Origin of the sequence: Pantoea sp. R13S299 (assembly GCF_048515925.1) — a bacterium.
GTDB lineage: Bacteria > Pseudomonadota > Gammaproteobacteria > Enterobacterales > Enterobacteriaceae > Pantoea.
Genome location: NZ_JBLYEF010000002.1, coordinates 461372 through 576714, shown reverse-complemented (window position 1 = coordinate 576714; position 115343 = coordinate 461372). Strand labels below are relative to the sequence as shown.

Annotated in this window: 101 protein-coding genes (2 of these 101 running past the window's edge); 42 read left to right on the top strand and 59 right to left on the bottom strand. The window is 55.5% G+C overall.

The window, feature by feature from the left end; translation table 11 throughout:
• Positions 1–1295, bottom strand: partial view of a methyl-accepting chemotaxis protein gene (locus tag ACN1CO_RS13550; RefSeq protein WP_419139354.1) — the 5' portion only. Its footprint begins 631 nt before the window's first position; the window shows 1295 of its 1926 coding nt (coding positions 1–1295); the start codon lies at positions 1293–1295; the stop codon falls past the left edge of the window.
• Between the two features lie 669 nt (positions 1296–1964).
• On the opposite strand from ACN1CO_RS13550, the gene ACN1CO_RS13545 reads away from it, so the two are divergent.
• Positions 1965–3158 carry an IS4 family transposase gene (locus ACN1CO_RS13545; RefSeq protein WP_419139353.1) on the top strand — a complete coding sequence of 398 codons (1194 nt, stop codon included), beginning with the start codon at positions 1965–1967 and terminating at the stop codon, positions 3156–3158.
• A 43-nt stretch (positions 3159–3201) separates the two neighbouring features.
• On the opposite strand, the gene arfB is transcribed toward ACN1CO_RS13545, so the two are convergent.
• On the bottom strand, positions 3202–3612 hold the full coding sequence (gene arfB / locus ACN1CO_RS13540) for an alternative ribosome rescue aminoacyl-tRNA hydrolase ArfB (protein ID WP_419139352.1): 411 nt from the start codon (positions 3610–3612) through the stop codon (positions 3202–3204).
• 217 nt (positions 3613–3829) lie between these two features.
• Here arfB and ACN1CO_RS13535 point away from each other — a divergent pair, with 217 nt between their 5' ends.
• A complete protein-coding gene (locus tag ACN1CO_RS13535; RefSeq protein ID WP_283546187.1) occupies positions 3830–4027 on the top strand; it encodes a YaeP family protein in 198 nt (65 codons plus the stop codon).
• Positions 4017–4277, top strand: a complete 261-nt coding sequence (rof, locus tag ACN1CO_RS13530; protein ID WP_010254167.1) for a Rho-binding antiterminator — start codon at positions 4017–4019, stop codon at positions 4275–4277. Before ACN1CO_RS13535 ends, rof begins: the two co-directional genes overlap by 11 nt.
• Before the next feature lie 40 nt (positions 4278–4317).
• Here the strand turns inward: rof and ACN1CO_RS13525 are convergent, their stop codons facing one another.
• From ACN1CO_RS13525 to rpsB, 21 genes are all read right to left on the bottom strand, one after another.
• Positions 4318–4626 carry a c-type cytochrome gene (locus ACN1CO_RS13525; RefSeq protein WP_283546188.1) on the bottom strand — a complete coding sequence of 103 codons (309 nt, stop codon included), beginning with the start codon at positions 4624–4626 and terminating at the stop codon, positions 4318–4320.
• Positions 4623–5945, bottom strand: a complete 1323-nt coding sequence (gene tilS / locus ACN1CO_RS13520; RefSeq protein WP_419139351.1) for a tRNA lysidine(34) synthetase TilS — start codon at positions 5943–5945, stop codon at positions 4623–4625. The genes ACN1CO_RS13525 and tilS overlap by 4 nt, the downstream gene beginning before the upstream one ends.
• A gap of 52 nt (positions 5946–5997) precedes the next feature.
• Positions 5998–6387 (bottom strand): VOC family protein, encoded by a 390-nt coding sequence (locus ACN1CO_RS13515; protein WP_419139350.1) that lies wholly within the window; start codon positions 6385–6387, stop codon positions 5998–6000.
• Positions 6388–6454: 67 nt separating this feature from the next.
• The gene (locus ACN1CO_RS13510; RefSeq protein WP_419139349.1) at positions 6455–8605 is read right to left on the bottom strand and encodes a lysine decarboxylase LdcC; all 2151 of its coding nucleotides are present in this window, start codon (positions 8603–8605) and stop codon (positions 6455–6457) included.
• A 168-nt stretch (positions 8606–8773) separates the two neighbouring features.
• Positions 8774–9730 (bottom strand): acetyl-CoA carboxylase carboxyl transferase subunit alpha, encoded by a 957-nt coding sequence (gene accA / locus ACN1CO_RS13505; protein WP_419139348.1) that lies wholly within the window; start codon positions 9728–9730, stop codon positions 8774–8776.
• Between the two features lie 12 nt (positions 9731–9742).
• Positions 9743–13225, bottom strand: a complete 3483-nt coding sequence (gene dnaE, locus ACN1CO_RS13500) for a DNA polymerase III subunit alpha (protein ID WP_419139347.1) — start codon at positions 13223–13225, stop codon at positions 9743–9745.
• Between the two features lie 31 nt (positions 13226–13256).
• Positions 13257–13883 carry a ribonuclease HII gene (gene rnhB / locus ACN1CO_RS13495; RefSeq protein ID WP_419139346.1) on the bottom strand — a complete coding sequence of 209 codons (627 nt, stop codon included), beginning with the start codon at positions 13881–13883 and terminating at the stop codon, positions 13257–13259.
• Positions 13876–15024, bottom strand: coding sequence for a lipid-A-disaccharide synthase (gene lpxB, locus ACN1CO_RS13490; RefSeq protein WP_283546194.1), 1149 nt, complete (start codon positions 15022–15024; stop codon positions 13876–13878). Before lpxB ends, rnhB begins: the two co-directional genes overlap by 8 nt.
• A 3-nt stretch (positions 15025–15027) precedes the next feature.
• Positions 15028–15816 carry an acyl-ACP--UDP-N-acetylglucosamine O-acyltransferase gene (lpxA, locus tag ACN1CO_RS13485; protein WP_419139345.1) on the bottom strand — a complete coding sequence of 263 codons (789 nt, stop codon included), beginning with the start codon at positions 15814–15816 and terminating at the stop codon, positions 15028–15030.
• Between the two features lie 3 nt (positions 15817–15819).
• Positions 15820–16275 (bottom strand): 3-hydroxyacyl-ACP dehydratase FabZ, encoded by a 456-nt coding sequence (gene fabZ, locus ACN1CO_RS13480; RefSeq protein ID WP_003852639.1) that lies wholly within the window; start codon positions 16273–16275, stop codon positions 15820–15822.
• 152 nt (positions 16276–16427) lie between these two features.
• Entirely contained in the window at positions 16428–17453 is a 1026-nt protein-coding gene (gene lpxD / locus ACN1CO_RS13475) for a UDP-3-O-(3-hydroxymyristoyl)glucosamine N-acyltransferase (RefSeq protein WP_090964414.1), read from the bottom strand.
• A 3-nt stretch (positions 17454–17456) separates the two neighbouring features.
• Entirely contained in the window at positions 17457–17954 is a 498-nt protein-coding gene (gene skp / locus ACN1CO_RS13470; protein WP_003852644.1) for a molecular chaperone Skp, read from the bottom strand.
• Between the two features lie 110 nt (positions 17955–18064).
• Positions 18065–20476, bottom strand: a complete 2412-nt coding sequence (bamA, locus tag ACN1CO_RS13465) for an outer membrane protein assembly factor BamA (RefSeq protein ID WP_090964410.1) — start codon at positions 20474–20476, stop codon at positions 18065–18067.
• 51 nt (positions 20477–20527) lie between these two features.
• Positions 20528–21874, bottom strand: coding sequence for a sigma E protease regulator RseP (gene rseP, locus ACN1CO_RS13460; protein WP_419139344.1), 1347 nt, complete (start codon positions 21872–21874; stop codon positions 20528–20530).
• Positions 21875–21886: 12 nt separating this feature from the next.
• The gene (gene cdsA, locus ACN1CO_RS13455; RefSeq protein WP_283546197.1) at positions 21887–22744 is read right to left on the bottom strand and encodes a phosphatidate cytidylyltransferase; all 858 of its coding nucleotides are present in this window, start codon (positions 22742–22744) and stop codon (positions 21887–21889) included.
• An 18-nt stretch (positions 22745–22762) separates the two neighbouring features.
• Positions 22763–23515: a (2E,6E)-farnesyl-diphosphate-specific ditrans,polycis-undecaprenyl-diphosphate synthase gene (gene ispU, locus ACN1CO_RS13450; RefSeq protein WP_090964404.1), complete on the bottom strand. Its 753-nt coding sequence runs from the start codon at positions 23513–23515 to the stop codon at positions 22763–22765.
• Between the two features lie 181 nt (positions 23516–23696).
• Positions 23697–24893, bottom strand: a complete 1197-nt coding sequence (gene ispC, locus ACN1CO_RS13445; RefSeq protein WP_419139343.1) for a 1-deoxy-D-xylulose-5-phosphate reductoisomerase — start codon at positions 24891–24893, stop codon at positions 23697–23699.
• Positions 24894–25004: 111 nt separating this feature from the next.
• A complete protein-coding gene (gene frr / locus ACN1CO_RS13440; protein WP_010254103.1) occupies positions 25005–25562 on the bottom strand; it encodes a ribosome recycling factor in 558 nt (185 codons plus the stop codon).
• Between the two features lie 143 nt (positions 25563–25705).
• Positions 25706–26431 carry a UMP kinase gene (gene pyrH, locus ACN1CO_RS13435; RefSeq protein ID WP_010254099.1) on the bottom strand — a complete coding sequence of 242 codons (726 nt, stop codon included), beginning with the start codon at positions 26429–26431 and terminating at the stop codon, positions 25706–25708.
• A gap of 160 nt (positions 26432–26591) precedes the next feature.
• Complete coding sequence (gene tsf / locus ACN1CO_RS13430) at positions 26592–27443, bottom strand: translation elongation factor Ts (protein WP_419139342.1); 852 nt, start codon at positions 27441–27443, stop codon at positions 26592–26594.
• A gap of 181 nt (positions 27444–27624) precedes the next feature.
• On the bottom strand, positions 27625–28350 hold the full coding sequence (gene rpsB / locus ACN1CO_RS13425; protein ID WP_090964400.1) for a 30S ribosomal protein S2: 726 nt from the start codon (positions 28348–28350) through the stop codon (positions 27625–27627).
• Positions 28351–28668: 318 nt separating this feature from the next.
• Between rpsB and map the strand changes: the two genes are divergently transcribed.
• The 4 genes from map (at position 28669) to ACN1CO_RS13405 (ending at position 33709) form a co-directional block, all read left to right on the top strand.
• A complete protein-coding gene (gene map, locus ACN1CO_RS13420; protein WP_419139341.1) occupies positions 28669–29463 on the top strand; it encodes a type I methionyl aminopeptidase in 795 nt (264 codons plus the stop codon).
• 66 nt (positions 29464–29529) lie between these two features.
• Complete coding sequence (glnD, locus tag ACN1CO_RS13415; RefSeq protein WP_419139340.1) at positions 29530–32184, top strand: bifunctional uridylyltransferase/uridylyl-removing protein GlnD; 2655 nt, start codon at positions 29530–29532, stop codon at positions 32182–32184.
• Between the two features lie 83 nt (positions 32185–32267).
• On the top strand, positions 32268–33092 hold the full coding sequence (dapD, locus tag ACN1CO_RS13410) for a 2,3,4,5-tetrahydropyridine-2,6-dicarboxylate N-succinyltransferase (RefSeq protein WP_033731627.1): 825 nt from the start codon (positions 32268–32270) through the stop codon (positions 33090–33092).
• A 224-nt stretch (positions 33093–33316) separates the two neighbouring features.
• On the top strand, positions 33317–33709 hold the full coding sequence (locus tag ACN1CO_RS13405) for a DUF3461 family protein (RefSeq protein WP_008925632.1): 393 nt from the start codon (positions 33317–33319) through the stop codon (positions 33707–33709).
• 61 nt (positions 33710–33770) lie between these two features.
• Here the strand turns inward: ACN1CO_RS13405 and ACN1CO_RS13400 are convergent, their stop codons facing one another.
• From ACN1CO_RS13400 to dgt, 3 genes are all read right to left on the bottom strand, one after another.
• Positions 33771–34928, bottom strand: coding sequence for a CdaR family transcriptional regulator (locus ACN1CO_RS13400; RefSeq protein WP_136197969.1), 1158 nt, complete (start codon positions 34926–34928; stop codon positions 33771–33773).
• A 185-nt stretch (positions 34929–35113) separates the two neighbouring features.
• A complete protein-coding gene (degP, locus tag ACN1CO_RS13395) occupies positions 35114–36559 on the bottom strand; it encodes a serine endoprotease DegP (protein WP_419139339.1) in 1446 nt (481 codons plus the stop codon).
• A gap of 134 nt (positions 36560–36693) precedes the next feature.
• Positions 36694–38184 carry a dGTPase gene (gene dgt, locus ACN1CO_RS13390; protein WP_419139338.1) on the bottom strand — a complete coding sequence of 497 codons (1491 nt, stop codon included), beginning with the start codon at positions 38182–38184 and terminating at the stop codon, positions 36694–36696.
• Between the two features lie 92 nt (positions 38185–38276).
• Here dgt and mtnN point away from each other — a divergent pair, with 92 nt between their 5' ends.
• From mtnN to ACN1CO_RS13375, 3 genes are all read left to right on the top strand, one after another.
• Positions 38277–38975 carry a 5'-methylthioadenosine/S-adenosylhomocysteine nucleosidase gene (gene mtnN / locus ACN1CO_RS13385; RefSeq protein ID WP_283546207.1) on the top strand — a complete coding sequence of 233 codons (699 nt, stop codon included), beginning with the start codon at positions 38277–38279 and terminating at the stop codon, positions 38973–38975.
• Complete coding sequence (gene btuF, locus ACN1CO_RS13380; protein ID WP_419139337.1) at positions 38968–39762, top strand: vitamin B12 ABC transporter substrate-binding protein BtuF; 795 nt, start codon at positions 38968–38970, stop codon at positions 39760–39762. Before mtnN ends, btuF begins: the two co-directional genes overlap by 8 nt.
• A gap of 123 nt (positions 39763–39885) precedes the next feature.
• On the top strand, positions 39886–40137 hold the full coding sequence (locus ACN1CO_RS13375) for a hypothetical protein (protein ID WP_419139336.1): 252 nt from the start codon (positions 39886–39888) through the stop codon (positions 40135–40137).
• A 30-nt stretch (positions 40138–40167) separates the two neighbouring features.
• Here the strand turns inward: ACN1CO_RS13375 and erpA are convergent, their stop codons facing one another.
• Positions 40168–40515, bottom strand: coding sequence for an iron-sulfur cluster insertion protein ErpA (erpA, locus tag ACN1CO_RS13370; protein WP_010254064.1), 348 nt, complete (start codon positions 40513–40515; stop codon positions 40168–40170).
• 203 nt (positions 40516–40718) lie between these two features.
• Between erpA and hemL the strand changes: the two genes are divergently transcribed.
• Positions 40719–41999 carry a glutamate-1-semialdehyde 2,1-aminomutase gene (gene hemL / locus ACN1CO_RS13365; protein ID WP_419139335.1) on the top strand — a complete coding sequence of 427 codons (1281 nt, stop codon included), beginning with the start codon at positions 40719–40721 and terminating at the stop codon, positions 41997–41999.
• 277 nt (positions 42000–42276) lie between these two features.
• Here hemL and fhuB read toward each other — a convergent pair whose 3' ends face one another.
• The 6 genes from fhuB to hrpB all read right to left on the bottom strand — a co-directional run bounded on the left by fhuB (position 42277) and on the right by hrpB (position 53498).
• Positions 42277–44256, bottom strand: a complete 1980-nt coding sequence (fhuB, locus tag ACN1CO_RS13360) for a Fe(3+)-hydroxamate ABC transporter permease FhuB (RefSeq protein ID WP_419139334.1) — start codon at positions 44254–44256, stop codon at positions 42277–42279.
• The gene (gene fhuD / locus ACN1CO_RS13355; protein ID WP_419139514.1) at positions 44256–45134 is read right to left on the bottom strand and encodes a Fe(3+)-hydroxamate ABC transporter substrate-binding protein FhuD; all 879 of its coding nucleotides are present in this window, start codon (positions 45132–45134) and stop codon (positions 44256–44258) included. Before fhuD ends, fhuB begins: the two co-directional genes overlap by 1 nt.
• Before the next feature lie 10 nt (positions 45135–45144).
• Positions 45145–45939, bottom strand: coding sequence for a Fe3+-hydroxamate ABC transporter ATP-binding protein FhuC (gene fhuC / locus ACN1CO_RS13350; protein WP_419139333.1), 795 nt, complete (start codon positions 45937–45939; stop codon positions 45145–45147).
• A 43-nt stretch (positions 45940–45982) separates the two neighbouring features.
• Positions 45983–48178 carry a ferrichrome porin FhuA gene (gene fhuA / locus ACN1CO_RS13345; RefSeq protein WP_419139332.1) on the bottom strand — a complete coding sequence of 732 codons (2196 nt, stop codon included), beginning with the start codon at positions 48176–48178 and terminating at the stop codon, positions 45983–45985.
• A gap of 200 nt (positions 48179–48378) precedes the next feature.
• Positions 48379–50916 carry a bifunctional glycosyl transferase/transpeptidase gene (gene mrcB / locus ACN1CO_RS13340; protein WP_419139331.1) on the bottom strand — a complete coding sequence of 846 codons (2538 nt, stop codon included), beginning with the start codon at positions 50914–50916 and terminating at the stop codon, positions 48379–48381.
• Positions 50917–51014: 98 nt separating this feature from the next.
• Positions 51015–53498, bottom strand: a complete 2484-nt coding sequence (gene hrpB, locus ACN1CO_RS13335; RefSeq protein WP_419139330.1) for an ATP-dependent helicase HrpB — start codon at positions 53496–53498, stop codon at positions 51015–51017.
• 30 nt (positions 53499–53528) lie between these two features.
• On the opposite strand from hrpB, the gene thpR reads away from it, so the two are divergent.
• The 9 genes from thpR (at position 53529) to panD (ending at position 60586) form a co-directional block, all read left to right on the top strand.
• A complete protein-coding gene (gene thpR / locus ACN1CO_RS13330; RefSeq protein ID WP_419139329.1) occupies positions 53529–54086 on the top strand; it encodes an RNA 2',3'-cyclic phosphodiesterase in 558 nt (185 codons plus the stop codon).
• Positions 54064–54768, top strand: coding sequence for a DNA/RNA nuclease SfsA (gene sfsA / locus ACN1CO_RS13325; protein ID WP_419139328.1), 705 nt, complete (start codon positions 54064–54066; stop codon positions 54766–54768). Before thpR ends, sfsA begins: the two co-directional genes overlap by 23 nt.
• A 247-nt stretch (positions 54769–55015) precedes the next feature.
• Positions 55016–55471: an RNA polymerase-binding protein DksA gene (gene dksA / locus ACN1CO_RS13320; protein WP_008925615.1), complete on the top strand. Its 456-nt coding sequence runs from the start codon at positions 55016–55018 to the stop codon at positions 55469–55471.
• Positions 55472–55544: 73 nt separating this feature from the next.
• Positions 55545–56423, top strand: coding sequence for a tRNA glutamyl-Q(34) synthetase GluQRS (gene gluQRS, locus ACN1CO_RS13315; RefSeq protein ID WP_419139327.1), 879 nt, complete (start codon positions 55545–55547; stop codon positions 56421–56423).
• 86 nt (positions 56424–56509) lie between these two features.
• Entirely contained in the window at positions 56510–57928 is a 1419-nt protein-coding gene (gene pcnB / locus ACN1CO_RS13310) for a polynucleotide adenylyltransferase PcnB (RefSeq protein WP_419139513.1), read from the top strand.
• A complete protein-coding gene (folK, locus tag ACN1CO_RS13305; RefSeq protein ID WP_419139326.1) occupies positions 57925–58410 on the top strand; it encodes a 2-amino-4-hydroxy-6-hydroxymethyldihydropteridine diphosphokinase in 486 nt (161 codons plus the stop codon). Before pcnB ends, folK begins: the two co-directional genes overlap by 4 nt.
• Positions 58411–58493: 83 nt before the next feature.
• A complete protein-coding gene (gene panB, locus ACN1CO_RS13300) occupies positions 58494–59288 on the top strand; it encodes a 3-methyl-2-oxobutanoate hydroxymethyltransferase (RefSeq protein WP_419139325.1) in 795 nt (264 codons plus the stop codon).
• A gap of 15 nt (positions 59289–59303) precedes the next feature.
• Positions 59304–60158 (top strand): pantoate--beta-alanine ligase, encoded by an 855-nt coding sequence (gene panC, locus ACN1CO_RS13295; RefSeq protein ID WP_419139324.1) that lies wholly within the window; start codon positions 59304–59306, stop codon positions 60156–60158.
• Between the two features lie 47 nt (positions 60159–60205).
• Entirely contained in the window at positions 60206–60586 is a 381-nt protein-coding gene (gene panD / locus ACN1CO_RS13290; protein WP_090964354.1) for an aspartate 1-decarboxylase, read from the top strand.
• Between the two features lie 67 nt (positions 60587–60653).
• Here panD and ACN1CO_RS13285 read toward each other — a convergent pair whose 3' ends face one another.
• The 3 genes from ACN1CO_RS13285 to ACN1CO_RS13275 all read right to left on the bottom strand — a co-directional run bounded on the left by ACN1CO_RS13285 (position 60654) and on the right by ACN1CO_RS13275 (position 63787).
• Positions 60654–61667 carry an acyltransferase family protein gene (locus tag ACN1CO_RS13285; protein WP_419139323.1) on the bottom strand — a complete coding sequence of 338 codons (1014 nt, stop codon included), beginning with the start codon at positions 61665–61667 and terminating at the stop codon, positions 60654–60656.
• A gap of 423 nt (positions 61668–62090) precedes the next feature.
• Positions 62091–62861: an ABC transporter permease gene (locus tag ACN1CO_RS13280; RefSeq protein ID WP_419139322.1), complete on the bottom strand. Its 771-nt coding sequence runs from the start codon at positions 62859–62861 to the stop codon at positions 62091–62093.
• Entirely contained in the window at positions 62858–63787 is a 930-nt protein-coding gene (locus ACN1CO_RS13275; RefSeq protein ID WP_419139321.1) for an ABC transporter ATP-binding protein, read from the bottom strand. The genes ACN1CO_RS13280 and ACN1CO_RS13275 overlap by 4 nt, the downstream gene beginning before the upstream one ends.
• Positions 63788–63895: 108 nt before the next feature.
• On the opposite strand from ACN1CO_RS13275, the gene can reads away from it, so the two are divergent.
• Complete coding sequence (can, locus tag ACN1CO_RS13270) at positions 63896–64552, top strand: carbonate dehydratase (RefSeq protein ID WP_090964346.1); 657 nt, start codon at positions 63896–63898, stop codon at positions 64550–64552.
• Between the two features lie 81 nt (positions 64553–64633).
• Here can and hpt read toward each other — a convergent pair whose 3' ends face one another.
• Entirely contained in the window at positions 64634–65170 is a 537-nt protein-coding gene (gene hpt / locus ACN1CO_RS13265) for a hypoxanthine phosphoribosyltransferase (protein WP_105099563.1), read from the bottom strand.
• A 235-nt stretch (positions 65171–65405) separates the two neighbouring features.
• Here hpt and ACN1CO_RS13260 point away from each other — a divergent pair, with 235 nt between their 5' ends.
• Complete coding sequence (locus ACN1CO_RS13260; protein ID WP_283546227.1) at positions 65406–66689, top strand: cystathionine gamma-synthase family protein; 1284 nt, start codon at positions 65406–65408, stop codon at positions 66687–66689.
• On the opposite strand, the gene cueO is transcribed toward ACN1CO_RS13260, so the two are convergent.
• Positions 66690–68285 (bottom strand): multicopper oxidase CueO, encoded by a 1596-nt coding sequence (gene cueO / locus ACN1CO_RS13255; RefSeq protein WP_419139320.1) that lies wholly within the window; start codon positions 68283–68285, stop codon positions 66690–66692.
• 181 nt (positions 68286–68466) lie between these two features.
• On the opposite strand from cueO, the gene ACN1CO_RS13250 reads away from it, so the two are divergent.
• The 4 genes from ACN1CO_RS13250 (at position 68467) to ACN1CO_RS13235 (ending at position 72085) form a co-directional block, all read left to right on the top strand.
• Positions 68467–68814, top strand: coding sequence for a YacC family pilotin-like protein (locus ACN1CO_RS13250; protein ID WP_003854673.1), 348 nt, complete (start codon positions 68467–68469; stop codon positions 68812–68814).
• 102 nt (positions 68815–68916) lie between these two features.
• Complete coding sequence (gene speE / locus ACN1CO_RS13245) at positions 68917–69780, top strand: polyamine aminopropyltransferase (protein WP_419139319.1); 864 nt, start codon at positions 68917–68919, stop codon at positions 69778–69780.
• Positions 69781–69808: 28 nt separating this feature from the next.
• The gene (speD, locus tag ACN1CO_RS13240) at positions 69809–70618 is read left to right on the top strand and encodes an adenosylmethionine decarboxylase (RefSeq protein WP_003854677.1); all 810 of its coding nucleotides are present in this window, start codon (positions 69809–69811) and stop codon (positions 70616–70618) included.
• A 174-nt stretch (positions 70619–70792) separates the two neighbouring features.
• The gene (locus ACN1CO_RS13235; RefSeq protein WP_419139318.1) at positions 70793–72085 is read left to right on the top strand and encodes a glycoside hydrolase family 28 protein; all 1293 of its coding nucleotides are present in this window, start codon (positions 70793–70795) and stop codon (positions 72083–72085) included.
• Positions 72086–72161: 76 nt separating this feature from the next.
• On the opposite strand, the gene ACN1CO_RS13230 is transcribed toward ACN1CO_RS13235, so the two are convergent.
• From ACN1CO_RS13230 to dtnK, 3 genes are read right to left on the bottom strand one after another with little or no spacing between them, the layout of a single operon-like run.
• Positions 72162–72926, bottom strand: coding sequence for a DeoR/GlpR family DNA-binding transcription regulator (locus tag ACN1CO_RS13230; RefSeq protein ID WP_419139317.1), 765 nt, complete (start codon positions 72924–72926; stop codon positions 72162–72164).
• Positions 72927–72932: 6 nt separating this feature from the next.
• Positions 72933–73913: a D-threonate 4-phosphate dehydrogenase gene (locus tag ACN1CO_RS13225; RefSeq protein WP_419139316.1), complete on the bottom strand. Its 981-nt coding sequence runs from the start codon at positions 73911–73913 to the stop codon at positions 72933–72935.
• Positions 73906–75165 carry a D-threonate kinase gene (gene dtnK, locus ACN1CO_RS13220; protein WP_419139315.1) on the bottom strand — a complete coding sequence of 420 codons (1260 nt, stop codon included), beginning with the start codon at positions 75163–75165 and terminating at the stop codon, positions 73906–73908. Before dtnK ends, ACN1CO_RS13225 begins: the two co-directional genes overlap by 8 nt.
• Positions 75166–75352: 187 nt before the next feature.
• Here dtnK and ACN1CO_RS13215 point away from each other — a divergent pair, with 187 nt between their 5' ends.
• The 5 genes from ACN1CO_RS13215 to ACN1CO_RS13195 all read left to right on the top strand — a co-directional run bounded on the left by ACN1CO_RS13215 (position 75353) and on the right by ACN1CO_RS13195 (position 80770).
• Positions 75353–76501, top strand: coding sequence for an iron-containing alcohol dehydrogenase (locus ACN1CO_RS13215; RefSeq protein ID WP_419139314.1), 1149 nt, complete (start codon positions 75353–75355; stop codon positions 76499–76501).
• Between the two features lie 11 nt (positions 76502–76512).
• Positions 76513–77397, top strand: a complete 885-nt coding sequence (locus ACN1CO_RS13210; protein WP_419139313.1) for a dihydrodipicolinate synthase family protein — start codon at positions 76513–76515, stop codon at positions 77395–77397.
• Positions 77398–77476: 79 nt separating this feature from the next.
• Positions 77477–78892 (top strand): sodium:solute symporter family protein, encoded by a 1416-nt coding sequence (locus ACN1CO_RS13205; protein ID WP_283548031.1) that lies wholly within the window; start codon positions 77477–77479, stop codon positions 78890–78892.
• Position 78893: 1 nt separating this feature from the next.
• Positions 78894–80090, top strand: coding sequence for a sialidase family protein (locus ACN1CO_RS13200; protein ID WP_419139312.1), 1197 nt, complete (start codon positions 78894–78896; stop codon positions 80088–80090).
• Between the two features lie 8 nt (positions 80091–80098).
• Positions 80099–80770, top strand: a complete 672-nt coding sequence (locus tag ACN1CO_RS13195) for an SDR family NAD(P)-dependent oxidoreductase (protein WP_419139512.1) — start codon at positions 80099–80101, stop codon at positions 80768–80770.
• 40 nt (positions 80771–80810) lie between these two features.
• On the opposite strand, the gene yacL is transcribed toward ACN1CO_RS13195, so the two are convergent.
• From yacL to ACN1CO_RS13175, 4 genes are all read right to left on the bottom strand, one after another.
• Positions 80811–81188, bottom strand: coding sequence for a protein YacL (yacL, locus tag ACN1CO_RS13190; RefSeq protein WP_083070547.1), 378 nt, complete (start codon positions 81186–81188; stop codon positions 80811–80813).
• 189 nt (positions 81189–81377) lie between these two features.
• On the bottom strand, positions 81378–83975 hold the full coding sequence (gene acnB, locus ACN1CO_RS13185) for a bifunctional aconitate hydratase 2/2-methylisocitrate dehydratase (RefSeq protein WP_419139311.1): 2598 nt from the start codon (positions 83973–83975) through the stop codon (positions 81378–81380).
• 423 nt (positions 83976–84398) lie between these two features.
• A complete protein-coding gene (locus ACN1CO_RS13180) occupies positions 84399–85256 on the bottom strand; it encodes an MBL fold metallo-hydrolase (RefSeq protein ID WP_419139310.1) in 858 nt (285 codons plus the stop codon).
• Positions 85257–85344: 88 nt separating this feature from the next.
• Positions 85345–85854 (bottom strand): phenolic acid decarboxylase, encoded by a 510-nt coding sequence (locus ACN1CO_RS13175; protein WP_419139309.1) that lies wholly within the window; start codon positions 85852–85854, stop codon positions 85345–85347.
• Between the two features lie 105 nt (positions 85855–85959).
• Here ACN1CO_RS13175 and ACN1CO_RS13170 point away from each other — a divergent pair, with 105 nt between their 5' ends.
• Positions 85960–86859, top strand: coding sequence for a LysR family transcriptional regulator (locus ACN1CO_RS13170; RefSeq protein WP_419139308.1), 900 nt, complete (start codon positions 85960–85962; stop codon positions 86857–86859).
• A gap of 206 nt (positions 86860–87065) precedes the next feature.
• Here ACN1CO_RS13170 and lpdA read toward each other — a convergent pair whose 3' ends face one another.
• From lpdA to pdhR, 4 genes are all read right to left on the bottom strand, one after another.
• Positions 87066–88490 carry a dihydrolipoyl dehydrogenase gene (gene lpdA / locus ACN1CO_RS13165; RefSeq protein WP_010253950.1) on the bottom strand — a complete coding sequence of 475 codons (1425 nt, stop codon included), beginning with the start codon at positions 88488–88490 and terminating at the stop codon, positions 87066–87068.
• A 160-nt stretch (positions 88491–88650) separates the two neighbouring features.
• Positions 88651–90552, bottom strand: coding sequence for a pyruvate dehydrogenase complex dihydrolipoyllysine-residue acetyltransferase (gene aceF / locus ACN1CO_RS13160; RefSeq protein WP_419139307.1), 1902 nt, complete (start codon positions 90550–90552; stop codon positions 88651–88653).
• Positions 90553–90566: 14 nt separating this feature from the next.
• The gene (gene aceE / locus ACN1CO_RS13155; protein ID WP_090964307.1) at positions 90567–93233 is read right to left on the bottom strand and encodes a pyruvate dehydrogenase (acetyl-transferring), homodimeric type; all 2667 of its coding nucleotides are present in this window, start codon (positions 93231–93233) and stop codon (positions 90567–90569) included.
• Positions 93234–93336: 103 nt separating this feature from the next.
• Positions 93337–94101 (bottom strand): pyruvate dehydrogenase complex transcriptional repressor PdhR, encoded by a 765-nt coding sequence (gene pdhR, locus ACN1CO_RS13150; protein ID WP_090964305.1) that lies wholly within the window; start codon positions 94099–94101, stop codon positions 93337–93339.
• A gap of 515 nt (positions 94102–94616) precedes the next feature.
• On the opposite strand from pdhR, the gene aroP reads away from it, so the two are divergent.
• From aroP to ACN1CO_RS13135, 3 genes are all read left to right on the top strand, one after another.
• Entirely contained in the window at positions 94617–95972 is a 1356-nt protein-coding gene (gene aroP, locus ACN1CO_RS13145; protein ID WP_090964303.1) for an aromatic amino acid transporter AroP, read from the top strand.
• 199 nt (positions 95973–96171) lie between these two features.
• Positions 96172–97584 carry a glycoside-pentoside-hexuronide (GPH):cation symporter gene (locus tag ACN1CO_RS13140; RefSeq protein WP_419139306.1) on the top strand — a complete coding sequence of 471 codons (1413 nt, stop codon included), beginning with the start codon at positions 96172–96174 and terminating at the stop codon, positions 97582–97584.
• Positions 97581–98540 (top strand): family 43 glycosylhydrolase, encoded by a 960-nt coding sequence (locus ACN1CO_RS13135; RefSeq protein WP_419139305.1) that lies wholly within the window; start codon positions 97581–97583, stop codon positions 98538–98540. The genes ACN1CO_RS13140 and ACN1CO_RS13135 overlap by 4 nt, the downstream gene beginning before the upstream one ends.
• On the opposite strand, the gene ampE is transcribed toward ACN1CO_RS13135, so the two are convergent.
• Together ampE and ampD are read right to left on the bottom strand one after the other, a co-directional pair.
• A complete protein-coding gene (gene ampE, locus ACN1CO_RS13130; protein WP_419139304.1) occupies positions 98522–99376 on the bottom strand; it encodes a beta-lactamase regulator AmpE in 855 nt (284 codons plus the stop codon). The two genes, ACN1CO_RS13135 and ampE, sit on opposite strands and share 19 nt — an antisense overlap.
• A 16-nt stretch (positions 99377–99392) precedes the next feature.
• Positions 99393–99944: a 1,6-anhydro-N-acetylmuramyl-L-alanine amidase AmpD gene (gene ampD, locus ACN1CO_RS13125; RefSeq protein ID WP_419139303.1), complete on the bottom strand. Its 552-nt coding sequence runs from the start codon at positions 99942–99944 to the stop codon at positions 99393–99395.
• A gap of 197 nt (positions 99945–100141) precedes the next feature.
• Here ampD and nadC point away from each other — a divergent pair, with 197 nt between their 5' ends.
• The 4 genes from nadC (at position 100142) to hofC (ending at position 104233) form a co-directional block, all read left to right on the top strand.
• Positions 100142–101038 (top strand): carboxylating nicotinate-nucleotide diphosphorylase, encoded by an 897-nt coding sequence (nadC, locus tag ACN1CO_RS13120; RefSeq protein ID WP_419139302.1) that lies wholly within the window; start codon positions 100142–100144, stop codon positions 101036–101038.
• Between the two features lie 175 nt (positions 101039–101213).
• On the top strand, positions 101214–101669 hold the full coding sequence (gene ppdD / locus ACN1CO_RS13115; RefSeq protein WP_419139301.1) for a prepilin peptidase-dependent pilin: 456 nt from the start codon (positions 101214–101216) through the stop codon (positions 101667–101669).
• On the top strand, positions 101656–103041 hold the full coding sequence (gene gspE, locus ACN1CO_RS13110) for a type II secretion system protein GspE (RefSeq protein ID WP_419139300.1): 1386 nt from the start codon (positions 101656–101658) through the stop codon (positions 103039–103041). Before ppdD ends, gspE begins: the two co-directional genes overlap by 14 nt.
• Positions 103034–104233: a protein transport protein HofC gene (hofC, locus tag ACN1CO_RS13105; protein ID WP_419139299.1), complete on the top strand. Its 1200-nt coding sequence runs from the start codon at positions 103034–103036 to the stop codon at positions 104231–104233. Before gspE ends, hofC begins: the two co-directional genes overlap by 8 nt.
• A gap of 25 nt (positions 104234–104258) precedes the next feature.
• On the opposite strand, the gene ACN1CO_RS13100 is transcribed toward hofC, so the two are convergent.
• Entirely contained in the window at positions 104259–105299 is a 1041-nt protein-coding gene (locus ACN1CO_RS13100) for a GMP reductase (protein ID WP_419139298.1), read from the bottom strand.
• Between the two features lie 233 nt (positions 105300–105532).
• On the opposite strand from ACN1CO_RS13100, the gene coaE reads away from it, so the two are divergent.
• From coaE to yacG, 3 genes are read left to right on the top strand one after another with little or no spacing between them, the layout of a single operon-like run.
• The gene (gene coaE / locus ACN1CO_RS13095; RefSeq protein ID WP_419139297.1) at positions 105533–106141 is read left to right on the top strand and encodes a dephospho-CoA kinase; all 609 of its coding nucleotides are present in this window, start codon (positions 105533–105535) and stop codon (positions 106139–106141) included.
• Positions 106142–106145: 4 nt separating this feature from the next.
• Entirely contained in the window at positions 106146–106889 is a 744-nt protein-coding gene (zapD, locus tag ACN1CO_RS13090) for a cell division protein ZapD (protein ID WP_419139296.1), read from the top strand.
• A gap of 8 nt (positions 106890–106897) precedes the next feature.
• A complete protein-coding gene (yacG, locus tag ACN1CO_RS13085) occupies positions 106898–107095 on the top strand; it encodes a DNA gyrase inhibitor YacG (RefSeq protein ID WP_136196541.1) in 198 nt (65 codons plus the stop codon).
• A gap of 30 nt (positions 107096–107125) precedes the next feature.
• On the opposite strand, the gene mutT is transcribed toward yacG, so the two are convergent.
• From mutT to ftsQ, 7 genes are all read right to left on the bottom strand, one after another.
• A complete protein-coding gene (mutT, locus tag ACN1CO_RS13080) occupies positions 107126–107521 on the bottom strand; it encodes an 8-oxo-dGTP diphosphatase MutT (RefSeq protein ID WP_419139295.1) in 396 nt (131 codons plus the stop codon).
• A 154-nt stretch (positions 107522–107675) separates the two neighbouring features.
• Positions 107676–110381: a preprotein translocase subunit SecA gene (gene secA / locus ACN1CO_RS13075; protein WP_419139294.1), complete on the bottom strand. Its 2706-nt coding sequence runs from the start codon at positions 110379–110381 to the stop codon at positions 107676–107678.
• A 73-nt stretch (positions 110382–110454) separates the two neighbouring features.
• Positions 110455–110961, bottom strand: a complete 507-nt coding sequence (gene secM / locus ACN1CO_RS13070; RefSeq protein ID WP_419139293.1) for a secA translation cis-regulator SecM — start codon at positions 110959–110961, stop codon at positions 110455–110457.
• A gap of 300 nt (positions 110962–111261) precedes the next feature.
• Positions 111262–112179 (bottom strand): UDP-3-O-acyl-N-acetylglucosamine deacetylase, encoded by a 918-nt coding sequence (lpxC, locus tag ACN1CO_RS13065; RefSeq protein ID WP_419139292.1) that lies wholly within the window; start codon positions 112177–112179, stop codon positions 111262–111264.
• A gap of 101 nt (positions 112180–112280) precedes the next feature.
• Positions 112281–113435, bottom strand: a complete 1155-nt coding sequence (gene ftsZ / locus ACN1CO_RS13060; protein WP_003854738.1) for a cell division protein FtsZ — start codon at positions 113433–113435, stop codon at positions 112281–112283.
• Positions 113436–113506: 71 nt separating this feature from the next.
• Positions 113507–114763, bottom strand: a complete 1257-nt coding sequence (gene ftsA, locus ACN1CO_RS13055; protein WP_003854739.1) for a cell division protein FtsA — start codon at positions 114761–114763, stop codon at positions 113507–113509.
• On the bottom strand, positions 114760–115343 hold the 3' portion of the coding sequence (gene ftsQ, locus ACN1CO_RS13050) for a cell division protein FtsQ (protein WP_419139291.1). The gene runs 256 nt beyond the window's last position; only the last 584 of its 840 coding nucleotides appear in the window; the start codon falls outside the window, past its right edge; the stop codon is at positions 114760–114762. The genes ftsA and ftsQ overlap by 4 nt, the downstream gene beginning before the upstream one ends.

Below are 115343 nucleotides of genomic sequence, written 5' to 3'. Positions count from 1 at the left end.
ATACTGGCGGCCGTCTCAGCCAGTGAAGCGGCCTGCTGTTCAGTACGTGACGAGAGGTCACCATTACCACGTGCAATCTCTTCCGAGGAGTTGGCGATGGTGGCCGCGTTACCTTTGATATCCGAAACCAGCTGAGCAAGACGTTGCTGCATCCGCATCAGGGCATTCAGCAGTTCAGCCATTTCATTACTGCCGGAGACGGTCAGCATTGCTGTCAGATCGCCTGCCGCGACGCGACTGGCAACTTCAACCGCTTCTTTCACCGGACGGGTCACAGAACGGGTAATCATTACGGCGACGGCGACGGCCAGCAGCGCGACGGCCAGCAAACCTGCCAGCAGGACATACTGTGACTGGCGCTTCGCATCGATCTGCACGTCCATCATCTCTTGCAGCCGGGTGCTGGTCTGGTCACCCAGCTCCGAGTAGCGATTGATCGCCTGAGTAAACACACGCACATATTCAACCGGCGCCACAGTGGCGTGTCCGCTAACAAATACACTATCCGCCAGCTGCAGCGCGCCCTGTGCCTGCTGATTGGCATCCTGAGCCAGACCGGAGAAAGTGGTTTTCAGGCCCGGCTCAATCGAGAACACTTTGTCCAGATTGCTGCTGAACTGGGCCAGTGCCGTTCTGCCGTTATCAATCTGGAACGCCAGGCGGCTGCGGTCGGCATCAGTGATATTTCCGCTTGCGATCAGCGATGTCCCATTGGCACGAATCTGACCCAGCGTTTCAGTGAGCAGCGGCAGACGGCTATAAATGCTGACAATAAGCTGGTAGGTATTTAAGTCCGCATCCAGCGACAGCTGATAGAAATCGAGCACATCCTGATTCGTGTCCAGCAATACCTGAATCAGATGAGCGTGGCGCGTCAGGCTGGTTGCCAGCGTCAGCTTGCCACCATTGATATCATCCTGCAGTTGACTCCACTCCTGATTCACCCGTTGCAGCGACTTCAGCGGTTGAGCCTGCTGATCATCCTTACGCAGATCGTCAGCAATCGAGCTGGATAAGCTATTTATTTGCGAGACCAGCTCAAGACGGGGTGCGTTATCAGCCTTGTTAAGGGAGATGGCAATCGCGCTCTCTGCACGGTGACGCTGAAGCAGGTTGAGGAGCTTCAGGACCTTTTTCTCTACCGGTATACCGGATAGCTCCACTTGCTTGGTATCAATAAGCTGGTTACCCGTCTGAATAAACAGAAAGGTGGGTAAAATAAACAGCACCAGCGCAAAGGAACCCAGTAGCAGGAACTTCGCTGGCAGATTAATACGGTCGAGTAATTTCTTCATTCTTATTCGCTCTGATGTGTGAGGCGTGCAGGTGACTGATGCACAAAATAGGTTTTGTATTATTATTTTTACTTTTTCTTTTACATAGCCAGAGGTGCCTCATGCAGCGCAATGTCGCTATCAAGAAAGGAGTTTTGTGTGAAAATCAGAAATATTTATAACAACAGAAAGGAGTATAGATTGCGCACCGTTATTTTACAGTGAATAAAATGACGATATTTACTGCAACACCCGCTTAAGTCAAACGAAAAATTAGTGATACTTATCAGCATGATGATAAATCATCGCCTCGCTTAACGCATTAAGTCGTAAGCCGCACTTCAGCATTATTCTTTTGAAAATAAAGAAATTCAAGCTAGCTCGAAAATGGCCGATAACAGATATCCTGACTCTATCGAATTAATTATCATTTCTCTATTCTACTTAAATAAAACCTTCATCTAAACAACCGAGAAAATTATATAACTCTAAAGAGGTATTTTAATTTTAATAATGAAATCGATTTCATAATCATTTATTTCACTGGGAATGGTTGCATTAGTCCGGATTAAAAATAAAAAAAAGCCCCCACAGGGTCTGGGGAATCCCCAGAAATGTGCGGGTGAAAAAAGACAGGCATAGAGTTCTGTGATCTACTGATTGTGCTAACAATTCAATGAGATCACCTCTATGCCTGCTCATCAAGTATGCCAGAAGTTTTTCCGCGATTCTCTGCTGCCGTTCCACCAATACCGTCAAAATGCTTTGCTTGATGCCACTACTGCCCTTATTAACGGGGCATCACTCTCTCTGACCAGCATCGGGCGATTTATGCCTGGTGGCGCTCAGGTCAAAAACAAAATAAAACGGGCGGACCGGTTGCTGGGAAATCAGGCCCTTCAGAAAGATGTGCCGCTGATCTTCAGCAACATTATTTCTATGCTCACCAGCAGGCTGTCTTTATGCGTGATTGCGGTCGACTGGAGCGGCTATCCTACGCAGGATTTCCATATACTCAGGGCCAGTCTCGTCTGTGATGGACGCTCAATACCTCTGCTAAGTCAGGTGGTTGCGTCCGATATGCAACAGAATGCGGTCGTCCAGTCTGATTTTCTCAGTGCGCTCAGTGATGCCATTGGCCCCGATAAAAAAGTCATCATCATTACGGATGCGGGTTTCCGTAATACCTGGTTTCGGCAGGTAAAAATGCTGGGGTGGGATTTTATCGGGCGGGTTCGGGGTGCTGTCCTGCTTAATCTTCACAGTGAGGGTGACCGCTGGCGCAGAGGCGAAACACTGACCGCAGCAAAAGAGCCGGTCAGTTTGGGGGCGGGCTCGCTTGCCCGCGATAAAAAGTCACGTTGTGATGGTTATTTTTATCTTCACAAACAGGCTCCCAAAATGCGTAAAAATAAACGCGCTCGCGGAAGATTATTTAGTGCAAAAACAGAGAAAGAGCAGCGGGAAGCGGGTCGTGAACCCTGGTTGATTTTTACCAGTACAACTGAATTTGAACCCCGTAAAATAATGAAGCTATATAGTCGCCGGATGCAGATAGAGCAGAACTTTCGTGATGAAAAAAGCGAACGGTACGGGTTGGGTCTGCGCACCAGTTACAGCCGATCAGCAGGAAGGCTACTGGTGCTGAGCCTGCTGGCAACGCTGAGCACAATCGTGATGTGGCTGCTGGGTTATCATGCTGAAAATAGAGGGTTACATCTGAGATATCAGGCAAATAGTATAAAGTCGCGGCGTGTTATCTCATACCTGACTTTAGCGAAGAACATCCTGAGACATTCTTCGCTGATTTTAAGGCAGCTGTTGCCAGATGAGGTCCTTAATCATCTCGCCCACTCATACCAAAATATGGTCATGATTTACTGAGCTGCGATTAGTGGGGATCCTTCAGCCGCCTGCGGGGCGTTTTTTATTGCACCTTACCGCGCATCGATTTAGTCGTACTGCGGCGAGATTTCCCGTCCAGACGACGCTCTTTCGAGGCGCGGGTCGGCCGCGTGGCGCGCCGGGCTTTTTCCACAGTGCTCAGCTCCTGGATCAGATTGACCAGACGTTGCAGCGCCGCTTCACGATTCATATCCTGACTACGATACTCCTGCGCCTTAATCACCACGACGCCATCACCAGTAATCAGATGATGACTGGCGGTCAGTAACCGCTCTTTATAAAAGGCGGGCAGTGAAGAGGCAGCAATATCGAAGCGCAGATGAATGGCGGTGCTGGCTTTATTCACATGTTGTCCGCCTGCGCCCTGAGCACGAATTGCGGTCAGCTCGATCTCACTCTCCGGAATCTCAACCGAACGGGATAGCATAATCATTGGCTTGCTCCCCACACCTTAACCACGTTGACCTCCGATAACCTGTTCATCAAATTAACCTTTTGTGCTCTGATTCATTCCGCCTCAGACAGCGGAATCTGTCACTTTAGCAGTGATTCGCGCACGGTTCCTGCTTTACACAGGCTGATTTCCTCTAAATGCCTATGATATAGTCGCCAGTTAACCAGAGTATTTACGCTCTGCCGAGGAGGGCCACGTGCAAAATTATTGTGAGTTAGTTCGCCGGAAGTATGCCGAAATCGGCAGCGGGGATTTAGGTTACATACCGGATGCGATTGGCTGCGCATTGAAGGCACTTAATGATGTTGCCGCAAATACTGAGCTAAACTCTTCTGTCAGGGAACAGGCGGCCTACGCCGCTGCTAACTTATTGGTGAGCGACTATGTTGATTAATGAAGCGTACCAACCTATCAATTGCGATGATTACGATAATCTGGAACTCGCCTGCCAGAACAACTGGATGCTGTCGCTGGAAATGAAAGATGGCGAGCAGCTCAAGGCAAAGGCCAAAGAGATCTTTTCACGCAAGAATGTGGAATATCTGGCTATCGATCTTTCTGGTGAACATCGCGAATTACGTCTGGACCATATCGCCAGCTTTACCCATCCCGAACTGGGTACGGTCGTTGTCAGCGCTGAGTAATCCACGCATCACGGGCGGGACCTTCCCGCCCTGTTAAATCTCAGGGCTGCAACGAACTGTAATACGCCGCCAGATCCGCCATATCGTCGTCACTCAATCCCGCCACAAACGCCTTCATCACCTCAGCCTGACCGCCACTTCGCTCGCCCTTTTTGTAGGCCTGCAGAGCATGTTCCAGATAAGGTGCGTGTTGCCCGGCCAGGTTTGGGTATAGCGGCACCGCCGCTTTACCCGCTGCTCCATGACAGGCCATACAGCTTCCCGCTTTCTGTGCGCCACGCTGCGCATCCCCTGCAGCCCATGCCGGTAACACGGCGGCCACCAGACAGGCGATAAGCCATTGCTTCATGATTGTTGCTCTCCTGCACTGGATGCATCGTCCCAGACAATCTGCCAGCCCTTTTGATCACTGGCCGCGCCAGCATGGGTGACAAACAGTTCAGGAACACAGATCAGCGTCTGATTATAAAAAATTAACGGCAGCCGCTCTCGCTGCCACGGCGGTATCTGTAACTCCTGCCAGAGCTTCTTCATTTCCCTTCCGCCATGACGGCCCACCAGATGGACGTGACCCTGCGCATGAAATCGCACGCTGACCTGCTCATCCGGCAGAGGATAGCGCAGCAAACTCCGGGACTGGCTGGCACGCAGCGTGCCGAGGTTCTGCGGCAACGTCAGCGGCTGGCTGAGATCGAGCCATGCCAGCTCGGTATCGCGCAGTGAACTGAGCAACGGCAGCCAGTAGAGCTGCTGACGATAACGCCGGAGTTCAGCCTGACCGAATCGCAGCTTCGGCTGCGCATCTTCCCGGCTCGCCATCACTTCGTTGTGAATGCGTTTCAGCGCTTCACGGGAGGGCATCGCCCCACCCTGCCCGGCGATCCAGCGGCGCAGTAACGCATTAGCTCGCAGCTCACTCATGGCCATTAAGGGCGGAAAGTGCAGGCTGCCATCTGGCTGGATAAGCTCAGCCAGTTGCCCGGCGAGCAGTTCATCCAGCAACTGCTCCTGCTCACTGCACAGCGCCGCACTTCGCGCTGTCGCCTCGGCAAAATGGGGCCAGCGCTGGTAAAGCGCCGGCAGCAGCCGCTGACGAAGGAAGTTACGGTCGTAGCGAGGGTCCTGATTGCTTTCATCTTCGATCCATTCCAGCTGATGAGCGTCTGCATAAGCTTCCAGCGACTGCCGCGACTGATTCAGCAGCGGACGCAACAGCTGATGAGAACCCAGCGCGCGCGCAGCGGGCATCGCCGCCAGACCGGCCGGACCGCTGCCGCGCTTCAGCGCCAGCATAAAGGTTTCACACTGATCGTCGAGATGCTGCGCGGTGAGTAACACGTCACCCGGCAACAGTGCCGCACTCATCGCCTGATAACGGGCAGTGCGGGCGGCGGCTTCAATGCCGTTTTCCTTGCCATCCACGGTCACGCGCAGTACCTCACACGGCAGTTGCCACTGCTCGCAAACCCTCAGGCAATGAGCCGCCCAGTGATCGGCATTCGGGCTGAGCCCATGGTGAACATGCAGCGCCCGCAGGTGCGATTCGGGATACTGCTGTTGCCAGGCGCGAAGCTGATGCAGCAGCACGGTCGAATCGAGCCCGCCGCTGAATGCGACCACCAGCGCGGCATCGGGTTGCAACAGGGCATCAAAAGCGGGCAGAGACATGGCAGAATCCAGAAAGTCGGGCCACTGAATGTCGCCCGCTGAGCCCGTTATTTTACGCCTGATAAAGCTCAAGCGGCAAACCATCCGGATCCGCAAAGAACGTACACTGTTTACCGGTCAGTTCATCGATGCGAATCGGCTCGCAGATTACGCCTTTACTGGCCAGCGTGGCGACAGCAGCGGCCACATCCGGCACGGTAAAGGCCAGGTGACGCAGGCCACAGGCTTCGGGATGACTGACCCGCGCCGGCGGCTCAGGGAAAGAGAACAGCTCAATGGTATAGCGATCCTGTAAGGCCAGGTCGCCTTTCCAGGAGTCGCGCGCCTCGCGGTAATATTCGCCCATCAGGCGAAAGCCCAGCACGTCACAATAGAACGCTTTGCTGCGCTGATAGTCGGACGCGATGATGGCGATATGGTGAATAGCGGTTAACTGCAACATAGTGAATGTCCTGATTCGGGGGCAGGTTGTCCGCAGACACCCTGCCGCTGTGAGTCGTTTAAAAGTTTTACGCGGGATTGTTTTTCAGCACGCGGACGCGGTACTCGCCCTCTTCCGTCAGGCTGGCACCGTGAATATCAGTTTCGAAGCCCGGATAATGCCGGCCAATGCTGCAGAGCATCAGCAGGAAGTCGAGCACGGCACGGCTCTTCTCAGTAATCATCTCTCCGGGCATCACCAGTGGAACGCCTGGCGGATAAGGAAGAATCATGTTGGCCGACACCCGCCCGACCAGTTCGCTGAGATCCACCGTTTCGATGTTGCCCTTCACCTGCTGCTGAAACGCCTGATGCGGCGTCATCTTCATTTCTGGCAGCACATCAAATGCCTGCAGCATCAGACGCGGTAAATCATGATGGCGGATCAGCTGATGGATCCCCTGCGCCAGCGTCTGAATGCGCATATTGCGATAAAAGTCGGGATCTTCAGCGTACAGATCCGGCAGCATGTTCTTCACCCGCAGATTGAGATCGTAGGCGCGTTTGAACTCAGTCAGACCGCGCAGCACGCTCATCGCTTTGGTTTTGTCGATGCCGATGCTGAACAGGAACAGCAGGTTGTAGGGGCCAGTTTTTTCCACCACGATACCGCGCTCATCCAGGAACTTTGCCACCAGCGCAGCCGGGATCCCCTCGTCTGCCATTTCGCCCAGCTCGCTCATGCCCGGCGTCAGGATAGTAACTTTGATCGGATCGAGGTACATGTGATCGCGATCGGCCTGAGTAAATCCGTGCCACTCTTCTTCACCGGGCTGGATCGCCCAGCACTGCGCTTCGTCGACCTGTTCCGGCTGCCAGATATCAAAGAACCAGCTGTCGGACTCTTCACGCAGGCGCTGGATCTCACGACGGAAGTGCAGCGCACGCTCCACCGAGCGATTGATCAGTCGCTTGCCGGGATTACCACGCAGCATCGCGGCGGCTGTTTCAATCGAAGACACGATGGCGTAATTCGGTGAAGTGGTGGTGTGCATCATGTAGGCTTCGTTAAACGTCTGTTCGTCGTAGTCGCCTTTAATGTGAATCATGGACGCCTGCGAAAACGCCGCCAGCAGTTTGTGGGTCGATTGCGTTTCATACACTACTTTGCCCGGGATACGGTCGCCACTCATGCCGCTTTTACCGGCGTAGATCGGATGGAAATTGGTGTAAGGCACCCAGGCCGAGTCGAAATGAATCGACGGCACATCCAGCGTCTCTTTGATGTACTGGGTGTTGTAGAGCAGCCCATCGTAAGTCGAATTGGTGATCACCGCATGAACCGGCCAGGTGGCGCGATCGGTAGTCGCCACTTTCTGCGTAATACTCTCGCGGGTGAACTCGTGCTTCGGGATACCGCCGAGGATTCCCAGCGCATTGCGGGTCGGCTTCAGCCAGATCGGGATCAGATCGCTCATCATCAGCAGATGCGTCAGAGACTTGTGGCAGTTACGATCAATCAGCACGGTGCTGCCCGCCGGGGCGGCATACATACCGACAATTTTGTTCGACGTTGAAGTGCCGTTGGTCACCATGTAACTCTGCTCAGCGCCAAAGGTGCGAGCGATGTACTCTTCCGCTTCAAGATGCGGACCGGTGTGATCCAGCAGCGAACCCAGTTCGGTAACAGAAATTGAGATGTCTGACTTCAGGGTATTGGCCCCGAAGAAATCATAAAACAGGCAGCCTACCGGGCTCTTCTGAAACGCAGTGCCCGCCATATGGCCCGGCGTGCAGAAGGTGTACTTGCCCTCTTTCACATAGGTGAACAGCGCTTTAGTCAGCGGCGGCGTAATGTGGTCGAGATAGTCGTCGGTATATTGCCGGATATGCAGCGCGATATCGTCGGCGGCATTCAGCGCATACTCAAAGAAGTGCAATGGCATGCGCATCTCATTGATGCTGATGTCCATCTGCGAGTGGGTGTTGATAAAGGCATACAGTGGCAGATATTCGTTGAGCTGATTAATCTCACCACACAGCTCCGGGCTGTTGTGCGTGTCCCAGTCGAAGATGACGCCGCTGATACGCGGATTGTGTTCGATCAGTTTCAGCAGATCGTCACTGTTTTTCGGGTAAAGCAGCTGGAAGCCTTGCAGATTTAACGCCGCGTCGAGTTCGCGTAACGGTTCATCTTTATAAAACACGCCGTGCGCGCCCATAATCGCCAGAATATTCAATGCCCATCTCCGTGATTGTTGTGCAACCGGACAAGCATAACCGCTAACCCAGGGAAGGTGTAGCAAGGGGACGATCAGATGAGGCTGAAAGGCGTCGGACAGGGAGTGGAGATAAACCGGCGGCATAAAAAAAGCGGACCGGAGTCCGCTTTTATTGAGGAAGCTAAATCAGGCGTAGCCGTAGCTCATCAGGCGCTGATAACGACGATCCAGCAGCTCTTCAGTGCTGAGTCCATCGAGATCGGCCAGGTCAGCCAGCAGTTGCTGCTTCAGTGACTGCGCCATATCGACCGGACGGCGATGCGCGCCACCCAGCGGCTCAGGGATCACAGAGTCAATCAGCTTCAGCTCTTTCAGACGGTGAGCGGTAATGCCCATTGCTTCAGCGGCCAGCGGCGCTTTGTCAGCGCTTTTCCACAGAATGGAAGCACAGCCTTCCGGCGAGATCACTGAATAGGTGCTGTATTGCAGCATATTCACTTTATCACCCACGCCAATCGCCAGCGCACCACCTGAGCCGCCCTCACCGATGACCGTACAGATTACCGGTACTTTCAGGCCAGACATTTCACGCAGGTTGCGGGCGATCGCTTCAGACTGCCCACGCTCTTCCGCGCCCACCCCCGGATAGGCACCCGGAGTGTCGATAAAGGTGATGATTGGCATTTTGAAGCGTTCAGCCAGCTCCATCAGGCGCAGCGCTTTGCGATAGCCTTCCGGTGCTGGCATGCCGAAGTTACGGCGAATCTTCTCTTTGGTTTCACGGCCTTTCTGGTGCCCGATGATCATCACCGGACGCCCATCAAGACGCGCAATCCCGCCCACAATCGCTTTGTCATCCGCATATGCACGGTCGCCCGCCAGCTCATCGAAATCGTCGAAGGCGTTGCGAACGTAGTCAAAGGTGTAAGGACGTAACGGATGACGCGCCAGTTGAGCGATCTGCCATGCGCCCAAATCAGCGAAGATTTTACGGGTCAACTCAACGCTTTTCTCACGCAGACGCTGAACTTCTTCATCCAGATTAACGTGTTTATCATCCTGACGACCAATCGAAGTCAGCGAATCGATCTTCGCTTCCAGTTCTGCAATTGGCTGTTCAAAATCCAGGTAATTAAGACTCATAATGTTCCTGTTCTAGTCAAACTCCAGTTCCACCTGCTCCGATCCAATCAACGAGCGCAGATCGTTAAGTAAACGATCGCTGGGCGAAATTCGCCACGCTGCACCAAAGCGCAGCTTCGCTCGCGCGTCGGCTCTCTGATAGTAGAGATGCACCGGAATAGTCCCTGATCGATGAGGTTCCAGGGACTGACGGAGTCGGTTTAATAGCTGGTCATCAATTTGCCTGTCCGTCAGCGAGATAGCAAGTCCGCGCGCGTATTTTTCGCGAGCTTCATCGATGTCCATGACTTCACGAGCGGTCATTTTAAGCCCGCCACTGAAGTCATCAAAGCTGACCTGTCCGCTGACGATCAGGATTCGGTCTTTCTCCAGCAGCTGCTGGTATTTATCTAACGCATCGGTAAATAACATCACCTCAAGACGACCGGAGCGATCGTCCAGAGTACAGATACCAATTCGGTTGCCGCGTTTGGTGACCATTACCCGTGCGGCGATCACCAGACCGGCCGCCACGGTAATTTTACCCCGATCGGTAGGATGCATATCTTTCAGCCGCACCCCGCCAACGTAACGCTCAATTTCTTTCAGATACTGATTAATCGGGTGGCCGGTCAGGTATAACCCCAGCGTTTCCCGTTCGCCATCCAGCTGCACCTGCTCAGGCCATGGCGTGACGCTGGCGTAGGATTTCTCCACCTGCTCCGGCTCTTCCGCCAGCACGCCAAACATATCCGCCTGGCCAATCGCTTCCGCTTTCGCGTGCTGATCGGCGGCTTTTAACGCATCGCTGAGTGAACTCATCAGCGCAGCGCGATGCGGTCCAAGGCGATCGAAAGCCCCGGACATGATCAGTTTTTCCATCACCCGACGGTTGATCTTTTTGGTGTCGGTGCGGGCGCAGAGATCAAACAGTTCCCGGAAATAACCGCCTTCGTTACGTGCGTCAATGATCGCTTCGATCGGGCCTTCACCCACGCCTTTGATCGCGCCGATACCGTAAACGATCTCGCCCGCTTCATTAACATGGAACGGATAGAGACCGGAGTTGATATCGGGCGGCAGGACTTTCAGCCCCATCCGCCAGCACTCATCGACCAGGCCCACTACTTTCTCAGTGTTATCCATATCAGCGGTCATTACCGCCGCCATAAACTCTGCCGGATAGTGCGCTTTCAGCCACAGGGTCTGGTAGGAGACCAGTGCGTAAGCCGCAGAGTGTGACTTGTTAAAGCCATAGCCTGCAAACTTTTCGACCAGATCGAAGATCTTCATCGACAGTTCGCCGTCGATGCCCATGCTTTCGGCCCCATCGCGGAAGACTGAACGCTGCTTGGCCATCTCCTCGGGTTTCTTTTTACCCATGGCGCGACGCAGCATATCTGCACCGCCCAGCGTATAGCCGGAGAGAACCTGAGCGATCTGCATCACCTGTTCCTGATAAAGAATGATGCCGTAGGTCGGCTCCAGCACCGGTTTCAGGCTTTCATGCTGCCACTGGATATCCGGGTAAGAGATCGCTTCACGACCATGCTTACGGTCGATGAAGTTATCTACCATGCCGGACTGCAGTGGACCCGGACGGAACAGCGCCACCAGTGCGATCATATCTTCGAAGCAGTCGGGCTTCAGACGCTTAATCAAATCTTTCATGCCGCGCGATTCAAGCTGGAATACCGCTGTGGTTTCAGAGCGCTGCAGCATATCGAAGCTTTTCTTATCATCCAGCGGGATAGAGGCGATGTCGATCGGCTCCAGCCCCTGCTTTTCCCGGCGCGGGTTGATCATTTTCAGCGCCCAGTCGATGATCGTCAGCGTACGCAGACCCAGGAAGTCGAACTTCACCAGGCCGGCATATTCCACATCATTTTTATCGAACTGGGTGACAGGGAACTGCCCGTGCTCATCGCAATAGAGCGGCGCAAAATCGGTGATCTTTGTGGGCGCGATGACGACGCCACCCGCATGTTTACCGGCGTTTCGCGTGACCCCTTCCAGCTTACGCGCCATGTCGATCAGCGCTTTAACCTCTTCATCGGCGTCATACATCGCAGGAAGCTGTGGTTCAGCGATAAAGGCTTTTTCCAGGGTCATGCCGGGATCGGGCGGGATCAGTTTTGAAATACGATCAACAAAGCCGTAAGGATGCCCCAGCACGCGGCCCACATCGCGGATAACCGCTTTGGCCGCCATGGTACCGAAGGTGATAATCTGGGAAACAGCTTCACGTCCGTACATATCTGCGACGTGTTCGATCACCTGATCGCGTTTCTCCATGCAGAAGTCGACGTCAAAGTCGGGCATCGAGACACGTTCCGGGTTCAGGAAGCGTTCGAACAGCAGGTCAAATTCCAGCGGATCGATATCAGTGATTTTTAGCGCATAGGCCACCAGCGAACCGGCACCGGAACCACGACCCGGCCCAACCGGCACGCCGTTATCTTTGGACCACTGGATGAACTCCATTACGATCAGGAAGTAGCCAGGGAACCCCATCTGGTTAATAACGGTGAGCTCAATCTCCAGACGCTCATCATATTCCGGGCGTTTCTCCAGACGTTCGGCTTCGTCCGGGAAGAGGAATTCAAGACGCTCTTCCAGGCCCTCACGGGATTTCACCACCAGATAATCTTCAGTGGTCATGTCGCCGGTCGGGAACTGCGGCAGGAAGTACTCGCCCAATCGCACCGTGACGTTACAACGCTTAGCAATCTCTACGCTGTTTTCCAGCGCTTCCGGGATGTCCGAGAACAGCTCGCACATCTCCTCTTCGCTGCGCATATATTGCTGAGCACTGTAGTTGCGCGGACGCTTGGGATCATCCAGCGTATAGCCGTCATGAATGGCAACACGAATTTCGTGCGCATCGAAATCTTCTGCATTGATAAAGCAGACTTCATTGGTGGCGACGACCGGTATTCCCTCTGCAATCGCCAGCTCAACTGCGGCATGCAGATAGCTCTCTTCGTCCTGACGACCGGTACGAATCAGCTCCAGATAGTAGCGATCGGGGAAATGCTGCTGATAAAATGACAGGCACTGCGACACCAGGGCATTGTTGCCACGCAGCAGGCTGCGACCCACATCACCACGACGTCCGCCAGACAGCAGGATTAATCCTTCCTGCAATTCAATCAGCCAGTCGCGATCGATGATGGGTCCGTCCACGCCATAACCACGCTGATAGGCGCGGGAGATCAACAGCGTCAGGTTCTGATATCCGGTATCACTGGACGCCAGCACGGTAAGCTGTGTCAGCTCATCCCCCATCAGCTCACTGGCAACGTTGAAATCGGCACCAATAACCGGCTTTATCCCTGCGCTGTGTGCGCCACCGTAAAATTTCACCAGGCCACAAAGGTTAGTGAAGTCGGTAATGGCAATAGCAGGCATACCAAGGGCAGCCGCCTTCTTGATCAACGGCCCGGTCTTCGCCAGGCCATCAACCATCGAATAGTCACTGTGGACACGCAGATGTATAAAACGGGGTTCAGCCATATCAGTTTCCGGTTAAAACAGCGTCAGGCTATTAAAGCGTAAGGGTCTGGCGGGCAGCCAGTACTTCAGCATCGAGCAACGCATTGCGCACGGGCGCAAAACTGCGACGGTGGTGCGGCGTGGCGCCATATTGCGTCAGTTTTTCCATATGCAGCGCCGTCGGATAACCTTTATGCTGTGCAAAGCCATACTGCGGGAACAGCAGATCCAGTTCAGTCATCTCACGATCCCGCGACACTTTAGCGATGATCGATGCTGCGCTGATTTCGGCAACCAGGCTATCCCCTTTAACGACGGCCAGTGAAGGCATAGGCAGTGCCGGGCAACGGTTACCATCAATCAGCACATAGTCGGGCTGAATACTCAGGCCAGCGACCGCGCGCTGCATCGCCAGCATGGTGGCGTGCAGGATGTTAAGCTGATCGATCTCTTCAGGTTCTGCACGTCCCAGATTCCATGCCAGCGCCTTCTCTTTGATTTGGTCGTACAACGCCAGGCGGCGCTTCTCCGACAGTTTCTTTGAGTCAGCCAGGCCGGTAATCGGGTTGGCCGGATCGAGGATCACGGCAGCAGTGACCACCGCGCCAACCAGCGGACCGCGACCGACTTCGTCCACACCGGCAATCAGTCTGGCGGCAGGATAGATAAAATCAGGCATTCACCAGCTCCAGTACCGCATCCGCTGCCTGCTCATCGGCGTTCCAGCGGATCTGTTGATGTAATTCATGAAAGGTCTGCAGCAAGGTTTCACGCTCAGGCCCGGCATGCAGCAGCGGATCTAACGCTGCGGCCAGCGCTTCAGGCTGACACTCATCCTGCAGTAACTCTTTGACCAGCTCTCTCCCTGCCAGCAGATTTGGCAGCGAGACGTAAGGGGTTTTCACCAGCCGTTTCGCCAGCCAGAAAGTTGCTGGCTTCATGCGATAACCGACGACCATAGGGCATTTTGCCAGCATGCACTCCAGTGCGGCAGTGCCTGACGCCAGGAGTGCGGCATCGCTCGCAATCATCGCTTCACGTCCCTGACCATCCAGCAGATGCATCGGCAGTTCAGGAGCGACGTCGGCTTTGATCTTCTCAAACTGTTCGCGGCGACGGGCATTAACCAGCGGCACCACGATTTCCAGCGCCGGATAGTGACGACGCAACAATTGAGCTGTTTTCAGGAAATCAGCGCTGAGCATTTCCACTTCCGCACCACGACTGCCGGGCAGCAGGGCCAGACAGAGTGCATCATCGGCAATGCCGAGATGACGGCGCGCAGCCAGTTTATCGGGTTGCAGCGGCATGGCATCCGCCATGGTGTGGCCGATAAAACGACAGGGAACGTTGTAGCGATCGTAGAAGGCTTTTTCAAACGGCAAGAAGGCCAGCACCAGATCGGTATTACGACCAATTTTAAACACGCGCTTTTGCCGCCATGCCCACACCGAAGGGCTGACATAGTGGATAGTGCGAATGCCCGTGCGTTTGAGATTGCCTTCCAGCGTGATATTGAAATCGGGCGCATCAATGCCGACAAAGACATCGGGCCTGAGTTCGGTAAAGCGCCGGGTGAGATCGCGGCGGATTGTCAGCAGACGTCGCAGGCGACCCAGCACCTCGACGATGCCCATCACTGCCAGCTCTTCCATCTCATACCAGGCTTCACACCCTTCAGCCTGCATCAGTGGTCCTGCCACGCCGACAAAGCGTGCATCAGGATGACGGGCTTTCAGGGCACGAATGAGACCTGCACCAAGAATATCGCCGGAGGTTTCTCCGGCGACCAGGGCAATCGTTAAAGGACGCGCTGACATGGATTAACGAATTAATCCACGGGTTGAACGGGTGAAGAAGTCGTAGAAAGGCTGCACTTCGCTGTGCTGCTGCGCGATGGCTTCGATTTCCGGCTTCACTTCTTCCAGCGTTCTGCCGCTGCGATAGAGCAGCTTGTAGGCGTTGCGAATGGCGTGCAACGACTCTTTGCTGAAGCCACGGCGTTTAAGACCTTCGATATTGATCCCGAACGGCGTCGCGTGGTTGCCCTGCGCAATAACGTAAGGCGGCACATCCTGCGCCACGCCGGAACAGCCACCTACCATCACGTGAGCACCGATGATGCACCACTGATGTACCGCTGTCATGCCGCCAATAATGGCGAAATCATCGACCGTCACGTGACCACCCAGGGTGGCGTTGTTGGCGAAGATACAGCGGTTGCCAATCACGCAATCATGCGCGATGTGGACATTCACCATCAGCAGATTATCGCTGCCCACGGTGGTGACATGGCCACCCTGCGTGGTGCCGCGATGAATCGTCACGCTTTCACGGATGCGGTTGCGATCACCGATCTCAACCCGTGTTGGCTCACCGGCATATTTCAGATCCTGATTCACTTCACCAATGGAGGCGAACTGATAGATCTGATTATCTTTACCGATACGCGTGTGGCCGTTCACCACAACGTGTGACTTCAGTACTGTTCCTTCACCGATCTCAACATTCGCGCCAATAAAGCAAAACGGGCCAATGTGAACGCGGGCGCCAATGATAGCGCCCTCTTCGATAGCAGAACTGGGATGGATAGTGGCGGTTGGATCAATCACGTATTATGCCTCCCGGCTGCGGGCACACATCATGGTCGCTTCACAAACGATTTTACCGTCGACAGTCGCCACGCCTTTAAAGCGGGTCAGACCTCGGCGGGTTTTCTCGAAAGTGACTTCCATGATCATTTGGTCGCCTGGTACTACAGGGCGCTTGAATCGGGCACTGTCGATACCGGCAAAGTAATAGAGTTCGCCTGGCTCCAGTTTACCTACGCTTTTAAACGCCAGAATACCAGTGGCCTGCGCCATCGCTTCCAGGATCAGAACGCCAGGAAAAATCGGTTTACCAGGGAAGTGCCCCTGGAAAAACGGTTCATTAACAGAAACGTTCTTCACTGCACGCAGGTATTTGTGCTCTTCAAATTCGAGCACGCGATCTACCAGCAGAAACGGATAGCGGTGCGGCAGCAGCTCTAAAATCTCTTCAATTTTCAGAGTATGAGTTTCAGTAGTCAAAATACTCTTCCTGTCCTAAAAATCTGATGACATCAATAACACGGCCTGCACAGATCAAAATGATCTTCCGCAGGCCGCAAATAGGTACTGTGGCGCCGGGCTTCCCTGCTTAACATTTTTATTATGAAAGCCGGTCAGTTTTGGGATGGCGGTTAGTCGTCTTTGCCGACCTTGCGCTCGATGGCTTTTAAGCGTTTGCTCATATCATCGATGTTCATCACCAGCGCTGCAGTTTTACGCCAGGTTTTGTTGGGTTGCAGCGGAATGCCTGACGAATAAACGCCTGGCTCTGTGATAGGACGCATGACCATACCCATACCGGTCACCGTTACTTTGTCACAGATTTCCATATGGCCGTTAATGACGCTGGCACCGCCAATCATACAGTAACGTCCAATTTTCAAACTACCCGCCATGATCACACCGCCTGCAACCGCAGTATTGTCGCCAATAACTACGTTGTGAGCGATCTGGCACTGGTTGTCTATGATAACACCATTGCCGATCAGAGTGTTATCAAGCGCACCGCGATCGATAGTGGTGCAGGCACCTATTTCGACGCGATCGCCGATAATTACCGCGCCTAACTGCGGGATTTTCACCCAGTTACCGCGATCGTTGGCATAGCCGAAACCATCAGAACCGATGACGGTACCTGACTGAATCAGACAATCCTGGCCAATTTCGATCTCATGATAAACCGAGACGTTGGCCCAGAGACGGGTTCCGCTGCCGATACGGGTTTTTTTGCCCACAAAACATCCTGCACCAATCACCACGTTGTCGCCCAGCTCAACGTCCGCTTCGATCACTGCATTGGCACCAATGGCGACGTTGCTACCGAGTCGGGCTGAGGGGTCGATCACCGCGCTGGGGGCGATATTCTGTGCTGGCTGTGGGGTGGTATCGAGTATTTGTGCCATACGCGCATAGGTCAGGTAGGGATTTTTCACTACCAGTGCGGCGGTATTGCACCACTCCAGATCCGCTTCCGTCAGCACCACGGCTGAGGCCTTAATCAGGGCGAGTTGCTCGCGGTAACGGCTGTTTGCAAGAAAAGTGATTTGACCAGTTGTGGCGGATTGCATAGAAGCAATGCCGGAGATGACGATATCGCCATCTCCGTGCAATTCTGCATCCAACTGCTGGGCTAAATCAGCCAGTCGAATAGATGACATGAATTATTTAACCTGTTTCAGCACGTCAGCCGTGATGTCTTTTGCGTTTGATGCATAAGCCACCGCGTTAGCGTCGATCACGACGTCATAACCATCGCTGTCAGCGACTTTCTTAACGGCATCCTGAATACGGCTCAGCAGCTTGTTACGCTCTTCCATCTGACGACGGCGATTATCCTGTTCAAAAGCCTGCGCTTTTGAAGAGAAAGCTTCACGCTGAGACATGACATCTTTTTCCATACGGCTGCGTTCGCTAGCCTTCATGGTAGAACCGTCACGCTGCAGACGCTGCATTTTAGTCTGCAGATCGCGCTCCTGGCTCTGCAACTCAGTTGCACGGCCTTTGAACTCGTTTTCCAGCTGTTTAGCAACAGTCGCACGTTGCGGTAACTGTTGGAAAATGCTGGACACGTTTACCACTGCAATTTTGTCGGCAGCCTGAACACCAGCGGAAACCGCTAAAGCAAGACCCAGACCTGCGGCACACAACAACTTTTTCACTATAAACTCCTTACCATCAACGTTTGTGTCAGCGACACAGTGTTTGCCCCGGAACAGCAACAGGTGCTGCCCGGCAGCAATACTTCAGCTATGCATCCTTGCTCAGAACATTACCAGGTTTTACCAATGTTAAACTGGAACTGCTCTGACTTATCTCCATCGACTTTCTTAAACGGCTGGGCGTAAGAGAACACCAGCGGGCCGAGCGGTGACATCCACTGCAGCGCAACACCGCTTGATACACGGATGTTGTTTGGATCGCTGTAGTCAGGAATGCCTGCCGCACGCGTTTCCGCCGTATTTTCCCAATGGGTATCCCACGCAGTACCGGCATCGACAAACACCGAGGTACGAACCGAGTTAGCATACTTCTCGCTCAGGAACGGCGTTGGCGTGATCAGCTCAAGGCTGGCAATCGCCATGGCGTTACCGCCCACCGCATCGTCAGACTTACAGACGCCATTTGGATCAGCGATTCGGCAGTTCGACGAGTTGTTATTCAGGTAGGCTGCTTTCGGTCCAATGGTGTTGGACTGGAAGCCACGAACCGTGCTTGAACCACCGGCGTAGAAGTTCTCGTAGAACGGCATCTCTTTGCCGCCGAGTCCATCGCCATAACCGACACGACCACGACCCAACAGCACCCAGGTACGATCCTGGTTAATCGGCACATACTGCTGAGAATCCAGCGTGGCCTTATAGAAGCTATTATCCGAACCTGGAATTGTCACCTTACCGTTCAGGTTGGTGCGGTTACCAGATGTCGGGAAGAAGCCGCGGTCCAGGGTGTTATAAGTCCAGCCGTAGTTAAAGGTGAAGTCATCTGCTGAGAATTCGCCTTTATCATTGATCTGCTGTGGCTTACCAACCGAGTCAAGATAACGCCACATCGCAACCTGCGGCTGCATGTTTGACAGGTCATTGTGGACATAGCCCAGACCCACACGCAGGGTGTTGTTTTCGTTAACCGGGAAGCCAAGCGTGCCATCCAGACCATAACTTTTGTTGGTATAGTCAGAAAGGTCCGCATTATCCGCTTTAAAGTCGTTGTAGAACAGACGACCACCCAGACTCACACCGTCAACGGTGAAGTAAGGGTCAGTAAGCGAGAATTCAGCATAGGTCTGGTAATCGTTCTTGGTCCCGCTGATGCCCACGGTATTACCGGTGCCCAGCCAGTTATCCTGCGTCACCCCGACCTGGAAGCTCACGCCACTTTCGGTGCCGTAGCCGACGCCGAAGTTGAAGGTACCGGTGTTGCGCTCTTTAACCTTGTAGACCACGTCAACCTGGTCAGGTGAACCTGGGACACGCTGAGTATCCACATCGACGGTTTCGAAGTAACCGGTGCGGTTCAGACGCTCTTTACCCTGTTCAACCAGATCGCTGCCGAGCCACGCGCCTTCCATCTGACGCATTTCGCGACGTAACACCGAGTCTTTAGACGTGTCATTACCTTCAAAACGGACGTTACGCACGTAGTAGCGGTTACCCGCATCCACGTTGATATGCAGTTTTACGGTTTTGTCGGCGTCGTTGATTTCTGGCTGCGTTGCGACACGCGGATAGGCATAGCCATAACGGCCCAGCAGTTTCTTGATGTCATCTTCCATTTTCGTGACTTTGGCGCCGTTATAAAGCTCGCCTGCCGGAATTTTGGTCAGATGTTCAATTTCTGCTGAATGGCCCGCCATGCTGCCATTGACGATCACGCCAGCGATTTTGTACTGGTCGCCTTCGGTGATGTTCACCGTAATGTAGATGCCTTTTTTATCAGGCGTCAGGCTGACCTGCGTCGAATCGATGTTAAAACGTGCGTAGCCGCGATCCAGATAGAAGCTGCGCAGAGTCTCAAGGTCACCCGCCAGTTTCTGTTTCTGATATTTACGATCGCCGACGACGTTCCACCATGGCACTTCATCGCGCAGCTGGAAACGGGAAATCAGTTCATCGGAGCTGAAGGCTTTATTACCGACGATGTTTATCTGCTGAATTTTGGCAGAGACACCTTCAGTAAAGACCAGCTTCAGATCAACACGATTACGTGGCAGTGGCGTGACCACGGCTTTAACGTTAGCGGTATATTTACCTACGCTGTAGTAGAAATCCTCAAGTCCCTTCTCGATAGAAGAGATGGTGGTACGGTCCAGCGCTTCGCCGACCCGTACACCTGAGGCTTCCAGATTTTGTTTGAGCTGATCCTCTTTCACCGCTTTGTTACCGGTGAAGGTAATGCTGGCAATGGTAGGACGTTCTTTGACCTGGACAATCAGCGTTGTACCGTCTCGCAGGACCTGAACATCCTCAAAGTTGCCAGTAGCGAACAGCGAGCGAATGGTATTTCTGACATCATCGTCATTCACCGTATCGCCAACCCGTACTGGCATGCTCAGCAGAGCCGCGCCGACGGCGACTCGCTGCAGCCCTTCGAAATGAATATCCTTCACCACGAAATCGTCTGCACCGTAAACGGTGGCGCTGCTAAACAGCAGCGACGCTATGAGCAACTTTTTCATCGCCATCGTTGTTATGCGTTTTCCTAACACATCCCTCGAATGTTCGCGTTCCAGCGGTTACAAACGTGAGAAATCATTGAAAAGTGCAAGCCCCATTAACAGCACCAGCAAAATCGAGCCGATGCGATAACTAAAGTCCTGAACTCGCTCGGACACCGGTCCACCTTTGATCTTTTCGATCGCAAGGAAGAGCAAGTGCCCACCATCTAAAACCGGCAGAGGGAACAGGTTGATGATGCCCAGGTTGACGCTAATCAACGCCAGGAACATCAGGTAGTAAATCAACCCGTACTCTGCTGACAATCCTGCACCCTGCGCAATCGAAATTGGCCCGCTCAGGTTGTTCAGCTTCACATCACCGGTTATTAACTTGCCCAGCATGGAAACGGTGAGCTTCATCAGCTGCCAGGTTTTTACACTGGCCTCACCGATTGCCGCAAACGCGCCATACTGTCTTACCGTCTTGTACTCTTCTGGCAGCGGAACAATGCGCGGAATCACTCCCGCAAAACCCGCTTTACTGCCATCTTTCGCTTCTGGCGTCATCGTCAGCGCAATGGATTCACCGCTGCGATCCACCTCAAGCGCCATGCTTTTGCCGGGGTTATCCCGGACCTGCGTGACAAAAGTCTGCCACTGCGATAATGGCTGACCATCGACTTTAACGATCCTGTCGCCAGCTTGCAAACCGGCTTCACTGGCTGGCGAGTTCGCCTGCACTTCTGCCAGCGTGGTCTCAATTTGCGGACCGCGTGGCTGAATCCCTAATGCGACGACCGGATCCTGCTTATCAGGCTCAAACTGCCAGTTACGCAAATCCACCTGCTTCTGCTGGGTTGCGTCCTCGCCAAACCGGGCAACAGTTAATGTCGTGCTGCTGTCGCCGATTTTACCCACCAGCGCCATACGCACAGCATCCCAGTCAGGCGTTTCGATACCGTCAACAGCCTTAAGTTCCATGCCGGGCGTAATTTGAGCTTCTGCAGCGACCGAACCGTTTAAAATTTCACCGATAACCGGGCGCACACCGGGCACGCCGTGAATAAACACAACCCAGTAGGCGAAGATGGCAAAGATGAAGTTCGCGACAGGACCTGCCGCAATGATAGAGGCGCGCTGCCAGACGGCTTTGTTATTAAAAGCCTGATGACGCAGCTCAGCGGGCACGCTTTCAACGCGTTCGTCGAGCATTTTAACGTAGCCGCCGAGGGGAATCAGCGCGATGACAAATTCTGTGCCGTGGCGGTCACGGCGCTGCCAGAGCGACTTACCAAAACCAATCGAAAAGCGCTCAACTTTGACGCCACAGCGACGAGCGACCCAGAAATGGCCAAACTCATGAACGGTAATCAACACGCCCAGCGCAATGATAAAGGCGAAGAAACTCCAGATTATGCTCAACATCTTTGCCTGTCCTTAAAGGGTGCGGAACACCAGCAGCAATAAACAGGCAAACACCGGCACCGCCGCAGTCAGACTATCAATGCGATCAAGCATGCCGCCATGACCGGGGATCAGATTACCACTGTCTTTAATGCCCGCTTCACGCTTGAACATACTCTCAGTGAGGTCGCCCAGCACAGAAGCCAGCGTTGCGATAACCGCGCAAATCACCAGCGTGCCGGTTGAGACCGTCAGCGGAGCCAGCGAGGCAAACAGCAGCGCAATCAGCGCCGATGAAACCAGACCGCCCAGGAAGCCTTCCCAGGTTTTGCCTGGAGAGACCTTCGGTGCCAGCTTGTGTTTGCCGAACATCTTGCCAAACATATAGGCACCTGAATCCGCGCCCCATACCAGCAGCAGCACAAACAGCAGCCACCAGGCACCGGCGAAGTGGTCGGTTTCATAGTGATATTGACGCAGCGCCACCATGCCCCAGAAAAAGGGCACCAGCGTTAATACGCCAAAGAGTAAGCGAAGTGGACGCGAATGGCGCCAGAAGGCCGCAGAAGCGGGATAGGTGAGCACCAGCAGCAGTGCAACAACCCACCACACCAGCGACGCCCAAAGCGATATCGCGATCTGTGGCAGATGCACCGTGTGTTGATAAGGTGGCAGCGTAAATTGCATCAGCGCCAGCAGCAGACCACAAAGTACAGCCAGCCAGACGCGCTGTTGCCGTGATGCCATACCTGCAAACTGACCCCATTCCCAGGCGGCCAGCATGCAGATAACGATGGTTGTAAGGGCAAAGCCAACAGGCGGTAACCAGAACAGTGCAGCTATTACCAGCGGAATTAATATCAACGCGGTAATCAGACGAGACTTCAGCAAAGGTTACCCCCAGATTGCTCAGGCGCCGCCTGGTGCAGCGCCGCCAAAACGACGCTCCCGCAGAGAGAATGCATTCAGTGCACCTTCAAAAACGTGTTCATCGAAATCCGGCCAGAGCACATCGGTAAAATAGAATTCAGCATAGGCAATTTGCCACAGCAGGAAGTTGCTAATCCGATGCTCTCCCCCGGTCCTTATCACTAAATCCACTGGCGCCAGCTCCTGCATACAGAGCTGCGACGTCAGGCTCTCTTCGGTAATCTGGTCAGGTCGCAGTAATCCTTCCTGAACCTGCTCAGCCAGTTTTTTCACGCCTTCGATAATATCCCAACGGCCGCCATAGTTGGCAGCAATGTTGAGCGTCAGGCCACTATTATTTGCGGTCAGCGTCTCAGAACGGCGAATACGTTCCTGAATACGCGGGCTGAAACGGCTGGTATCGCCAATGACGCGTAAGCGAACATTGTGTTTGTGCAGGCTTTTCACTTCACTATCAAGCGCCCAGACAAACAGTTCCATTAACGCGGTGACTTCCTGCGCCGGACGACTCCAGTTTTCACTGCTGAAGGCGTAAAGCGTCAGGGCTTCAAGATTGTTACTGACCGCAAAGCTGACGGCACGGCGTACCGATTTAACACCCGCTCTGTGGCCTGAAATACGCAATTTTCCCTGATTTTTGGCCCAGCGACCATTGCCATCCATGATGATAGCGACGTGGCGCGGACCGTTTCCCTGCTGGTCATCAGTGTTGTTTTGATTGTTAGACGACATAACGCTTAACCAATTCCTTTCATCAGAAATGCTGTGGTTTCTGAATACATTGCGCCCGATTCAAATCCCGACACACTCTCAGTGCCGGGCCACACCGAATTCGGTGACAGACCGTGAAACGCGAGCCAGCGACTATACCATTTTCACCTGAAGCGAACAAATGGCCTCATAACGATCGGCATTACGACGTGAAGCGTGGCAACATTTCTGTCGCCAGCGCGCGCGCAGTACGATCGATTTCAAGGACAGCGTCCACCGAATCCGGTTCCGGACACACTTGTGCCGCCATCACCGCACTATTAAGCGAGGCAATGTCGGTGAAGCGAATCTGGTGATTCAGGAAAGCCGCGACGGCAACCTCATTGGCAGCATTCAGCGTGGTGGTGGCCGCCTGCCCTGCGTCACAGGCATCGATGGCCAGCTTCAGACAGGGGTAGCGATTAAAATCAGGTTCTGCAAAAGAGAGCGCCGACATGCGGGTAAAATCCAGCGGCGTCACGCCTGCATTGATGCGCGAAGGCCAGGCCATGCTGTGGGCAATGGGCGTACGCATATCGGGAGAACCTAACTGAGCCAGCACGCTGCCATCGCAGTATCGCACCATGGAGTGAATCACCGACTGTGGGTGAAGGATCACTTCCATCTGCGCTGCGCTGGCATTAAACAACCAACGGGCTTCAATGTACTCAAGACCTTTATTCATCATGGTGGCCGAATCGACAGAGATTTTTCGCCCCATCGACCAGTTCGGATGTGCACAGGCCTGATCCGGCGACATGGCGCTGAGATCCGCTAAATCTGTGTCACGAAAAGGACCACCCGATCCCGTAAGGATAATCGACTCAATGCCATTATCCTGCAGGTCAGCGTAACCTAACTGATGCTGGATGGTAGCCGGTAAACTCTGAAAAATGGCGTTATGCTCACTGTCGACCGGTAGTAACTGCGCGTTATGATGACGCACCGCCTCCATAAACAAACGGCCGCAGGTGACAAGCGATTCTTTGTTGGCCAGCAGCACCGTTTTTCCGGCACGAATGGCCGCCAGCGTCGGCAGCAACCCTGACGCGCCGACAATCGCCGCCATCACCTGATCCACCTCATCCAGCGCGGCCAGCTCACAGGCTGCCTGAACGCCGGAGAGCACTTCAGTATTGACGCTGATTGCTCTCAGTCGCTCACGCAGCGCAGCGGCGGATGCCTCATCTGCCATGCAGGCGTAACGCGGCGTAAAGGCCGCACACTGTTCGGCCATCAGCGCCACATTATGGCCGGCAACCAGCGCCGTAATCTGATAAAGCGCCGGGTTGGCGCGAACCACCGCCAGCGTACTGGTGCCGATCGAGCCGGTGGATCCCAGCAGAGTTAATCGCTTCATGAGGCTATCCGTGTGAAGTCAGGGTGCCAGCAGGCACAATGTAAAACGCCGCCAGATGTCGCATTCATACGAATACCTCTCTGTACGGCGTTTTGTCCGGCAGTGATGGGATTAGAAATCCATCAGCTCCGTCTCTTTTTCTGACAGTGCAGCATCAACTTTCTTGATGTACGCATCGGTCATTTTTTGTACTTCATCCTGCGCACGACGTTCGTCGTCTTCGCTGATCTCTTTATCTTTCAGCAGCGCTTTGATCTTATCGTTGGCATCGCGACGGACGTTACGTACCGACACACGGCCCTGCTCGGCTTCGCCGCGCACGATTTTAATCAGATCTTTACGACGCTCTTCTGTCAGTGCAGGCAGCGGAACACGGATGTCGGTACCGGCTGAACTTGGGTTCAGACCGAGATCGGACTTCATGATCGCTTTTTCGACTGCAGGACTCAGTGAACGATCAAACACGTTGATTTTCAGCGTGCGTGAATCTTCCACCGTGACAGAAGCCAGCTGACGCAGTGGCGTCGGCGTGCCGTAATATTCGACGACAATGCCGTCAAGCAGCGAAGGTGAAGCACGACCGGTGCGCACTTTGCTGATGGTAGTTTTGAATGCTTCAACGCATTTTTCCATGCGCGTGTCAGCATCTTTTTTGATGTCGTTAATCACGTTGAAACCCTTGGATTCGGTTTGACCTGGCCAGTTCCGGCATAACCGGAAGCGGGATCGATAATCATCGATAATCCTGACTGGTGCGCGATGCATTATCATCGCGCTGACAGAATATACCTTATTTTATCTCGCCTCGGGTATTAATGCGTAATCAGGGTGCCTTCTTTTTCACCCATCACTACGCGACGCAGTGCGCCAGGTTTATTCATGTTGAAAACACGGATAGGTAATTTGTGGTCACGCGCCAGGGTAAAGGCCGCCAGATCCATCACTTTCAGCTCCTGATCCAGCACTTCAGCATAGGTCAGTTGCTCATACAGTGTCGCGTCCGGGCTTTTCACCGGATCCGCAGAGTAGACACCGTCAACTTTGGTCGCTTTCAGCACCACGTCCGCTTCAATCTCAATGCCGCGCAGACACGCCGCAGAGTCGGTGGTGAAGAACGGGTTGCCGGTACCGGCAGAGAAGATCACCACGCGGTTGTTACGCAGCAGGCTGATCGCTTCTGCCCAGCTGTAGTTGTCACAGACGCCATTCAGTGGAATCGCTGACATCAGGCGTGCATTCACATAGGCACGGTGCAATGCATCACGCATCGCCAGGCCGTTCATCACGGTCGCCAGCATACCCATGTGGTCACCCACGACGCGGTTCATGCCAGCCTGCTGCAGGCTCGCTCCACGGAACAGGTTGCCTCCGCCAATCACCACGCCAACCTGGATACCCAGTTCAACCAGCTCTTTTACCTCTTGTGCCATGCGGTCAAGCACACTCGCGTCGATACCAAAACCTTCAGCGCCTTGCAGGGCTTCGCCGCTGAGTTTAAGCAGGATACGTTGATAAACAGGTTTTGCGTTGGTCGCCATGGTCAGTTCTTCCTGGAAGATTGGGTGTAAAGGAGAAGTAAATTCCGATCGATCATCCGCTTACCGCAAAGAAAATGCTATTGGGATGAAACTGAAAACGTATCGTCTGTTGCGATTCACAGACAAAAAAGAACCGCCATCTGGCGGTTCTTTCAGAGCATTAAGACTGTTTGGACATTGCTGCAACTTCTGCAGCGAAGTCAGACTCAACTTTCTCGATGCCTTCACCCACTTCGAAGCGGATGAAGTTGATGACGTCAGCGCCCTGCTCTTTCAGAGCCTGGCCAACGGTTTTGCTTGGGTCGATAACGAAAGCCTGACCCGTCAGAGAGACTTCGCCGGTGAATTTCTTCATACGGCCTTCAACCATCTTCTCTGCGATCTCTTTTGGCTTGCCAGACTGCATCGCGATGTCCAGCTGAACCTGGTACTCTTTATCAACCACGTCAGCAGAAACGTCTTCTGGCTTAACGAATTCAGGCTTGCTTGCTGCAACGTGCATTGCGATCTGTTTGATCAGATCTTCGTTAGCGCCTTTCGCTGAAACCAGAACGCCGATACGCGCGCCGTGCAGATAGCTGCCCAGCTCTTCACCTTCCAGGATTGCAACGCGACGGATGTTGATGTTCTCACCGATTTTAGCAACCAGTGCAACGCGCTCTTCTTCGAACTGCGCTTTCAGAACGTCAACATCAGTTACGCGATCAGCTGCAGCCGCTTCCAGAACTTTGTCTGCGAACGCCTGGAAACCGCCATCTTTTGCTACGAAGTCAGTCTGGCAGTTTACTTCCAGAATCACGCCGTAGTCGCCAACGATCTTGGTTTTGATTACGCCATCAGCAGCAACGTTGCCTGCTTTTTTCGCTGCTTTGATTGCGCCAGACTTACGCATGTTCTCAATCGCCAGCTCAATGTCGCCGTTCGCTTCAGTCAGCGCTTTTTTGCAATCCATCATGCCAGCGCCAGTACGCTCGCGCAGTTCTTTAACCAATGCAGCGGTAATGTCAGCCATTCCAGAATCCTCGGTTCGTGCCTGTGTACATTTGCACCAGCAGACACTTATTTGCGGAAAATTTACTCTGTCCCGCCGTCCGGTTGGGGGCGTGACAGACTTAGATAAAATAAAGGGGCCAGTATAGGCCCCTTACAGATCACATCTGAATGCTAAGGGCTCTTATGCAGAGCAAACCTTATTAAGCGTTTTCTAAAGACGCTTCTTCAGCTTGCTCAACCAGGTCCTGAGAGCGGCCTTCGCGAACGGTAGTCGCAACGGCAGTCAGGTACAGGTTTACAGCACGGATCGCATCGTCGTTACCTGGGATAACGAAATCAACGCCATCTGGATCTGAGTTGGTATCAACGATAGCAAATACCGGGATACCCAGGTTGTTTGCTTCTTTGATTGCGATGTGTTCGTGGTCAGCATCAACAACAAACAGTGCGTCTGGCAGACCGCCCATGTCTTTGATACCGCCCAGGCTGTTTTCCAGCTTGGCCAGCTCACGCGCACGCATCAGCGCTTCTTTTTTGGTCAGTTTGTCGAAAGTACCATCCTGAGACTGAATCTCCAGATCTTTCAGACGCTTGATTGACTGACGCACGGTTTTCCAGTTAGTCAGCATGCCACCCAACCAGCGGTGGTTTACGAAGAACTGGTCGCAGCTCAGTGCAGACTCTTTTACTGCCTGGGCAGCAGCGCGCTTAGTACCTACGATCAGGATCTTACCTTTACGGGAAGAGATCTTGTTCAGTTCAGCCAGAGCTTCGTTGAACATAGGTACAGTTTTTTCCAGGTTGATGATGTGAACCTTGTTACGTGCACCAAAGATGAATGGCTTCATTTTTGGGTTCCAGTAACGGGTCTGGTGACCGAAGTGAACACCAGCCTGGAGCATGTCGCGCATGGAAACAGTTGCCATGATAAAACCTCTAAAGTTTGATTGGGGTTGGGCCTCCATGTATCCCATACGACCGACCTCTTTCAAGGCACCCCGGCGTATGTGTCGATACATGTGTGTTTTATTACACATAATGAGAGTTATGCGTTTCCTGCTGACCGAAACGGCCATACAGAGAATCGTCGGCGCGCTTTATATCACAAACCGCCATTGGACGCCAATAAATGATCGCTGACGAGTGCCTGCGCGTTCTCTATTTGGCAGCCCATTTGCTGGCTGCTAACATGACAGCACAGAACTTATTATTGTCGAAATTTTCGACAACTGCGGATTAATTTAATGGCAATTTCAATTAAAACCCCTGAAGAAATCGAAAAAATGCGCGTTGCGGGCCGACTTGCCGCCGAAGTGCTGGAGATGATCGAGCCCCATGTTCAACCGGGTGTGACCACCGGTGAGCTGGACCGCATCTGCCACGAACACATCACGCAGAAGCAGCATGCCGTCTCTGCCTGCCTCGGCTATCACGGTTTTCCGAAGTCAGTCTGCATCTCGGTGAACGAAGTGGTGTGCCACGGGATTCCCAGCGATGATCGCCCGTTAAAAGATGGCGATATCGTCAATGTCGATGTGACCGTGATTAAAGATGAGTACCACGGCGATACCTCAAAGATGTTTATCGTCGGTAAACCCACTATTCAGGGCGAACGCCTGTGCCGCGTCACGCAGGAGAGCCTCTATCTTTCCCTGCGTCTGATTAAGCCCGGCATCCGCCTGCGCGAGCTGGGCCGTGCTATCCAGAAGTATGTTGAAGCGAATGACTTCTCTGTCGTGCGCGAATATTGCGGTCACGGCATCGGCAAGGGTTTCCACGAAGAGCCTCAGGTGCTGCATTATGATGCGGATGATAGCGGCGTTGTGCTGCAGGCGGGCATGACCTTCACGGTAGAACCGATGGTCAATGCCGGGGATTACCGCATCCGCACCATGAAAGATGGCTGGACGGTAAAAACCAAAGATCGCAGCTTGTCCGCGCAGTATGAGCATACTATTGTGGTGACGGAAAACGGCTGTGAGATTTTAACCCTGCGCAAAGACGACACGCTGCCTGCAGTGCTCGTCGCCGAAGGGTAATTCCCCCAAAACAGATCAAGCCGGCGCTGAGCCGGCTTTTTTTTGGCTAAAAAAGAGAAGAGCTGCATGAGCGTGAGTCTGTCGGAAGATGTGAAGAATGGTCTGGTCGATTCGCCAGCCGAATGGGGCGACGATCAACTGACCCGCGACATTCTGAAGCCGCGGCTGGAACAGTTTCAGCAGCATCTGGCTGCCGCGTTTGATGCCGGTGAACCCGTTGAGCCGCTGATAGATGCCCGCACGCTGTTTATCGATCGGCTGCTGCGTCGCCTGTGGCGCTTCTTTGGCTTTGATGAGATGCCGTCTATCGCGCTGGTCGCCGTGGGCGGCTATGGCCGTGCTGAGCTGCATCCGCTCTCTGATATTGATGTCCTGATTCTCAGCCGTCAGCCGCTGGATGAACAGGCGGCGCAGCGCACCAGCGACCTGTTAACGCTGATGTGGGACCTCAAGCTGGAAGTGGGCCACAGCGTCCGCACGCTGGAAGAGTGTCTGCTGGAGGGATTGTCTGACCTGACCGTTGCCACTAACCTCATTGAATCACGGATGCTGACCGGCGACGTGGCGCTGTTTCTGGAATTACAGAAAAACATCTTCAGTGACGGTTTCTGGCCCTCATCCACCTTCTTCGCCGCCAAAATTGAAGAGCAGCAGGAGCGCCACAAGCGTTACCATGGCACCAGCTATAACCTGGAGCCGGACATCAAAAGCAGCCCCGGTGGCCTGCGCGATATCCATACGCTGCAATGGGTCGCCCGACGCCATTTTGGCGCCACCACGCTGGATGAGATGGTCGGCTTTGGTTTCCTCACCGACGCAGAGCGCGGCGAACTCAACGAATGTCAGGAGTTTCTCTGGCGCATCCGCTTTGCCCTGCACCTCTCCCTGCCCCGCTACGATAACCGCCTGCTGTTCGATCGCCAGCTCAGCGTAGCGCAGCGCCTGAATTACCAGGGCGAAGGCAATGAGCCGGTCGAGCGGATGATGAAAGATTTCTATCGCGTCACCCGGCGTATCGGCGAACTGAATCAGATGCTGCTGCAGCTGTTTGATGAAGCGATTCTGGCGCTCTCTACCAGCGAAAAGCCCCGGCCTATTGATGACGATTTCCAGCTGCGTGGCGATTTGATCGACCTGCGTGACGAGACGCTGTTCACACGCGAACCGCAGGCGATTCTGCGCATGTTCTACGTCATGGTGCGTAACGACAGTATCAAAGGGATCTATTCCACTACCCTGCGTCATCTGCGCCATGCACGCCGTCATCTTAAACAGCCGCTGTGTCAGATCCCGGAGGCGCGTCGCACCTTTATGTCGATTCTGCGCCACCCGGGCGCAGTCAGTCGGGCGCTGGTGCCGATGCATCGCTACAGCGTGCTGTGGGCTTATACGCCGCTGTGGGGTCATATCGTCGGACAGATGCAGTTCGATCTGTTTCACGCCTACACCGTGGATGAGCACACTATTCGCGTGCTGCAGAAGCTGGAAAGCTTTGCCAATGAAAGTACCCGTCCGCAGCATCCGCTGTGCGTCGAGTTATGGCCGCGACTGCCGCAGCAGGAGCTGTTGCTGATGGCCGCGCTGCTGCACGACATCGCCAAAGGACGCGGCGGCGATCACTCTATTCTCGGCGCGCAGGATGCGCTCGATTTCGCTGAAATGCATGGCCTGAATTCGCGTGAAACGCAGCTGGTGGCCTGGCTGGTTCGCCATCATCTGCTGATGTCGGTAACGGCGCAGCGGCGGGATATTCAGGACCCGACGGTCATCCAGCAGTTCGCCGAGGTCATGCAGAATGAAAACCGGCTGCGCTATCTGGTTTGTCTGACCGTAGCCGACATCTGCGCCACCAACGAAAGCCTGTGGAACAGCTGGAAGCAGAGCCTGTTGCGCGAGCTGTTTTTCGCCACCGAGAAGCAGCTGCGACGCGGCATGGAAAACAGTCCGGATCTGCGTGAGCGGGTGCGTCATCACCGTCTGCAGGCGCTGGCGCTGCTGCGGATGGACAACATTGATGAAGAGCGTCTGCATCAGATCTGGAATCGCTGCCGCGCTGACTACTTCCTGCGCCATACGCCGAATCAGATCGCGTGGCATGCCCGCCACCTGCTGGTTCATGACCTGAAAAAGCCGCTGGTGCTGGTCAGTCCGCAGGCCACGCGCGGCGGGACCGAAATTTTCATCTGGAGTCCCGATCGCCCGCATCTGTTTGCCGCCGTCGCCGGAGAGCTTGACCGCCGCAATCTCAGCGTGCACGACGCGCAGATCTTTACCAGCCGCGACGGCATGGCCATGGATACCTTTATTGTGCTGGAACCAGATGGCAGCCCGCTCTCCCCGGATCGTCATCCGATGATCAGTCAGGCGCTGGAGCAGGCGATCACCCAGTCAGACTGGGTGCCGCCACGAACCCGTCGTCCGTCGGCCAAACTGCGGCATTTCAGCGTGGATACCGAGGTCAATTTCCTGCCGACGCATACCGATCGCCGCAGCTACCTGGAACTGGTGGCGCTGGATCAGCCGGGCCTGCTGGCGCGGGTCGGCGAAGTCTTTGCCGATCTCGGTGTGTCACTGCACGGCGCACGCATCAGCACCATCGGCGAACGGGTCGAGGATTTGTTTATTCTGGCCAACAGTGAACGTCAGGCGCTGGACGAAGAAATGCGTAAAGCGTTGCAACAACGGTTGACAGAGGCCCTTAATCCAAACGATAAAGTGTGACCAGACTCGATTTGTAAACATTAATCTCTTTACTTGTGTCGGGCGATTGCCCGGCATCGCACATGACAGATCAGGAAAAAAATATGCAACAGTTACAGAGCGTTATTGAATCCGCCTTCGAACGTCGCGCTGACATTACCCCTGCCAGCGTTGACAGCGAAACCCGTGATGCCATCAACCAGGTGATCTCCCTGCTGGACAGCGGTGAGCTGCGCGTTTCTGAGAAGATCGACGGCGAGTGGGTAACGCATCAGTGGCTGAAGAAAGCAGTGCTGCTCTCTTTCCGCATCAATGACAATCAGGTAATGGAAGGTTCAGAAACCCGCTTTTACGACAAAGTCCCGATGAAATTTGCCGGCTGGGATGAAGCGCGTTTTAAAGAAGCGGGATTCCGCGTCGTGCCGCCTGCAGCTGTGCGTCAGGGTGCTTATATCGCCCGCAACACGGTGCTGATGCCTTCTTACGTCAACATCGGCGCCTTTGTGGATGAAGGCACCATGGTGGACACCTGGGCGACCGTTGGCTCCTGTGCGCAGATTGGTAAAAACGTTCACCTTTCTGGCGGCGTGGGTATCGGTGGCGTGCTGGAACCGCTGCAGGCTAACCCGACCATTATCGAAGACAACTGCTTCATCGGCGCCCGTTCTGAAATCGTCGAAGGCGTGATTGTTGAGGAAGGCTCAGTGATCTCAATGGGCGTTTACATCGGTCAGAGCACCAAAATCTATGACCGCGAGACCGGCGAAGTGCATTACGGCCGCGTTCCTGCCGGTTCCGTCGTGGTTTCGGGTAACCTGCCGTCGAAAGATGGCAGCTACAGCCTCTACTGCGCCGTGATCGTGAAGAAAGTAGATGCGAAGACGCTTGGCAAAACCGGTATCAACGAACTGCTGCGCACCATCGACTGATTTAAATGACGGGCTGGTTTCCAGCCCGTCATCTTTTCTTTACAGTGATTCCCAAATAACATGCTTCGCGTCGCGAATTAACTGGTGCGTTTAGTTTTTATCCAGGTCATAATCCGCGCCAGTTAAATCCTGTCGCGCAATGTTCATCCCGCTTATTTATGTCTACAGTTGACGGACGTCATGAACAAGTCTGCGCGCTTCTCACTTTTGATGGAAACAACGCTATGTATGACAATCTGAAAAGCTTAGGTATCAGTAACCCGGACGACATTGACCGCTACAGCCTGCGTCAGGAAGCCAACAACGACATTCTGAAGATCTACTTCCGCAAAGATAAAGGCGAGTTTTTCGCGAAGAGCGTTAAATTCAAATATCCGCGTCAGCGCAAAACCGTTGTTGCCGATCACGCGACGCAGGGCTACAAAGAAGTTCAGGAAATCAGCCCGAATCTGCGTTATGTCATCGATGAACTGGATCAGATTTGCCAGCGTGACCAGGTTGAAGTGGATCTGAAACGCAAAATTCTGGATGACCTTCGTCACCTGGAAAGCGTGGTTTCCCACAAGATCACTGAAATTGAATCGGATCTGGAAAAATTAACCCGTAACAGCCGTTAATTTTCTGTCCGATGAGAGAGGCCAGCTTTGCTGGCCTTTTTTTATGCCGTAAATCTGCCTTCTACCCCTGCTCATCCAGCTGCAAAGCCACATAGAGCAACAGCCTGTCGTCAAAATGGCCAAGATTCAGTCCGGTTAGTTCAGAAATGCGGTTCAGCCGGTACTCCAGCGTATTGCGATGAATAAACAGCGCACGCGCGGTGGCGCTAGGCTGGACGTTGTGGGTGAACCAGGCAATTAATGTGCGACGCAGCAGGCCGTTGTTATCCATGCTCTTGAGTTTCGCCAGAGGCCGGGCGAGTTCATTAGCCTGCCAGCCGCCACGCAGACTGTCGAGCAGCACAGGCAACACCAGATCCTGATAGAAATAGCTGCGCACCTCTGGCATTCGCTGCTTGCCCACCATCATCGTGGTGCGCGCCGTCCGGTAAGAGCGTGCAATGCTGCCCGGCCCGGTAAAGAAGTTACCCAGCGCGATACGCATCCGAAGATGACCGCTCTCTTTCATCCGCTGCAGCAACTGCTCGACGCGGCGGCGATGATCATCCTGATCGTAACGTCCGTGCCCATTCAGAGCCGGTTTCAGCACCACCATTTCAGTCAGTGACACAATAGCGATCAGATTATCGCGTTCCGGCGTGGTCAGCAGCGTCTGCAGCTGCTGTAACTCTGACATCGCGCTGTCGACGCCGAGCTGACCGCTATCCACCTCTACCACGGCGACCACGCGCGGCTGATTGAGATCGATGCCGAGCCGCTGTGCCCATTCGGTCAGCTGAGGCGACAGGGTATCGCTGCGGATCAGGTTCAGCACCAGCTCTTCACGCAGACGACTGTCCTGCGCCAGCATATGCAGCAGCCGCGCCTGCTCCAGCATCATCTCTGCGGTCATGCAGACCAGCTCGCCATAGTGCCGCAGCGCCAGCGGCTCGCCGGTCAGACCTATCACCCCGACAATATCACCATCAATGCGCAGCGGCAGGTTAATGCCGGGCCGCACGCCATGGAGATGTTTCGCCACCGCCTCATCGATGTCGACGATGCGCCCCTGAGAGAGCACCAGCAGCGCACCTTCGTGCAACTCCCCAATGCGTTCCCGGTCACCACTGCCGATAATCCGGCCGCGCGCATCCATCACGTTGACATTACTGTCAATAATTTTCATGGTGCGCGCCACGATATCCTGGGCCAGCCGGGCATCAAGGTGATAGGTAGCCATCCATTACTCCTGAAAAGAGGGGGGAGAAACAGAATACGCATGCACCGCGCGCAGAACATTGTGCAATTGCACAGAGCCGGGCGGTCATTTACCGAATTTGCGGTGGGTATCACACTCTGATGTGGCAGAAAGCAGGCATAAAAAAAGGCGGACCGCTGTCCGCCTCTTCGTCAGTTGTCGTTCCGTTACTGCATCAGCAGATAGATGCTGCTGTCACCGCGTTTCACATTCAGCGCCAGAACGGCTGGCTTGGTGTCGAGAACTTTGCGCAGTTCGCCGAGGTTAGTTACCGGCTGCTGGTTGACGCCCTGAATCACGTCACCCTTTTTAAGGCCGATACGCGCTGCGGCACTGCCCGCTTTCACATTATCAACGCGAACACCTTTATCGCCGGTTTCAACGTTGCTGAGGTCAGCGCCTTCGATGCCATTGTAGATGGTGGCGGACTGCACTTTCGCCTGGCTGCTCTGCTGCAACTGAACAGAGACATCGACCGGTTTGCCGTCACGCAGCAGGCCCAGTTTCAGAGTGGTGCCAACTGGCAGTGAACCCACTTCTGCACGCAGCGAAGCAAAGCTGCTCAGCGGCTTGCCATTCATCGAAACAATCACGTCACCCGCTTTGATACCCGCTTTAGCGGCTGCAGAGTCTGGCAGTACCTGGCTGACAAAGGCACCACGCTGTGCATCAACCTTCATCGCTTTTGCCAGCTCGGAGTTCAGTTCAGTCCCCTGCACACCCAGCTCGCCGCGTTTCACCTGACCAAACTCAACCATCTGAGCCGTCAGGTTTTTCACCATGTTGCTCGGGATAGCAAAGCCGATACCGATGTTGCCACCATCCGGTGCCAGAATGGCGGTGTTAATCCCAATCAGTTCACCGTTGAGGTTAACCAGCGCGCCACCGGAGTTACCCCGGTTAATCGCCGCATCCGTCTGGATAAAGTTTTCGTAGTTTTCCACGTTCAAGCCGCTACGTCCCAGCGCCGAGACGATACCGGAAGTCACGGTTTCACCCAGGCCATAGGGGTTGCCGATCGCCACGGTGTAGTCACCCACACGCAGGCTGTCGGAGTCAGCGATTTTCACGGCGGTCAGATTTTTGGCTTCCTGCAACTGAATCAGTGCAATGTCAGAGCTTGGATCTTTACCGATCACTTTTGCGTCATAGCGACGACCATCACTGAGCTGAACCTGAATTTTGGTTGCGTTATTCACCACGTGGTTGTTGGTTACCACATAGCCTTTTTCAGCATTGATGATCACTCCCGATCCCAGAGCACGGAATTTTTCCTGCTGAGTATCAGGCGTTGGCGCGCCGCCGTTACCACCTGCACCGTCACCACTCTGGCACATTGGTGAACCCTGGAACGGAGAACCGTCCTGGCAGAATGGTGAATTATCGCCAAAGAATTGCTGAAACTGCTGCGGCATACGCGGCGTTTTTACCGTGGTGGTGCCCTCGACGCTGATACTGACCACAGACGGCATCACCTTCTCCAGCATGGGTGCCAGACTTGGCATTTGCTGACTATCCGAAGAAGCCGTTTGCGCAGCAGAAACAGTAACAGGGGCAAGCGCCATGCTCAGGCTCAACGCAAGCGCACTTAACACTAAAGTCTTTTTTTTCATTTTTCGTTTCTCGATAAGATTACTGTTCAGACCATTGCTGTGGTCGAAAGGTGAGATAAATGTTTTAGCGCGAAGTTCCTTTAAAAGTTTAAGTCAAAGGTAAAAATTTATTCGCGCTCTTTACAATCGGCGGCTTATTCTACTGCCATTAACCGCCGGTACTCATCCCAGGCATAGAGATCGGTCATCCCGCTGATATAATCCTGAATCAGCCGGAATCGATAATAACGTTCCCACAACAGCCGCTGATATTTATGTTCTACCACGAGGGTTCGCATCTTTTGCAAATAAGCTTTACGGTGCTTACCAGAAAGCTTATGAAAAAGCCGGGTTTCAATCGGATGCTGACGCAGGAAATCTTCATTGATCAGCGTGGTAAAAGTCTCATAATTCAGGCGCATCAGCGGCTGATAGATCTCCAGCAGCCCCTTGATCACCCGGTATCCCTGCAACTCAAGCTGCTCAACTTCAGAGTGATTAAAGACCTGCTGGCGGGCAACGGTTTTAAACAGCTGCAGTAAGCGGCCCTCTTCACCCTCATCTTCCAGAAGCGCGTGATTGAAACTTCCCTCGAATATAGCGGGCAGATTATCAACGAAGCGTTTCACCGCGTAACTTACCAGCACGCTCTGAACATTTACGCGTAATGACATAAAAAATTGATCGCTGCGGCTTCGGCGTTTTTTACTGCAGGCTTCACGCCAGGCTTCGCCAATAGTCCGGCTGAAAGCGTCATTATTTTTAACCGGCCCCCAGGCTTTATTGAGAAATTCAAACAAACTCTCAACATTAAAGATATCTTTTTCTACAGCGTCGTCCAAATCGGCAATACAATAGGAGATATCATCCGCCGCTTCCATTATATAGGTGAGCGGAAAGCGATGGTGTTCTTCCATATTGGTGGCAGTACGCAAATCCGCAATATAATCCTGCTCAGAGAGATAAAAGCCGGGTTTCTTCATTAAGACGCTAAATTCGGCGGGCTTTTCCCCCTGCCACCAGGCGGGCGCGGTATATTTCAGGATGCAGGCGACCTGGGAATAACTGAGATTCAGTTGCAGCAGCGTATGCACCATGCGAATGGCCTGGGCGTTACCTTCAAAATGACAGAGATCCTGACGGATCATGGCATTCAGCTGATCAAAGGCTTTACGCTGCTCTTCCCCTTCGACGCCCGCCACCAGCGGATCCACTAGCTCGGCTGAGAGGTTCTCTTCAAACCAGTCGTTGATGGCGGCCTCGCCGAAATGGCCAAACGGCGGATTGCCGACGTCATGCAGCAGACACGCCATCTCAATCAGACTTTCAAACGCGCCTTCCATCTCATCCAGACCATACTGCGCCAGCCCACCCTGCATCTTGAGGGTCTGCAGGATCTCTTTAGTGATGTAGCGCCCGGTCTGCTGCACCTCCAGCGAGTGCGTCAGGCGGGATCGGACAGCGGCGTTGCGCTCCAGCGGAAAGACCTGGGTTTTCTGCTGCAGGCGCCGTATGGCGGCAGAGTTGATAATCCGGCCACGGTCGCTCTCAAAATGGCGGGTAATGTAATATTCGCCTTCCGGATCTTTTCGACTGTTATAAGGGCGCGAGAAGCTGATCTTCTTCCTGAAATTGATCGCCGACATGAATTACCCCTTACTTTTTCGTGAATTAATCCCCTGAATGCCATGGTAGACTATGCCCTAAATTTTGATTCTTTACATTAGCGGAACTCACTATGAAAGCAGGCATTATTGGCGCGATGGAGCAGGAAGTAACACTGCTGCGCGACAAAATTGAAAACCGTCAAACGCTGACACTGGCGGGTTGTGAAATCTATACCGGCACCCTGCAGGGCGTTGAGGTGGCACTGCTGAAATCTGGCATTGGCAAAACATCTGCCGCGCTGGGTACCACGCTGCTGCTGCAGCTCTGCAAGCCGGATGTGGTGATCAACACCGGCTCGGCGGGCGGTTTAGCGCCGTCACTGAGCGTCGGCGATATCGTGGTGTCAGACGAAGTCCGTTATCACGATGCTGACGTCACCGCATTTGGTTACGAGCCAGGTCAGATGGCGGGTTGTCCGGCTGCGTTTGTGGCAGACAGCAAGCTTATCGCGGCGGCCGAAGCCTGCATTAAGCAGCTGGACCTGAATGCCGTACGCGGTCTGGTGGTGAGCGGTGATGCCTTTATCAATGGTGCCGAACCGCTGGCACGCATTCGTAATCAGTTCCCGCAGGCGATTGCCGTTGAGATGGAAGCGACCGCTATCGGTCACGTCTGTCATCAGTTCCAGGTGCCGTTTGTGGTGGTCCGCGCAATTTCTGACGTGGCCGATAAAGAATCGCACCTCAGCTTTGATGAGTTCCTGAGCGTTGCGGCGAAGCAATCTTCGCTGATGGTGGAGAACCTGCTGGCGCATCTGGCACGTGGCTAAAACGCTGCTGTTCTGCTGGCTGCTGCTGTTGAGCGGCAGCCTGCCCGCCTCCCCGCCCCGTGTTATTACCCTCGCCCCTCACCTTACCGAACTCGCCTTTGCTGCCGGGATTACCCCGATTGCGGTCAGCGCCTGGTCCGATTATCCGCCGCAGGCGAAACAGATTGAACAAGTCGCCAACTGGCAGGGCATCAAAGCTGAACGTATTCTGCAGCTCAAGCCGGATCTGGTTTTAGCCTGGCGTGGCGGTAATCCGCAGCGACAGATTGATCAGTTGCAGCAGCTCGGCGTGCCGGTTAAATGGATTGATCCGCTAACGCTGGATGAGATGTTCACGGCGCTGGCCGATCTCGGCCACTGGAGTCCCAGACCGGAGCAGGCCGCCAGCGCGGCCCGACAGCTGCGTGAGCAGGAGGCCGTGCTGCGACAGCGCTATACTCATCTGACTGCGGTTCCGCTTTTTTTGCAGTTTGGTCAGCAGCCGCTGTTTACTGCGGCCAGAACCACGCTGCATAATGAAATTATTACCTTGTGCGGCGGCAGGAATATCTTTGCTGACAGTCGCGTCAGCTGGCCGCAGGTCAGCCGTGAGCAGGTGCTGATGCGCCATCCTCAGGCCGTGGTGACAGCGGGCGGTGCGCAGCAGGCGGAGAACATTCGTGCGTTCTGGCGGCCCCAGCTCATTGTGCCAGTTATTGCTATTAATGAGGACTGGCTGAGCCGGCCAGGTCCGCGACTGCTGCTGGCAGCGCAGCAACTCTGTGCGGCCCTGCATCCCGATGAATAAATCGACGAATTGATTAAAGTCACTGCACTTTTTGCCGTTAATCAATACCAGAGACGAGCGGGCCACGTATGCTCACCGTCCTTTTAGCGCCACGGCGCTTTTTTAAAACACCAGGAACCTTATATGACCAGAGCACTGCTGCTGGCCATAGGGCTAACGATCGCCGGACCTGCCTTTGCGGGATCGATAAATGGCTCTATAGGCGCCAGGCTTGTCATCTATTCACGCTGTGAAATCAACACGGCTAACGGTCAGCCCGCGCCGCAGATCAACTGCGGCAGACAGGCAGGCGCGCAGCCACGCGTCACCCATAGTCAGATTCAATCGCAGGGAAGTCTGAAACACAGTAACCGGCTGGTCACAATAGAATGGTAAACGAGGCCGTCGGAATGACGGCCTGCATTATCAGATACTGAAGGAAGAGCCACAGCCGCAGGTGGTTTTGGCATTCGGGTTGGTCACGATAAAGCGCGATCCTTCCAGGCCTTCCGTGTAATCCACCGAACCACCTACCAGATATTGCAGGCTCATCGGGTCAACCACCAGTGAGACGCCCTGCTTTTCAATCGTCATGTCGCCATCGTTCATCTGGTCGTCAAAGGTGAAGCCATACTGGAAACCACTGCAACCGCCACCGGTGATATAGACGCGAAGTTTCAGCGCCGGGTTCTCTTCGTCGGCAATCAGGTTCTTCACCTTGGTGGCTGCGGCGTCGGTAAACTGCAACGGCAGTGCTACTACTTCATCACTCATGTTTTACTCCGGTAAACGCCCAGGTCAGAAAACGACCTTAATAACACTATTATCAGCCAGCACCTCAGCGCAATCAAGCTCTGCCCTTCGCACTCTGTGCCGCTTTCACCTCCGTGGAGGAGACTGCGGGTGAATCCACCTTTCGTCTGCTGCCCCTCTTCCGTAGAATGGCGCAATATTTTTCTGAAACGCTGGAGCCGAAAATGAGTAAGTCCGAACAACTGTTTGCCGAGGCACAACGCCTGATCCCGGGTGGGGTAAACTCGCCAGTACGCGCATTTACCGGTGTGGGCGGCGTTCCACTGTTTATTGAACACGCTGATGGCGCGTATCTCTATGACGCCGATGGCAAAGCCTATATCGACTATGTCGGCTCATGGGGTCCGATGGTACTAGGCCATAACAACGCGATGATCCGTAATGCCGTGATTGAAGCGGCCCAGCGCGGCCTGAGCTTTGGCGCACCGACCGAAATGGAAGTGACCATGGCACAGCTGGTGTGTGAGCTGGTGCCGAGCATGGAGATGGTGCGGATGGTTAACTCCGGCACCGAAGCGACCATGAGCGCTATCCGTCTGGCGCGTGGCTTTACCGGCCGCGATAAAATCATCAAGTTTGAAGGCTGCTATCACGGCCATGCCGATCATCTGCTGGTGAAAGCCGGTTCCGGTGCCCTGACACTGGGTCAGCCAAACTCGCCGGGCGTACCGGCAGATTTCGCTAAACATACCCTGACCTGTACCTTTAACGATCTCGACTCGGTGCGCAGCGCCTTTGAGCAATATCCTGATGCCATCGCTGCCATCATCGTCGAGCCGGTCGCTGGCAACATGAACTGCATCCCGCCGCAGCCGGAATTCCTGCCAGGCCTGCGCGCTCTCTGTGATGAGTTCGGCGCACTGCTGATTATTGATGAGGTGATGACCGGTTTCCGCGTCGCGCTGGGCGGCGCACAGGCTCACTACAATGTGCGTCCTGACCTGACCTGCCTCGGAAAAATCATCGGTGGTGGGATGCCCGTCGGCGCGTTTGGTGGCCGTCGTGAAGTGATGGCCGCGCTGGCTCCGACCGGCCCGGTTTATCAGGCGGGAACGCTTTCCGGTAACCCGATCGCTATGGCAGCCGGTTTTGCCTGCCTGACGCAGATCGCGCAGCCCGGAACTCACGACAAACTGGATGCCCTGACCCGCAAGCTGGCAGAGGGTTTGCGCGAAGCAGCCCAACAGCAAAATATCCCGCTGGTGATTAACCATGTTGGCGGGATGTTCGGCCTGTTCTTCACCGATGCTGACAGCGTGACCTGTTACGCCGATGTGACACGCTGCGATGTGGAACGCTTTAAAACCTTCTTCCATCTGATGCTGGAGGAAGGCGTTTACTTTGCGCCATCAGCCTATGAAGCGGGCTTTATGTCGCTGGCTCATAGTGACGAGGATATTCAGCGCACTGTCGACGCCGCGCGTCGTTGTTTCGCGAAGCTGTAATTCCGGCAGCGTTAAAGATGAAGACCGGCATCAGCCGGTCTTTTGTTATTGATGAGGCTTGCCCCACTCTGTTGTGACAGGGTGCATGCACAGGAAACAGGGTCAGATCGGAAAGGCGCGAAAGCCGTCATCCATGACTCGCTCGGCCCGCGCCGTCCCTGGCGCGGGACGCTTTCCTCCTCTGACCCAATTCCCTGCGCATTGAGCTTCTTCGTTGTGGTCAGATTCACTCTACATTGGATTTGGCCGCCGTCTGAAACCAGCCTGTTTTTTTCTCTTAACCTGAACGCCTAAGCAGCCAGATAAAGTAAGGCGCACCTAAAAACGTCGCCATCAGTCCGGCCGGGATTTGATCCGGAAACGCCAGCATCCGCCCGCACCAGTCAGCCAGTATCATCAATCCTCCGCCCAGCAATCCCGATAGCAGCAGTTGCGGCAAGGCCCGCCGGAATCCCAGCATGCGCGCCATATGCGGTGCCATCAGTCCGACAAAACTCAGCGGGCCGATAGTCAGCGTCGCGCAAGCGGTTAGCGCGGCCGCCAGCAGCAGCAGACTCAGCCGCGCGGGTGTCAACGCCATGCCGGCCGAACGTGCAGTGGCACTTCCCAGCGGCAGCAGCGTCAGCCAGCGGCTCGCCAGCGGTGCCAGCGAGACCAGCAGCAGCGCACAGACAGCGCTCTGCATCGCCTGACTGCCGCTGATGTTATAGGTCGAGCCGGAGATCCAGCTCAGCAGCCCGCCCATACGGGGATCGCCACTTGCCAGCAGCAGCATCAGCAGGGTGACAAAGGCGCTGTTAAGCGCCATGCCCGCCAGCAGCATCCGCTCAGGCGAAAAGCCGCCACGACTGGCTACCGCCATGATCACCAGCAGCGTCAGCGCGGCACCCACCGCCCCGGCGGGCAGCAGCCATGCCATCGCATCGCCCGGCACAAAGAACATCATGACGACGACACCACAGGCAGCACCCGAACTGATGCCCAGCACTTCAGGGCTGGCCATGGGATTGCCGGTGAGCCGCTGAATCAGACTCCCTGCCACGCCCAGCATCAGACCGGTCACCAGCGCAGCCAGCACGCGCGGTGCGCGCCACGGCAGCAGTGACTGCAGCATCTCGCCCCCTGACCCGATCCAGCCCTGCGCATCACGTCCAAATGCCAGACCACCCCACGCCAGCAGGGCCAGAACAGCGAGACCCATCAGTGCCCAGCGCAGCAGGTTCTGTCGTTCGGCGGGCACGTGGTCACCCTGATTCAGGGCGGGCGGCACCGAACCGGTACGCAGTCGCGGCAGCAGCCACAGCAGAATCGGTACGCCAAGCAGCGCCGTAGCCGTACCGGTCGGGATATCGCGCCAGTGCGCGCTGAGCCATAACACGCAACTGTCGGCCAGCCACAGCAGCAGCGCGCCTGTAAGCGGTGCCAGTAGCATCCGGCTGAGGAGCCGTCTTCCGCCAAGCAACTTCGCCAGCAGCGGCGCAAACAGCCCAATAAAGCCGATGATACCGGCGACATTCACCAGCTGTGCGCTGAGCAGGATCGCCAGTCCGAGGCCACCGATACGCGCGACTGAGAGCGCCAGGCCCAGGTTTTTTGCTACACCATCATCCAGCCCCATCAGCGTCAGCGGACGCAGCAGCGCCAGCGCCAGCACAAACGCCAGCAGCAGGCGCGGCCAGAGCTGCTGCACATTCTCCCAGCTCATCTGATTCAGCGCGCCAGTGCTCCACAAAAACATGTTCTGCAGCTGATCGTGATTGAAGATAGCGAAGATTTGATTCACCGCGCCGCTGTAGAAACTCAGCACCAGCCCGGCCAGAATCAGCGTCACCGGCGACAGACGTTTACCCCAGGCCACTCCAAACACCAGCGCGGCCACCAGCAGCGCACCGCCAAGCGCAGCAAACTGCTGTGTCAGCGCCCCACCCGGCAGATGCCACAGCGTCGCCACGGTAATGCCCAGCTGTGCGCCGGAAGAGACGCCCAGCGTGGTCGGCTCCGCCAGCGGATTCCGCAGTATCTGCTGAAACAGCAGACCGGCAAGACCCAGCCCGGCACCCACCAGCAGCGCCAGCGCCGTGCGCGGTAACAGGCTGTAGTGAAACACCATCTGCGGCAGGCTATCGACCGCCGGTGACCAGAATGCCTGCCACCATTCTGCCTGTGGCAGTGCCTGGTGAAAATTAACCAGCGTCAGACTGAGTGAGAGCAGAAACAGCAGGCTTAGGAGGCCTGCGGGAAACAGAGCATGGCGCATCAGTGCGTCTCCAGCGCGCGTTCCAGCACGCGAACAAAGTGCAGCGCCGAAAGCGTTGCACCGTAATACCAGACCGCAGGAACGCGCTGAAAGCGTCCGGTGCGAACAAACGGCATGGCCTGCCACAGCGGGCTGCGCATCAGTTGCTGCATCTCCACGTCGTTGTCGTGATCGAAACAGATGACATCCACATCACCGGCCTGGGCCAGCTGTTCAATGCCGATCACCGCGCTGCCCCAGAAATTGGTCTCACCCTGCCAGCCATTTTTCAGGCCCAGCAGCGTCATCACTTCGAGGAACAGACTGTTTTTGCCGAAGGTAATGGCGTGGCGACTGTCGAGCAGCGACATCAGCAGAATCGTGCGTCCGGCATAGGGTGCCAGCCGCTCGCGGGCTGCCGCCAGTTGAGCATCGACCTCGCGCAGATGCTGCTCCGCTCGTTCGCTTAATCCAAGGCGCGCCGCCAGCTCATGCAGCGATGCGCGTGCGGCGGTAAAGGGTTTCCCGTCGCCGCTGTGAAGGTCGAAACCCATGATCGGCGCGATGCGCGTCAGTTTCTCTTTAGGCGGGCCGTAGCCGTTAGAGCAGAGGATCAGCGATGGCTGCATCTGCGCCATCAGCTCAAGATTGGGTTCGGTGCGCAGACCCACATCGATCACGCCCGCAGGCAGCGGTGGCTCTCCGACCCAGATGTTGTAGTTGTGCAGATCGGCCACACCCCAGGGCGTAACGCCCAGTGCGATCAGCAGTTCGGTGGGAAGCCACTCCAGGGCAATAATCCGGCCCGGATTCGGCGTGGCAGCACGCAGGGGAAGCGCACAAAACAACGGCGAGGCCGCCAGCGCCAGCAATAGTCGGCGGCGATAAAGATCGGGCATCATCCTTTCCTTAACAGACAAAACTGACCGGCGCGCCGCCCTGCGGGTGCGGTAAAATGCCCATCGGGATGCCATAAATCGCACCGAGCACCTCAGGCTGCATAATCGCCGCCGCGTCTCCTTCGGCAATCATCGTGCCCTGACGTAGCGCCACCAGATGATCGCAGTAGCGTGCCGCCATATTGATATCGTGCAGCACCGCAATCACGGTCAGGCCGCGCTGCTGGCTCAGCTCTTTTATCAGCGCCAGCACCTCAACCTGATGGGCGATATCCAGCGCCGACGTTGGTTCATCCAGCAGCAGACAGCGGCTGTTCTGCGCCACCATCATCGCCAGCCAGGCGCGTTGACGCTCACCGCCCGACAGGCTATCCACCAGTCGTCCGGCAAAGGGCTTCAGCCCGACCTGGGCAATGGCATCTTCTACCCGATCACGGTCGTCCTGACCGAACCGTCCCAGCGCGCCGTGCCAGGGATAGCGGCCAATCGCCACCAGCTCCCGCACCGTCATCCCTTCGGCAGCCGGTAACTGCTGCGGCAGATAGGCTACCTCGCGGGCAAAAGCTTTGCTGTTCCAGCGTCCGACCGGCTGCTGATTCAGCTGCACCTCTCCACTACTGGCCACATGATGGCGACCCAGCATTTTCAACAGCGTCGACTTACCGGAGCCGTTGTGTCCAATCAGGGCGGTCATCTTACCCGGTGGAAAGGTCAGCGAGAGGGGCTGAAGGAGAGTACGTCCGGGCACTTCAAAACTGGCGTCTGCCAGCGTAAAAGTCGCCTCTTCTGCGTGCGGATGCGGCATGGTTATCCCTGTGAACGAACGGGCGCCGGAGCGCCCGGTTATATCAGAACCTGAAGGTCGCGGTGCCGACTACCTGGCGTTCCGCACCCCAGTAGCAGGCATATTCACGGTAACAGCTGGCGACGTAGTCACGGTTGAACAGATTGTTGACGTTAACGCCCACTGTCGAACCTGGCAGGCCGAAACGACCCAGGTCATATTTCAGCGCCGCATCCACCGTGGTGTAACCGGCAACCTTAAAGTTCTGGTTCTGCTCGGTGCCAGTGCTGTAGAGCCCCTGGCTCTCGCCGACATAACGTACACCCGCGCCCAGCGTCACGCCTGACAAGGCAGTCTCGTGGAAGGTGTAGTCGCTCCAGAGTGAGGCCATATGCTTCGGCACCTGTACTGGCGTTTTGCCTTTCAGCTGCGTGTCTTCGGTGTATTCCGCATCGGTGTAGGTGTAAGACGCCGTCAGGTTAACGTTGGCATTCAGCGCCGCTTTGGCTTCCAGCTCTACGCCGCGCGACCGGATTTCACCGCTCTGCACGCTGAAAAGAACATTGTCCGGATCGGCAGTCAGGTTTTTGGTTTTGGTCAGTTGATAAAGCGCTGCGGTGAGCACCACCGGACGATCTTTCGGCACATACTTCACGCCCGCTTCATACTGTTTAGCGCGAGACGGATCAAATGCCTGACCATCAAAGGTCGAACCGGCATTCGGAATAAAGGCTTCGCTGTAGCTGAAATAAGGCGCGATGCCGTTATCAAACACATAGTTCAGACCGCCGCGCCAGGTAAAGGCCTGATCGTTCTGGCGATCAACGGTATCCGTCCCCCGATCGTAAACCGAGGTCATGGCATAGTCATAGCGGCCGCCCAACGTCAGCACCCAGCGGTTCCACTCCATCTGATCCTGCGTGTAGAGACCCGTCTGACGCTGCTTGTTGAGATGCTGATAAGGGCCAAATGGCGTTACGCTATCATCGCCATATTGCGGATTTACCGCATTCAGGCTGGATGCCGAGCCAAACTGTGCGTCGATATCATTGCGGGTACGCTGGAAATCCACGCCCAGCAGCAGCGTATGATCAACCTGACCCGTGGCAAACTTCGCCTGTGCCTGGTTATCCACCGCAAACTGGTTTAGCTTCTCGTGGGAGACCGCCGAACCACGGGTAATCTCCTGGGTCGCCGGAATAAAGCCATTGCCATAGATACTGCGATAATCAGTACGCAGGTCGGCGTAACGCAGGTTCTGGCGCAGCGTCCAGGTGTCGTTGAGGCTGTGCTCGGCGTTATAACCCACCATTTTGGTGGTGCGTGAAATCTTATTACTCTGCTCGCCTTCATCGAAGTTGGTCGGCAGTTTGTACTGACTGCCATCGGCGTGGGTAATCGGTACGATCGTGCCCTGACGCGGCAGCCAGCCGTAATAGCCGGTTTCTGGCTCGTTCTGGAAATAGGTCAGCAGGTCAATGCGGGTACGATCGTCGGGACGCCAGCTGAAAGCCGGGGCGATGGTGTAGCGCTTCTCTTTGTTCATCGCCTGCTGCGCATCCTGACTGCGCGCCTGGCCGGTCAGGCGATAGCTATAGACACCGTCATCATCCAGCGCGCCGCCAAAGTCAAAGCCGGTCGAGAAGAGATTATCGTTGCCCATCTGGAACTGCACTTCGCGCAGCGTTTCCTGGGTCGGACGCTTGCTCACCAGCGACACCACACCGCCCGGATTGCTTTTGCCGTAGAGCACCGACACCGGACCGCGCAGCAGTTCGGCGCGCTCCAGGAAATAGGGATCGATGGCAAACTCAGAGTAGTTATCCCCCTGCAGTTTCAGGCCATCCATATACTGATTGGTGTTGGTTTCGCTGAAGCCGCGAATCGACAACGCATCAATCACATCTGAGCTGCCACGGTTACCGGTCAGCACGCCAGGCGTGTAGTTAAACGCCCCTTTCACGCTGGTCACGTTGCGCATTTCCATCTCTTCGCGGGTGACCACGGAGACAGACTGCGGATTTTTTTCAATCGGCGTATCGGTTTTGGTGCCGGTGGCGCTGCGTTTCGCTGCCACGGTCGGTGCCGGGCCCCAGGCGCTTTCCGCCTCGACGCCGCTGCCGCCATCCGCCGAGACCACCATCGTCTCCGGCTGTGCGGCGTAAAGAGAAGTGCTCAGGCTCAGTGAGATCATGACGCCCAGAAGCGGTCGGGAAAATGTTTTTTTGGTGTTGTCTGCAAAAGTCGTTCGCGCATTCATAAAAAGGTGTCTCTTAAAAAGGCTCAGGAGAGCGAATCGAAACGATAATGATTATTATAACGGATTAGATAATATGCGAACTGCAGCGGGCACTGCAAGAAGAAATCCCAGTAGTGACGCCCTTTGCAGGGCGATTGACGCATATTGATCAGAAACAAAAAAAGGGCGCCTAAGCGCCCTTTTTAACCTGTCTGACTGATTTATTTGCCAAACATATCTTTAATCCAGCCTGCTACGCCATCGCTGTCTTTCTGCTCCTGCGGTTGCTGGGCTGGTTGTTGTTGCTGCGGCTGCTGTTGCTGCTGTTGCTGATCGAACAACTGTTGCTGCTGCTGAACCTGCTGCTGCTGTTGCTGACACAGCGCATTAGGATCCAGCGCCCACACCGGCAGAGAACGCCAGGTGCTGCTGCCGGTGCCACAGACAAAGTTACCGGCCGAATCCACATTCATCATCGACACATCTTCCGGTGGCGTCAGCTGCAACGGCATCGGCGCCTGGATGTCGAGGTAGCGGCGGTAGAGCTGCATCGCACCGCTGGCACCATAGAGTTTGGTCGGCTGGTTGTTATCGCGTCCCACCCAAGTGATCGCCACTTCTTTACCATCAATACCGGCAAACCAGCTGTCGACCAGGTCATTGGTGGTACCGGTTTTACCGGCCAGATGCGCATTCGGGAAGCGCGCGCCCAGCGCACGGGCGGTACCGTGGTCAGCAACCTGCTGCATGGTGTAAAGCGTCAGATAAGCCGCCTGCGCCGGTTCAACACGCTCTGCCTGCGGATAGCTCTGATAGAGCACACTGCCATCTTCCGCAATCACCGAACGCACGGCTGACAGTGACGCGCGGTTACCGCCGCTGGCGATCGACTGGAACGCCTGCGCCACTTCAACCGGCGTCAGGTTCATGGCACCCAGCAGCATCGCCGGAACCGGATGCAGTTGATCTTTCGGCACACCCAGTTTGCTCCAGGTATCGACCACCGCATCCAGCCCCAGCGTCATACCGAGATTAACTGTCGGCACGTTCATGGAGTTGGTCAGCGCATCCACCAGCATCACTTTTCCGCTGAAGCGACGATCGTCGTTCATTGGTTTCCAGATGCTGCCGTTGGGCTGCTTCAGCGCAATCGGCTCATCGGCGATCCAGCTGTTCAGGCGGTAGCTGTTAGGCTGACTCAGCGCGGTAAGGTAGGTCGCCGGTTTCGCCAGTGAACCAATAGAACGGCGCGCCTGCATCGCACGGTTGTAACCGGCGTACTGCGGATCGGCACCGCCGACCATGGCACGGACTTCGCCGCTGAAGCGGTCAACCACCACCATCGCCGTTTCCAGATCTTTCAGGCCACGCTGTTTTTTCAGCGTCGGGATGCCATCAATCACCGCTTTTTCGGCCGCATCCTGGGAGACCGGATCCAGCGTGGTGAAGATCTTCACGCCGGAGAGATCTTTCACCTTGTCGCCCAGTTTCGCCTGAAGCTCGTTACGCACCATCTGCATAAAGGCAGGCTGCGGCGTGATCACACCGCCTTTCGGCTGCACGCCCAGCGGACGCGCCGACAGCATGTCGTACAGCTCCTGGTCGATCACTTTCTGTTGCTGCAACAGGCGCAGCACCAGGTTGCGTCGTTCCAGCGCCAGTTTCGGGTTACGCCACGGGTTATAGAGCGACGCCCCTTTCACCATGCCGACCAGCATCGCCTGCTGATCCAGACTCAGTTCGTCAACCGGACGGCCGAAGTAGTAGAGGCTCGCCAGCGGGAAACCGCGAATCTGATCGCTGCCAGCCTGACCGAGATAGACCTCATTCAGGTAGAGCTCCAGGATGCGATCTTTGCTGTAGCGCGCATCCATGATCACGGCCATATAGGCTTCACGCGCTTTACGCCACAGCGAACGCTCGTTGGTGAGGAACAGGTTCTTCACCAGCTGCTGTGTCAGCGTACTGCCGCCCTGCACCGCTTTCCCGGCCGTGATGTTCGCCAGGAAGGCGCGGCCAATGGAGTACGGGCTGATGCCATCATGCTCATAGAAATGGCGATCTTCGGTGGCAATAAGCGTATCGACCAGCAGATCCGGGAAACCGGCGCGTGGCACGAAGAGACGCTGTTCACCATTCGGCGACTGCAGCATGGTGATCAGACGCGGATCGAGGCGGAAAAAGCCAAAATCACGACCGGTCTCGAGGTTCTTAATCTCGCTCAGCTCGTCTTTCGTGAAGCTCATGCGCGCGTGGATCTGCCCCTCTTTACTGTCAGGGAAATCAAACGGGCGACGCAGCAGATCGATGGTGTTGCCCTTCACCGAAAACTCGCCAGGGCGGGTAATCCGGGAGACTTCGCGGTACTGAGTTCCTTCCAGCAGCGCCACCATTTCACTTTTGTTGTAGGCCATGCCCGGTTCCAGGCTGACCATGCGGCCATAGACGGTGGCGGGCAGTTGCCACACTTTACCGTCAATACGGCTGCGAATTTCTGAGTCGAGGTAAATGCCCCATGCGACCATTACCACCACAAACACCAGGAACAGCTTGATTAACCATCCCAGCCAACGGCGTTTGCCGCGCGGCGGTTTTCCACCTTTACCTTTACGTGGCACCGGCGCTTCCTCCTCGTCATCATTAAAATCGTCCTGATCGATATCCTGTTCGATATCCCTGCGTCGTTCCCGGCCCGCACTGCTGCGCGGCGGCAACGGTTTACCTTTGCGCCCTATTGGTTCGCGATCGTTCCCAGACATTACTTTTCTTCTCCAGGCAGTGCTTACGGCAGCGCCGCTACTCTAACTGCTTTCTCGCGTGCCGCATGGCAGAACCCTCTGAATTCGATCCAGCGGACTCAACCCTGCGGGGACATTTTTTTGGTTCGCCTTGTTGGCAAGGCGTTGGCCGGATCCTCTGGCCAGGGATGTTTAGGATAACGCCCCTTCATCTCTTTCCTGACCTCCGGCCAGGCACCGCGCCAGAACGCCGCCAGATCGCGGGTGATCTGCAACGGGCGCTGGGCGGGCGATAACAGCTCCAGCACCAGCGGAATACGTCCTTCCGCAACGGTGGGATTCGTCGCTTCGCCAAACATCTCCTGAATCCTGACCGCCAGCGCGGGCGGCTTGTCCGCATCATAGCGGATCGGCAGCCGGCTTCCGGTCGGCACAGTGTAATGAGTTGGCAGCACAGTATCCAGCCGCTGACGTTGTGACCATGTGAGTAAATGTAAGAGTGCCGTGGTCAGGTTCACCGCCTGCAGGCTGCGGAGATCGCGCACCGCTGACATCTGCGGCAACAGCCACTGCGGCAGGCTATCAAGCAACGTCTGATCGTCAGTGGCGGGCCAGCTCTCTTCCGGCAACCACTGCGCCGCACACTGGATGCGCAGACGCAGCTGTTCTGCCTCCGGCGTCCAGCCCAGCACCGACAGCCCTTTTTCGGCAATCCAGCGCAGCATGGCCGCGTGCAGCACGTCTGGCTCCGGGCGCGCCATCGGCTGGGTCTTCAGTATCAGTGCACCAATCTGCTCACGTCTGAACGCGCGTAGCGTGCCTTTCTCTTCGTCCCACTCCACTTCGGTGCGGCGCTCAATCAGTGCGGGCAGCTGCTGGTACAGCGTTTCAATGTCGACCGGCAGCGCCAGCAACATCCGGGCATCCGGCGTAGCACTGCCCTGCAACAGGGCGGGTACGATCAGCCATTCATTGCGCGTCAGACCATCCTGCTCATCCAGTCTGGCACCCAGCCCGTTAGCCAGCTGATAGCGGCCGCTCTGGTCGCGTCGCCGCGCCAGCCGATCGCCAAAGCCCACCGCCAGCAAACCGGCGAAACGATCTTCATCAATACGACCGCCACGGATTTTAAGCCGCTGCTGCCACTGCTGCGCCCGCCGCTGCCATTGTGACTGCGGCCGATGCAGGGCATCCCGCAGATCGGCACTGCCGCTGCGCGGAGGGTCTTCCAGGATCGCTACCAGCAGCGCGGCGCTGGCGACCGCATCCGGTTCATTGCCTGCGGCACAGAGCATAGCAGCCAGTCGGGGATCGCACCCCAGCTGCGCCATGCGCCGTCCCAGCGTGTTGAGCAGGCCGTTGCTGTCCAGCGCACCCAGGCGGGTCAGCTGCTGTTTTGCGGCATCCAGATTTCTGGCGGGTGGCAGATCCAGCCACTGCAGCTGTTGCGGCTGGGTACAGCCCCACTGCAGCAGATCCAGCCACAGCGACGAGAGATCGCTGTTCACGATTTCCGGTTCGCTCTGCGCCGCCGCACGGGATGCCTGCTCCTGCGGCAACAGATGCAGACAGATTCCCGGCATCAGTCGCCCGGCGCGACCGGCGCGCTGGATCATCGATGCCTGGCTGATTCGCTGAGTCTGCAGCCGCGTCACACCACTGCGTGCATCAAACAGGGCGCTGCGTTCCAGCGCACTGTCGACCACCAACCGGATCCCTTCAATGGTCAGGCTGGTTTCAGCGATATTGGTGGCAAGTACCACTTTGCGGCGTCCGGAGGCGGCAGGAAGAATCGCCCGGCGCTGCGCCGCCAGTGGCAGTGCGCCATAGAGCGGCGTCAGATCCACATCATCGCTGATGCGTGATTCCAGCTCGCGTTTCACCCGTTCAATTTCCGCCACGCCCGGCAGAAATAGCAGCAGCGAGCCGTCTTCGTCACGCAGCAACTGGGCGACTTCACGCGCCACCGCCTCTTCAAAGCGTACGTTCTGATTCAGCGATGCGTAACGCCGCCCGACCGGGTAGCTGCGCCCTTCTGAGACAATTAATGGTGCATCCGGCAGTAGCGCCGCCAGCCGGGCGTTATCCAGCGTGGCGGACATCAGCATGATTTTAAGGTCGTCGCGCAGCCCCTGCTGCACATCGAGCAGCAGCGCCAGCGCCAGATCGGCCTGCAGGCTGCGCTCGTGAAACTCATCGAGGATCACCAGCGACACGCCCTCCAGCATCGGATCGTGCTGAAGCATGCGCGTGAGCATTCCTTCGGTAACAACTTCCAGCCGGGTCTGTGGCCCGACGCAGCTTTCGCCACGCATCCGGAACCCCACCGTGGCTCCCGGCTGCTCACCGAGCTGCTCCGCCAGCCGCTGCGCCACATTACGCGCCGCCAGACGACGAGGCTCCAGCATGATGATCCGTCCCGGCAGCGCCGCCTGCTGTAACAACTGCAGCGGCAGCCAGGTCGATTTGCCCGCGCCAGTGGGGGCGGCCAGCAGGATTTGAGAGGCGTCGCGCAGTGCCGCCAGGATGTCAGGCAGCACCGCGCTGACCGGTAAATCGCTCACAGCAAACTCCGCTTCTGCCTGTGCTAAGATGGCGCGCATTGTAGCACGTGATATTTGCCGGAGAGCGCCATGGCAACACAACGCTTATTTTTTGCCATCAGCCTGCCTGACGAGATGCAGCAGCAACTGGTGCGCTGGCGGGCCGACACCTTTCCTGCCGAGGCGGGCCAGCCGGTAGTCGCAGCGAATCTGCACCTGACGCTGGCGTTTCTGGGTGAAGTCGCACCGGAAACCTCACAACGCCTGCAGACGCTGGCCTCCCGCATTGAACAACCCGGCTTTGATCTCGATCTGGATGATGCCGGGCACTGGCCGCGTCCTGGTGTGGTCTGGCTCGGCTGCCAGCGTGCGCCTCGCGGGCTGCTGCAGCTCGCCAGCCTGCTGCGGGCGCAGGCCGCCCGGCATGGCTGTTACCAGAGTCCCCAGCCATTTCATCCGCACATCACGCTGTTACGCCATGCCACGCAGCCGGTGGCGTTACCGCCACGCGGTTTTCACTGGCGTTTTCATGTCTCCACCTTTTCACTGTTCGCCTCTGAATATGCCCGGGGCCGCACCCGCTACCGCGCGCTGGCCAGCTGGCCGTTAACCTCTCAGGATCCGCATGCACTTCTCTCCTCCTCTTAAACCCGCCCGCCTGATCAGTCGTTACAAACGTTTCCTTGCCGATGTTATGACGCCGGAAGGTGAGGTTCTGACGATCCACTGCGCCAACACCGGTGCCATGACCGGCTGCGCCACGCCGGGCGATCGGGTCTGGTATTCAACGTCCGACAGTCTGACCCGCAAGTACCCTCACAGCTGGGAGCTGACCGAAACGCAGCAGGGCCACTGGATCTGCGTGAACACCCTGCGCGCTAATCAACTGGTGGCCGAAGCGCTGGATCAGAACCGGCTGCCCGCACTGGCGGGATATTCCCATCGTCAGGCGGAAGTGAGATATGGCAGTGAAAAAAGCAGAATTGATTTCCTGCTCAAGGCAGATCCACGACCCAACTGCTATATTGAGGTGAAATCCGTAACCCTTTTACATGAAGGAAAAGGGTATTTTCCGGATGCGGTGACGATTCGAGGACAGAAGCACCTGCGTGAACTGGCAACAGTTGCAGCAGAGGGTCATCGGGCCGTTTTGTTGTTTGCCGTTTTGCACTCGGGGATTGAGGACGTTTCCCCGGCACGCCACATTGATGCGGCGTATGCAGAACAACTGGCTCAGGCGCATAAGGAAGGCGTAGAGATTTTAGCGTATCAGGCAGACTTATCGGCGGAGGGAATGTTTCTTAAATCGCCGATCAACGTAACCTTGTAATATCTTTTGCAATTTTATGTGTTAAGAATGTTCTGAGCTAAGCGCTGATTACGCTGTTCCTCACAGGCTTGTCAAGGTGTGTTCATGAAGAATTGCCAACCCTGACTGCTTCTGTTATTTATAGCGGCCTGTTTTTTTCCCCAATGGGGGATCGATGTACCCCGCAGACGTCAAATGCAGGATGGCAGCAACGCCCCTGCGAGACGAAAGTCAGAGGGTATAGTGCGTGTTATCCAGGAGAAGCAACATGCAAGAAGGTCAAAACCGTAAAACATCGTCCCTGAGTATTCTCGCTATCGCCGGTGTTGAACCTTATCAGGTTAAGCCTGGCGAAGAGTATATGAACGACGCGCAGCTGACCCATTTTCGCAAGATTCTGGAAGCCTGGCGTAATCAATTGCGGGACGAAGTCGATCGTACCGTATCGCACATGCAGGATGAAGCCGCTAACTTCCCGGACCCGGTTGACCGTGCCGCGCAGGAAGAGGAATTCAGCCTGGAGCTGCGTAACCGCGATCGCGAACGTAAACTGATTAAAAAGATCGAGAAGACACTGAAGAAAGTTGAAGATGACGACTTCGGTTATTGCGATTCCTGTGGCGTTGAGATTGGTATCCGCCGTCTCGAAGCACGTCCTACTGCCGATCTCTGCATCGACTGTAAGACGTTAGCAGAAATTCGTGAGAAACAAATGGCCGGCTAATGCCGCGTCCGGTCTGTTACCACGCAGTGGAACAACAGCTGTTTTGTCTGCTGCGTGGTCACTTCTGAATCCTATGACGTCCTCCTGTATCGGTCGCTTCGCCCCTTCTCCCTCTGGTGAACTCCATTTTGGCTCGCTGATTGCTGCCTTGGGCAGTTACCTGAGCGCGCGCGCGCAAAACGGCATCTGGCGAGTGAGAATTGAAGATATCGATCCGCCACGGGAAGTGCCGGGTGCCGCCAGCCGTATTCTGCATCAGCTGGAGCACTACGGTTTAACCTGGGATGGTGAGGCGTTGTGGCAGTCACAACGTCATGAAGCTTACCGCGAGGCACTGGCCTGGCTGCAGCAGCATCGTCAGAGCTACTTCTGCACCTGCCCGCGACGTCGCATTCAGGAGATTGGCGGTTTCTACGATGGCTACTGCCGTGAACGGCAACGCGGACCAGAGAATGCCGCGCTGCGTTTACGCCAGCATGCGCCGGTCTTTGCTTTTGACGATCGACTGCGCGGCCGCGTGGAGGCGGACAGGCGTCTGGCACAGGAAGACTTTATTATTCATCGCCGTGATGGCCTGTTTGCCTATAACCTGGCGGTGGTGGTCGATGATCATTTTCAGGGCATTACCGAAGTGGTGCGCGGCGCAGATTTGATTGAGCCGACGGTGCGGCAGATTGCGCTCTATCAGCAATTTGACTGGCCGGTGCCGGCCTGGCTGCATCTCCCGCTGGCGCTCAACCACGATGGCAATAAGTTATCGAAGCAGAATCATGCACCTTCGCTGCCCGATGGCGATGCCAGACCACTGCTGGTGGCGGCATTACGCTTTCTCGGACAGCCTGTTTCAGGCGGCTGGCAGGACTTAACGCAGGACAAACTGCTGTCTGATGCGGTAGCGCAGTGGAATATCGCTTTGATGCCGCAACAGAACGCCCTGAAACCGGATGCATAGACAACAGCATTCTCAAACGGTTCTCAACAGGCTATGATTAGCCGCTGATTTTACCTACACCCTAATTGCCACTGTCGAGGTGTCCCATTTTTACCCGAGTAGCCAATTTTTGCCGAAAAGTCCTGAAGCGTGATGAAGAGGAAGCCCCTGCAGAGGTTGAACCAGAACGTCTGATGGCCATCATCCCTCGTGAAAGCCACAACATCTCACGCAAAGACATCAGCGAAAATGCCCTCAAAGTGCTCTATCGCCTGAATAAAGCCGGTTATGAAGCCTATCTGGTAGGCGGTGGCGTGCGCGATTTGCTACTGGGGCAAAAACCTAAAGATTTCGACGTGACCACCAACGCCACGCCTGAGCAGATGCGTAAGCTGTTCCGCAACTGTCGCCTGGTCGGTCGTCGTTTCCGTCTGGCTCACGTAATGTTTGGCCCGGAAGTGATCGAAGTCGCGACCTTCCGTGGACATCACCAGGCGGAAGAGCCGGAAGAGGATCGCAACAGTTCGCAGCGCGCCCAGAGTGGCATGCTGCTGCGCGATAACATCTTCGGTTCTATCGAAGATGATGCGCAACGCCGCGATCTCACCATCAACAGCCTCTACTACAGCGTGGCTGATTTCAGCGTGCGCGATTATGTTGGCGGCATCAGCGATCTCGAACAGGGCATCATTCGCCTGATTGGCGATCCGGAAACCCGCTACCGCGAAGATCCGGTCCGCATGCTGCGCGTCGCGCGCTTTGCCGCCAAGCTCAATATGAGTATTGCGCCGGAAACCGCCGAGCCGATTCCGCGTCTGGCTTCGCTGCTGCGTGATATTCCACCTGCGCGCCTGTTTGAAGAGTCGCTGAAAATGTTGCAGGCCGGCTACGGCTACAGCACTTATCTGAAGCTGTGTGAATATCAGCTGTTCCAGCCGCTGTTCCCGACGCTGGCGCGTAACTTTACGGAAAACAGTGACAGCCACATGGAGCGGATGCTCGCTCAGGTGCTGAAGAACACCGATAACCGCATTCACAACGATATGCGCGTTAACCCGGCGTTCCTGTTTGCCGCGATGTTCTGGTATCCGCAGCTCGAAACGGCCGAACGCATTGCGCAGGAAAGCGGCCTGACTTACTTCGAAGCCTTTGCGATGGCGATGAACGATACGCTGGACGAAGCCTGCCGTGCGCTGGCGATTCCGAAACGTATTACCTCGCTGATCCGCGATATCTGGCTGCTGCAGTTACGCATTTCGCGCCGTCACGGTAAACGCGCCTGGAAACTGATGGAGCATCCGAAATTCCGCGCCGCTTACGATCTGCTGGCATTACGGGCGGAAGTGGAAAATAACCCGGAACTGCTGCGCCTGACCCAGTGGTGGGGTGAGTTCCAGGTGGCTGCGCCGCCGCATCAGAAAAACATGCTGAATAACCTGGGCGATGATCCGGTGCCACGCAGTAAATCGCGTCGTCCGCGCCGCCGTCCTTCCGCGCCGCGTCGTGACAATCAAAACGCCTCATGACACGGGTTTACCTCGCGTTAGGCAGTAACCTTGCCGATCCGCTGCATCAGGTTGATGCAGCGCTGTCCGCACTGGATGCGTTGCCGCAGACGCAACGCATCTATACCTCTCCGTTCTACCGCACGCCGCCTTATGGCCCGCCGGATCAGCCCGACTTTCTCAATGCCGCCGTGGCGCTGGAAACCGATCTCAGCGCAGAAGCGCTGCTTGACCATACCCAGCAGATTGAGCGGGAGCATGGCCGGGTGCGCAAAGCAGAACGCTGGGGACCCCGCACGCTGGATATCGATGTGATGCTGTTTGGTGATGCGGTGATCAACACCGAGCGGCTGATTGTGCCGCATTATGATCTGCTGAACCGCGCCTTTATGCTGGTGCCGCTGCTGGCGATTGCGCCGGACGCCCGCCTGCCGGATGGCCGCGCACTCCGCCCCCTTCTCGCCTCTCTCGACAGCAGCAGCATCGTGCTGTGGCACGGCTGATCAGACAAACGCAACTCTCTGATTCCGCTCTCTCACGCTATCCAGTAAACTGCGCCCATCAGAATTCCTGAGTTGAGAGCGCCATGAAACCCACCACGATTTCACATCTGCGTCAGGCGAAAGCCAGCGGTAAAAAATTCGCGACGCTGACCGCCTACGATTTCAGTTTTGCCCGCCTGTTTGCCGATGAAGGTATTCAGGTGCTGCTTGTTGGTGATTCTTTAGGGATGACGGTGCAGGGGCATGATTCCACGCTGCCGGTCACGGTCAGCGATATCGCCTATCACACTGCCGCCGTGCGCCGTGGCGCACCACAGGCCCTGCTGCTCGCCGACCTGCCGTTTATGAGTTATGCCACGCCGAAGCAGGCCTTTGAGAGCGCCGCGCAGCTGATGCGTGCCGGAGCCAACATGGTGAAACTGGAAGGCGGTAGCTGGCTGGCTGAGACCGTGCAGATGCTGACCGAGCGGGCCGTGCCGGTGTGTGGTCATCTTGGCCTGACCCCGCAGTCGGTGAATATCTTTGGCGGCTATAAAGTGCAGGGCCGTGATGAAGCCGGCGCCGAGCAGTTGCTGGCCGATGCGCTGGCGCTGGAAGCCGCCGGCGCTCAGCTGATGGTGCTGGAGTGCGTGCCGGTGTCGGTGGCGCAGCAGATTACCGACGCGCTCACCATCCCGGTGATTGGCATCGGTGCCGGTAACGTCACTGATGGTCAGATTCTGGTGATGCATGACGCGCTGGGCGTGACCGGCGGTCACATTCCCAAATTTGCTAAAAATTTCCTGGCGGAGACCGGCGATGTTCGCGCGGCGATTCGCCACTATATCGCCGAAGTCGAGGCCGGAACCTACCCGGCGGCAGAGCACAGTTTCCAGTAACCCAGGAGAGTCACCGTGTTGATCATTGAAACGCTGCTGATGCTGCGCCAGGAAGTCCGTCGCTGGCGCCAGCAGGGTAAACGCATTGCGCTGGTGCCGACCATGGGCAACCTGCATGAAGGTCATCTGACGCTGGTGGATGAAGCTCGGGCGCGCGGCGACATTGTCATTGTCTCGATCTTTGTCAATCCGATGCAGTTCGATCGCGCCGATGATTTAGCGCGCTACCCGCGCACGCTGCAGGAAGATTGTGAAAAGCTGAACCGTCACCAGGTAGATGTCGTCTTTGCCCCCTCACCGGCTGAAGTCTATCCGCAGGGCGCGCAGAATCAGACCTTTGTTGAAGTGCCGGTGCTCTCTTCCCTGCTGGAAGGCGCGACACGTCCGGGCCATTTTCGTGGCGTGGCGACCATCGTCAGCAAACTGTTTAATCTGGTGCAGCCCGATATTGCCTGTTTCGGTGAAAAGGATTTTCAGCAGCTGGCTATCATTCGTAAGATGGTGGCCGATATGGGCTTCGACATTGAGATTGTGGGCGTGCCAACCGTGCGGGCGAAAGATGGCCTGGCGCTGAGTTCACGCAACGGCTACCTGACTGCCGATGAGCGTAAGCTGGCCCCGGTGCTGAGCCAGGTGATGAATCAGATGGCGACACGGCTGGAGAACGGCGAGCGTCAGATTGACGAGATCATCGAGGCCGCCAGCGAGGCGCTGCTGGCGCAGGGATTGCGTCCTGATGGCCTGGCGATTTGTGATGCGGAAACGCTGCAGCCGCTCACGGTGGACAGCCAGCGTGCGGTAGTGCTGATGGCCGCCTGGCTGGGCAAAGCCCGCCTGATTGATAATCAAACCGTTGACCTGACGCTGTAAGTCCCTCTGCTGCAGGTTATTTTATTTCTCTGACAAGGTTTCTGGCTATGATTCGCACTGTTCTGCAAGGCAAATTGCACCGCGTCAAGGTGACGCAGGCGGACCTCAATTATGAAGGTTCCTGCGCTATCGATCAGGACTTCCTGGATGCTTCCGGCATTCTGCAATATGAAGCGATCGATATTTATAACGTCACCAACGGTCAGCGCTTTTCCACCTACGCTATCGCGGCTGAGCGCGGTTCGAAAATCATTTCGGTCAATGGTGCAGCAGCCCGCTGCGCCTGCGAGGGCGATATATTAATTATCTGCTCCTATGTACAGGTCGAGGATGCCGAAGCGCGTCAGTGGCAGCCTAAAGTCGCCTACTTTGAAGGTGACAACCAGATGAAGCGTCTGGCAAAAGCGCTGCCAGTTCAGATCGCCTGATTAATTGATCACCTGAAAAAAGGGCCGCCCGTAAAACGGCTGGCCCTTTTCTTTTCTTCTCTGATAATTAAACCGGTTTGGTTGTCATCGGCTTCGATGACTTTTTCATCGTAAAGAGGAAATTAAACCAGCCGTGTTTTCTCATCAGACATAATGTCCACGGCAGCGCCAGCGCCACCAGAAACGCCGAAATAAACTTCAGGTCATTTACCCAGGCTGACGGGCTTTCAAACTTCACGATCTTACTGAAGAACTGAATGGCCAGATAATGCGACAGGTAAAAGACGATAGAATTGACGCCAATGTAGTAGACCAGTTCAGACTTCAGCTTGAGTGCAATCCAGACAAAGAACGGAACAGACAATAGTGCCAGCGGTGATAATAACGCCTGGGAATGACGTTCCAGTACAAAGATATTCAGGCAGGACAGAATCACAAAACTGATTACTGAAATCAACAGCGTCGGGCCATGCTGCACTTTCTCCGCAATATCCACCTGCTTTCTCACTACGTAATCGCCGAGATAGAAGAAGACAAACAGATAAAGCGATTTGTTGATATGCGTATTGTCGAAGCTGGCAAACACGCCATCCGCCTCAATCGCAGGCAGCGCCCAGCTCAGCGTCATACAGATGGCAAACACCAGCAGGAACGGCAGGTGACGCGCAAAGATAATCACAATAAAGAAGATAAACAGCGAATGCAGGAACCAGGTCATATCACCGCCACCGGTCAGGTGGGAGAGAATAATGTTCATCGGTGATTGCGGCGTATTTGCCATTGAGCTGAACAGGATCTTTAACCCGCCGTAGACCGCCACCCAGACCACAAACGGATAGAGAATACTGCGCACCTTGTTATTAAAAAAAGGACCCAGGCCTTTTCTTAACCCGGCATCGACAAATAACCCCGAAACAAAGAACATCAGCCCCAGTCTTACCGGTGCCAGCATCTCATTTAACAGGCTGCTGAAGGCGGTAAAATGTCCGGCGTTATTATGTACGGCGATAGTGCTGTGCAAAAAAATGATTGCGAGAATACTTAATCCCCGCAGATTATCGATCCACGTTATACGATTCATCTTTTCCTGCCTTTGATTAAAAACTGGCCCTGAAATGGATGCCATTTTTCTTATTAAGAAGAGTCTTAACCCACCCATTCATCCCTGAGCAGAGGAATAACCTTATTCCGGCGGTATTTTGATAATTCGTAAACAAATAAACAACAGCCAGACTTTAAGGCTAATCTTAAAAAAAATTTAACAGTTAAGAATCATTAAGATAGCTAGTGATGTCAGATTATTATCAGATAATACTTAGGGTAATTATTTGTGAGAAAGGATGTAAGCGAGGCGGTGACCGGCTTCAGAGGCAGAACAGAGATGACTAAGTGCGTTTCAGGATGATTTTTAAGACCAGGCAGAACCGTAGTGATGGAGAGTTTTCACTCAGCAAAAAAAAAGCCACGCCCTTATCGCAGCGTGGCCCTTACCATTCAGGTAACGTCAGGTGCGTAATCCGCGCCCGCGCTGTATCAGCGCATAGACCAGCCAGTAGAACACCAGAATAAAGGCCACCAGTACCGAGAGCGTAAACACCAGCGGCACATCGTTAATACCCAGGAAGCCATAACGGAATCCGCTAATCATATAAACGATTGGATTGAGTTTAGAGACAGCCTGCCAGATCGGCGGCAGCAGACTCAGCGAATAGAACACGCCGCCCAGATAGGTCAGTGGCGTCAGCACAAAGGTCGGGATCAGGCTGATATCGTCAAAGGTGCGCGCAAACACGGCGTTCAGCAGACCGGCCAGTGAGAACAGGATCGCGGTCAGCAGCAGCGTGATCGCCACCATCGTCCAGGAGTGCACCTGGAACGGCACAAAGAACAGCGAGATAGCCGTCACCAGGATGCCGACGCAGACACCACGCGCCACGCCACCGCCCACATAACCGGCAATGATAATGTGGGTCGGCACCGGCGCAACCAGCAGCTCTTCAATGTTGCGCTGGAACTTGGCGCTGAAGAACGACGACGCCACGTTGGCATAGGCGTTGGTGATCACTGCCATCATGATCAATCCCGGCACGATGAACTGCATATAGCTGAAGCCGTGCATCTCACCAATACGCGACCCGATCAGGTTGCCAAAGATGATGAAATAGAGCGTCATGGTGATCACCGGCGGCACCAGCGTCTGGATCCAGATGCGGGCGAAACGGTTAACCTCTTTGGCCCAGATGCTCTTCAGCGCCACCCAGTACAAATGTGTCATGCTTTTGCTCCTGTTTTTCCCTGCGTCGTCAGGCCAACGAACAGCTCCTCCAGACGGTTGGCTTTATTACGCATACTCAGCACATGCACACCCTGCGCACTCAGCTGGCTGAAGACGCTGTTGAGGCCCTGCTCACGCAGCACTTCCACTTCCAGCGTGGAGGTATCGGTCAGGCGGTACTGGAACCCTTCCAGCGTAGGCAGCGGACTGCGCGGTGCCAGATCCAGGATAAAGGTTTCGGATTTGAGCTTGGACAGCAGCTCTTTCATCGAGGTGTTCTCCACCAGCTCACCGCTCTGGATAATGCCGATGTTGCGGCACAGCATCTCGGCTTCTTCCAGGTAGTGGGTGGTGAGAATAATGGTGGTGCCTTTGGCATTAAGATCTTTCAGGAACACCCACATTGAGCGGCGCAGCTCGATATCCACGCCAGCCGTCGGCTCATCCAGAATCAGCAGCTTAGGCTCATGCATCAGCGCTCGGGCGATCATCAGACGACGCTTCATGCCACCGGAGAGCATGCGCGCACGTTCGGTGCGTTTGCCCCACAGATCGAGCTGCTTCAGATATTTCTCCGCCCGCTCATTAGCTTCACGACGCTCAACGCCGTAATAACCTGCCTGGTTGACGACGATCTGCATCACCGTCTCGAACGGGTTGAAGTTAAATTCCTGCGGCACCAGGCCGAGCTGGCGCTTGGCATTCACCACATCTTTTTCCAGATCGTAGCCAAATACCCGCACGCTGCCCTCGGATTTATTAACCAGCGAACTGATAATCCCGATGGTGGTAGATTTACCGGCACCGTTTGGCCCCAGCAGCGCATAAAAGTCACCCGCTTCAACGTTAAGATCGATGCCCTTCAGCGCCTGCACGCCGCCGGGATAGGTCTTGGTCAGCCGGGAAAGTTCCAGTGCATATGTCATTCTGCATCCATACCCTGTTTTGGTGGCATTGCAATGCCGTTTAAATTTATCAGGCCCTGGCATATAGTACGCGCGCGCACTTTGCGCAGTAACCGGTCGCTCAACGCCATGACAGACATCAATACCCTGATCAGAAACAACCGCGAATGGTCAAAATTACTGGTTGAAGAAGATCCCAGCTTTTTTGAGCGGCTCGCCCAGGCACAAAAACCGCGCTTCCTGTGGATTGGCTGCTCTGACAGCCGTGTCCCTGCCGAACGTCTGACCGGACTGGAACCGGGCGAACTCTTTGTTCACCGCAACGTCGCCAATCTGGTCATCCACACCGATCTGAACTGTCTGTCCGTGGTGCAGTACGCTATCGAAGTGCTGGAAGTGGAACACGTTATCGTGTGCGGCCACTACGGCTGCGGCGGCGTGCAGGCGGCGATGGATAACCCGGAGCTGGGATTAATCGACAACTGGCTGCTGCACATCCGCGACCTCTGGTACAAGCATAGCGTGTTGCTGGGGGAACTCCCGCCGGATAAGCGTCTGGACAAACTGTGCGAAATCAACGTTATTGAACAGGTCTATAACCTGGGTCATTCGACCGTGCTGCAATCAGCCTGGAAGCGCGGCAAGGATGTCTCCCTGCACGGCTGGGTATACGGTATTCAGGACGGCTGTCTGCGTAACCTTGATGTCACGGCAAACAGCCGGGAGATCCTCGAACAGCGCTACCGTCATGGCATTGCTAATCTGCGGATGAACGGCGAGTCCTGAGCCGATCACGGCGTAAAGCGCGACATAGCCTACACCAGGCAACCGGTGCAGGCCTTGGAAGAATGTGCTGTCAGAGCGGGATCAGGATTCCAGCGGCACCACTTTGCCGATATAAGGCAGATGGCGATAGTGCTGAGCGTAGTCGATACCAAAGCCGACCACGAATTCATCCGGGATCGCAAAGCCGACATACTCGACGTTCACTTCAACTTCACGGCGCTCTGGCTTATCCAGCAGGGTACAGATCGCCAGTGATTTTGGCTGACGCAGTTGCAGAATCTCACGCACTTTGCTCAGGGTGTTACCGGAGTCGATGATATCTTCGACGATCAGCACATCTTTGCCACGAATGTCTTCATCCAGATCTTTCAGGATTTTCACATCACGCGTACTGGACATGCCGCTGCCGTAACTGGAAGCCGTCATAAAGTCGACTTCATGCGGCACATCAATGGCGCGACAGAGATCAGCCATGAACATGAATGAGCCGCGCAGCAGCCCCACCAGCACCATATCGCTGCCGCTGTCACGGTAGTGCTCGTTAATCTCTTTGCCCAGTTCAGCGATGCGCGTGGCGATTGCCTGTTCAGGGATCATCACTTCAACAGTGTGTTTCATTGCGTTCAGCCCGGTTACGTCAGAAAAGCCCCGAAGTCTATCACAGACGCAGCAGCGACGGCTGTGCGACCCTGTATGCAAACGATTACGTCGCGAAAATTATTACCGGCGGCCTGCGGGTCTCTGAAATGCGCATTACCTTAGAACATTCTGGCATTTACCAGCATGATTCGCTGCGTGGTAGCCTTTATCCAACAGATCGTTACCCTACTCGCGCCGCTGGCCGGAGATCACAATGACTTCATCTTCAAGCAAAAAAACGCATATCGGCGACAGGCCGCTGCACCCTGAAACCCAGATGCTGAATTATGGCTACGATCCCCGCCTCTCTGAAGGCGCGGTGAAGCCACCGGTGTTTCTGACCTCGACCTTTGTCTTTGACAGTGCCGAAGAGGGTCGGGATTTCTTTGATTATGTCTCTGGTCGTCGTGAGCCGCCGGAAGGCAAATCGGGCGGACTGGTCTATTCGCGCTTTAACCATCCGAACAGCGAAATCGTTGAAGATCGGCTGGCGGTCTATGAGCAGGCAGAAAGCTGTTCGCTCTTCTCTTCCGGGATGGCCGCCATCTCCACGGCCCTGCTGACGTTTGCCCGTCCGGGTGAGGTGATCCTGCACTCCCAGCCGCTCTATGGCGGCACCGAAACCCTGCTCAGCAAGACACTGCACAATCTGGATATCAAAGCCGTGGGTTTCAGCGACGGCAATGATGAGGATAAAGTACGTGAGGCCGCTCAGCAGGCAATGGCGCAGGGCCGCGTGGCGGTGATTCTGATTGAAACACCGGCGAATCCGACTAACAGCCTGGTCAATATCCGTCTGATGGCGCGCATCGCCGATGAGATCGACCAGCAGCAGGGTTCACGCCCGATTATCGCCTGTGATAATACGCTGCTCGGCCCGCTGTTCCAGCAGCCGCTGACGCTGGGCGCGGATCTGTCGCTCTACTCGCTGACTAAGTATGTGGGCGGTCACTCTGACCTGATTGCAGGTGCGGCGATGGGCAGTAAAGCGCTGATGGCGAAAGTGCGCGCCTTGCGTAGCGCCATCGGCACGCAGCTGGATCCGCACTCAAGCTGGATGCTCAGCCGCTCGCTGGAGACGCTGTCGCTGCGGATGGAGAAAGCTTTTCACAATGCGGAAGCGGTCGCGGCGTTTCTGCGCGATCATCCGAAAGTGGCGAAGCTGCACTGGCTGCCCTATCTGGATGCGGAGAGCGCCGAAGGGAAAACGTATCGTGAGCAGTGCAGCGGTGCGGGTTCGACCTTCTCATTTGATATCACCGGCGGCCAGCCCGCTGCGTTCCGTTTTCTCAACGCGCTGTCGCTGTTTAAGCAGGCGGTGAGCCTGGGCGGTACCGAGTCTCTGGCGAGCCATCCTGGCAGCACCACCCACTCCGGCGTGCCGCAGGCGGTGCGTCAGCGGATTGGTATCACTGACGCCACGGTGCGGCTGTCGATTGGCATCGAGAATGCCGGTGACCTGATTGAAGATATCAGACTGGCGCTGGATCAGGCGTAATCAGCTCACGGTAAAGCCCAGCATCATGCCGGTATCTTCATGCTCCAGCAGATGGCAGTGGGCCATGTAAGCGTGTTCGGCGGCGGCGACATAGTTGAAACGCACCAGTACTTCACTGCGCCAGCCGTCGACATTCACCATATCTTTCCAGCCCTGCCGATGCGGGGCGGGCGGTTTGCCGTTCTCGGAGAGAATACGGAACTGGGTGCCGTGAATGTGGAACGGATGCAGCATGGCGTCGCCTTCACCTGAAATCGTCCACTTCTCATAATCACCCAGCTTCACCGCAAACGACGGCTTGGTCATATCAAAGGCCTGGCCGTTAATCTTATTGCCATTGCGGAAATCGTAACCGGCGGGCTTCGCCATGCCGTGCATGCTGTGATCCATCCCTTCCATGTTTTCCATCGGCGGCATCGGCTCGGCAGCTGTTTTCTCCGGCATCGAATGATGACCGCCCTTGCCCATCGCTTTCTCGCCGTAGCGCTGCATTAATGCCTGCATCCCCTGCTGGTCCAGCTGCGGATCCATCATCAGTTGCAGCCAGCGTGTCGTCAGTCCGTCGGTAGAGGGCAGCGCGGGCAGCGTCGCCAGCTGATCCGGCAGCGTGGCGCTGGCCATCACCCTCAGCGGCAGGATCTGCACCAGTGGCAGCGGCTGGTCAAACGGCGGCAGCGTCATGCCCATCTGCTCCGTCGGCAGCGTCACCAGATCAAAGGCTTTACCGTCAGAGGTATCGATCATCACCTCGAAACGCTCACCCGGCAGGATCGGCAGCGCGTCGAGCTTCACCGGCTCAGCCAGCAGGCCACCATCGCTGGCGATGACATAGAGAGGACGTTTATCACTGGCGGCAACATGCAGCGAACGGGCATTACAGCCATTCAACAGACGTAGACGCAGCCAGCCGCGTGGCACCGCATGCTGCGGATACTGCACGCCGTTGGTCAGCATCATGTCGCCAAACCAGCCCACGGCCGCGCGCATTACGTCGAGCTGATAATCGATACGGCTGCCATCTTTGGTCAGCTGCTTATCCTGGAAAATCAGCGGCACATCATCCACGCCCCACTGCACAGGCAGTCGCAGCGTTCCGCTCGCTTTATCTTCCAGCAGGATCAATCCTGCCAGCCCCTGCGCCACCTGGTGCCCGGTTTTACCGTGTAGATGCGGGTGATACCAGCAGGTCGCCGCAGGTTGATCCGGCGTGAAAGAGACCTGACGTGAACCGCCTGCCGCAATCACCGCCTGCGGGCCGCCATCTACGGCGCCAGGGATTTCCAGCCCATGCCAGTGCAGTGTGGTCGCTTCGCTGAGCCGGTTATGGATGTTCACCGTCACCGGTTTGCCACTCTGCATCTTCAGCACCGGCCCCAGCAGGCTGCCGTTATAGCCCCAGGTCGGCACCGCTTTGCCATTCCACTGCGTGGTGCCCTGCATCGCGGTAAGGCTGTAACTGCCCGTGGCATCGGGTTCCAGCAGTGACGGAATCGGCAACAGCGGACGGGTAGCCGCCATCAGCGAGCGGCTCCAGAGCGGCAAGGCTCCGGCTGCACTCAGTGCGGCGGTGAGTTTCAGGAAATGGCGACGTTGCATGGTGATCATCCTTGTGGCATCGGAGCGCACAGCCTAAACCCTGACCTTATGGGAAGGTCAAGCCTTACCCGTGAGAATCTGACGAAAAAAGGCGGTACAGCGGCTCTCAGCGCCAAATTAATCGAAAACCTGAGAGTAACTGTGCTAACGTCATGAGCAATATCCATTGAAGAGAACGACTATGAAGCAAAGCATCAGAATCCTGCTGTTAACGGGACTCCTTGGCTTCTCCTCCACCAGTTTTGCCCTGAGCGAATCCGAAGCGGAAGACCTGGCTGATCTTACGGCGGTTTTCGTTTATCTGAAAAATGATTGTGGCTATCAGGATTTACCGGACGCGCAGATTCGCAAAGCGCTGGTCTTTTTTGCTCAGCAGAACCGCTGGGATTTAAGCAACTACAGCAACTACAACATGAAGGCGCTGGGTGAAGACAGCTATCGCGATCTCAGCGGCATCGCCATCACCAACGACAAAAAATGTAAGTCACTGGCCCGCGATTCGCTGAGCCTGCTGGCCTACGTCAGGTAAACGCTCTGCCCTCTGCAGCCGGACATTGACCGTGCAACGACGGTCAGTGTTAGCTATCATGTGCCGCCCATCTTCATGGCGATGTCATCAGAGGAGAGCATCATGGCCCAAAATGAAACGTGGTATGAAACCCTTCATGCCGGTTTTGGCCAGTATTTCACGGTCGATAAAGAGCTGTACCGTGAGAAGACTGCGCATCAGGATTTAATCATTTTCGAAAATGCCGCGATGGGCCGCGTGATGGCGCTGGACGGCGTCGTGCAGACCACCGAACGCGACGAATTTATCTATCATGAAATGATGACCCACGTTCCGCTGCTGGCGCACGGCGCGGCGAAGAGCGTCCTGATCATCGGCGGCGGTGACGGTGCCATGCTGCGTGAAGTGTCACGTCATCCGGAAATCGAAAAGATTACCATGGTAGAAATCGATGCAGGCGTGGTGACTTTTTGTCGCCAGTATCTGCCGAACCACAGCGCAGGCGCCTATGACGATCCGCGCTTTACACTGGTGATTGATGACGGAGTTAACTTCGTTAATCAGACGCAGGATAAATTCGATGTCATCATCTCTGACTGCACCGATCCGATCGGTCCGGGCGAGAGTCTGTTTACCTCCGAATTTTATGCCGGTTGCAAAGCGGCCCTTAATGAAAATGGCATCTTCGTCGCGCAGAATGGCGTCTGTTTCCTGCAGCAGGATGAGGCCGTCAACAGCCATCGCAAGCTGGGCCACTACTTCGGCGATGTCAGTTTCTATCAGGCAGCGATTCCGACCTACTACGGCGGCATTATGACCTTTGCCTGGGCGAGTGATAATCCGGCGCTGCGCCAGCTTGATACCGCCACGCTGCAGGCACGTTTCGAGGCCGCTGGCCTGACCTGCCGTTACTACACACCAGCGATCCATACCGGCAGCTTTGCCCTGCCACAATATCTGTTAAATGCGTTATCGGCCGCGTGCTGATAAGGCATTTTTAAGGGGGTGAACAAAATTGCAAAAGCTAAAACTACATGGCTTCAATAACCTGACGAAAAGCCTGAGTTTTTGTATTTACGATATCTGTTATGCGAATACTGAAGCTGAACGCGATGGTTACATCGCCTACATCGATGAACAATATAATGCTAACCGTCTGACGGAAATCCTGACTGAGACCTGCTCAATCATCGGCGCTAACGTGCTCAATATTGCGCGCCAGGATTATGAACCGCAGGGAGCCAGCGTCACGATTCTGGTCAGCGAAGAGCCGATCGATCCCAAAGATATCGATAACTCCGAGCATCCAGGCCCGCTGCCTAATTCAGTGGTGGCGCATCTCGATAAAAGCCATATCTGCGTGCATACCTATCCGGAGAGTCACCCGGAAGGCGGGCTTTGCACCTTCCGTGCCGACATCGAAGTCTCAACCTGTGGCGTGATCTCACCGCTTAAAGCGCTGAACTACCTGATCCACCAGCTGGAGTCAGACATTGTCACCGTCGATTACCGGGTGCGCGGTTTTACCCGTGACGTGAAAGGGATGAAGCATTTTATCGATCACGAGATCAATTCGATTCAGAACTTTATGTCTGACGATATGAAAGCGATGTATGACATGGTGGATGTGAATGTCTATCAGGAGAACATCTTCCATACCAAGATGTTGCTGAAAGAGTTCGACCTTAAGCATTACCTGTTTAATACCCGTCCGGAAGATCTCAGCCCGCAGGAGCACAAGCGCATTACTGACCTGCTGTGGAAAGAGATGCGTGAGATCTACTACGGCAGAAATATCCCCTCAGTGGGCCTGAAGACCCTCTGATTATCAGGCGCGCAGCGTTATTGCCAATAAGCTGCGCGTCTCTTCCCCCTGATCCCCCCGACTTTTCATCACGGCAACCGCCGGAATTCCCTGATCGCCAGCAATAATTTGCCTGTGAGAGCGTGCTACTTTCAGCGCTGAACGCTTATTTCTCAACCACTACAGGCAAAAAAAATGGTAAGAATTAACATCATTGATTTCGATGCCGTCCCGGACGCCACCTCCCTTTGCACTCAGGCGATACAGCGCGCGATCGACAGCGCCGCAGAAGGCGACACGGTGCTGATCCCGGCAGGCCGCTTTCTGACGGGCGCGCTGTTTTTGAAAAGTGAGATGACACTGGAGCTGGCAAAAGATGCCGTGCTGCTCGGCAGCGAGCGGCTGGAGGATTATCCGGACATCGCTACCCGCGTGGCGGGCATTGATATGGTCTGGCCCGCGGCGATGCTTAACATCAATCGGTGCCGCAATGTCACCGTGTGCGGCAGCGGCACTCTCGACGGACAGGGTGCGGTCTGGTGGCATACGTTCTGGGGCGACGATGAAAACAGCGGAATGCTGGCGGACTATACCCGGCGCGGCCTGCGCTGGGTGGTGGATTATGACTGCAAACGCCCGCGCAATGTGGTGATTTACCAGAGCGAATGCGTGACGCTGGAGGACTTTACCTCACAGGATTCCGGCTTCTGGAACCTGCACGTCTGCTATTCGAAACAGGTGAATCTGCAGCGGCTACGTGTGATGAACGCCACCGGCCCCAGTACCGACGGCATTGATATTGATTCCAGCCAGCTCGTTCGTGTGGAAGGCTGTACGGTCTCCTGCAATGACGACAATATCTGCGTGAAATCGGGTCGCGGCGCGGAAGCGCAACAGCTGGGCAGAACCGCACGCGATATTATCATTCGCGACTGCACCCTGCTGAAAGGCTCGGGCATCACGCTGGGCAGCGAAACCTCTGGCGGTATTGAAAACGTCATCATCGAACATAACCGCTTCTCTGGAACCGGCGTCGGCTTTCGCATCAAGTCCGCCCGCAATCGCGGCGGCTGGATCAAAAACATCGTGGTTCGCCATCTTAAAATGGAGGATGTCAGCTATCCGTTTATGCTGCAGCTGAACTGGTTCCCGCAATACAGCTACAGCGAACAGCCTGCCGATACCGAACAGCCGCCGCACTGGCGTAAGCTGGCGTCAGGCGTCACGGGTGATGCCGGTCTGACGCGGGTAGAGAACATCAGCATCAGCCATGTCAGCAGCAGCCTGACTCAGCCCGCGACATTTTCCCGCGCCTTTTTTATTGAAGGCACGCCGGAAAATCCGATTGAACGGCTGAGTTTCAGCGACATCACGCTGCAGGCGCAGGAGTTTGGCAAAATAGCGGGCGTAACGAATTTGAGTTTTGAACGGGTTACGGTAGACGCGCCTGCGATAACGCGCGAAGAGCATGATACCTACGCGCGTTAACGGCGATATCTGAACGTAAACGCGCCGTGCTGCCCTCGCCCTGCTTACCGGGTCAGGGCAAAACTGCGCGTTCTGTTCAGACGGAAGTCAGCGTAAGTGTAATACCGCGCTCGCGCAGCGTGCGACAGACCTCATCATCTAAGCGGCTGTCGGTGACCACATCGGTCAGATCATCCACCGGTGAGGCGCAGAACAGCGACCAGGAGCCATATTTACTGCTGTCCGCCAGCAGGACACGACGCGCCGCATTGGCCAGCAGATCGTGTTTCAGCCCGGCTTTCTCCTCGGTCGGCGTGGTAATGCCGCGCTCAAGGCTCCAGGAGTTACAGCTGACAAAGGCGATATCGGGATTGATGCTGCGCAGCAACCGGCGTCCATGCTCGCCCACACAGGACTGACTGGAGTCGTCGATCCGACCGCCAATAATCGTCACTTCAATCTGCTTAAATTCTGACAGAAACAGCGCAATGTGCAGGTCGGCCGTAATGACCCGCAGCGGCAGATGCGTGAGCTGTCGTGCCAGCTCCAGCATGGTAGTGCCGGCATCCAGCACCACCGCATCACCTGCACGGACAAAGCTGGCGGCGCATTCCGCGATCGCCTGCTTCTCGGCCAGGTTTCGCTGCATCTTCTCCAGCGTGGTTGGCTGGGCGGGAATAAAACGATTCAGGGTGACGCCGCCATGACTGCGGCTGATCACACCCTCTTTATCCAGCTTAATTAAATCACGTCGAATCGTAGCGGGTGAGGCGGAAATCGCACTGACCAGTTGCTCAACAGTCACCAGATTATGGCTTTTCAGGTAATCCATAATCTGGTCAAGACGGCTCTGTCCCTTCATATTTCCCTATGCGAGCTGCATCGCGAGTTTAATAGAGATCGCCATGCTGTCAGACTTCGCTTTACCTGTCCAGGCGATATCAAATGCCGTGCCATGGTCAGCTGAGGTGCGGATAAACGGCAGGCCTGCGGTGATGTTCACCCCATCATAGAAGCCCAGCAGTTTAAGCGGGATGTGCCCCTGATCGTGGTACATCGCCACCACCATGTCATAGCGTCCATCCTGGCACTGCAGGAACACGGTGTCCGGCGGACAAGGCCCGGAGACATCAATCCCCTGCGCTTTCATCGCCTCAATTGCCGGGGCGACGGTAGTGATCTCCTCATCGCCAAACAGCCCGTTCTCACCGGCGTGCGGATTGACGCCCGCCACGGCGATACGCGGGGCGCTGTAACCGACACGACGCAGGAAGGTATCCGCCATGCCAATCACGGTTTTGATACGCGTCTGGTTCAGCGTGTCGAGGAACTTACGCAGCGCAATATGCGTCGTGACATGAATCACTTTGAGTTTATCGGTGTAGAGCACCATGGCGTAATCTTTGGTGTTGGTCAGGTGCGCCAGCAGTTCAGTGTGGCCCGGATAGAGATGGCCCGCCGCATGCATCGCCTCTTTATTCAGCGGCGCGGTGGCAATGGCATGCACGTCTCCCGCCAGTGCCAGTTCGGTGGCACGCTTCACACAGCGCCACGCCAGATCCCCCGCCTCTTTCTGCACCACGCCAGGCTTCAGCGCATCGGGATCGGCCAGCGGCTCATCAATCACGTTGATGATGCCAGGCGCAAACCGCGCATCCTGCACCCGGTCCAGCACCCGCAACTCGGCCTGTGGCGTAATGTTCATCGCCATAATGCGGCGCAGCGTACTGGCACAGCCAATCACCACGGCAGGAATGCCATTCAGCTCACCTTCAGTGAGTGATTTGATAATGATTTCCGGGCTGATGCCCGCCGGATCGCCCATGGTGATCGCAATAATTTTACTCACTCGACTTCTCCTCAATAAAACCAATGGCTGCTACCAGGGTATTTTCATCACCAAAGCCACCCGCTTTGGTCATCACCGGCAGAGTAAATTCACTGTTAAGCAGAACCCCGTGCGGTACACAGCCCGCCACCAGACCCTGAATTTTAAAGCCGCTGGCGCCGAGTGCCTGGGCGACGGCAATCGCCACGTCGCCTCCCGACAAATAGAGCGCGTGCGGCAGCTGCGCCCGGCACAGGCTAAAGGTCATTTCGCCCAGCAACGCGCAGATCGCCTCACCCAGTTGCTGGCGCGTCACGCGGTGCTGCTGGCAGAGATGCTCGATTGCGTGTCGCTGGGATGCATGCTGACAGGTGCGGATCAGCGTATGACGACCGGCACGCAGTGCGGTGGCCGCCTGTTCGACCCAGCGATCCCGCTCAGGCCAGGCGGGCTGCTGAAACAACTGACGGATATCGACATCGACTAGCTCAACGGCGTGCTGATGACGCAAAGCGGCAATCTGCTGCTCTGCCTGACGGCTCATCGATCCCACCACCGCCAGCACGGGCCGCGAAGGACGAACAGAGAGCGCAGCGCCCAGCGCATCGCTTAATCCGGCAGCGCCCACCAGCAGAGGCGTCTCGCTCAGCCGCGACGCAGCGGATATCAGCCGCGCCAGGTCAGCCTGTGTTTCAGCATCTACCACCACGACGCCCTGCGCCGTCGCTAATACCGCATCAAGGCGATCGCTGCGCAGCGTCGCGAGATCGATCTCCGTGCCGTCGATCTGCATCTGATCGAGAATGCGGGCACAGAGGATCGGGGTTTTAGGATCGCTGACAAATTCGGTGTCGGTCAGTAAACGCTGATTGACCCACACATTACCGTCGCGTGTGGTGCGGCCCAGTCGTGGTACGGCCGGAGCCACCAGTGCCATTTTTTTGCCGCTGGCGCGCAGCGCAGCCACCGTTTCAGCGCCGACGTTACCACGCAGCGTGGAGTCGATTTTTTTTAACAACCAGCCCTGCTGAAGCTGTTTCGCGTAATGCTGTACCACCTGAGTGACGCGCTCTGCCGCCTGACTGGCGCTGACGGCACGGCTGTCGGTGCTGATCACCAGCACATCCGCCGCCTCGTCTGGCAGCGATGTCGCGGTGCCGAACAGCACATGCACGCGGGCTCCGGCCTGAGCCAGTCCGCTTCCTGCATCGTTGGCACCGGTGAAGTCATCGGCGATGACCAGCACCGGGGTTTTCCATATTGATGAGCCCATCCTCACTCCTGTCAGGCTATTGCTGCTGCACTTGATTATATTCAATCATGATTGATTATATGTGAGCAAGTTCAAATTAATCGAAATCGATATGCCTTATAAAATTAGCCACAGAGGGTGACTGACATCGCATTGCACTGAGCAAGATTAATCATTTACTCAGACATGACAGAAATAAGGGTATGAAATGAACATTAACAGCACGGTGATCAGCGGATATCAGGCGCTGAATGACATGCGCTATCTGCTGGAGGGAGTATCGACAGCGGTGGTGGTAACTGACCGGAACATTGAGGCGATTCCGGCGGTGCAGGCGCTGATGGGTCAGTTGCGGGATCAGATTCCGGGCATCAGCGTGGTTAACAGCGTTCCGCCTGAGCCGAGCCAGCATGATGTCGCCGCGATTATCGCGACGCTCTCACGGGGCCAGGTCGACATGGTGATTGGTATCGGCGGTGGCAGCGTGCTGGATGTGGCGAAGCTGCTCTCAGTGTTGTGCATCGATGGGGCACCGACGCTGGACGCCCTGCTGGCTGGCGAAAAACCAGCGCGCCGCACCCGCTCAATGCTAATCCCCACCACTGCCGGCACCGGCTCGGAAGCGACGCCCAATGCGATTCTGGCGATCCCGGAAAAAGAGACCAAAGTCGGCATTATTTCACCGGTGATGCTGCCCGATGTGGTGGCGCTGGTGCCGGAACTCACCACCAGCATGCCGCCGCACATCGCCTCTTCAACCGGCATTGATGCACTTTGCCATCTGATTGAGTGCTTCACCGCCAACGTGGCTAACCCGGTCAGCGACAACTATGCGCTGATTGGGATGAAGAAGCTGTTCGCTCATCTCGAAACCACGCTGCGCGAACCCGGGAATTTACAGGCGCGGCTGGAGATGCTCTGGGCCTCTTACTATGGCGGCGCGTCGATTGCCCATGCCGGTACGCATCTGGTGCATGCCCTCTCTTATCCGCTCGGCGGCAAATATCACCTTCCACACGGCGTCGCCAACGCCATTCTGCTGGCACCCTGCATGCGCTTTGTCCGTCCGGCCGCCGTGAGCAAATTTGCTCAGGCCTATGACCTGCTGCCCGATGCCAACCTTCGTCTGAGCGATGAAGAGAAATCTCACGCGCTGGTCGACTATTTCACCGCGCTGGTGGCGCGACTTCAGCTGCCTGCCAGCCTGGAAGCGCTGGGCATCGGCCCGGATCAGCTTCCCTGGTTAGTGGAAGCCGCACTCGACGTTCAGCGTCTGATGAAAAACGTGCCAATGGCGGTCACCGCCGACGATGTACGCGCCATCTACCTGACGCTGTTTCCTTCCTGCCAGGCGTAATGAGGATTGTCATGAATAAGAAAATAAACGGCGTACTGACCGCCATCGTCACCACCTTTGACCGCGAAGGTGCCTTTGATCCGATGAGGCAACGTGAGCAGGTCAGACGCCAGATCGATGCCGGAAACGGCATCTTCTGTGGCGGCACCAACGGCGAATTCTTTGTGCTGAACGAGCAGGAGAAGATCGCGGTCACTGCTACCTGCGTCGATGAAGTCAACGGCCGGGCACCGGTGGTCGCGCATATCGGGGAGATTTCGACCCGTGAAACGATCCGGCTCGGCAAACAGATCGCCCGCCTTGGCGTGGATGCCGTCTCAGCGATCACGCCGTGGTTCGTTCCGCTGAAACAGCAGGAGCTGATTGACCACTATCAGCGCGTGGCTGACGCGCTGTCGGTGCCGCTGTTCCTCTACAACATCCCGGCGCGTACGGGCAATGTGTTGCAGCCAGAGACCGTCCGTACGCTGGCCGCGCACCCGAATATCATCGGCATTAAAGATTCAGCAGGCAGCTATGAAAGTCTGAGTGGTTTTCTGCAGGCCACCGCCGACTGCGACGGCTTTGATGTGCTGAACGGCCCCGACTCGCTGATTCATCAGGGATTCGTCGATGGCTGCTCCGCCTCCATTTCCGGGCTGGCAAACGTGGCACCGGAGGCGATTAACGCCATCTGGGCGCGCTTCAGTGCCGGAGACATTGCCGGTTCGCATCAGGCTCAGGAGAACGTCACCGGCCTGCGCACCGCGCTGTACAGCATCGGTTTCTCTCCCGCCGCCGTGAAAAAAGCGGTCAGCCTGCAGGGCTTTGAGGTGGGTGAAAGCCGCTATGCGGTGCAGTTCAGCGGCGAAGAGCAGCAGCAGATCCGTCAAATCGTGAATCACTATCTGCAATAACGTCCATCGCCTTTGCACCCTACCGGTCAGATGAGAACGAACCTGATGGTCGCCATCTGCCAGAACAATCGAGGTTACGATGAAAGCATTCTCAACTGAGAGCACCTTACTGATCGTCGGCATGGTGGTCGCCTATATCCTGTTCACCACCTGGCTGACCTGGCGGCTGCGCAGTAAAACCAGCGGCGACTTTATGGAAGGCTCCCGCGCCATGCCCGCATTTATCGTCGGCATTATGCTGATGTCTGAATATATCGGGGCAAAATCAACTATCGGCACCGCGCAGGCGGCCTTTGAAGATGGCTTCGCCGCGTCGTGGTCAGTCATCGGTGCCGCGATTGGTTTCCCGCTGTTTGGCCTGATCCTGGTCAAACGCATCTATAACACCGGGAAGATCACGATCTCTGGTGCTATCGCCGAGAAATATGGCAGTTCAACTAAGAACATTATCTCGCTGATCATGATTTATGCGCTGCTGCTGGTGAACGTCGGTAACTACATCAGCGGCGCGGCGGCGATCTCCACCGTGCTGAAGATCGACCTGACTCAGGCCGCCTTTATTACTGCGGTGGTGAGTACTTTCTACTTTGCATTTGGCGGCATGAAAGGCGTTGCGTGGGTTACGCTGTTGCACAGCGCCATCAAGTACATGGGGATCCTGATCATCCTCTACGTGGCACTGAAGATGACCGGCGGCGTCGCCCCGATGATGGAGAAAATGCCGGCGTTCTACTGGACATGGGATGGTCACGTCGGTGCCAGCACCATTGTGGCCTGGCTGATCGGGACCGTGGGTTCGATCTTCTGTACGCAGTTTGTGATCCAGGCGATCTCATCCACCAAGGATGTGAAGTCCGCGAAACGCGCTACCTGGGTCGCCTTCATCTTCTGCCTGCCGATCGGTCTGGCGATGGCGCTGATTGGCGTGGCGGCCAAGTTTGCGCATCCTGATATCAAGAGCCTCTATGCACTGCCGGTGTTTCTGCAGGATATGTCACCGTGGCTGGCGGGCATTGTCACCACCTCGCTGGTGGCATCCATTTTCGTCAGCGTCGGCACCGTGGCGCTGGCCATCGCCTCGCTGGTCGTAAAAGACTTTTACGTGCCCTATCGTAACCCGACGCCAGAGCGCGAATTCAAAATGACGCGCTGGATCTCGATTGGCATCGGCTTCTTCCCGCTGCTGTTTGTCCTGTTCTTCCCGGAAGTGCTGAAGCTCTCCTTCTTTACCCGCGCGATTCGCCTGTCGATCACCGTGGTGGCGATCATGGCGTTCTATCTGCCGTGGTTTAAGAGCACCCGCGGTGCCAATGCCGGTCTGATTGGCGCCTGCGTGGTGACTTCCGTCTGGTTCCTGATGGGTAACCCGTTTGGTATCGACAATATGTATGTGGCGCTGGTCACACCGGCCATCATTATGGTGATTGACCGCTGTATCCCGTCACGCCAGTCTCAGCCTCAACCGCAACAAAATGCACAAAATAGTGGAGCCTAATATGACTCAGGAAACTGTCACCGCAGAACGCACCGGCCGGCTTGCGCCTCACCCGCAGGATAGCGCGCAGCAGGTTGCGATGCTGCCCTCCTCCTGCCCGCAAAACCACGCGGCTAACCTGCTGCCGCTGCCCGATGGCGATCTGCTTTGCGTCTGGTTTGGCGGCACACAGGAGGGGATCGCCGATATCTCGGTCTGGTGTTCCCGGCTGACAAAAGGCAGCGATCGCTGGAGTGACGCGCAGAAACTCTCTGACGATCCTGGCCGTTCAGAACAGAATCCGGTGCTATTTCTCGATCCTGACCAGGTGCTGTGGCTGTTGTGGACGGCGCAGAAATCGGGCAATCAGGACACCGCGATTGTGCGCTATCGCCAGTCTCACGATATGGGCAAAAGCTGGGGCGAGATCAAAACCCTGCTGGATAAGCCCGGCACCTTTATCCGCCAGCCGATTGTGGTGCTGCCCAACGGCAACTGGTTGCTGCCGGTGTTTTACTGCCTGACGCAGCCTGGTGAAAAGTGGGTTGGCAGCTATGATGTCAGCGCGGTGAAAATCTCCGAAGATAAAGGCCAGAGCTGGCGCGACGTCAGCGTGCCTGACAGCACCGGCTGCGTGCATATGAATGTCACCTTGCTGGATGATGGCTCGCTGCTGGCGCTCTACCGCAGTCGCTGGGCCGACCACATCTATCAGAGCCGCTCATTTGACCAGGGTGAAAGCTGGAGCGCGCCCGAGCCGCTGTCGCTGCCTAATAACAACTCCTCAATTCAGGTGACGACGCTGCGCAACGGTCACCTGGCGCTGGTGTTCAATGCCATGAGCGCTGAAGGTGCCAGCGAACGTCGGTTGTCGCTGTATGACGAAATTGAAGATGATGACGAGGACGATGAGGTTGCGGTCGCCGCAGAGCCTGTAGTGCACAACGGTCGCACCGCCTTCTGGGGCGCGCCACGCGCGCCGATGACGCTGGCTATCTCCACGGATGGCGGTAGAAGCTGGCCGCTGCAGCGCAATCTGGACGAAGGCGATGGCTACTGCATGACAAATAACTCCCAGCAGAAACTAAACCGTGAGTTCTCCTATCCCAGCATAAAACAGGGCGTGAATGGCGAGCTGCATATCGCCTACACCTGGTATCGTCAGGCGATTAAATATGTACGCGTAGAGGAGTCATGGGTGCAGGGAGGTGACGCGTGATTGAACGAATGGCGCTGGTGACCGGAGCCAGCTCCGGCATCGGTCAGGCGATTGTGGATCGCCTGCTGAATGAAGGCTGGCAGGTGACCGGCCTGAGTCGCTCGGCGATAAACCGGGCAGAAGCGGGCTGGCAGAGCCATCAGATCGATATCAGCGACAGCGCGGCATTGCAGGCTTTACTGGACGAACTGCCGGTGCCGCAGGCGGTGATCCATGCAGCCGGTATGATGCAGGCCGCGCCGCTGGGGGAGCTGGATCTGAGCGCCAGCGCACGTCTGTGGCAACTGCATGTTGCCGCTGCAGAACAGCTGGCGAATCATTTTGTGCCCCGGATGCAGGCAGGCGGAAGAATTGTGCTGCTGGGCAGTCGTACATCAGGCGGCGCGGCAGGCCGCAGTCAGTATGTGGCGACCAAATCGGCGCTGATCGGCATGGTGCGCAGCTGGGCGGCAGAGCTGGCACCGCGCGGCATTACGGCCAATATTGTGGCACCTGGCGCTACCGAAACGCCGATGCTGCAACAGCCAGGACGGGCCAGTTCGCCGCCAAAATTGCCGCCGATAGGCCGGTATATTCAGCCACAGGAAGTGGCCGGGCTGGTCGATTTCCTGCTCTCGCCTGCTGCTGCGGCGATCACCGGTCAGCAGCTGGTAATGTGCGGCGGTGCGTCGCTGAGTTAATTAACAGGCCGGGCCATTCAGATTGCCCGGCCTTATTACATTACCGTACGGGTTTGCCGTACTGGTTTATAAACTGGCGATAGGCGGCGATCACCAGCTGAAAATCTTCAATGCCGCAGAACGAGAGGCTCTCTTCGTCGTAGTAGTTCATCCCCTCTTCCATACCGTCATCTTCCAGTGCCAGCAGGTTAGCGCGAATCATCACTTCTTCTTCATCCAGCAGGATAGTGTACTCGCTGCCGATGCGCTGCCACTGACGCACGCTGCCTTTCACGTCTTCAATGGCGGCTTCAACTTCATCCAGCAATCCCGGATCGTTTTTTACCTCTTCGTTGAACCAGTGGCCGACCGCTTCATGATCCATCGACATGCGGACCTTAATCTGTCCGGTCACATCGCGTAAAAATTCATATTCCATCGCCCGTTCCTCTCAACGTCGTCGCCTCACCTGATAAGTGTCCGTGCTGCTCTCGCGGCATAGTGTGACACGTCGCGCATTATTACAGGCTGTCTGCCGAAATCCAGCTTTTGATCGTCTCTCTGCCCAATGCCGGGACGAAAAAAAGGGGCGAATCATCGCCCCTTTCTGTGACTGCCAGGTGAAGAATCAGACCGCAGTCTGGAAAATTACGCCGTCAGCTTTGTCGGTATACTGCGTCAGCTGGTCGAAGTTGAGATAGCGATAGGTGTCGCTGGCCGTTTTATCGACCTGCGCCATGTATTGCTGATACTCATCCGGCGTTGGCAGTTTGCCAAGCAGAGACGCGACCGCAGCCAGCTCCGCTGACGCCAGGTAGACGTTAGCGCCGTTACCCAGACGGTTCGGGAAGTTACGGGTCGAGGTAGAAACCACCGTCGAACCATCTGCCACACGTGCCTGGTTACCCATGCAGAGTGAACAACCCGGGATCTCGATACGCGCACCGCTTTTGCCGAATACGCTGTAGTAGCCCTCTTCGGTCAGCTGTGCCGCATCCATCTTGGTTGGCGGAGCCACCCACAGACGGGTTGGCAGCTGGCCTTTGTGGCTATCCAGCAGTTTACCGGCAGCACGGAAGTGACCAATGTTAGTCATGCACGAGCCGATGAACACTTCGTCGATCTTCTCGCCCTGAACGTCAGAGAGCAGACGGGCATCGTCCGGATCGTTTGGCGCGCAGAGGATCGGCTCTTTGATGTCAGCCAGATCGATTTCGATCACGGCGGCATATTCAGCATCGGCGTCCGGCTCAAGCAGCTGAGGATCGGCCAGCCATTTTTCCATACCTTCAATGCGGCGCTCCAGCGTACGACGATCGCCGTAGCCTTCTGCGATCATCCACTTCAGCAGCACGATGTTGGAGCTGAGGTATTCGATAATCGGCGCTTTATCCAGCTTGATGGTACAGCCTGCAGCAGAACGCTCTGCGGATGCATCGGAGAGCTCAAACGCCTGCTCAACTTTCAGATCCGGCAGACCTTCGATCTCCAGGATACGGCCAGAGAAGATGTTTTTCTTACCTTTCTTCTCAACGGTCAGCAGACCCTGTTTGATGGCATACAGCGGAATGGCGTGAACCAGATCGCGCAGAGTAATGCCTGGCTCCATCTTACCTTTGAAGCGCACCAGGACCGATTCCGGCATGTCGAGCGGCATAACGCCCGTCGCAGCCGCAAACGCCACCAGGCCTGAACCCGCCGGGAAAGAGATGCCGATTGGGAAACGGGTATGGGAGTCACCACCAGTACCGACGGTATCCGGCAGCAGCATACGGTTCAGCCAGCTGTGGATAATGCCGTCACCCGGACGCAGCGATACACCGCCACGGTTCATGATGAAGTCTGGCAGCGTGTGGTGCGTGCTCACATCCACCGGCTTAGGATATGCGGCAGTGTGACAGAAGGACTGCATCACCAGATCGGTCGAGAAGCCCAGGCAAGCCAGATCTTTCAGCTCGTCACGGGTCATCGGACCGGTCGTATCCTGCGAGCCAACCGAGGTCATCTTAGGTTCGCAATAGGCACCTGGACGAACACCGGTCACGCCACAGGCGCGGCCAACCATTTTCTGCGCCAGAGAGAAACCACGGGTGCTCTCCGCGACATCTTTCGCCTGACGGAATACGGTGCTGTGCGGCAGACCCAGCGACTCACGCGCTTTGGTGGTCAGGCCGCGACCGATAATCAGCGGAATACGGCCACCGGCACGGACTTCGTCAATCAGCACTTCGGTTTTGAGTTCGAAGCTGACCAGCAGTTCATTGGTTTCGTGGTTGCGGACTTCGCCTTTGAACGGATAGATGTCGATGACATCGCCCATGTTCAGGTTGTTGACGTCCACTTCAATCGGCAGTGCGCCCGCATCTTCCATAGTGTTGAAGAAGATTGGCGCAATTTTGCTGCCCAGTACCACGCCGCCGCCTTTTTTATTCGGCACGTTCGGAATGTCGTCGCCCATAAACCACAGCACCGAGTTGGTGGCGGATTTACGTGAAGAACCGGTTCCGACCACGTCACCGACATACGCCAGCGGGAAGCCTTTGGTCTTCAGTGCTTCGATCTGTTTGATCGGGCCGACATTACCCGCGTCATCCGGCTCAATGCCTTCGCGGGCATTTTTCAGCATCGCCAGGGCGTGCAGTGGGATGTCCGGACGTGACCAGGCATCCTGGGCCGGAGAGAGGTCGTCGGTGTTGGTTTCGCCTGTGACTTTGAACACCGTAACGGTGATTTTCTCAGCCAGTTCAGGGCGTGTGAGATACCATTCTGCATCAGCCCAGGATTGCATGACCTGCTTCGCGTATTCATTACCCGCTTTCGCTTTCTCTTCGACATCATAGAAGTTGTCGAACATCAGCAGCGTGTGTGAAAGGGCTTTCACCGCGATCGGAGCCAGTTTGCTATCGTCCAGCGCTTCAATCAGCGGATGAATATTATAACCGCCCTGCATGGTGCCGAGCAGTTCAACCGCTTTTTCAGGAGATATCAGAGGAGAGGTTGCTTCGCCTTTGGCGACAGCCGCCAGGAAACCGGCTTTGACATACGCCGCTTCATCGACGCCTGGTGGGACTCGGTTGACCAATAAATCGGTCAGAAATTCTTCTTCACCCGCAGGTGGATTTTTCAGCAGTTCAACCAGCGCGGCCATCTGGGAAGCCTCTAAAGGCTTAGGTACAATTCCCTGGGCAGCACGCTCGGCAACGTGCTTACGGTATTCTTCTAGCACGACGTTATCCTCGCTCTCATTATGTAGGGCTTTCCGACCACCTTGCTCACTTATGGAGAACAAACTTCCCTTTCTCGTCCAGGTTGAGGTGCCCGGTTTCGCGGAGGGCAGAATAGCAGGATTTCGTCTGTTTGTTAATCTGTTTACAAAAATACAACATAATCCACTACGCCCATTCTGCCCGCTTATGCGCCCGCATCAGCCTGCTCAGTCAGCTGATTGGGTCTCTCAGCAGCTTACCGCATTCCACTGAAATGGCAGCACAAGGACGTCAGCTTTGCCGCGAGTTTAACGAAATGATTCAGGGAAATAGATAACTGGCAGGAATAGAAACGGCAGGCGTCTGGCATAAGCTGAGGGTGATTCAGAAGGTGATTAACACCAGGCCGGCTATCAGCCTGGTGCTCTTCTCGCGTCAGAGGATTACAGCGTGGTTTTCATTTCCCGCAGTGAGAGTGGCCAGTCACCCGGCCAGACGTAGTGATCTTTCAGAATTCGCGCACTGTAGTCGAGACAGATTTTCACCGGCAGGTTGGGATAGATTCGCTCCATCTCCTGCACCAGCTCTTCACTGTTTTTGACCTTATGCAGCGTCCTGATGAAATCTTTGATATAGGTGCGGGTAAAACCAATCGCCGACGGGCTGAGGGTTGGCGTGGTTCGGGAGTGGCCAGGGATCAGTACTTTCGGCTCCAGTGCTTCCAGCCTGTCCAGGCTTTCCATCCATTTCTCCATGCGCTCCGGCGTGCGCATATCGGCAATCCAGACATGTGCATCAGCGAAGACCACATCGGAGGCGATTAGCGTTTTCGTCGAAGGGATCCAGAGGGGTGTCACCCGGATGCAATCGCCGCTGAGATCGCTCAGAATTTTAATCTCCTGTCCTTCCAGCCAGATCGTATCCTCTTCCAGTTCAGTAATCGGAAACTTAGTACGGGCACCATTCTCTTTTAATACCTGCTTACCCCAGTACTCAATTTTGAAGTCAAAGGCGTCATTAACGTCTTCGGCGACCTGCTTATAGGAGAAGATTTCGGCATCCGGAAAGACGGATTTAATCACTTCGAGACCCATGAAATGATCGGGATGCAGATGGGTAATAAAAATGCGTTTCAGGTCGAGACCGGTTTCGATAATTTCAGCAACTAATCGATGCCCATTCGACAGCGTGAACTGGGCGTCGACTAACATCGCCTCTTTCTCGCCCATGATGATGGTAGAACTGACACCGAAACCGTCGTGCTGGTCACTACTGATAAAAACTTTCGTCGATAAATCCATTTTTCGTCCCTTAACAAGTTACACATCAGAAGCTGCAAATCAGAAACTACTAAGCAGAAGAGGTCGTCATGACCTCTTCTGTTCTTGGTTAATTTTTCAGGTTGGCAGGCCAGTTGGCAGGTAGCTGGTCAGGAGGGCAATCCACCACGCTTTCGTTATTTTCACCGACATTGCGAATCATGGTCAGCGTCGCGAATTCATCAATAATTTCGGTTGGATAAGCCGGACCCGCTTCGCGGAATTTTGCCATCTCTTCCAGATGATCATTCTGGAAGCAGACTGTTTTTTCCGGGTTGTTCATTACCCAGCGTGGGAAGAAGATAGTGCCGTGGAAGATTTTATCAGCCAGATTGACCGCCAGGCTGACATCGGTACCGGTCGGTTCGGTCCAGGACACTTTATAGACATCACGCGCCAGACGAACCACATAGACGTGCTGATTTTTAACCCAGCGATTACCCACCATGCCACTGTGAATACGATAGTCGATGGTGCTGGCATTTTTGATGTAGAGCTCGTAGTTCCAGCCGTTGTCATAGGTGTAAACCAGATGTTTGCCGACGATGCCAGACAGGTCATGTTTATCAAAAGTGCTCATGGTTAATTCCTCGTTTGTTTTCCTTGAAGTGATTATTGCGCGTTACAAAAGTGATGAATAACGCTATTTTTAGCACTAAATTATTTAATTTTTAGATGAGTTGTTATGTACAAAACAACGCTGGAACAGTGGTATCTGCTCGACGCAGTAGTGAATGAGGGGAGTTTTGCGCTGGCAGCGGAAAAGAACCATCGCAGCCAGTCTTCACTGAGCTATCAGCTGAGCCTGCTTCAACAGCGGCTGGGTTTAACTTTGTTGCAGCAGGAGGGCCGCCGCGCGGTGCTGAGTGCAGAGGGGCATCAGCTGCTCGCACAGGTTCGTCCGCTGCTGGAAGGATTCGGTGCGCTTGAGGCGCAGGCCAGTGCCCTGCAGCGCGGCGAGCGTTCGCGCATCGATCTGATGGTCGATGCGACGTTTCCCAAACCCCTGCTGTTTGATGTGCTTCAGACTTTTCAGCAGCGCTATCCGCATGTCCGCATCTGGTTCAGCGAAATCGTCCGCAGCGAAACGCCTGAAAGGCTGGCGGAACATCAGGCCGATCTCTGGCTGGTGGCGCAATATGGTGCTGAGCCGTTAGCAGGCGAAAGCCTGATGAGCGTCGATTTTGTTGCCGTCGCCCATCGCGACCACCCGCTGCACCGCGAATCTGCCCCACTCAATGCCGCCACGCTGGCACGCTGGCCCTGCATTACCATTCTGGATCGTCAGCAACAGCAGCAGTCAGAGGTGAATGGCGATCAGGCGGAGAACTGGTCTTTCACGACGCTGTCGGCCGCGATTGAGGCGGTCCAGCATCAGTTAGGTTATGGCTGGCTGCCGGAACAGAATATCGCAGCCCTATTAGAGAGCGGTGAACTCCGTCCCCTGCCGCTGCTGCAGGGCCGCCGACGCAGCAGTTCGCTGGTGATGCATATGAATGAAGAAAGGCTACCCGGCAACAGCGCGATTGCAGCACTGGCGCAGATGTTTATTGAACGGGTGGCTTCCTGGGAGGCGCGCGGATAAGCAAAAAAGCGGAGGGGTTTATCCCCGCTCGCGCGGGGAACACTCTAAAACTATCCGGCTGATTACCCTGCACTTTCTAACACTGAAAAAATCCACCAGATTTTACACCCTGACTTAACCCAAATGAACACTTAATATTCAGCACAAAATTCAGGCGAAAAAAAAGCCCCCATAACGGGAGCTTTCTTTTTAACAGCGGCAGAAAATTACTTCTTCTTCGCTTTCGCGTTAGGCAGATCGGTGATGCTACCTTCGAAGATTTCTGCAGCCAGACCCACTGACTCATGCAGGGTCGGGTGAGCATGGATGGTCAGCGCGATATCTTCCGCATCACAACCCATCTCAATGGCCAGACCGATTTCGCCTAACAGCTCGCCGCCGTTAGTGCCGACAATCGCGCCACCAATAATACGGTGCGTCTCTTTGTCGAAAATCAGTTTGGTCATGCCGTCTGCACAATCAGAAGCGATAGCACGGCCTGAGGCAGCCCACGGGAAGGTGGATGTCTCGTAGCTGATGCCTTTCTCTTTCGCTTCTTTCTCGGTCAGACCGACCCAGGCAACTTCTGGCTCAGTATAGGCAATGGAAGGGATCACTTTCGGATCGAAGTAGTGCTTCAGACCGGAGATCACTTCTGCCGCAACGTGGCCTTCATGCACGCCTTTATGCGCCAGCATTGGCTGACCGACGATGTCGCCGATAGCATAGATGTGTGGCACGTTGGTACGCATCTGCTTGTCGACACGGATGAAGCCGCGATCGTCCACTTCCACGCCCGCTTTACCAGCATCCAGACCTTTACCGTTCGGCACACGACCGATCGCTACCAGCACCGCGTCATAACGCTGCGCTTCGCCTGGTGCTTTTTTGCCTTCCATTGAAACGTAAATGCCATCGTCTTTTGCTTCAACGGCGGTCACTTTAGTTTCCAGCATCAGGTTAAATTTCTTGCTGATTTTCTTGGTAAAGACTTTCACCACGTCTTTATCTGCAGCCGGGATAACCTGGTCGAACATCTCAACCACATCGATCTCTGAACCCAGCGCATGATAAACCGTCGCCATTTCCAGACCGATGATGCCGCCGCCCATAACCAGCAGTCGCTTCGGCACTTCTTTCAGTTCCAGCGCATCGGTAGAGTCCCAGACGCGTGGATCTTCATGTGGAATGAATGGCAGTTCGATTGGGCGTGAACCCGCAGCGATGATGGCGTTATCGAAGTTGATGGTGGTCGCGCCACCTTCTCCTTCAACCACCAGGGTGTTAGCACCGGTGAATTTGCCGAGGCCATTAACCACGGTGACTTTACGACCTTTTGCCATACCTGACAGGCCGCCAGTCAACTGGTTGATAACCTTCTCTTTCCAGCTGCGAATCTTGTTGATATCAGTAGATGGCTGGCCAAACACAATGCCGTGCTCTTCAAGGGCTTTCGCCTCTTCAATCACTTTAGCAACGTGCAGCAGCGCTTTAGATGGGATACAACCGACGTTCAGACAAACACCACCGAGGGTGCTGTAACGTTCAACCAGTACGGTTTCCAGACCTAAATCCGCACAACGGAAGGCTGCAGAGTAACCTGCAGGACCTGCCCCAAGTACCACGACCTGGGTTTTAATCTCTGTACTCATCATGACCTCTTAATTGATATCCGGCGGGTCAGACTTTCTTATAATGCCCTTGTTCCACCGGGACTTTCACCGCAAGAGTTTACAGAATTGTTAACAAACTGCCAACAGCGGCGCGACGAATCGTTACAGGAAGGCCGGCATACGCCGGCCTTCTTTACATTTACATAACTAAACGACGAATGTCAGACAACATATTGCCGATGATAGTAATGAATCTTGCACCATCAGCACCGTCGATGACGCGGTGGTCGAAGGAAAGAGAAATCGGCATCATCAGACGCGGAGTAAACTCTTTACCATTCCACACCGGCTCCATCGCCGATTTAGAGACACCCAGGATAGCCACTTCCGGCGCGTTAACGATCGGCGCGAAGTGTGTGGTGCCCAGGCCGCCCAGGCTGGATATAGTGAAACATCCGCCCTGCATGTCACCCGCCGTCAGCTTACCGTCACGCGCTTTCTTCGAAATCGCCATCAGTTCACGCGACAGCTCGGTGATGCCTTTCTTGTTCACGTCTTTGAAGACCGGAACAACCAGGCCATTTGGCGTATCAACCGCCACACCGATATTGATGTATTTCTTCAGCGTCAGTTTCTGCGCATCTTCAGACAGCGAACTGTTGAAGCGTGGCATCTGCTCAAGCGCCGCAGCGACCGCTTTCATGATGAACACCACCGGGGTGTACTTCACATCCAGCTTGCGCTTCTCTGCTTCAGCATTCTGCTGCTTACGGAAAGCTTCCAGATCGGTGATATCGGTTTTGTCGAAATGCGTAACGTGCGGAATCATCACCCAGTTACGGCTCAGGTTCGCGCCAGAAATTTTCTGGATACGGCCCAGTTCAACTTCTTCGATTTCGCCAAACTTACTGAAATCAACTTTCGGCCATGGCAGCATGCCAGGCAGACCGCCACCGCTTGCTGCAGCAGGTGCCGCTTCAGCGCGTTTCACGGCGTCTTTCACGTAAGTCTGCACGTCTTCTTTCAGAATGCGGCCTTTACGGCCGGTGCCTTTGACTTTCGCCAGATTAACACCGAACTCGCGCGCCAGGCGACGGATCACCGGGGTCGCGTGAACGTAAGCGTCGTTTTCTGCGAACTCACCTTTACTGTCGGCTTTCGCTGCGGCGGGTGCCGCGGCTTTCGCTTCAGATTTGGCAGCAGGCGCCGGTGCGGCTTCCTGTTTCGCTGCCGCAGGGGCAGCCGGAGCAGCACCTTCGACTTCGAACACCATGATCAGTGAGCCGGTGCTGACTTTATCGCCAGTGGCGACTTTCAGCTCTTTGACCGTACCTGCAAACGGCGCAGGGACTTCCATTGAGGCTTTGTCGCCTTCAACCACGATAAGTGACTGCTCAGCTTCAACTTTGTCGCCGACTTTAACGAGGATCTCGGTGACTTCGACTTCATCACCGCCGATATCCGGAACGTTAACGTCTTTTGCGCCTGCAGCAGCGGCAGGTGCCGATGCCGCTTCTTCTTTCACTTCTGGCTTCGCATCAGAGGCCGGTGCTGCGCCTTCTGCTTCAAAGACCATGATAGCTGAACCGGTGCTGACTTTGTCGCCGGTCGCAATGGTGATCTCTTTGACCACACCCGCGAACGGTGCCGGAACTTCCATTGAGGCTTTGTCACCTTCGACCACAATCAGTGACTGCTCGGCTTCGACTTTGTCGCCAACCTTCACCAGAATCTCAGTGACTTCAACTTCGTCACCGCCGATATCAGGCACAGCCACTTCTTTGCTGGCAGTGGCCGCAGCAGCGGCTGGCGCTGGCGCCGCGTCCGCTTTTTTCTCTTCGGCAGCAGTAGGGGCTGCTTCCGCAGCGCCTTCAGCATCAAACACCATGATCAGCGAGCCGGTCTCAACTTTGTCACCGGTAGAGATTTTAATCTCTTTGACTACGCCAGCCTGTGGCGACGGCACTTCCATTGAGGCTTTGTCGCCTTCCACGGTGATCAGCGACTGCTCGGCTTCCACCTTGTCGCCAACTTTCACCAGAATCTCGGTGACTTCAACTTCGTCAGACCCGATATCCGGTACCTTAATTTCAATAGCCATTACTCTATTACCTCTTAAGCCAGACGCGGGTTAACTTTATCGGCATCGATACTGAATTTGGTGATCGCGTCTGCAACCACTTTCTTCTCGATTTCGCCGCGTTTAGCCAGCTCACCCAGCGCGGCAACCACCACATAAGATGCATCAACTTCGAAGTGATGACGCAGATTCTCACGGCTGTCAGAGCGACCAAAGCCATCGGTACCCAGTACGCGATAATCGCTGGCTGGGACATAGCTACGAACCTGCTCAGCGAACAGTTTCATGTAGTCGGTTGAAGCAACAGCAGGTGCGTCGTTCATCACCTGAGCGATGTAAGGTACGCGCGCTTCTTCAGTCGGATGCAGCATGTTCCAGCGCTCACAATCCTGGCCATCACGCGCCAGTTCGGTGAATGAGGTCACGCTGTAGACATCAGAGCCGATACCATAATCTTTCGCCAGGATCTGCGCAGCTTCACGAACATGACGCAGGATAGAACCTGAGCCCAGCAGCTGCACTTTACCTTTGCTGCCTTCTACCGTTTCCAGTTTGTAGATACCCTTACGGATACCTTCTTCAACGCCTTGCGGCATTGCTGGCATATGGTAGTTTTCGTTCAGCGTGGTGATGTAGTAGTAAACGTTCTCCTGCGCTTCGCCATACATACGCACCAGACCGTCATGCATGATGACTGCGACTTCATAAGCGTAAGATGGATCGTAAGAGATACAGTTCGGGATAGTCAGAGACTGAATATGGCTGTGACCATCTTCATGCTGCAGACCTTCGCCGTTCAGGGTAGTACGACCTGAGGTACCGCCGACCAGGAAGCCGCGCGCCTGTTGGTCGCCCGCCAGCCACATCAGATCGCCAATACGCTGGAAGCCGAACATCGAGTAATAGATGTAGAACGGAATCATCGGCAGGTTGTTGGTGCTGTAAGAGGTCGCCGCAGCCAGCCAGGATGAACCTGCGCCCAGCTCGTTGATCCCTTCCTGCAGAATCTGGCCTTTCTCGTCTTCTTTATAGTATGCAACCTGCTCGCGGTCCTGCGGGGTATATTGCTGACCGTTCGGGCTGTAGATACCGATCTGACGGAACAGACCTTCCATACCAAAGGTACGCGCTTCATCGGCGAGGATCGGAACCAGACGATCTTTGATCGACTTGTTCTTCAGCATCACGTTCAGGGCACGCACAAAGGCGATGGTGGTCGAGATCTCTTTGTTCTGCTCATCCAGCAGCGCACTGAACTCTTCGAGTGCTGGCATTTCCAGCTTTTCAGTGAACTTAGGCTGACGTGTTGGCAGGTAACCGCCTAACTTCTCACGCTGACCGTGCAGATAAGCATGCTCTTCTGAGCCTTTTTCGAAGGTCACATACGGCAGTGATTCGATTTTGTCATCAGCAACCGGCACGTTGAAGCGATCACGGATATAGCGCACGCCATCCATGTTCATCTTCTTCACCTGGTGGGCAATGTTTTTGCCTTCCGCGGTGTCGCCCATACCATAACCTTTGATGGTATGTGCCAGGATCAGTACTGGCTTGCCTTTGGTGTCCTGCGCTTTTTTCAGTGCCGCGTAGATTTTCTTCGGATCGTGGCCGCCACGGTTCAATGCCCAGATTTCATCATCGGACATATCTTTAACCAGTGCTGCGGTTTCCGGATATTTGCCAAAGAAGTGCTCACGCACATAAGCACCATCACGGGATTTGAAGGTCTGGTAGTCACCGTCAACGGTTTCGTTCATCAGCTGAATCAGCTTGCCGCTGGTATCTTTGCGCAGCAGCTCATCCCAGCGACCGCCCCAGATGACCTTGATGACTTCCCAGCCTGCACCGGCAAAGATGCCTTCCAGCTCGTTGATGATCTTGCCATTACCGGTTACCGGGCCATCCAGACGCTGCAGGTTGCAGTTGATGATGAAGACCAGGTTATCCAGTTTTTCACGGGTGGCGATGGTGATCGCACCTTTAGATTCTGGCTCATCCATCTCACCGTCACCCAGGAAGGCGTAAACGGTCTGAGCCGAGGTGTCTTTCAGGCCACGGTGTTCCAGATACTTCAGGAACTTCGCCTGATAGATAGCAGACAACGGACCCAGACCCATTGATACGGTCGGGAACTGCCAGAATTCCGGCATTAATTTCGGGTGCGGATAAGAAGAGAGGCCTTTACCAGCAACTTCCTGACGGAAGTTATTCATCTGATCTTCGGTCAGGCGACCTTCAAGGAACGCACGGGCATAGATGCCTGGAGAGATATGGCCCTGGAAATAGACCAGATCGCCGCCATCCTTCTCACTGCGCGCGCGGAAGAAGTGGTTGAAGCACACTTCATAAATCGTCGCAGAAGACTGGAAGGAGGACATGTGGCCACCGAGTTCCAGATCTTTCTTCGATGCGCGCAGCACCGACATGATGGCGTTCCAGCGGATTGCGGAACGGATACGACGTTCAAGAGAGGTATTGCCCGGATAATCGGGTTCATCTTCAACGGCAATAGAGTTGATGTAGTTGCTGATTGCAGATGATCCTGCAGCCACTTTTACGCCGCCTTTGCGGGCTGCACCCAGTACCTGATCAATCAGATACTGTGCACGTTCAACACCTTCTTCACGGATGACCGATTCGATCGCCTGTAGCCAGTCACGAGTTTCAATCGGATCCACGTCATTGTGTAAACGTTCTGACATGGGTGTGTTCCTTATCTGTGTCTAATACGTTGAAAAATCGGGAGCCTGTTAAAGCAGTTGCAGGCAGGCTCGTCGCACATGTCCGTACGATCTTTGTCGCACGTTATTCCTTACGTTGCTGTAAACGACGCAGGGAGCGTTCTCGACGGCTCTGCTCCCGACTTCTGTCCAGCAAGATTTCCTCTATGAACGCCAGGTGACGGTGTGAAGCCTCGCGCGCTTTTTCTGGCTCACGGGCCACAATCGCCTCAAAGATTCTGGCGCGGTGACCGCTCACTTTTGCCAGCATTTCCCGGCGCGAGTAGAGCAATTCGAAATTCTGACGAACGTTTTGTTCCAGCATAGGGCCCATTGAGCGTAGCAAATGTAAAAGCACAACATTATGGGCCGCTTCTGTGACAGCGATCTGATACTGCATCACTGCGTCCGCTTCAGCGTCTAAATCGCCGCTGTCCTGTGCCTGCTGGATATTCACATGGCAGTCGCGAATGCGCAGCAGGTCTTCCTCTGTGCCGCGCAGTGCCGCGTAATAGGCGGCAATGCCTTCTAAGGCATGCCGCGTTTCCAGCAGATCAAATTGTGATTCCGGATGGCCGGCGAGCAGCTCAACGAGTGGATCGCTTAAGCTTTGCCAGAGATTCTCCTGCACGAACGTTCCGCCACCCTGTCGGCGCAGCAATAATCCTTTGGCTTCTAAGCGCTGGATCGCTTCGCGGAGAGACGGACGTGAGACATCGAATTGTTTGGCGAGTTCGCGCTCAGGCAGCAGCTTCTCTCCCGGACGCAGCGTCCCTTCCATAATCAGGGATTCGAGCTGTTGCTCGATAGCGTCGGAGAGCTTAGGTTGGCGAATCTTACTGTAAGCCATCATCCCTTCTTATTAAGCCTGTCGTCCGGAGTAAATTGGTAATACCAATTGCAAAGAGGTGCCGGTAAAGTAACAAAGTATTCACCTTGTGTCTATATGGTGTCTGCGACATTCCCCCTGCCCCACAGCCCCTGCTGGCGCTAACTTGCGGTTAAAAAAATGAAAAAATCGCGTTACCGCAAATGTTAAGCAAATGCACTTTTACCAAACCTTACACCCGCTTAGCGCCTGCGAAGCGTGGCAACCATAAGTGAAAGCTATTCGTCATTACCGGAATTTCATGGCAGAAGTTTCTACAGGCTGACGTGACCAGGGCGGCGTTTTTTCAGTCAACTCTCAGCACGAAAGGCGAAAGCAGGTGCAAAGCGAATCGCTTATCACTATTCTTGTCGCCAGGGTAGCAAATGGCCGCATTCAGCACGCCATATACCGTAAAATAATCAATACGTTATTGTAACTCCTTCATTACAGCGGATTGCGCTGCGAACGAAGAATAAAAACATCACGAGGTTTGTATGGAACAACAGCAAGGCGAAGCGCTGAAACGTGGTCTCAAGAACCGCCATATTCAGCTCATCGCGCTGGGTGGTGCAGTGGGAACCGGCCTGTTTCTGGGCAGTGCATCGGTCATTGAATCTGCCGGACCGGCCGTCATTCTGGGTTATGCGATTGCCGGTTTTATTGCCTTTTTAATCATGCGTCAGTTGGGCGAGATGGTCGTGGAAGAGCCGGTTGCCGGCAGTTTCAGCCACTTTGCCTATAAATACTGGGGCAACTTTGCAGGCTTCGCCTCGGGCTGGAACTACTGGGTGCTCTATGTGCTGGTTGCCATGGCGGAACTCACCGCCGTCGGCAAATATGTCCAGTTCTGGTGGCCTGACTTTCCGACCTGGGCATCGGCCGCCATCTTCTTCGTGATGATCAACGCCATCAACCTGACCAACGTGAAAGTGTTCGGTGAGATGGAGTTCTGGTTCGCCATCATTAAAGTGGTTGCGGTAATTGGCATGATTCTGTTCGGAGGCTGGCTGCTGTTCAGCGGTCATGCGGGTCCGCAGGCGACGGTACGCAACCTGTGGGAACAGGGCGGCTTCTTCCCGCATGGCATCGGCGGTCTGGTCACCGTCATGGCGATTATTATGTTCTCATTTGGGGGTCTGGAGCTGGTGGGTATCACCGCGGCTGAAGCGGATAACCCGGAAGTGAGCATTCCAAAAGCGACCAACCAGGTGCTGTGGCGTATTCTGATTTTCTACATTGGTTCGCTGGCGGTCCTGCTGTCACTGATGCCGTGGACCCGCGTCACCTCAGAAGTCAGCCCGTTTGTCTTTATCTTCCACGAACTGGGCGATGCCATGGTGGCGAATGCGCTGAACGTGGTGATCCTGACGGCTGCCCTGTCGGTCTATAACAGCTGCGTTTACTGCAACAGCCGCATGCTGTTTGGTCTGGCACAGCAGGGCAATGCGCCGAAAGCGCTGCTGAAAGTCGATCGTCGTGGTGTGCCGGTGTTGACCATTCTGGTCTCGGCTGTTGCCACTGCGCTATGCGTACTCATCAACTACCTGATGCCGGGTGAAGCGTTTGGCCTGCTGATGTCGCTGGTGGTCTCCGCGCTGGTGATCAACTGGGCGATGATCAGCCTGGCGCACCTCAAGTTCCGTCGGAAGAAAGATCAGCAGGGCGTCACAACCCGCTTTAAAGCGCTGCTCTATCCGGCAGGTAACTGGATTTGCCTGATCTTCCTGGCAGGGATTCTGGTGCTGATGGCGACCACGCCGGGCATGGCGATCTCCGTCTGGCTGATCCCGGTCTGGCTGGTCATTCTGGGCATTGGTTACTTTATTAAGAACCAGACGCAGAAAGCCTGATGCTTTGCCACGTGCTGCGACCTCCCGTGGGGGTTGCAGCACGTACCCCGCACCAACCTGCCCGCCTCATCTGCCCCGATCCAGTTCACACTTCTCTCCCCGCACCTGTTTTGTCCATCTTCATGACGAATTACTCCCGTTCATCTGGCTGATTTGCTGACAATAATTCCTGTTCACACTGGATGCGCAGGAGAAAACCATGAAAGGTACAGCCCTCCCGTTTCGGGAAAAACTGGGATATGGCATGGGTGATGCCGGATGCAACATGATTGGCGGTGCCATCATGCTTTTCCTTAATTACTTCTATACCGATGTTTTCGGTCTTGCCCCGGCGCTGGTGGGGACCCTGTTACTCTCAGTCAGGGTGCTGGATGCGGTCACCGATCCGATTATGGGCGCTATCGCCGATCGTACCCAGAGTCGCTGGGGCCGTTTTCGTCCCTGGCTGCTGTGGGTTTCCGTGCCCTATGTGGTCTTCAGCGTTCTGATGTTCACCACGCCAGACTGGACCTATCACAACAAGGTCATCTGGGCCTTCGTTACCTACTTCCTGATGTCGCTGACTTATACCGCCATTAATATTCCTTACTGTTCTCTGGGCGGCGTGATTACCAACGATCCCGGTGAGCGCGTCTCCTGCCAGTCATACCGCTTTGTCATGGTTGGCATCGCCACGCTGATCCTCTCTCTGTCACTGCTGCCGATGGCGGAGTGGTTTGGTGGCGAAGATAAAGCACGTGGCTATCAGATGGCGATGGCGGTGCTGGCCACGATAGGCCTGGCGATGTTTCTGTTCTGCTTTGCCACGGTACGGGAACGTATCCGCCCTGCCGTTCCGAGCAATGATGACCTGAAAAAAGATCTGCGTGACGTCTGGAAGAATGACCAGTGGGTACGCATTCTGCTACTGACCTTCTGTAACGTCTGTCCTGGCTTCATCCGTATGGCTGCCACCATGTATTACGTGACCTGGGTGATGGGCCAGTCAACGCACTTCGCCACACTGTTTATCAGCCTGGGGGTGATTGGCATGATGTTCGGCAGCACGCTGGCAAAACTGCTCACGGATCGCTGGTGCAAACTTAAAGTCTTTTTCTGGACCAATATCGCGCTGGCGCTCTTCTCCAGCGGCTTTTACTGGATCGATCCCCACGCCACCGTAATGGTCGTGGTCGCCTACTTTGTGCTCAATATCCTGCATCAGATCCCCTCTCCGCTGCACTGGTCGTTAATGGCGGATGTGGATGACTACGGGGAGTGGAAAACCGGCAAGCGCATCACCGGCATCAGCTTCTCCGGCAACCTGTTCTTCCTCAAGGTGGGACTGGCGGTGGCTGGTGCGATGGTCGGCTTTCTGCTGTCGATCTATGGCTACAATGCGGGCGCTAAACAGCAGTCCCCTGAGGCGATTAACGGCATCATGCTGCTCTTCACCATTATTCCGGGCGTCGGCTATCTGATTACCGCCGGTGTGGTGCGACTGATGAAGGTCGACCGCAAAATGATGATTACCATTCAGCAGGATCTCGCGCTGCGCCGCGAAAACTTCCATGAGTTACACACTGTTCGCCTGCGCGACGGTGTTGTTACGCCAACCGGAGATGTTAAATGACCGCAATCTTGCCGAATCCTTTTATTGAGCAGCGCGCCGACCCCTTTATCCTGCGCCATGAACAGCACTACTACTTTGTGGCATCGGTGCCCGAGTATGACAGGCTGGAGATCCGCCGCGCCACCACGCTGGCTGGTCTGCGCAGCGCCGAACCGGTTGTGGTCTGGCGCAAGCCTGAGAGCGGCCCGTGCAGCGAGTTAATCTGGGCACCCGAGCTGCACTACATTGACGGCAACTGGGTGATCTATTTCGCGGCAGCGCCGACGCGGGAGATCAAAGAGGGACTGTTTCAGCACCGGATGTATGCGCTGGTGTGTGAGGCGGCAGATCCGTTGCAAGGCGAATGGCAGCCCTGCCGCCGGGTCTTCAGCCAGTTCGACAGCTTCTCCCTGGATGCCACCCACTTCGTGCATCAGGGCAAAAACTGGTATCTCTGGGCGCAGAAAGATCCGGCCATTCCTGGAAACTCAAATCTCTACCTGGCCGAGTTGCTGAATCCCTGGACGCTGAAAGGCACACCGGTGATGCTGAGCCGGCCAGAATATGAGTGGGAGTGCGCAGGGTTTAGCGTGAATGAAGGTCCGGCGGTCATCCGTCACGGCGATCGGTTGTATGTAACCTACTCCGCCAGTGCCACCGATGAAAATTACTGTCTGGGGATACTGTCGATTGCCGCTGACGCTGACCCGCTTGATGTCGCCGCCTGGGAAAAATCGGCGCGGCCGGTCTTTGTCTCCAGCTGGGACAACCATCAGTATGGACCGGGACACAACAGCTTTACTCAGGATGAGGCGGGACGCGACGTGCTGGTTTACCACGCGCGTAACTACACTGAAATTGAGGGCGATCCGCTGTGGGATCCGAACCGCCATACCCGACTGAAATATTTCAGCTGGCGGGAAGATGGCACGCCCGATTTTGGCGTGCCACCAGCCGATTACACCAGCGTGCCGTAAATCGTCAGCAACGCGACGGCAACCACCAGCACCAGTGAAGTCTTTTTCGCTAACGCCACGGCAACCCGTGGCGTTTCGACTTTATCGGTGTGCGGATCGCGGGATAGGGAGAACTGTGCCAGCGTCGTCAGCACCTGATACTGAGAACGGTGACGATCGGTCAGCGAAGCAAACCACGCAGGCAGCGCTTTTTCGCCATGGCCCAGCAGCGCGTAAGCCACACCCGCCAGCCGCACCGGGATCCAGTCGAGCAGGTGCAGAATCGCATCCACGCCAGACTGCGAACGCGCCATCGGGGTACCGTGTTTTGCCAGCCAGCCTTGCCAGGCACGCAGAAACGCGTATCCCACCAGCAGCACCGGTCCCCACGGACCACCCACCACCAGCCAGAACATCGGCGCCAGATAGAAGCGGAAGTTAATCCAGATCAGCGCATTCTGCAGTTCGCGCAGGAACTCGCGCTCGCTGCATTCTACCGGCACGCCATGAATCATCGTCAACTCAGCCGCCATCGCCTGATGCGCCGCATCGTCGTCATGACTGGCCGCTTTCAGGTAGCTATGATAGTGCTTTCGCACTGAACCAGCACCGATACAGAGCAGTCCGGCTACGATCCAGAACAGGAGTTGCAGCACGCCAAACAGCAGGCCTTTCAGACTCCAGACCACCAGCGCGGTCAGCGCCATCGCCAGCACGGCCATCAGCAGGGTGCGCATCATGGAGAAATGGCGGCGATGGCGGAAGATTGGCTCCAGCCGGTGTTCGAGTTGCCAGTGCTCGCCCAGTTTAAACAGGCGCTCCCAGCCTAAAACCAATAACAAGGTAAACAACGTCATACTGACTCCGCAAAAATCAGGATTTTTGCTGCGTTAACAGCTGTTTGTAGTAGTCCCAGTCAAAAGCAGGTCCGGGATCGGTTTTACGTACCGGCGCGATGTCGCTGTGCCCCGTGATACGTGAAGGCGTTACCGGATAGTGTTGCAGCAGCAGCCAGGTTACCTGCTGCAGAGCCCGATATTGCGCTTCGCTATACGGCTCGCTGTCTGTCCCTTCCAGCTCGATACCAATGGAGAAGTCGTTGCAGTTTTCACGTCCTTCAAACTGCGAAATGCCCGCATGCCAGGCGCGTTTATCAAAGGGGACATACTGCACGATCTCCCCGTCACGACGAATCAGGCAGTGTGCCGCCACTTTGAGCGCGGCGATATCCGCAAAATAGGGATGGGCATCCGGCGGCAGGGTGCCGGTGAACAGTTTGTCGATCCACGGACCGCCAAATTCACCGGGTGGCAGGCTGATATTGTGAATCACCAGCAGTGAGGGCGCCTCATTATCAGGCCGCTCATTGCAATGCGTTGACGGCACGTGACGCACACCGGTCAGCCAGCCCTGTTTGATTTTCATACCGGTTTTCCTTGTTTCACCTGGCTGAGAATAGCATGAATAATAAAGGATTCTTGCCTCTTAGTGTGTCGGTCAGGTGACATTAAATCGCTGCTTGTTAAGGATACTAAACAAAATACACTCTGTTGCTGGAACCTGATGCCGGTTCAGGCTATTGTGACCGCCTCTGTCATTTCCGTTTCTGGAGTAAAACACCTATGTCATCCCGTGGTTATGATCCCGACAGCCGCCGTCAGGCATTGATTAAACGCATTGAAAGTGACATCCCGGATGCTGTTGCGCTGGCGTTAAAAGAGGATCTTGGTGGTGAGGTTGATGCTGACCGCGATATTACTGCGCAGCTGTTGCCCGCCGATACCCTGGCCCATGCGCAGGTCATCACCCGTGAAGCCGGTGTTTTCTGTGGTAAACGCTGGGTCGAAGAGGTATTTATTCAACTTGGCGCGCACGCAACGCTGAACTGGCATGTCGAAGATGGCGATCAGATCGAGGCTGACCAGCTGCTGTTTGAAATCAGTGGCCCTGCTCGCCTGCTGCTGACCGCCGAACGTACGGCGCTTAATTTCGTGCAGACGCTCTCGGGTGTTGCCACCGAAGTCAGCCGCTATGTCGCACTGCTGGCGGGAAGTCAGACGCAGTTGCTGGACACGCGCAAAACCCTGCCCGGACTCCGGACTGCACTGAAATATGCCGTGCTGTGCGGCGGTGGCAGTAACCATCGTCTGGGCCTCTCTGACGCTTATCTGATCAAAGAGAACCATATTATTGCCAGCGGATCGATTGCTCAGGCGGTGGAAAGAGCGCAATGGCTGCAGCCCGATGTGCCGGTTGAAGTGGAGGTAGAGTCGCTGGAGGAGTTGCGTCAGGCACTGGAGGCTGAAGCCGACATCGTGATGCTGGATAACTTCAGCCTGGAAGCGATGCGTGAAGCTGTCGAACTCAACCAGGGAAGGACGCTGCTGGAGGTTTCCGGCAACGTGACCGAAACCACCCTGCCGCAGATCGCCCTGACCGGCGTGGACTATGTGTCGGTTGGCGCGCTGACCAAGCATGTGCGGGCGCTGGACCTCTCGATGCGTTTCAGACAAAAGTAGCCTGCCTCGCCGTAACCTGACACGGCAATTTTGCGATCCCGCTTCCGGCGCAGTTTCGACTGCGCTGCAATGCTGAAATTTCTTCACATCACGCTTTCCACTCTGCTGATCTCTGGCTGTCTTTCATTGCCCTCTATTTCTAACCTGTCGCCTTCTTAAATCAGGAGACGATGTGATGAATTATCAACGTGGATTTACGCTGGTTGAACTGATGATTGTGGTCGGTATCGTGGCGATCTTAAGCGCCATTGGCCTGCCCGCTTATCAAAACTATCTGCAGCGCGCTGCCCTCACCGACATGCTGCAAACGATGGTGCCCTATAAAACGGCGGTAGAGCTTTGCGCCATGGAGCGTGGTGGCCCGACCCAGTGTCAGGCCGGAGAGGCCGGGATTCCGGCAGCCAGAGGTTCGCGCTATGTCTCGGCACTGAGCGTGACCAATGGGGTGATTACGCTGACCGGCCAGGAGAGCCTCAATGGGCTGAGCGTAGAAATGCTGCCGATCTGGGACAGCACCGAGGGCGGTATCAGCTGGCAACGCAGCTGCACCAGCAGCAACAACAGCCTGCGCGACAATTGCCTGGAGCAGTTCCGGTTTGCGGATAAAGGAGCCAGCGATGAACAAGCCTGATGAGGCGATCGCGGCATTGTGTCAGCGCTATCGCGCCACGGTGTTGCATCACGATGCGAGTCAGCTGCGTGTTGCCGTCGCGGAGAACGTCCCACCGGGACTGGCTGAGGCACTCCATTTTGCCAGCCAGTGTCAGATTGAGATCGAATGCTGGCCGCAGGCCCGGCTCGACCAGCTTCAGCACGCAGACGCGCCGCTGGTGGCGCGCGAAGAGGCACCCGCCGAGTCAGCGATTGAAGCGACACAGCTGATTCTGCGTCAGGCGCTGGAGCGGCGCGCCTCCGATGTGCATATCGAACCCTGCCGCGATGGCCTGCGGGTGCGACTGCGCATCGATGGCGTACTGCATCCGCTCTCTTCACTGCCTTCTACTCAGCCCGCGGCATTGCTGGCACGACTGAAGATCCTCGGCGGGCTGGATATCGCCGAACGCCGGTTACCGCAGGATGGTCAGTTCAGCATGGAGATCGCCGGTAAACCCGCCTCGTTTCGCCTGGCGACCTTACCCATCTACGGCGGTGAGAAAGCGGTGGTCCGGCTGCTGCAGAGTGAAAGCGCAGCGCTGTCTCTTGATAAGCTCGGCTTACCCGCGGCGCAGCTGCGTCTGTTCTGTGCCGCACTGGCCCAGCCGCAGGGACTGATTCTGGTGACCGGCCCCACCGGCAGCGGCAAGACGTTTACGCTCTACAGCGGACTCAGTGCCCTGAATAAGCCGGAAAAAAATCTGTGCAGCGTTGAAGATCCGATTGAGATCCCGTTGCCCGGCATTAACCAGACACAGATCCACAGCAAAAACGGTCTCGACTTTAACCGCGTGCTGCGGGCGTTGTTGAGGCAGGATCCGGATGTGATCATGGTGGGCGAGATCCGCGATGCTGAAACCGCGGAGATTGCGGTGAAAGCAGCGCAGACCGGGCACCTCGTACTTTCGACGCTGCACACCAACTCCACCGCCGAGACGCTGACCCGGTTGCGACAGATGGGAATTCCGGGTTATCTGCTGGGACCGGCGCTGAAACTGATCGTTGCTCAGCGCCTGGTCAGACGCCTCTGCCCCCATTGCCGTCAGCCCGCCCAGGCGGTGGCGCACTATCCTGCGGAACTCTGGCCCGGCACCCTGCAAACCTGGCGGGCGCCCGGCTGTGACCACTGCTTTTCCGGCTATTTTGGCCGGCTGGCGCTGTTTGAACTGCTGCCGATCAATGCCAGGCTGCAAAATGCGATCGCCGCCGAGATGCCGCTGGAGAATCTGCTCAGTCTGGCGAAACAGCAGGGATTGCGCACCCTGCTGGTTTCCGGCCTGGAGGCAGTAAGCCGGGGCGATACTTCGCTGGAAGAGATGCAAAGGGTGATTGGGCTGGAGGATGGCTAATGCAGCGCTATTCAGCTGGCAGGCGGTCGATAGTCAGGGCCAGTTATGCAGTGGTCAGTTACTGGCTGTCGACAGTGACAACCTGCTGCAGATGCTGGCGCAGCGCGATCTTCTGCCGGTGAGCTGGAAGCGTGAAAAAGTCTGGCGACAGGGGGACTGGAAGTGGCAGCACAAAACCGACCTGATTCGCCAGCTGGCTACCCTGCTCAAAGCGGGCCTGCCACTGGCAGAGAGTCTGGCTTTGCTGGCGGAAGGCCATCCGCATGCGGGCTGGCGCGCCCTGATGCTCGCTCTGCATCATCGGGTCCTCAGCGGTGCCCCTTTTTCACAGGCATTGCGTGAGTGGCCGCAGATCTTTCCGTCCCTCTATCCGGCCCTGATGGAGGTGGGTGAACTCACCGGTCAGCTGGACGTCTGTTGCAGCGAGCTGGCCCAGCAGCAGATCCGCCAGCAGCAGTTATGGCATCAGGTGGTGAAGGCGCTGCGCTATCCCCTGTTTATTCTGCTGGTGGCGATCGCTGTCACCTGCGGCATGCTGCTGTTCGTGCTGCCGGAATTTGTGGCGGTTTATGACTCTTTTGACGCGCCGTTGCCCGCTTTTACGGCAGCGGTAATGCAGTTATCAGCCACGCTTCAGGAATGGGGTGGTGTGCTGGCCTTTAGTGTTTCGCTGCTGCTGGCTGGATGGCATCAGCTGCGACGACGCTCTGCGGGCTGGCAACGCCGTGAACAGGCGCTTTTCCTGCGCATCCCACTGCTTTCCGGGTTGTGGCGCGGCACGCAACTGACGCAGATCTACACCATCCTGAATCTCACCCAGCGCGCCGGGTTAACCCTGTTACAAGGGCTGGCTGCCGTGGAAGTCACGCTCTCATCGTTACTCTGGCGGGAAGCGATGGCTGGATTGCAGCAGCACATTGCTCAGGGGAGCCCTCTACATCAGGCGCTGATCAATCACCCGTTGTTCACCCCCTTGTGTGGTCAGTTAATTCGGGTCGGTGAAGAGGCGGGCGCACTGGATTTGATGCTGGCACGACTGGCGGAGTGGCATGAGGCAGAAACGCGAGAACGCGCTGACACGCTGGCAGCGTCGCTGGAACCGATGATGATGGTGGTGATTGGCGGGATTGTCGGCACGCTGGTGATTGCGATGTATCTGCCGGTGTTCGGGCTGGGGGATGCCATGCATTAAGGGGCGCACGCTGCGCCCCGGATGACTATCGGTTGAAGACGCGGTTCTCCTGCTCGTTAACCCGGATAAAGGTCGTGCGCTTTGTCAGCTCTTTCAGGCGCTCTGCTCCGACGTAAGTACAGGCAGAACGCAGTCCCCCCAGAATATCTCGCGCGGTATCAGCGACCGGCCCGCGCAACGGCAGTTTCACCGTTTTACCTTCGGCGGCACGATACTGTGCGACACCACCGACATGACGCTTCATCGCCGATTCGGAGCTCATGCCGTAAAAGAGCATAAAGCTTTCGCCATTCTCTTCAACAACCTGCCCTTCACACTCATCATGTGCAGCCAGCATACCACCCAGCATCACGAAGTCTGCGCCGCCGCCAAAGGCTTTGGCGATATCACCCGGCACAGAACAACCGCCATCACTGACAATCTGTCCGCTTAAGCCATGCGCCGCATCGGCACACTCAATAACAGCAGAAAGCTGTGGATAGCCTACGCCGGTTTTCACACGGGTTGTGCAGACCGATCCCGGGCCAATGCCGACTTTAACAATATCCGCGCCGGAGAGGATCAGCTCCTCCACCATTTCACCTGTGACCACGTTACCGGCACAGATGGTTTTAGTCGGGAAGGTTTCACGTGCCCGCTGCAGGAAATCGACAAAATGCTGTGAGTAACCGTTGGCCACGTCGATGCAGATAAACTGCAGATCGTCTGACAGCGCCATAATCGCAACCAGTTTACTGAGGTCGGCCTCTGAGGTGCCGGTTGAAACCATCACATGTTTCTGGACTGACGCAGGCACACGCTGAATAAATGCGCGCCAGTCCTCTGCACTGTAATGCTTGTGGACAGCAGTGAGGATATTGAAGCTGGCCAGCGCCTCGGCCATCGAAAATGTGCCGACGGTATCCATGTTGGCGGCGATGATCGGTACGCCGCTCCAGCTCAGGCCCGAATGTCTGAAGGTAAAGCTGCGTTCCAGCTCAACCTGTGAGCGACTTTGCAGCGTGGAGCGTTTGGGGCGGATTAAGACATCTTTAAAGCCCAGTTTCAGATCTTCTTCAATACGCATAAATAGTGTCCTGGTAAGTGGCAACGAATCGGTGTTCACGAAGTAAGCACAGCTCCAGTGGCGTTATGATACGCGCCTCTCACTGCGCGACAAGACTGCGAATTTCACTTTATTTACGCTACAATCCGTTAAATTTAGTTGTGCTTTATCGGTGTGATCTGACGCGCATTTTTGCGTTTTATAGCCAGATCGTTACCCTGAACCCATGTCGTAAAAGAAGTCAGGTGAGAAACATGCCCTATATCGTCGCGCTTACAGGGGGGATCGGCAGTGGAAAAAGTACGATTGCCCAGGCATTCGCCGCGTCTGGCGTGGAAATTATTGATGCTGACCTGATCGCCCGTGAAGTTGTTGAACCTGGCACGCCGGCTTTGCAGGCCATTCAGGCGCGCTACGGTGCGTCTATAGTGACAGAACAGGGGATGCTTGATCGTAAACGACTTCGCGACATTATTTTTCAGCAGCCGGAGGAGAAAAGCTGGCTAAACGCGCTGCTCCATCCGCTGATAAACGCCCGGACGCGACAACTGATCGCCCAGGCCACCTCACCTTATGTGCTCTGGGTGGTGCCATTACTGGTGGAAAACCAGTTACAGCACCAGGCTGATCGGGTACTGGTTGTCGATGTCGATGAGGCAACGCAGTTAGCGCGGACTCAGCAGCGTGACCATCTTTCCGTCGAGCAGGCGAAACGTATTCTTGCCGCACAGGCCACGCGCCAGCAGCGCCTCGCCTGTGCCGATGACATTATTGATAACAGTGGCGAGCCCGACGACGCCTTGCCACAGGTTGCCGAACTCCATCATCGCTATCTCAGGCTGGCGGCAACGAAACAGGATTAATACCATGAGCACACCCGTTCTGTTTGAACACCCACTGAATGAAAAAATGCGAACCTGGTTACGGGTTGAGTTTTTGATTAATCAGTTAGATGAAACTACACCACTGGATAAGACCGTCAATGCGCTGACCTTTTTTCGCCTGATTGGCGAGTTGCTCGATATTTTCGAGCGCGGCGATATGCGAACAGAACTGTTAAAAGAGCTGGAGCGTCAGCAGCAAAAATTACGCGCCTGGGCTGATGTGCCCGGTGTCGATATGACGCTGGTGGATGCCCTGCGCGATAAACTCAAAATTCAGTCAACGCAGTTGATGAATGCCCCGCGTATGGGCCAGCAGCTCCGCGAGGATCGTCTGATTGCCCTGGTGCGCCAGCGACTGAGCATCCCTGGCGGATGCTGCAGCTTTGATTTGCCGGGCCTGCACATCTGGCTCCATCTGCCGCAGGAAACGCGCGATGCTCAGGTTGAAGCCTGGATGCAGACGCTGGAGCCGCTGCATCATGCGCTGGCAATGGTACTGGATCTGATCCGCCAGTCCGGCGCGTTCCACATGCAGACCAGTCTTAATGGTTTTTATCAGGATAATGCTGAGGGTGCCGATCTGCTGCGACTGCAGTTGTCGCTGGAGGATGCGCTCTATCCACAGGTGTCCGGACATAAAAGCCGCTACGCCATTCGTTTTATGCCACTTGATAGTGAGCGCGGTGAAGTTCCGGCCCGCCTTAACTTCCAGTTGGCCTGTTGTTAGAGGTAAACATGCAGCAAGAAGTCATGACCGTTTCCTGTCCGCAGTGCGGTAAAGATGTGATCTGGGATGAGCTCAGCCCGTGGCGCCCTTTTTGCAGTAAGCGCTGTCAGCTCATCGATTTAGGTGAATGGGCCGCAGAAGAGAAACGCATTCCCAGCAGCGACGATATGAACGACAGTGATAACTGGAGCGAAGAAGATCGCTGATAACCGGATGGGGCGCGCTGCCCCATCCGCTCAGAGTTCGCCTGCGACCAGACGCGCAATCAGCTGATGATTCGCGGGCGGAAACTCTTCTGCCACCAGCGCATGCTGATCAACCCAACGCTGCGGCTGCCCCTCTTTACCCCACGGCTCACCGTTCCATCCTTCAACCAGAAAGAAATGCAGCGTCACGCGCAGATCGTCATAGCTGTGGTCTGCATGACCAATCGGGCGAGCCTCGGTGACTTCAATGCCGGTCTCTTCCTGAAGCTCTCTTATCAGTCCCTGTTCGGCGCTTTCGCCCGCTTCAATCTTACCGCCAGGAAACTCCCACTTGTTCGCCATGTAAGAGGTCGCCGCGCGCTGGGCAAGGAAAATTTGTTTACTGGCATTGCGAATAATGCCAACTGCAACCTGCAGGTGCTTCATGGAGACTATCCGGTTGTAATAGGTGAATGAAGACTGATTTTAGAGCATGCGGTCACGGAAGTTAACCGCTTTAGCCAGGCGCTGGTGCACTCACTGCGCTGTCAGAGGCCATAAAAAAAGGAGCCAGCGGCTCCTTTTTTATCAGCATTCAGTCTCAGGCGATGCGGCCATGACACTGCTTAAACTTTTTACCGGAACCACATGGGCAAGGATCGTTGCGGCCAACTTTGCGTTCGCCACTCTGCTCCGCCACAGGTTCTGATGCCAGCAGATCTTCCTCTACATGGCTCAGTTGCTGTTGCTGTGCCAGACGTTCAGCTTCTTCGCGACGTTGTTGCTCCATCGCTTCCACTTCTTCTGGCATACGCACCTGCACTTTGCTCAGCGTACTGATCACTTCATATTTCAGTGATTCAAGCATCGCAGCAAACATAGCGAAGGATTCACGCTTGTACTCCTGCTTCGGATCTTTCTGTGCATAGCCGCGCAGATGGATACCCTGACGCAGATAGTCCATGGCTGCCAGATGCTCTTTCCACAACGAATCCAGCGTCTGCAGCATCACGCCTTTTTCAAAGTTTCGCATCATTTCCGCGCCCACGATCTCCTCTTTCTCTGCGTAGCTTTCCATGGCATGCGTCATGATGCGCTCACGCAGCACCTCTTCATGCAGGTCAGGTTCTTTATCCAGCCACTCTGCAATCGGCAGGTTCAGATCGAAGTCAGCACGCAGACGCTCTTCCAGGCCTGGCACGTCCCACATTTCTTCCAGCGACTGTGGCGGAATGTAGGTATCAATCGTCACTTTGTAGACATCGTGGCGAATGCTGTTGATGGTTTCGCTAACATCAGACACATCCAGCAGCTCATTACGCTGACTGTAGATCGCGCGACGCTGGTCATTCGCCACATCATCATATTCCAGCAGCTGCTTACGAATATCGAAGTTACGGCTTTCAACTTTACGCTGTGCGTTGGCAATCGCTTTAGTCACCCACGGATGCTCAATCGCTTCGCCTGGTTTCATGCCCAGTTTACGCATCATATTTGAGACGCGATCTGAGGCGAAAATACGCATCAGCGCATCTTCCATCGACAGATAGAAGCGTGAAGAACCGGCATCACCCTGACGACCGGCACGACCACGCAGCTGGTTATCGATACGACGTGATTCGTGACGCTCAGTACCGACAATGTGCAGACCACCAGACGCCAGAACCGCATCATGGCGAATCTGCCATGCCGCTTTAATCTCTTCGATTTGCGCTTCAGTTGGCTCTTCCAGTTCAGCCACTTCAGCGTGCCAGCTACCGCCCAGCATAATGTCCGTACCACGACCGGCCATGTTGGTCGCGATAGTGACCGCACCCGGCTGACCGGCCTGCGCCACGATATCCGCTTCGCGGGCGTGGAATTTGGCGTTCAGGACGTTATGTTTGATACCGGCGCGGGTCAGTTCATTAGAGACCACTTCTGATTTTTCAATCGAGATGGTGCCCACCAGCACCGGCTGACCATTGGCTGTGCGCTCACGGATATCTTCGATGATGGCATCGATCTTCTCTTTCTCGGTCATGTAGACCAGGTCAGCCAGATCTTTACGCACCATCGGACGGTTAGTCGGCACGACAATGGTGTCGAGCTTGTAAATAGAGCTGAATTCGAACGCTTCGGTATCAGCAGTACCGGTCATACCGGCCAGCTTCTCGTAAATACGGAAGTAGTTCTGGAAGGTGATCGAGGCCAGCGTCTGGTTCTCGTTCTGAATCTCGACGCCCTCTTTCGCTTCAATCGCCTGATGCAGACCATCAGACCAGCGACGACCCTGCATAGTACGGCCGGTGTGTTCATCAACAATCACCACTTCGCCATCTTTCACGATGTAATCAACATCGCGGGTGAAGAGTGCATGCGCACGCAGCGCCGCAGTAACGTGATGCATCAGCATGATGTTAGTCGGAGAGTAGAGTGACTCACCCGCTTCCATGATGCCCTGGCTGACCAGCAACTCTTCCACTTTTACCAGACCGCGCTCAGACATGTGAGCCTGACGCGCTTTCTCATCGACCCAGAAGTCGCCTTCACCCTGATGGGTTTCGGTATCTTCTTTATCCTGGCGAACCAGATGAGGGATGATCTTGTTCACTTTGGTGTAGAGATCAGAACTGTCTTCTGCCGGACCAGAGATGATCAACGGCGTACGCGCTTCATCGATCAGGATGGAGTCGACCTCATCCACCAGCGCATAGTGCAGTTTACGCTGTACGCGCTCTTCCGGGCTGAAAGCCATGTTGTCGCGCAGGTAGTCGAAACCATATTCGTTGTTGGTGCCGTAGGTAATGTCTGCTGCATATGCTTCACGCTTCGCTACAGCTGGCAGGCCCGACATGTTGATACCAATGCTTAAACCCAGGAATTCAAACAGTGGACGGTTGTTTTCCGCATCACGCTGTGCCAGATAGTCGTTGACGGTAACCACGTGAACGCCTTTGCCGGACAGCGCATTCAGGTAGGCTGGCAGCGTTGCGGTCAGGGTTTTACCTTCACCGGTACGCATCTCAGCGATACAACGGTCGTTCAACACCATGCCGCCGATCAGCTGCACATCGAAGTGACGCATCCCGAACACACGTTTACTCGCTTCACGCACGGTCGCGAACGCTTCCGGGATCAGACTTTCCAGCGTTTCACCTTTTTTCAGGCGCTCGCGGAACAGGTCGGTTTTGGCTTTCAGCTCATCGTCAGAGAGCTTCACAAAATCGGGCTCCATCTTATTGATGACGTCTACCACTTTGCGCATACGACGCAGCGTACGATCGTTACTGCTACCAAAAACCTTGGTTAATATTTTGCTAAACATAATAAATATATTCTCAATTCAGCCGGAGCATTCCGGACTGCGAAATCTAAACAGAGTGAGTAAACCAATACTATTAGCAGAACAATCGGGCGGGTCCGGCGCGGATGCCATGCACGCTGGCATGCCATTCTACCCATGAGCGGGTAACGGCCATGAAGAGAGGCGGAGTTATCATCTGCTGCGGTGCAGTGTGCAGCGCAGAATGTGATGTGAGTAAATTATGCAGTGAGTCGATTAGCGCCAGCTTTTGGGCCGCCAGCGGTAACTGTTGTTGCTCCGCCTGCGCCTGAGGCGTAAGCGTGAAAGAGAGATGACGGATAACGGTACGGATGGCGTGCTGATGCCAGTAATCCACGCTGAAGCTCGGGCGTCGGGATGCTTCCTGAAGCCGGATTAAGTGATCAAAGCGTGTGGCATTGCCGAGAAAGAGACTGCTGGCCGGAGATTCAGATGACGCGTTGAGTTCGGAGCTTTGCGCACAGGCTGGCAGGCCAAAGCTGGCCGCTACCATCCCTAACAGGAGATGGGGCCAGAAATAGCGTCTACCTAATTGTCGCCAGCGCTGAAGAATCCCGATCACAACCTTTCCATCGCGCACGCTCTGTTGCGCTCTTGTTTTCGTGAACCCGCCGCGAGCCGCAACGGATTTTGGCCTGTAAAAGCGCCACAGATAGTAACATTAATGTGGGGCATCCACACCTGGGTTTAAAGTAGCGACGTGAGAAAACGCGTGTGATTGTTCAGCAATTCAGCAGAACAGACAACGCTTTGCGAGTGAGGTCGCAGTCATCAGGTGTGTTATGGAAGGCAATAAAAAACGGCTGGCGCCGCTGACCGGAGAGGGTGTCAGCATAACCAGCCGTTTCACGTTCTGGGGTAGTTAAGCCAGAACCAGATTCGGTGCTTTGAATGCCACTGGCAGTTCAGCTTCGTCTTCGAAGGTTGCCCATTCCCAGGCTTCCTGCTTCGCCAGAACCGCTTGCAGCAACTTGTTGTTCAGCGCGTGGCCTGATTTGAACGCAGTGAATGCGCCAATGATGTTGTGACCACACATAAACAAGTCGCCAATCGCGTCCAGCATTTTGTGACGGACAAACTCGTCTTCAAAACGCAGACCTTCTTCATTCAGTACGCGGAAATCATCCAGACCTATCGCACAATCTAAGCTACCGCCCAGGCACAGGCCTTTAGACTGCAGATATTCGATTTCACGCATAAAGCCAAATGTACGCGCCCGGCTGATTTGACGAACAAAGGCGTCAGCAGAGAAGTTCATCGCATAGCGCTGTGAGCTGGAATCGATCGCCGGGTGTTTGAAGTCGATGGTGAAATCCAGCGAGAAACCGTTGTACGGTTTGATCTCGGCCCATTTGTCACCCTCTTCCACACGCACGTTCTGCTTAACACGCACAAATTTCTTCGCGCTGTTAAGCTGCTCGATGCCCGCATCCATCAGCAGATAGATGAACGGTGCTGCGCTGCCATCCATGATCGGGATTTCTGGCGCATCGACTTCAACAATGATGTTGTCGATACCCAGACCCGCCAGGGCGGCATTGAGGTGTTCAACCGTTGAAATACGCACGCCTTCATCATTCACCAGGCAGGTACTCAGCATGGTGTCGCGCACGTATTTTGCATCAGCCGGAAAATCTACCGGTGGATTCAAGTCGGTGCGACGATAGATGACCCCGGTATTAGCCGACGCAGGGCGTAATGTCAGTGTGACTTTTTTGCCGGTATGTAAACCGACACCAGTCGCCTGAACAATACGTTTTAATGTCCTTTGTTTGATCATCGTATTATCTCGCAATATCACCTTTCCGACCGCCAGTATACTTTACCAGCGGACAGACACTTTAGCACAAAGAGCGGAGAATCCCAATTATAGGGTTAATCCTAGTCGGCCTGCTTACGTAAAAAGGCCGGAATATCAAGATAGTCAGGCTCTTTGTTCGACTGCGCAGCCTGGTCGTTAACGACTTTGGCAGCAGGTTTCTGCTCCTGCGGCAGCGGTGACATACCGTGCTGCTGATAGCGATGATCCATCACTGGCTGACTGGCTGGCTTGTTAGTAACCAGCGTGATTTCCGGACGCTTGTCCATGCCGATACCGGTTGCCACCACAGTGACGCGCAGTTCGTCATTCATTTCCGGATCAAGCGAAGTACCGATTACCACGGTCGCGTTGTCAGAGGCGAAGGCGCGGATAGTGTTACCCACGGTTTCGAACTCATCCAGACGCAGGTCGAAGCCCGCAGTAATGTTGACCAGCACGCCACGCGCGCCTGACAGGTCGATATCTTCCAGCAGTGGGCTGGAGATTGCCATTTCAGCCGCTTCTTCCGCACGATCTTCACCGCACGCAACGCCTGAACCCATCATCGCATAGCCCATTTCAGACATGACGGTACGCACGTCAGCAAAGTCGACGTTCATCAGGCCCGGACGGGTGATCAGCTCGGCGATACCCTGGACTGCGCCTTTCAGCACGTCGTTGGCAGCACCAAATGCATCCAGCAGGGAGATACCACGGCCCAGCACTTTCAGCAGCTTGTCGTTTGGAATGGTGATCAGTGAATCGACATGCTTAGAGAGTTCAGCGATCCCCTGCTCGGCAAACGCCATGCGCTTTTTGCCTTCGAAGTTGAACGGCTTGGTGACAACGGCCACCGTCAGGATACCGAGGTCCTTGGCCACTTCAGCGACCACAGGTGCTGCACCGGTACCGGTACCGCCGCCCATGCCTGCTGCGATGAAGACCATGTCTGCCCCTTCCAGCGCAGCCCGCAGTGCTTCGCGATCTTCTTCTGCAGAGTTACGGCCCACTTCCGGGTTCGCACCCGCACCCAGACCTTTGGTAATGTTATTACCGATCTGAATGGTCTGGCCGACAGCTGTTTTACGCAGCGCTTGCGCGTCGGTATTCACAGCAAAGAATTCCACACCTTCGATACGCTCGCGTACCATGTGCTCTACGGCGTTACCGCCGCCGCCACCGACGCCGATGACTTTAATCACCGCGTCGTTGGTTAATTCCATAGGTTCAAACATGATTTCTCTCCGTTATGTGCCTGTCGCCTGGAGATCACTAAAGAAAACAGCATGATCCCCTTTCACAAAAATTAAAACTCTTTTTTTAACCAACTGTTAATACGCTTGAACCAGTTACCTACTGAGACCCGTTTTTCGGTCTCTGCATCACCGTTCATGTGCGACTCTTTGCCGTAATGCAACAGTCCCACGGCAGTGGAGTAGTACGATTCCTGCGCATAGTCAGTCAGGCCGGTAATATTCAGCGGCTGTCCGATACGCACCTGCGTATGGAATACGCGTTGCGCACAGGCCGCCAGTCCTTCGATTTGCGCTGCACCACCGGTCAGGACAATGCCTGCGGCTAAGTGATGCTTTACGCCCTGCTGACGCAGTTGTTCCTGTAACTGCAGAATCTCGTCATTGACCAGATTCAAAAGTTCGGTGTAACGCGGCTCAATCACTTCCGCCAGCGTCTGACGTTGCAGGCTGCGCGGTGGACGTCCACCCACGCTTGGCACTTCAACGTTCTCATCTTTGCCGACAATCGAGCCCAGCGCGCAACCATGGCGCACTTTGATTGCCTCAGCATCCGTTGGCGGTGTGCCGAACGCGTAGGCTATATCGCTGGTGACCACGTTGCCTGCATACGGAATAACCTTAGTGTGCCGTAAAGCGCCGCCGGTATATACGGCTATGTCCATTGTACCGCCACCAATATCGACAACACACACGCCCAGCTCACGTTCGTCTTCAGTCAGAACGGCAAAACTGGAGGCGAGACCGGCAAAAATCAGCTGATCCACTTTCAGTCCGCAACGCTCAACGGCTTTAACGATGTTCTTCGCCATGTCGTTGTGGCAGGTGATCAGGTGCACTTTCGCCTGCATACGCACACCGGAAAGCCCGACCGGATTCTTAATCCCTTCCTGATAGTCGATGGCGTATTCCTGAGGAATCACGTGCAGGATGCGATGCTCGTCACGTACTCTCACCGACTTGGCGGTGTGTACGACGTTCTCTACATCATCCTGAGTCACTTCCTCTTCCGAAATCGGAACCATCCCGATTTCGTTCTGACAACTAATATGTTTGCCCGATAAAGCAAGGTAGACGGAGGAGATCTGGCAGTCTGCCATCAGCTCAGCCTGATCGATGGCGCGCTGAACGCATTTCACCACCGACTCAAGGTCGTTTACGCCACCTTTATCCATACCACGGGAAGGACAGCTGCCCACCCCAATAATGTTGACCATACCATCGGGCAGAATTTCCCCAACCAGGGCGGCAACCTTCGCAGTGCCGATTTCGAGTCCAACTACCAGTTTTCTGTCCGTTGCCTTGATCATTGTTGTTTAGCCTGTGCCTGGTTCTGTTGCTGATTACTGTCCTGTGGCTCCATCACGACCGGTGTCCAGCCAACAGAAGCGCCAGAGTCGTACCGCAAATCCACGTAGCTGATACGTTTGCTCTCGTTCTGACCTTGCTGCTGCAGCACCGGGTAGAGCTCAATAAAGCGATTCAGTCGTTTCATGGTGTCGCTGCGTCCCAGTTCGATACGTACATCATCGCTGGTGACCAGCTGCCATGAACGACGCGCCGTCATCGACGCCACCTTCAGGGTAAACTTCTGGGCTTTCAGCACATCATCCATGCTGTGATAGCCCGCCAGGACCTCTTTCTCACTCCCTTCTGGCCCATACAACATCGGCAGTGTTTCTTTGCCGACATGACTGGCGGGTACGCTGAAGGCGTTACCGTCAGCGTCCACCATATGCAAATCGTTCCAGCGCGCCACCGGCGTGTACTCCACCAGATGGATCTTCAGTTCATCCGGCCACTGCTTACGCACGCTGACCTGCTTAATCCACGGCAGCCGCTCAATCTGCTGCTGCAGGATGTCCACGTTCTGAGACATAAAAGTCCCGG

Excerpts from the sequence above, each read along its gene's own strand:
- ACN1CO_RS13545 (WP_419139353.1), top strand. The coding sequence starts at position 1,965 with ATGCCTGCTCATCAAGTATGCCAGAAGTTTTTCCGCGATTCTCTGCTG.
- arfB (WP_419139352.1), bottom strand. The coding sequence starts at position 3,612 with ATGATTATGCTATCCCGTTCGGTTGAGATTCCGGAGAGTGAGATCGAG.
- rof (WP_010254167.1), top strand. The coding sequence starts at position 4,017 with ATGTTGATTAATGAAGCGTACCAACCTATCAATTGCGATGATTACGAT.
- ACN1CO_RS13525 (WP_283546188.1), bottom strand. The coding sequence starts at position 4,626 with ATGAAGCAATGGCTTATCGCCTGTCTGGTGGCCGCCGTGTTACCGGCA.
- tilS (WP_419139351.1), bottom strand. The coding sequence starts at position 5,945 with ATGTCTCTGCCCGCTTTTGATGCCCTGTTGCAACCCGATGCCGCGCTG.
- ACN1CO_RS13515 (WP_419139350.1), bottom strand. The coding sequence starts at position 6,387 with ATGTTGCAGTTAACCGCTATTCACCATATCGCCATCATCGCGTCCGAC.
- accA (WP_419139348.1), bottom strand. The coding sequence starts at position 9,730 with ATGAGTCTTAATTACCTGGATTTTGAACAGCCAATTGCAGAACTGGAA.
- dnaE (WP_419139347.1), bottom strand. The coding sequence starts at position 13,225 with ATGGCTGAACCCCGTTTTATACATCTGCGTGTCCACAGTGACTATTCG.
- rnhB (WP_419139346.1), bottom strand. The coding sequence starts at position 13,883 with ATGCCTGATTTTATCTATCCTGCCGCCAGACTGATTGCCGGTGTGGAC.
- lpxB (WP_283546194.1), bottom strand. The coding sequence starts at position 15,024 with ATGTCAGCGCGTCCTTTAACGATTGCCCTGGTCGCCGGAGAAACCTCC.
- lpxD (WP_090964414.1), bottom strand. The coding sequence starts at position 17,453 with ATGTCATCTATTCGACTGGCTGATTTAGCCCAGCAGTTGGATGCAGAA.
- bamA (WP_090964410.1), bottom strand. The coding sequence starts at position 20,476 with ATGGCGATGAAAAAGTTGCTCATAGCGTCGCTGCTGTTTAGCAGCGCC.
- rseP (WP_419139344.1), bottom strand. The coding sequence starts at position 21,874 with ATGTTGAGCATAATCTGGAGTTTCTTCGCCTTTATCATTGCGCTGGGC.
- ispU (WP_090964404.1), bottom strand. The coding sequence starts at position 23,515 with ATGTCGTCTAACAATCAAAACAACACTGATGACCAGCAGGGAAACGGT.
- ispC (WP_419139343.1), bottom strand. The coding sequence starts at position 24,893 with ATGAAGCGATTAACTCTGCTGGGATCCACCGGCTCGATCGGCACCAGT.
- pyrH (WP_010254099.1), bottom strand. The coding sequence starts at position 26,431 with ATGGCGACCAACGCAAAACCTGTTTATCAACGTATCCTGCTTAAACTC.
- tsf (WP_419139342.1), bottom strand. The coding sequence starts at position 27,443 with ATGGCTGACATTACCGCTGCATTGGTTAAAGAACTGCGCGAGCGTACT.
- rpsB (WP_090964400.1), bottom strand. The coding sequence starts at position 28,350 with ATGGCAACTGTTTCCATGCGCGACATGCTCCAGGCTGGTGTTCACTTC.
- map (WP_419139341.1), top strand. The coding sequence starts at position 28,669 with ATGGCAATTTCAATTAAAACCCCTGAAGAAATCGAAAAAATGCGCGTT.
- glnD (WP_419139340.1), top strand. The coding sequence starts at position 29,530 with ATGAGCGTGAGTCTGTCGGAAGATGTGAAGAATGGTCTGGTCGATTCG.
- dapD (WP_033731627.1), top strand. The coding sequence starts at position 32,268 with ATGCAACAGTTACAGAGCGTTATTGAATCCGCCTTCGAACGTCGCGCT.
- ACN1CO_RS13405 (WP_008925632.1), top strand. The coding sequence starts at position 33,317 with ATGTATGACAATCTGAAAAGCTTAGGTATCAGTAACCCGGACGACATT.
- ACN1CO_RS13400 (WP_136197969.1), bottom strand. The coding sequence starts at position 34,928 with ATGGCTACCTATCACCTTGATGCCCGGCTGGCCCAGGATATCGTGGCG.
- degP (WP_419139339.1), bottom strand. The coding sequence starts at position 36,559 with ATGAAAAAAAAGACTTTAGTGTTAAGTGCGCTTGCGTTGAGCCTGAGC.
- dgt (WP_419139338.1), bottom strand. The coding sequence starts at position 38,184 with ATGTCGGCGATCAATTTCAGGAAGAAGATCAGCTTCTCGCGCCCTTAT.
- mtnN (WP_283546207.1), top strand. The coding sequence starts at position 38,277 with ATGAAAGCAGGCATTATTGGCGCGATGGAGCAGGAAGTAACACTGCTG.
- ACN1CO_RS13375 (WP_419139336.1), top strand. The coding sequence starts at position 39,886 with ATGACCAGAGCACTGCTGCTGGCCATAGGGCTAACGATCGCCGGACCT.
- erpA (WP_010254064.1), bottom strand. The coding sequence starts at position 40,515 with ATGAGTGATGAAGTAGTAGCACTGCCGTTGCAGTTTACCGACGCCGCA.
- hemL (WP_419139335.1), top strand. The coding sequence starts at position 40,719 with ATGAGTAAGTCCGAACAACTGTTTGCCGAGGCACAACGCCTGATCCCG.
- fhuB (WP_419139334.1), bottom strand. The coding sequence starts at position 44,256 with ATGCGCCATGCTCTGTTTCCCGCAGGCCTCCTAAGCCTGCTGTTTCTG.
- fhuD (WP_419139514.1), bottom strand. The coding sequence starts at position 45,134 with ATGCCCGATCTTTATCGCCGCCGACTATTGCTGGCGCTGGCGGCCTCG.
- fhuC (WP_419139333.1), bottom strand. The coding sequence starts at position 45,939 with ATGCCGCATCCGCACGCAGAAGAGGCGACTTTTACGCTGGCAGACGCC.
- fhuA (WP_419139332.1), bottom strand. The coding sequence starts at position 48,178 with ATGAATGCGCGAACGACTTTTGCAGACAACACCAAAAAAACATTTTCC.
- mrcB (WP_419139331.1), bottom strand. The coding sequence starts at position 50,916 with ATGTCTGGGAACGATCGCGAACCAATAGGGCGCAAAGGTAAACCGTTG.
- hrpB (WP_419139330.1), bottom strand. The coding sequence starts at position 53,498 with ATGCGCGCCATCTTAGCACAGGCAGAAGCGGAGTTTGCTGTGAGCGAT.
- thpR (WP_419139329.1), top strand. The coding sequence starts at position 53,529 with ATGGCAACACAACGCTTATTTTTTGCCATCAGCCTGCCTGACGAGATG.
- sfsA (WP_419139328.1), top strand. The coding sequence starts at position 54,064 with ATGCACTTCTCTCCTCCTCTTAAACCCGCCCGCCTGATCAGTCGTTAC.
- dksA (WP_008925615.1), top strand. The coding sequence starts at position 55,016 with ATGCAAGAAGGTCAAAACCGTAAAACATCGTCCCTGAGTATTCTCGCT.
- gluQRS (WP_419139327.1), top strand. The coding sequence starts at position 55,545 with ATGACGTCCTCCTGTATCGGTCGCTTCGCCCCTTCTCCCTCTGGTGAA.
- folK (WP_419139326.1), top strand. The coding sequence starts at position 57,925 with ATGACACGGGTTTACCTCGCGTTAGGCAGTAACCTTGCCGATCCGCTG.
- panB (WP_419139325.1), top strand. The coding sequence starts at position 58,494 with ATGAAACCCACCACGATTTCACATCTGCGTCAGGCGAAAGCCAGCGGT.
- panD (WP_090964354.1), top strand. The coding sequence starts at position 60,206 with ATGATTCGCACTGTTCTGCAAGGCAAATTGCACCGCGTCAAGGTGACG.
- ACN1CO_RS13285 (WP_419139323.1), bottom strand. The coding sequence starts at position 61,667 with ATGAATCGTATAACGTGGATCGATAATCTGCGGGGATTAAGTATTCTC.
- ACN1CO_RS13280 (WP_419139322.1), bottom strand. The coding sequence starts at position 62,861 with ATGACACATTTGTACTGGGTGGCGCTGAAGAGCATCTGGGCCAAAGAG.
- ACN1CO_RS13275 (WP_419139321.1), bottom strand. The coding sequence starts at position 63,787 with ATGACATATGCACTGGAACTTTCCCGGCTGACCAAGACCTATCCCGGC.
- can (WP_090964346.1), top strand. The coding sequence starts at position 63,896 with ATGACAGACATCAATACCCTGATCAGAAACAACCGCGAATGGTCAAAA.
- hpt (WP_105099563.1), bottom strand. The coding sequence starts at position 65,170 with ATGAAACACACTGTTGAAGTGATGATCCCTGAACAGGCAATCGCCACG.
- ACN1CO_RS13260 (WP_283546227.1), top strand. The coding sequence starts at position 65,406 with ATGACTTCATCTTCAAGCAAAAAAACGCATATCGGCGACAGGCCGCTG.
- cueO (WP_419139320.1), bottom strand. The coding sequence starts at position 68,285 with ATGCAACGTCGCCATTTCCTGAAACTCACCGCCGCACTGAGTGCAGCC.
- ACN1CO_RS13250 (WP_003854673.1), top strand. The coding sequence starts at position 68,467 with ATGAAGCAAAGCATCAGAATCCTGCTGTTAACGGGACTCCTTGGCTTC.
- speE (WP_419139319.1), top strand. The coding sequence starts at position 68,917 with ATGGCCCAAAATGAAACGTGGTATGAAACCCTTCATGCCGGTTTTGGC.
- ACN1CO_RS13235 (WP_419139318.1), top strand. The coding sequence starts at position 70,793 with ATGGTAAGAATTAACATCATTGATTTCGATGCCGTCCCGGACGCCACC.
- ACN1CO_RS13230 (WP_419139317.1), bottom strand. The coding sequence starts at position 72,926 with ATGAAGGGACAGAGCCGTCTTGACCAGATTATGGATTACCTGAAAAGC.
- dtnK (WP_419139315.1), bottom strand. The coding sequence starts at position 75,165 with ATGGGCTCATCAATATGGAAAACCCCGGTGCTGGTCATCGCCGATGAC.
- ACN1CO_RS13215 (WP_419139314.1), top strand. The coding sequence starts at position 75,353 with ATGAACATTAACAGCACGGTGATCAGCGGATATCAGGCGCTGAATGAC.
- ACN1CO_RS13210 (WP_419139313.1), top strand. The coding sequence starts at position 76,513 with ATGAATAAGAAAATAAACGGCGTACTGACCGCCATCGTCACCACCTTT.
- ACN1CO_RS13205 (WP_283548031.1), top strand. The coding sequence starts at position 77,477 with ATGAAAGCATTCTCAACTGAGAGCACCTTACTGATCGTCGGCATGGTG.
- ACN1CO_RS13200 (WP_419139312.1), top strand. The coding sequence starts at position 78,894 with ATGACTCAGGAAACTGTCACCGCAGAACGCACCGGCCGGCTTGCGCCT.
- ACN1CO_RS13195 (WP_419139512.1), top strand. The coding sequence starts at position 80,099 with ATGGCGCTGGTGACCGGAGCCAGCTCCGGCATCGGTCAGGCGATTGTG.
- yacL (WP_083070547.1), bottom strand. The coding sequence starts at position 81,188 with ATGGAATATGAATTTTTACGCGATGTGACCGGACAGATTAAGGTCCGC.
- ACN1CO_RS13180 (WP_419139310.1), bottom strand. The coding sequence starts at position 85,256 with ATGGATTTATCGACGAAAGTTTTTATCAGTAGTGACCAGCACGACGGT.
- ACN1CO_RS13175 (WP_419139309.1), bottom strand. The coding sequence starts at position 85,854 with ATGAGCACTTTTGATAAACATGACCTGTCTGGCATCGTCGGCAAACAT.
- ACN1CO_RS13170 (WP_419139308.1), top strand. The coding sequence starts at position 85,960 with ATGTACAAAACAACGCTGGAACAGTGGTATCTGCTCGACGCAGTAGTG.
- lpdA (WP_010253950.1), bottom strand. The coding sequence starts at position 88,490 with ATGAGTACAGAGATTAAAACCCAGGTCGTGGTACTTGGGGCAGGTCCT.
- aceF (WP_419139307.1), bottom strand. The coding sequence starts at position 90,552 with ATGGCTATTGAAATTAAGGTACCGGATATCGGGTCTGACGAAGTTGAA.
- aceE (WP_090964307.1), bottom strand. The coding sequence starts at position 93,233 with ATGTCAGAACGTTTACACAATGACGTGGATCCGATTGAAACTCGTGAC.
- pdhR (WP_090964305.1), bottom strand. The coding sequence starts at position 94,101 with ATGGCTTACAGTAAGATTCGCCAACCTAAGCTCTCCGACGCTATCGAG.
- aroP (WP_090964303.1), top strand. The coding sequence starts at position 94,617 with ATGGAACAACAGCAAGGCGAAGCGCTGAAACGTGGTCTCAAGAACCGC.
- ACN1CO_RS13140 (WP_419139306.1), top strand. The coding sequence starts at position 96,172 with ATGAAAGGTACAGCCCTCCCGTTTCGGGAAAAACTGGGATATGGCATG.
- ACN1CO_RS13135 (WP_419139305.1), top strand. The coding sequence starts at position 97,581 with ATGACCGCAATCTTGCCGAATCCTTTTATTGAGCAGCGCGCCGACCCC.
- ampE (WP_419139304.1), bottom strand. The coding sequence starts at position 99,376 with ATGACGTTGTTTACCTTGTTATTGGTTTTAGGCTGGGAGCGCCTGTTT.
- ampD (WP_419139303.1), bottom strand. The coding sequence starts at position 99,944 with ATGAAAATCAAACAGGGCTGGCTGACCGGTGTGCGTCACGTGCCGTCA.
- nadC (WP_419139302.1), top strand. The coding sequence starts at position 100,142 with ATGTCATCCCGTGGTTATGATCCCGACAGCCGCCGTCAGGCATTGATT.
- ppdD (WP_419139301.1), top strand. The coding sequence starts at position 101,214 with ATGAATTATCAACGTGGATTTACGCTGGTTGAACTGATGATTGTGGTC.
- gspE (WP_419139300.1), top strand. The coding sequence starts at position 101,656 with ATGAACAAGCCTGATGAGGCGATCGCGGCATTGTGTCAGCGCTATCGC.
- hofC (WP_419139299.1), top strand. The coding sequence starts at position 103,034 with ATGGCTAATGCAGCGCTATTCAGCTGGCAGGCGGTCGATAGTCAGGGC.
- ACN1CO_RS13100 (WP_419139298.1), bottom strand. The coding sequence starts at position 105,299 with ATGCGTATTGAAGAAGATCTGAAACTGGGCTTTAAAGATGTCTTAATC.
- coaE (WP_419139297.1), top strand. The coding sequence starts at position 105,533 with ATGCCCTATATCGTCGCGCTTACAGGGGGGATCGGCAGTGGAAAAAGT.
- zapD (WP_419139296.1), top strand. The coding sequence starts at position 106,146 with ATGAGCACACCCGTTCTGTTTGAACACCCACTGAATGAAAAAATGCGA.
- yacG (WP_136196541.1), top strand. The coding sequence starts at position 106,898 with ATGCAGCAAGAAGTCATGACCGTTTCCTGTCCGCAGTGCGGTAAAGAT.
- mutT (WP_419139295.1), bottom strand. The coding sequence starts at position 107,521 with ATGAAGCACCTGCAGGTTGCAGTTGGCATTATTCGCAATGCCAGTAAA.
- secA (WP_419139294.1), bottom strand. The coding sequence starts at position 110,381 with ATGTTTAGCAAAATATTAACCAAGGTTTTTGGTAGCAGTAACGATCGT.
- lpxC (WP_419139292.1), bottom strand. The coding sequence starts at position 112,179 with ATGATCAAACAAAGGACATTAAAACGTATTGTTCAGGCGACTGGTGTC.
- ftsZ (WP_003854738.1), bottom strand. The coding sequence starts at position 113,435 with ATGTTTGAACCTATGGAATTAACCAACGACGCGGTGATTAAAGTCATC.
- ftsA (WP_003854739.1), bottom strand. The coding sequence starts at position 114,763 with ATGATCAAGGCAACGGACAGAAAACTGGTAGTTGGACTCGAAATCGGC.